A 109093-nucleotide genomic window follows, 5' to 3' on the forward strand; every position below is an offset into this window, starting at 1 on the left:
CAATCTATTTCAGGCACTTTGACAATTACGTCAATCATGGTCAAGGAGGCAGTTCCAGAGTCAGAGTCTATTCGTGAGATCCTTCCTCGATTGAATACGTCCTTGTTCATTCCCTGCCTCCAGCGAGACTATTGCTGGAACCAGAACCAAATCAAGATGCTGTGGGACTCATTACTCAGGGGTCTGCCGCTGGGATCTCTCCTAATCTGGGACGACGAGGGGGAAGGAGCCAGAACAGAGCCGGCGTATTCATTCATCCAACATTACGTTGATGAGCGAGCGTATTCTTGGGACGACGGCCCTCAACGGTACAGTCAACGATATACTTTTGAAGAGCTTCCTGACTCTTACTCGCTCGTGCTCGATGGCCAACAACGGCTAACGTCCTTTTATCTCAGTCTCACAGGGAGCTTTACGACCCGGAAGCACGGCGGGTGGAAAAGTAATCGGGGGGCGTGGAACAAGCGAGAGTTGCATTTCGACCTGTTATCCGGAGACAAGGCAGAAGACCACGATCGGGACCTCGTATACGACTTTGATTTCCGGAAAGGAAGCGGGCTGAGCGAGTCAGGTGATAGTTACTGGTTCCCGGTAAATGAGCTTGTAAATGCGCCTGAGGAGCTGACGCACGATTCTTTTCTTGAGAAGGACACACTATTGAGTGAGAAATTACCAGAGATCCAGCGAAAAGTCGAAGCAGATGAATCCTCGAAGGTGGAAAAGAATCTGAAACGCCTGTGGTGGGGTGTTAATCAGCGTGAGGCAATTCTCTACGAAACGACTCTAACTGACGAAAGAACCGCTCGAGAGCTATTCATTCGACGGAATAAGGCCGGTAAAGTTCTGACGGGGGTAGATATACTACTGGCGTTGCTCACGGGATACTGGGAGCGCGTAGACGACGAGAGCAAGCCAACAGACGCGAAAAAGCAGATCGAGAAGTTCACCGAGAAGCTCTCGGCAAATGAGGAACTCTCCAACTTTGGTTTTACTTTCGGCAAGAACTTCGTGCTCCGCACACTCCTATTATTCTCTGACGAACGCCCAGCTTTCCGGAAGAATGGCCGATATGACGGCGATAGACTGAGGAAGGCCGAGGAAATCTTCCAGGACGAAGGATTTGAGCGAGCGATCCACGATGCCTTCGCGGTTTCTTCTGAACTTGGATTCCACAGCGGGGCACTCTCCAGCAAGAACGTCGTCACACCTGTTATTCAGTATCTCCACGAAAATGAGACGCCCACCACACCAGCAGAAAGGCACTCCATCCACTACTGGCTGGCAACAACTGTCCTGAACGGCGTATTCGGGAATATCGGGTCAGAACGAGTTCTAAAGACTGCCAGAGAGCATATTCGGAAATCTGAAACCGGCGATTTCCCGGCAACAGAGATTCTGAATGACTTACGAGGAAGTGGGGCAGTCATTCGGTTAGATGAGGAAGTATTTGACGACCTAGTGGACGAAATCGATTACCGTTCGGGTTCACGTCGGAATGTGCTCCTCACCCATCTCTATGAGGACCGTCGAGCAGGATTCAGAGAGTATGAGGTTGACCACATCTTCCCACGGGGCAAGTTGGGGGATGAAGAGTATCTTCGCGACCAGGGAGTAGAGTCAGAGCAGATTGAGTGGTACAAGGAGAACCGGGATCACATCGCTAATCTCCAACTTCTTAGTGCCGAAAACGGCGAGAATCAGTCGAAGAGTGATAGAGATTTGACCGACTGGCTTGACCGACTTGATGACGGCAAAGTGGACTCAGTTAAGGGCAGAGAAGACTACTTCGACCAACATTACGTACCGTCTGACCCCAAACTACACGAGTACGAGAGCTATCCAGAATTCCTGAATGAGCGGCTCAAATTGATGAGAACACGGTTGGAGGAAGAGCTGCCGTTAAAGGAGCCAGAAGAGACAACAACGATTTCGGCTTGATGACGCCTAAGTAAGAGAGGGGGACTGAGCGGTTCTTCAAACGAGCTCCTCGATGGCTTTGCGAAGAACCTTCGAAGCTTCTGTGACTGCCGAACGGGTGATGTATTCACGGTCAGAGTGTGCAACTGGCCCCTCATCGTCAGCGAGTACACCTGGCCCAAACACGACTGTCGGCGCATCATCGGCGAAGTACGACGCTTCGGTCGCTGCCCCAAACGGCCGAATCTCCCCGCCACTGGCGGTAGCAAGTGTCTGTACGAGCTCGGCTTGAAGATTAGTCGCAAAAGCGTCTGGATTGGGGCTATCTGGGTAGGCCGCGCCCACTTCGTAGTCGAACTCGCCTGGAAGTCGTTGTTCGAGATATGAGTCAAGACTAGTGACGAAGTCGTCGATGGTTTCTGGTGGGACTGTACGGCGGTCGAAGCTAACTGTACATTCCGAGGGAATCTGGTTGAGTGGTCCTCCCCCTTCGACTCGCGTTGGCGCAAGCGTGGGTCTGCCGAGTAATTCGTGTTCGCCCGGCCCACAATGCGTGTCATACTCTTCAAGCGCCTCGATGAGTGCGCCTACTGCGCGAAGCGGGTTACTTCCGGAGTTGGGCTCGCTGGCGTGGGCGCTTTCGCCGGAAATTGTGACGTAGCCACCGAAATTACCTCGGGCAGCGGGACAGACGTCGAGCCTGGTTGGTTCGCCCACGATGTATCCGTCAGCGGTTAGCTCGTCGCCGAGATGTGCGCCGCCGAGTTGTGAGGTTTCTTCGTTCGGGGAGATCGCGAGTGTCAATCGGCCGTCACCGATTGTGGCCGAGAAGAAGGCATCAAGCATCGCTGCAAGCGGGCCTTTCGCGTCACACGCACCTCTTCCTCGTACGACGTCGCCATCACGTTCGAATGGGAGATGCGGTGGGACGGTATCGATATGGGTGTTCAAAACAAGGTGTGTGCCGTTGTTTCCAGCGGTCTCACGAGCAGCGACGATGTTCCCGGCCTCGTCGATCTCGGGATCATGACCTTCTTTTTGGAGGGTCTCGACGACGAGTTCCTGCATTTCCATGACGTCTTCGTGAGAGGGTATCTGAACTGCCCGACGGTGGAACTCACCGCGGTCAAAGGTCATAGATGGCCTTTCTGACTGGAAGACAATAACCAATCGTGGAGGCACGGATGGCGGTCTGCCCTACTTTGGGTGAGTTGTTCTGGGATGATTGGCGCGTGATTGCTGCACTCAAGCCTTGTCTCGCCGATCATCACGTGGTGGTGAGCTGACGGGACTGATTAAGTATCCCCTTGTCATTTGTCCTGTATGCGCATTGATGAGGAAACAGGAGCGGTCTATCGGAAAATCTTGGATGAACTGTCACCACCAGATGGCCAAGCCGTGTCGAGCGCGAGTATCGTCGAGAACGTAGACGCAGACAGTGGCGACATCAGTGATGCAATCGGCGATCTGCTACGATTTGGCGAACTCGAATTCATCAACACCAGCGGCAGTAACATGCACGTCCGAGTTCGCCTTCACCGTCCAACTGAGAACCAAAGTAAGCAAATGACACTCGCCGACGCGCAGAACCAGCATCATTGGCTGGCGTACATCGCTGACGAACACAACCCACGTACCACTCGTTCTAGGCGCTTATTCACGGCTCGTGATGCTGCTGAACGTCACCTCGGAACTATCGGGGGCTGCGATGAACTGACGCCAGTTCCCGGGCTCGAAAATGTCTGGTACGATTATCTTGGGGATTGGAATAGCGAATATGCTGTACTTCGGAAAGAGCCTGTTTTCACCCAATTCGACGATCCTTGGCCGTAGTGGGAACTGAATCCGTTCTAAAACCGCCCTACACCGTTTCAGCCGTCGGTATTCCCCGCTGGTGGTGATTCAAACAGGTCAGCCTCCCACATACCTTCATTACCATCCAATTACACTTCAGGGATATACAAACATGGTCGGTACCCCGGACAACCCTCTCACACAATCTTCGACGTATTCGGGCAAAGTGTATCGACTCTCGAGCACTCAAGGGTCGCTCAGTCTCCAGTTCCTTCGCGACCAACTGGACGGTACAACCATCCACCTAGATCCACCATCCGAGTACGAGGAAGATGATGACCTGATTAAGCCGGATGTATTCAAGAAAGACGGTAAAATCAAGATCATCACTACCATCGAAGACGTAGAAATAGTCGGGAACGGCAGCCTAAGAGCACTCTCCGGGAATATTGTGCTCGACGAAACCGGTTCAGTTGTATTCCGGGATGATCGAGTTTTGATCTTGGATACCGAGTCTGTCCGCTTCCTCACCTTTAGCGACGGTGATGACTACTACATGGTGCTGATTGCCGGACGAAATCTAGTTGAAAACGTTCTCGAGATCATCCGTGAGAAACTCGGAAACCTGGATCTCTCACTCCTGGAGGTCAACCTCAGCTCAGACGACATCGAACATATTGCCGACCAGCTAGCCGAAGAACTTCTGAACACGACATTCCAAGATTTCCCCCAGTCCTCGATAAACAAGAAGTACATCTCTGGCCGCGGCTATCAATCCGAACCGGAATACCAAGAAGAAAAGAAACGAGGATCGGTGCGCACTCACATGATGGCAACACAGGAAATCGGCAAAGGCGAGAAAGTCATCAGTATATCAGAGGACGCGCTGGTTCGAAGCTACTCTAACATGGAACTGGAGACCTATCTTACGCTGATTCAGGAGTACCTTCTCCCCCAAATCTCAAAACAATCGACGGTGACTGACTTCACGGAACCAGGTGACCAGTCAACGGTAAACGACTTCGCCGACCAAAACTGAATACCACACTATGCCGTTCCCCGGACAACAGTCGGTTCTCGAACTTGTCGGGGGGATCTCTCTGCTGGCGTTTGTGCTGTTTGTCGTGAAAACCTTCCTCAATTCGGTGTTCGCTCGCCTAATCGGTGATCGAATCGTTGATCGCTGGATTTCACAGGCCAAGAAGAAGGTCAAGGCATACCAAACGCGGTATAAGAAAATCAAGGCGGACTTGGAGTTCAGTGCGTATGTAACCGACAGTCGTACCGTCAGCGAAGCTTCTGAGTCTGTAGAATCAGCCATCAGAAGCAGTGTCTCGCGTAGCAAGGGTGCGGCGGAAGTTCAGGAATTCCACTGGCTAGACGAGACAACGGCCAGCGTGACCGTCGATTACCTCAATAGCGACCCTTTCGAGATTACGATAGACCTCATACAGGACAACAGCTCGTTCTCAGATTCAAACGTGAATTCGGTTGCTGACGCGCAACTGGATTCTATCGGCGTGGACATTCGCTTTGAGTTCGATTTTAGAAATCTCAAGGGCGTACTCATGGACGTCGGAACCTTCGCGCAATTTCTTCGAGAGAGCATGGATGAAGAGTTCAGTGTGAAGTCAGTTACGGAAAGTCGGTTCAAGGTCGGGACGCTGGAAAATGATTTGACCCTCGATGACTGGATTCAGGAACAACGTTTTGAGACCAGTCTGTTGCTGAAGGACGAACAGGGTGAGCGATCCATCGAATTCCGTGGCGATGAGGCGGTCATCACTGCACCGTACCCCGAGGTAGATGACCAGACGGCGGAATACATCCGCCTCACATTACTCAATTACTATCTCTAACCGCTATTGTGGAAGGTTAGAGTTCGTTTGCGATTAGAAATTCGAGTAGAACAACCCGCGGATAAAGTGTTCTAGCCATCTATTCACGTCTCGGAACGCTGCTGAAGGCAACACCTCAGAAAGAGCCGATAGCCCATTCTAAGCCCCTGGCCGTAGTCGAACTTTAAGTCGCTCAGACACTCTTGTAAGCACATGCTCAGAATCGAAGGGCGAGAAGCCAGTGAACTTCCCCCGACATCCTTGAGTGATCAAGGCCTCGAGGAAGACGATCTCCGAGAATGGGTGATCGCAAATTCGGCCGAGATTCTTGGGGAAGATTTGCTTGTCATCGGTCGAGAGGTAGAAGTAGCAAACATGGGAGACGGTATCGACATCCTCGCGGTTGATAGGGCTGGTAATCTCGTGGTGGTGGAACTCAAACGAGGCGCGCTACGAGGATCAGTCGACTTCCAGTCTCTAAAGTACGTCTCATACGTCTCTCGATGGTCCTACGACGACATCAAGCAACAGTTTGAGATGTTCCTCCAATCAGAATGGGGGATTGATCTACACGGCGAGGACGCTTCCTTCGCGGAAGTTATCGAAGAATTCTGTGATGACGATTACGAACTCAACGCTACGCAGCGAATTTTCTTAGTCGGCAATAAGGTTCGAGAACGTATTGGCAGCGTCGTTCTTTGGCTAAGGGAGCAAGATATTGACGTTAGTATTGTCCAGTTCTCGCTGTTCAAAGACGACGAGGAAGAGTTGTACCTCGACTCAAAGACTATCGTGCCGACCTCTGATCTGGAGAAGTTCGAAACTGGTGAATCACCCTCTGACAAACCCTGGAAGGTCAATGGGAAACGGTGGCATCTCGAAGAGCGGATGAACGAAGAAACAGCCGCGCTCGTTCGTCAGATGGTCGATCGTTTGACTGAGATTGATGGACTGGCTGGTCCCAGTTGGACACAGAAAATCTACATCGCCTTCCGGATTGAGGGGACGAATAGGGCACTCTTGCGGACGCGAGCAAACTCAGTACAGGTCGACCTTCGTGACTTCCCCGTTACCGACGAAGAGCAATTGATAGGCGCTACGTCCGAGCTTGTCGGCGACGCAGAACAGGTTAGTCTGGATACTGAGTTCCAAGACACTCGCACGAGGTTGCAGATCAAGTGCATGCCTGATGATGAGATTGATGTTGATCAGTTAGCAACATTCGTCGAATCGCTGCTCGTTGATGAGTCCCTGAATAGTGCTGAATCGCCTGCCGCACTCGAAAACTAAGTATTCCCACTACTACTCACATGGAGATAGCCCTTGCCGCAATCGTGCGATTCGACTATTGTGAAGCATCATCTGAGGAATCTCTCAAGAACAAACTTTCGATGATGTACGACGAAGAAGGTGAACAATTTGGGGGGCCGGTTATGGGAACCGGTGGAACCTGGCGACGGACGATATATTCCGCAGACGGGGAGTCATTCGATGATCTGCCTGAATTTGAGAAAGTATTCACCCTAGTTGAGCCAGACTGTCGACATATTCTTGACGTCACGACAGTCGCGGTTCTCTCAGACTCACAGATTAGCGACCTCACAGAACAGGATTCATCGCGTACCCATGTCGTTCAGAACGAACTGATGGATTCACTCAATTCGGTTTCTGAGTCCATACCCAGTATTGTGGATCCCGAGCGTCGTGACCCGCCGACAGTATTCTACCTAGAGCCGGCCGAAGAACAGGAAATAGGCATTGAGGGCGGTTCGATCGACACTGAAGTTATACATGAATATCTCGAGGAGCACCAAGCCTTCCTCGGGAAATTCCAGTTCTTGTTAGGTCATCCAATCGAGTTCACCGGGGAAGACCTCATCACGCCGCAGTCATCTGGTCCCGATGGCACTCGAAGCCTCACGGTTCTCAATACTACTGCCTCGTATGAACCTCAGGAAACCGAACCGTGGGGGCCTTCGTGGCTTCGTCGTATTGAGGGCGCCCTCAAACCCTATTTCCGAACTGATGACTGGTTACGTCACCGACGGGACTTAGTTGCAGATATTGACCGGGAAACACATGGAATCAGCGACATTCTCAACCAAGAGCCAGATGACGTTGAGGCCGCTCTCTCCTCAGAGGAAGACCTTGAAGCACTGCGTCGTGAGTGGACAGACGTATACACGAAACTGGTTGACGAGGTTGCCGTCCTTCGAGAAGAAGCCGGTTGGTTAGAAGACGAAGAGCGAATATTTGCGACTCCAATTTCACCACCAGCGAGACCTGAACAAGAGATGTCAATGTTCGACTCCTACGACGAGCATCTACGCGAGCTATTCAAAATAGTTGAGAACGACCTTGATCGGGTCGGCCGGAAGCTGGATCGTATCTCCCAGTTTATTCACGATACTGTGGCGGCGCGTACAGCCTCCGCTAACGTAGACCTCCAGAAGGACATCAAGAATCTCACGATAATACTGACCGTACTGACGGTTGTTCTTGCGATACTAAGCCTAATCCAGTTCCTGTAGCATCTACGAGGCACTCGTGACATACTTAGATTTACATGATGGTGGCCTCATCTCTCCGTAAATGCGGGGAATATTGAGTCTGTTCAGGAAGGCCAAAGGGGACTACCGGAACAATGCTGAGGCAGCGTTCATACATGGGCTTCGAATTCTCAGCATCTGGGGTTTAGTGGCATTAGGGGCCGTTTCGGCGCTTACAATGGAGGGGACTATCGCACCTCTGCAAGCGGCGCAAGCGTTTGTTTACGCTGGCCTGATGTTCTTGTTTGACTTCGCCCTCCTCAGTGACATTGCCCTATTCTTACGGTTCACTGGACCAGAACTGTTCGGTCTGCTTGGTTTCTCGAGCTTGCTCGCTGTTGTACGGGCAACAGGAGCGCTCTCGATTGCTCTCCGATGGTGGCGCTCTTAGCCAAGTGCGATAACCACTGCCTCTCCACTCGTATTCTTAGTAAGGTTGAAATCAGCCAACGCGAGAGTGTGCGGTAATGGATACTCCCCTATGGCAACTTGATGAAAATGAAGTTCGTAACCACGCTCGCAAACGGATGCATGACCTCACGCGGGACACTTCAGGTGATTTCTTTGTCTACGTACTAGAATGTGAGCCTGAGGTAAGGCTTCGCAAGGAGATTGAGGCATATGACGGAAAGGCGATCGCTGAAGCCGTACATGAGGGCGAAGACGCTTGGCTGAACTATCCTGCAAAAATTCGGCCACCTGTAGGAGATCACCAGTCGAACTTTCCAAAGTGGGTCGAACAGGCGGTTGAAGCAGACGAGGCTGTGTTGAATCACTAGACGGCGTCTGGATAGGTCGCTAAATCGAAGGAGTTGAAGCGGGAGACTTCAGTTGTCTATGACCCAAATCTCCCGCTTCACTAGCGAAATCGTCCCGATTTCTCAAAGAGTTACTGGCGATGGAGACGAATCCGCCGCCCCGGAAGGTGGCGGCGGATTCGCCGACTATGCCCTCGTTTCCCTCCACTGTCTGCGGATTTACCTCGACACGTCCTACCGAATGACGATTGACCTGCTCAAAGAGATGCCACAAATAACCGGGGAGATCGGCCTCAGCGCGGCCGATCTCCCCTCTCCATCCACGTTGTGTAAAGCGTTCGACCGGATCAGTATGAGCGTCTGCCGAGTGCTGCTGCGCCAGTCGGCGCAGCTGCACGACCCCTCGAAACACGGCGCGATCGACGCGACATTCTACGAACGCTCAGCTGCGAGCCGCCACTACTGCCAGCGAATAAGCTACCGCGTGCAGAAGCTGAAGGTCACGAAACTCGTCGATACAGACTCTCAAGCCGTTCTTGACGTTCACTGCTCGACGAACCGTGAAGGGAGCGACGCAGACCTCGCCGAGCAGATCGCCCGCCGGAATGCGGGCGATCTGCGGTCTCTTGCCGCCGATAAAGGCTATGACAAGCAGTCGCTCCGCGAATCCCTTCGTGACCTCGGGATTCGCCCGCTCATCAAACATCGCATCTTCGCACCGTATGATCACGCGCACAACGCCAGAATCGACGAACAGCGCTACAATCAGCGCTCGATGACCGAAACCGTGAACTCGGCTGTGAAGCGCTCGCTCGGCTTCGCCGTGCGAGCGCGTTCGTGGTTCCGCGAATTCCGAGAAATCGCGCTGATGTGTGTCGTCTATAACATCAAGCGAGCTGTGAAACAGTGAATTCCACCGCTATATGGCGATTCAACACAGCCGTTGAAGCAGACGAAGTTTACTACGTAGGCCAGACCTTGGAGCCGGTTGACCGAATCGCCGAACACGCCACTGCGGGTGAGAACTCTGCCTTTGCCACCCGGCTTTTCCCGCCAGTGTCTGTTATCCACATGGAACGAGTTCAGAGTCGAGAAGAGGCAAAGGCCTTAGAGGATCTTATTGCGCAGGTCATCAGCTTTGGTTGTGAAATTGAAAGCAAACACTATGGAGGGTACGGTACCGTCCCAGATCGATTACACGATCGGTTGGAAACGTTTGCTGACCCGGACGGCCCTGATTTAGAGATTGAAAATGGCCGAAATCTCGCTACGTTCCACGCTGCGCCAAATGATTACTGGACAGCTCACCTCGTGGACCGCGTCACCGAACTCCCGCTCCCGATGACTCCTTGGGACGTTCACGAAGAGCATGATGCGTACCCGATAGAGGAATCAATCGTTGTTGATTGGTATTTGACCTCTTTGGAGTCCGCTGCGAAGAACAGCTCTTTCCAGTATCAGGAAGACCTCCTCCTGAAGCATATCGAAAAGTTTGAGCAGTGGGTTGAGGCTTCAGACGAATACCCCGATCGAGGAGATCCCGAGGACAACTACTGGGATGCAGACGAGGGGATTGAATCGACAGAGGAGGGCAAGCAGTATTTTTGGGAATTGCATGACCTTGCGAAAGAACGAATCCTCGATCCGTTTCTTGAGGAGTTCCGTGAAGAGACCCGATCGTTGCATCCATCACCTATCCGGTTCGCCTACAGCGATAAGTCACCAAATATGTCTCTCAAATCTGGTCCAGAAGGAGAGGCATCGACTTCTACCAAGGGGAATCAGGAGGGGGGAGAGGAACAAGGAGCATTAACCAATCAAGAGCAATCCCGATTACGTGATGTTATCGAACTAGCACCTACATCGAATAGTGAGCTCCAAAACCGATGGGGACTTGACGAAAGTGCTGATGTCCACCACTACTTAGAAGATCATCTTTCAGAATGGTACTACAGGGACGCAGATAGTCGAATCCGTCCAACTGACGACGCTATCGACCATCTACAGTCATAAACGCGAATATTCCCTATTCCCCCATTCGATCTGGCCCATGGTCTCTATACACAAAAGAAGAGAATAAATTCGAGGTTAGATGTCGTCCAGATACCGCCTACACTGTTCCATCTTCTCACGCTCTGTATGGCGGTCGTAGTGCTTGTCGAGCACGTCGCCACTCACGTTTGCGCGGTCAGATACAGCTGGCCGAGCCCTTCTTAGCTCCGGGCGCAACCAAGGGCCGGCTTCCGGCGCCGGAAGCGCAGGCGCGCGAAGCCCGCCGAAAACAGCGGGTCGCGGGTCGGAAGCGCAGCGCCGAAGGCGCGAGGACCGAGCGTGGACGTCCGCCCAAAACGGCGCGTTAGCGCCGCGCGACCGGCAGAAACCGAGAAAGTCAAGCCTGCCGGGCGGGAACTGATTGAACGCCATTCTGACCAAGAGGGGGCGCAAGACATTATGGCGCTTTCGGAGCGACTAAAGCAGGAGATCAATTCAGAGGGTATTTCGGCAGTCTTGGACCGTGTGTACTCAGAATATCCTGAATACGCTGAGAATAGCGTTCTTCAATAATTGCTCACTTGGCTTCTCAACGCTAATTGCTCTCGCTAGAATCCCGTAATCAGACTGTTGGAAGTTCCTGCTAAACTCTCGTTAGTCCCTCCTTCCCTAATCGCGGCCGTTGAGCCATTCGATTGCATCATTGACAAGGCCACGCCGATACTCGATCAACTGTCGCTCCTGTCCTTCGGACTGGCCAGCGCATTCAGCCAATTCCTGGCGGAGTCGGGCGAGCTCTTTTCGGTCGTGTTCTTCGACAAGGCGCCGTATCTCTTGTTCGCGCTCGTAGTCCGGGTTGGACGCGTACGTTCTCTCACCACCGTCGTCGACAGTCTCCACCACGCCGGCATCGGCTAATTCTGAAAGGTGCTTCTGCGCTGTTTCTATGGGTACGAGGGCTGTATCAGCTATCCAGCCGGCCGGCCGCGGTTGCGAGAGGGTGCGCACGACGCTACGCACGCGCTCGCCATCAGACGCTACGTTCTCCCACTCTGACCGACCCATAGGTCAGAGTAAACACAAGAAGAGAATAAACCCGGGGTTAGATGTCGTCTAGGTACCCCCGTCGCTGTTCCATGCGTTCGCGCTGTGTGCGCTTGTCGTAGTGCTCGTCAATGACCTCAGCCGAGACGTTCATTCGGTCGCTCACAACCTCAGTCGGTACATCTTGCGATAGCCAGTGCGTGACCGCTGCTCGCCTGATCGCGTGTGGCGAGCGTGATTCCGGGCATTTGCTCGCAGTCATCCTGCTCTCGACGGCCTCACAGTCGTCCGGGTCACGCCCGTGTGGGCACTCGACGCCGTACATGCAAGGACGCGACAGTCGGTAGACCCACGTTCTGAGAGTATTCCTTGTTGCTCGACCGTGCTTGCTCGTCAGTAGCGGTCGGCGGCCGTGGTCGTCGGTCACGTCGTGTCGATGTTCGTTGAGGTAATCGTCGATGAGCGTCGCCGTTTCGGTCGTGAGGGCGATTTCGCGCTCGCCATGCTGGCCGTTCTTCAGGGGTGTTTCCGTCTCTGGATTGTGTCGAATCTCGATACGGCACTCGCGGGTATCGACGTGCTCGACATCGATCGCATGAACTGTGCCGACACGACAACCGCTCTCCCACAACAGCTGCAAGAGCACGTGGTGGTGGCTCGCGTATCGATACTTCCTCAGGTAATCGAGGATCGTGTTGATTCGGTCGCGTGGGAGGATTGTCTCACTACGGTTCTCTTCTCGCGTGATCGAGGGGCTGATTACGGACTCTGCGAGCCCGTCACGAACCGCATCGATGGCGATACAGAACCGTATGAACACGCGTAGTGTGTCGAGATGAGACTTGAGCGTGACCGTTGAGACCTCCTGCTTGCGGGAGATTTTGTAGCGTTGGATGTCGCGTCCGGTCACGTCGTTTAGGTTGTCGATTCCAGCGTCGTCGCACCATTCTGCGAAGCGCTCAAGGCGGTACCCGTGGGAGCGTAGCGTCGCTTCTGCGAGCTCGCCGCGACGGTCGCGCTTGTACATACTGAGTGCCTCCCTGGGAGTCAGAGGTTCGAGGTCGTCGTTCGGTGGGTTCGATGGCATAGTGTTGCTCCGGTGTGAAGGGAGCGACCAGTCGAGTTGGCGTTCCGTAGCCACGGGCGTGCCCTGGTGGCCGAGATTCACGGTGGAAGCGCAGGCGGGCCGAAGGCCCGCCGAGAACCGCGAAATCGGGTGGAACGTCTGACTCGCGCCGGCCCATACCACACCCCATTTTCAGGGTTTCAGACGGGTAGCGGTCGCTCCACGAGACTGACCGTACCACTCGCCGAGCGAGACAGGTGCCATTCCTGCGGTGGCATTGAGAAGCGACGCCAGTGACGCCCCGCGCCCGACGGCGGGACCTCCCGGCCGCGACTCAGTCCTCTGCGGCCGGGGTGGCGACAGTCGACTCCGCCGTGGCCGCCTCCCGAATACTTTCGAGCAGTCGCATCGTCCACCCGGCCTCGGCCAGCGGAATCGGCATCTGGCCGTCGTTCAGGATGGCCTCGGCCTCCTCGTCGAACTGGTAGTAGTGTTCGTTCAGTTCCTTCTCGACGGCCCACTCGTCGGAGACGGCGCGTTCGGCGACGGCGTAGGCGTTCTGTGCCGTGCCCCACACCCGGTCGCCCGCTCGGTCGAGGTTGTTCAGCGCTCGCCCGACCGACGACCCGCTGTAGTCTCGGTCCAGCGTGACGAGCGTCTGTGAGACGACGTCGGCGACGAGCGTCCCCTCCTCGCCGTGGACGTAGACCACCTTGTTCGGGATGCCGCCGCCCATGAGGGTCGCACTGCACTGGACGTCGGCTTCGCTGACGTACTGCAACTGGACGGTGTCGTAGCCGAAGTCGCGGTCGTACTCGCGGTGACAGCTAGTCTGGACCTGTATCGCCAACTCGTCGCGGGGGTAGCCACCGGCACGGAGGAGGATGTACAGCGGGTGGGGGAGCCCCTCCTCGAACTCGCCGCCCAGCAGTTCGAAGGCCCACTCGCCGCGCATGACCGCGTCCGGCGGGGTGTCGCCGGTGTGGATGTGGTCGACGGCCCGGACCTGCCCGACGTCGCCGCGGTCGACCCGCTCGGTCAGTGCCCGCATCACGGGCGTCAGGCAGTGGTTGTGGACCGCGCTCACGCGCACGTCGTGCTCTCGTGACGCACTCGCCAATCGCTCGTACTCGGCGACGGTCTCGGTGATGGGCTTCTCGACGAGGACGGGAATCCCGCGCTCGACGGCGTCCAGCGCGAGGTCGAGGTGGGTCTGGACCGGCGTACACAGGTGGACCCACTCGACGCCACCCTCGTCCAGCATTCGCTCGTAGTCGGTGTAGACGGTCGCGTCGTTGTCGGCCGTCATCGCACGGGCCCGCTGTTCGTCGATATCACAGACTGCGACCAGTTCCGTCCGCGGACAGGCGACGATACCGTCGAGATGCGTCTTCGACACCGTCCCGCCGCCGACGACTGCCGTTCGGAGTGTCATATGCTTCGGTGTTCGCCGGTGTACCCATTGTTATGGAGCGCCGACTCCGCCCCCGGACGGCACCGGCGACCGAAACCCGGCGGTCGGTCACCGAGTCGAACGGACCGTTCCGCTCGGCTGTCAGTCCGTGGCACGCTGGGTGGGCTCCACGTCGGCGGTGGCGGCGTCCTCGGCCGTGTCGACGTACTCCTGGAGCCAGCACTCGACGGTCGTCACCACAGCGAGCGCGTGCAGGTGGTCGGCTTCCTCCTGCTCGTGTTCTCGCTGGAGGCGTCGTAGCGCGGCGGCGTCGAACAGGTCGCGGTCGCAGGCGTCGTCTATCCAGCCGTCGACGGTCTCCCGAACGGCGTCGTTCTCGCGGTACCACGTCCCGAAGTGCCCGTCGGGGTGCCCGTCGTTCGTCACCCGCCAGTAGACGTGCTTGGCGATGAAGGTGGCGTCGTGCTGCCACATCGAGCGGGTCAACGGCAAGCGCGTCCGCTCGTAGGGAATCGCCGCCTGCTCGCCGTCCATCTCGGTGATGACGTCCTGTTTCAGCGGGGCCATCGCCCGCGGGATGCGGCCGTTCGTGCCCGGGACGTACCCGATACGGAAGCGGTCGTGCGGCATCTGCGCCAGGTGGTCCAACAGGGAGCGGTCTATCCACGGGAGGCGCATCCCGACCTGACTCCGGTAGAGTTCGTCCGACCGGAAGTGCGTGTTCGAACAGAAGTTCCGGAACCACACGTCCATCACGGTCTCGACCGTCGAGCCGCCCGCGCTCTCGGCTAGCTCGGTCCTGATGCTGTCGTGTGGGTCGGCGTCGCCCACCACGACGTTGTCGATGACGTCTCGCTCGACGTCGCCGCCGAGGCGCCTGACGCCCTCGAACGCCGAGTCCACGCCGGTCACGTGGTACAGCCACGGCTCCTCGCCGAACAGTTCGCCCTGCGGGGCCGCTTCCATCACGATGTCGGTCCGGTCGTGGAGGCGGTCCATGATGTAGTCGGGGTGGAGATACACCGTCCACGGCTTGAGCCCGCTCGTGACCCTGATGCCGCGTCTGACCTGCGTCGCGAAGTCGCCGGGTTCGAAGACGACTCGCTCGTTGTCCACGTCCAGTCTGTCTGCCACCTCCCGGGCGATGTCGACGTTGCTCCCGTCCGGCGGGTTGCTGTCGTACGTCAGCGTGTCGAACTCGACGTCTTGCTCGGCCAGCGCCGCCGCCAGCGTCCTGCTGTCCAGCCCGCCGGAGAGCCACAGGCTCAGGTCTCCCTCCATGGTGTCGGCCACGTTGGCCAGGGCCTCGCGATACCGCTCGACGGTCTCCTCGACGTACCCCTCGGCGGGCTTCGTCCCGTAGTCAGGCCGCCAGTAGCGCTCGGTCCTGAGCCTGCCGTCGTAGGTCAACAGGGTGGCCGGCCGGAGCGCCGAGACGTCCTCCAGCAGCGTCTTGTCCCCGAGCACGCCGCCGAACGAGAGCATGTCCCCGACAGCACGAGGGTCCGGGGAGGGGGCGTCGAGGTGGGCGGCGACGGCTCCGACCTCCGATGCCACCAGCAGTCCGCCGTCCGTCTCGGCGTAGAAACACGAACGCGAGCAGAGCAGGTCGCTGGCGACCAGCACGCGCCCGTCGGCGTCGGCACAGGCCAACAGGAACGGCCCACTCAGTTCGGGCAGGACCTCGCGCGGTCGCTCCAGAACCGCGTCGAACAGGGCTCGGTCGCTCTCGTACCCGAGGTCCGCCCGGTTCGAGACGACGCCGTGGACGACCCCGACCCGCCCGTCACCCTGCCAGACTGTGTGTCCGTTGGGGTCTTTCTCCCCGTGGTGGAGCAGTCCCAGTTCAGTCTCGCCTGCCGCGGCAGTGTCGAGTTCGTACCACGGTTCTCGGTGGAGGGCTTCGACGAGTGATTCTGCGGTTCCGGTGGTGCCGCTGGCGATGGCGATACCGACCATGGTAGTCGGTGACGAACCGCTTAGATTGTTATACGCCGTATTCGCGTCTGTATCGGAGATTAAGAAGCAGTGGTAGAAACTGTCTACTCCGGCGTTCGAGACGTGTGTGATGGCGTGTCGTGAGGCGTGCCAATCGCCTCCGACGCCACGTTCTTTCACACCGGGCCGCGAACTCTCGTCCATGTCCCCCGGAGACGATAGCGAAGAGACTGATGCCGACCGCGATTCGGCACACTCGTCCTACGTCTACTGCCCCGAGTGCGGTTCGAAAGCGTCCGCGGACTGGTCGTTCTGCCGGAGTTGCAACGCGTCACTCAGCGAGGCGACGTCGCCGAGCGAGAAACTCGTCGTGAGAAACGACGGGGAGGACGTCGATTTATCGGAGGTCGTCGGCGACGAGACGGGCTGTCAGAAGTGTGGTCACACGGAGGTCGTGGTCGACGACGTCGCGGTCACGGGCGACGGGTTCCCCCGGTTCCTCGAAATCCAGAACCGACTGTTCAAGGCCGCTTCCTGCACCAGGTGCGGGTACACCGAGTTCTTCAAGGGACGGCGTCGAGACGAAGTGATAGAGCTGTTCCTGCGGTGAAACCACTGACGACGCCGGGGAGTCGTCGGTGGACGGGCCGTTCATGTTCAGTTGTCTCATCGGTCCTCTCACGGTGCGTGCTGAGTGTGAGCGATTGACAAACAGCTATCACAGGCCACGTCGTAGTGTCAATGCATGACTACGACGTGCGCGAACTGCGGAGACGACCTCCCGACACAACGGTACCACGTCCATCTCTCGACGGGCGAGGTCATGGAGATACTGCTCTGTGAGGCCTGTCGACACAAGTTCGTCACCGCCGAGTGGGTCGAAGCGGTCGTCTGACCCCCGCTGCGTGACCCCTCGTTCGGACCGGTGGCGAGGTCGCTCGACACCACGAGAGGTGTCGGTGCACTGCCGGCGTCTCCAGAAACGGCGCGGACCGACTCAGCCGCCGACGTCGACGGGACAGCCAGCCACCTGTCCGCCGCGCATGCCGTCCGCGAGCCAGTAGATGGAGAGGACGAGGACGACGAACGCCAGCAACGAGAACTCCAGCCCGTCGAGGGGCAGTTGCGTCAGGACGCCCGTCACGCCGAACAGCGAGAACACGGCGGCGAGGATGGCCGAGCCACAGGCGGCACACCCCGCACCGAGCGTCCCGAGGAACACGCCGGCGACGCTCCCGCTCCCCTCGCGGAGTTTGACGCGGTTCTCGCGCAGGTGGTAGACGAGCATCGACGTGTTCACGCCGAACAGGGCGGCCGTCACGAGGAGGAACGCCTCGGTCAGCGGCGTAAAGGCCGTCCCAAGGATGGGGTACAGTTCGACGAGGACGGTGAGGCGGGCCGACAGCGGTAGCGCCCCGCCCAGCACGACGGACTGGACGAGCGGGACGTTCTGGGTGAGGACGAACAGCGACAGGCCCACGAGCGAGGAGACGACCGTGAGCGCGCCGTAAGTGGGAATCGTCGTCACCAGCCTGACGGTCCGGGCCACCAGCCGCCAGTCCGCACGGCTACTCGGAAGGTTGACTGTGCGCCCACTCATGGTCACACGCCCATAGCGTTCGCGAACACCTTGATGCTCTGATTCCCGACGACGCTGGAGACGAACTCCGTCCCGCGGAACAGGAAGAACGTCGGCGTGGAGTTGGTGCCCGTCTCCCGAACGATGCCCAGGTCGCTGTCGATACGCGATTCGTACTCGCCGTCACGGCCCGCCTGCACCACGGCTTCGGCGTCAACCTCGGTCTCCGAAGCGAGGAACGCCTTGCTTTCGGCGTAGACGTTGTCTTTCGAGAAGCTGTTCTGTTCGGCGTAGTAGTGGTCTTTCAGCGACCAGAAGGCGTCCTCGCTGGCCGCGTACGTCGCCTCGAGGACGTTCGTGGCCGGCCAGCCCCACTCCTCGACGTGGGGGAAGGTCCGGTAGAAGAAGGTCACTTTGCCGGGTTGGATGTAGTTCGACTTCAGTTCCGGGAACGTGGACTCCTCGAACCGGCGGCAGGCCGGACACGACGGGTCCTCGAACGCGACGACGACGCCGTCGCTTTCGCCCACCTTCGGTCCCAGTCGCGGCTCGTTCTCGAGGTCGGCGGCCGAGGCGTGCGACAGCGGCCCCGAGTCGCTCTGGTCGGTCGACGTCTTCGAGGAGTCACCCGTGTCCGTCGCCGTCGCACCACCGTCGCCGCCGGACCCGCCGAGACAGCCCGCGAGTCCCGCGAGCGCCGTCCCGGCGGTGGCGGCGAGGAATCTCCTCCGCGTTCGGTCTGACGTAGCCGCCGGTGTGGTGCGTGGTCCCTGCCGATGCTGACCGCTCCGCATGTCTTCGTCGGTCACGGGGGAAACGAGTGGCAGTTGACACTTGCTTATGGACCAGATAATGTCGCTCTCGCACACGACCACTTGGAGCGGAGATACGCAGAGACCTGTCCTGCCCCCGTCTCGTCGGTTCGGAACTGCACCGTGGCTGTGTTTCGTCCCGACACATCTAACCCGTACGGTCACCACCACCCGACATGCGCCAGTTCGTCGTCGTCGGTCACGACGCACCCACCACGCCCGACTTCTCGCTCGACGACCTCGCGGGGGCCGCCGGCCGCCTCGACGTCCTCTGTCGCTGTGTCAACAGCGCCTTCTTCCTGAGTCACGCCATCCGCGAGGACGTTCGCGCCCATCTCGTCCTCGCGGACGAGTACACGGTCTCCTTCGAGGGGAGCGACCTCCGCCGGCTGAACCCCGACGAGCGGTCGACGGCGGCGCTCGTCCGCAACGCCCTCGAAGAGCGCGAGGAGGCCATCGGCCACATCCCAGTCGAGACGTCGCCCGGCGTCTCGCTCACCCGCCGCGGGTTCGAGGGAACGCTCGACGCTGTCGCTCGTGAGGGAACGGTCGTCCAACTCCACGAGGACGGCGACCCGGTCGTCGACGTCGAGACGCCCGAGAACCCGGTGTTCGTCCTCTCGGACCACCACGACTTCGCCGACGCGGAGGCCGACCTGCTGGCCGAGGCCGCCGACGAACGAGTCTCGCTCGGCCCCGAACGGCTGCACGCCGACCACGCCATCACCGTCGCGCACAACTACCTCGACACGGACGGGTTCACACGGTACTGAGGATTTCCAGAACGGGAGAGTGCGATTTTCAGAGATAGGATGGGTGATAACCAGATACCGTCGACGAGCGGTCGTCTGTTCGTCGGGGTACGGTCGTGGCTTCGGGACGCCGAACCGTCCTCCTGACACGTTTCGGCCGACCCCAGAAGACCTTTCCCTCGCGCTACCGACGACGCCGTATGATGCAGACGGGCCGTCCGGTAGAGGAGGGTCGACCGGGCCGCCGCGGGCAGACACGCATGGGGGTCGAGTGACCGGATGACGACCCCGACACTCGACCGGCGGACGCTGCTGGCGTCGCTCGCCGGTGCCGGAGCGGCCTCTCTCGCTGGCTGTTCGATTCTCCAAGGTGGCGAGGACGCCGACGCGAGCGAGGTAGAGGGCGACCGGGCGAGGGAACTCGCCACGCGGTTCGCGCCGACGCTGTACTTCGACGAGAACGAACCGTGGTTCCCGACTGACCCACGGCCCTACACGAGTGAACGGGACGGCGAGACGGTCGTCGACGGGTTCGACGCCTTCGACGGCTATCACGAACGGTTCACCGGTGAGCAACCGCCGAACCCGACGGTGTTCTACCACGCCGTCGAGTACGAGGACTCGCCGCTGGCGGTCGTCCAGTTCTGGCTGTACTCGGCGTTCGACCAGTTCACGACCAACTTCCACTGGCACGACTGGGAGGTGCTCCACGTCTTCGTCGACACGGAGACGGACGACCCTCAACTGTACGTCGCCAGTTCGCACTCCCGGAAGGTGCCGAACAACGAGTTCCTCGACCCGGACCCGGAGGGCGTGCCGCGCATCCTCTCGGAGTTGGGCTCACACTCCAGCGCGCTGTCGGTGAACGACTCGCTCGACGAGTTCCAGCGCCTCCCGGAGGGCACCTCCTTCGCGGACATCACCAACAGCGCCATCGAGACGCTGGAGGACGTGGCGGCCATCCCCTTCGCCTACGGGTTGCCACGCGACGAGGGGTATCGACTGCCCTACGTCGTCCCCGAGTACGAGGGCGCGCCGCTGTACGAGCACCCGGACCTCCCGTCCGTCGAGCGGTCCGACCTCGTCAACGAGGCGTTGACTGTGCGCTCGCTGGACTCGCTCTCCTCGCCGCCGACGGACCTGCCCGACCGGGCGACAGGGCTGGTGTTCAAACACGCCGAACGCGAGGACAGCGACGAGGCCGACGTGGAGTACGACCTCGTGCCGACCGCCGAAATCGAGTCCATCACCGACTTCACCGGCCCGCAGTTGAGCTTCGAGTTCGCCGTCCCCGATTTCGGCGAAGACGCCATCGCCGGACACATCACGACGACGGGCGCGCCGTGGGGCCAGCCACGGTACGAGAACCCGGCGGCGGACATCTCCGAACCGAATCACCGGGCGGCGCTGGCAGAGCGGTACGACGCCATCGGCGAGGCGGCCGCCGTCAACACCGTCGTCGCGAGCATCTCGGAGGCCGTCCCGACTGACGACGCGCCCGACGACGAGGGGCTGACCACGCAGGAATCGACCGTCGAGGCCTTCGCACTACTCGAGAGCGACCCCGAGGCGGTCCCGACGTTCAACGGCGTCGCCGCCGTGCGGGACGTCCCGGCGGGCGACCATCGCCTGACGGTCAACCGCGCCGGCGCGGCCCCGCACAGCGAACGGGTCTCGGTGGCCGACGACGGTGGTCCGACGCCGGTAGGCGTCGACGGCGAGATTCCGACGGTCGCGAACGAGCGCGCCCGCAAACTCGAACTGGACCCGGCCGACGCCGACAGCGACCTGACCGACCTCGCCGTCGAAGACGACTTCGCCGGTCGACTGTACGAGTCGTCGCTCGACGGCCCGGACGGGGTGTACGTCCACGACGGCGGCGCCTACACGACGGAGGTTCGAGACGCCGAGGACGCCGTCGGCGCGTTCCGCGTGAACCCGGACCCGGCGGCCGACGGGACGGTCCGCATCGAGCGACCGAACACCGGGAAGGCGTCGCTGTCGACGTTCCTCGCCGACGTGGCCGAGGAGACCCGCGCGGCGGTCGCCGAACGGGGCGGGGGCACCACGCAGACCGACTCGGACAGCGGTGACGGTACGGACGGCGCAGACAACGCCGTGCGGGGACTGGCACAGGCGCTCGCCGCCGTGTCCGAGGCGGCCCGGCAGGCCGCAGAGCGAGCGCGGGCCGGCGACGCGGCCGGGGCTGACCAGCGACTCCAGACCGTCGCCGACCGTCTCCAGCGAGCGGCGACCAGACTCTCGGAGGCCAGCGACGACCTCCCCCAACCGCTGTCGAACGCCGCACAGAACCGTCTCGAACAGGCGGAACGACGTACTGAACAGGCTCGGAAGGCGGAGAAACTCTGACGCGTCGGCGCTCGGGACCAGCAGCGAACCGTGCGCGGCCCGTCGCCGAACCGGGTCGGCTACGCCCCAAGCAACCGCGCGGCACCGCCCGCCAGCAACACCAGTGCACCGGCGATGAACGTGCCGGGAACCGGGAGTACGAACAGGCCTGCGCCCAAGAGGAGCACTATCGTAGAGACTTTCATCGGACGTAACACTCCGGGCGTCCGACGGGTACTCTTTTGCCTTGCAATCGCCACGCGTTTATCAGTTCCCTCCCCAGACCCGCGTATGACCGAGGGCCTCGAATGGGAGACGCTCGCGACGGAGACGGCCTACACCTGCCCGGGGTTCGACGTGGTTCACGAGGACGTGCGCCTGCCCGACGGGACCGAGTCGGACTTCGACTTCCTGCGGGAGGGCGACAGCGTCGTGATACTCCCGTTCACCCCCGACGGCGACGTCGTCGTCATCGAGGAGTGGCGGCAGGCGGTCAAGCGGGTCAACCGCGCGCTCCCGGCCGGGAGCGTGGAGGCCGACGACGACGCACCACGGGCGGCCGTCGGCCGCGAACTCCGCGAGGAGACGGGCTACGAGGCCGACGACGTGCGCCACCTCTACACCGCGGAACCGGCCAACGGCTACGCCGACTCGGTGTTCCACTACTTCCTCGCCGAGGGGTGTACGCCGACGGCCGAACAGAACCTCGACTTCAACGAATCCATCCGCGTCGAGACGACGACGTTCGACGCGCTACTGGAGTCGGTACGGGACGGTGACCTGCAGGACGGCCGGTCGGCGGTGGGTATCATGTACTACGCGCTGTTCGAGCGGTGACTCGTACCAACGTTTATCGGGTAGAACGAGTTACCAAGTAACTATGGCGACAGCGGTCAAAGTCGACGAGGACGCCAAGTCCCGTCTCGAAGAGCTACAGGCCGAGATTCGGCTGAAAGCCGGGAAAAGCGTCACCCAGCAGGAACTCCTCTCGCGACTCATCGACGATGCCTACGAGTCGCGGGAGGAGGTCGTCGACTCGTTCCGAGAGTCGACCGTTCCGGCTGACGACGAGGACATCGAGGCGTTCCTCGACGGAACGTTCGACTCTGGTGTCGAGACCGACGAAGACGATATCGACGACATCCTCTACGGATGACAGTCCTCGTCGACTCTGGGGTCTTCTACGCACAGGCGGATGCGAGCGCGAGTCGGCACGACGACGCGATGGCAGCCCTCTCGACGATTTTCCGCGGTGGATACGGACAGCCGTACACGACCGACTACGTGTACGACGAAACTGTGACGCTGACGCTCTCACGAACCGGCAGCCACAGTGAGGCGAAACGGGTGGGACGACGACTCCGCGGCGTCGACGAGTTCCCCGACCTCGTCCGAATCCAGCACGTCTCATCGACAGTTTTCGACGCCGCGGTCGACGTCTTCGAGCAGTACGACGACCAAGGATTGACCTTCACTGACGCGACGACGGTCGCGTTCGCCAGAGAACAGGACGTCGACGCTGTCCTCAGCTTCGACGACGACTTCGACGGCCTCGTCGACCGCTTGGACCCGGCCGAACTGTAGAACACAACCCTTAGGCGCGCGCCCCGCCGACGACGGACAATGACGAACTTCGAGGTCCGGGCCTACGACGCCGCGGGCCGACTCGGCGAACTGGAGGTGCCACGCGCCGGCGTTACGGTCCAGACGCCGACTATCCTGCCCGTGGTGAACCCCCACGTCCAGACGGTCGACCCGTCGGCGCTCGAACACGAGTTCGGCGCGGAGATTCTCATCACGAACAGCTACATCCTCCACGGCTCCGAGGACCTGCGCGAACCGGCCCTCGAACGGGGGCTGCACGACCTGCTGGACTTCTCCGGGGCCATCATGACCGACTCGGGGTCGTTCCAACTCGCCGAGTACGGCGACATCGACGTGACCACCGAGGAGATTCTCCAGTTCCAGCGCGACATCGGGTCGGACATCGGGACGCCGGTCGACATCCCGACGCCGCCGGACGTAGAGCGCGAGCGAGCGGAGACGGAACTCGAAACCACCCAAGAGCGACTGGAGCGAGCGACCGAGGTGGACACCGGCGAGATGCTCGTCTCCGCGCCAGTGCAGGGGTCGACGTACCCCGACCTGCGCGAACGGGCCGCGAGAGACGCCAAATCGACGGGACTGGACGTGTTCCCGCTGGGTGCGGTCGTGCCGCTGATGAACGAGTACCGCTACGCTGACCTCGCGGACGTGGTCGCGGCCTGCAAGCGCGGCCTCGGCGAGACGGGGCCGGTCCACCTGTTCGGGGCCGGCCACCCGATGATGTTCGCGATGGCGGCCGCGCTGGGCTGTGACCTCTTCGACTCCGCCGCGTACGCGCTGTACGCCCGCGACGACCGCTATCTCACGGTTCGGGGGACGGAACTGCTCGACGACCTCGAACAGTTCCCGTGTCAGTGCCCGGTCTGTACCGACCACACGCCCGCGGAACTCCGTTCGATGGCCGACGACACCCGAGAGGACCTGCTCGCCCGGCACAACCTCCACGTCACGTACGGCGAGATTCGGACCGTCCGGCAGGCCATCCGTTCGGGGAACCTGTTGGAACTCGTCGACTCTCGCGCCCGCGGCCACCCGACGATGCTCGACGGCTACCGCGCTCTACTGGACCACGCCGAGCAACTCGAACGGACCGACCCCGTCTCGAAGGACGCCTTCTTCTACACCTCCACCGAGAGCGCGCGCAGACCCGAGGTGCTGCGCCACCACGAGCGACTGGACCGGTTCGACCTCGACGCCGACTCGGTGCTCCTGACCGAGGGCGGGTCGAACGACCGCTACGACGAGACGTGGGGCGTCGTCCCGCCGTTCGGCCCGTATCCGCGGGACCTCGCCGAGACGTATCCGCTCACCGCCGAAGTGCCCGACCGGACCGACCGCGCCGCCTACGAGGCCGCCGCCGACGGCGTCGCCCGTCTGGTGGACCTCCATCCCGACGTCGCGTTCACGCTGGTCCACGACGACTGGCCCGCGACGGCGCTGGAGACGGTGCCGGACGGGGTGCGACTGCGTGATTTGCACGCGCGGGAGTAGCGCACTGAACGACCGTCTCTGGGTCGGCGACGCGTGTTTTGTCGCTGATAACGGCGGTGCGACGGGACTCGAAGACACGCCAAATAATTGTCAGTAATCACTCACTCGATTGGGAGTTCGCAGGCAACAGGCCGGCGGCTAGTCACTGCTGGGTCGGCTTCCTACCCACCTTACTCGCGTCCCCTTTCCACCGGGGCCGGAAACCCTTGCTCTTTGAGGGAGGGGCCTCTGCCTCGAAAACTTCGAACTGTGGTATGTGACTGCAATAGTGCGAGCAGCGACACACCGTCGGTTCACGTGGAGAACTGTGCCACACTGGCCGCGCTCGCTATACAGATACTCGCCTTCTCACGTGAAGAATAGTGCCCAAACAGCCGTTACTCGTATGTGCTCTCGGGGGACGCCGAGGTATCTTTCGGCGGGTAGTCACCACTCTATCAGGAGGGAGTGCGCTCTCGAAAGGATCGGCTACACCGGGATTAGCAACCGGGTATGAAAGACGCCGCAGCGAGGATTCAACAGGTGTACACACCTCACGTGGTTAGGATGAGATCTGAACGAGAACGCGCGGAACGCCGTCTGGACCGCGTCATTGACCGCTTCGCAGAGGACGTCGGCTATCTCGAGTTAGAGTTGCTGTTCCAGAAGCATGCACAGAATCTGCACGAACAGTGGGTTGACGAGGCTGACGGTGACGCACTGACACTCGACGACGTCGACACAGAGGAGTCGGTATGAGCCGTGAGGCAGACGAGCAACGCCCGGCCTCGGAGACGAGCAGGGACAGGTCGAGCGAAGAAGACCTGTTCGACGAGTCGTGGGTGGTCTGGGTCGCGTCGACGAAGAGCAGCGGTCCGAGAGTGATGCACGTACACGAGAACTGTTCGTATCTCGAAAGAGCTGATTTCAAGACGAAGAAAGACCGAGACCTACTGTTCGACGACACGACGTGGTGTCAGAACTGTGCCGGTAGTCTCGGATGAGTGCTTCGGCCGTACGCTTATCCTGTTCGACACCCAACAGTAGCGTGGTATGTCACAGCAAGTCACGAAAGAGCTCGAGGTAGACGAGTACACGCTCGGACTGGTCGGCCCCGAACAGGAGTGGGCAGGGACGGTCGCCGACGGCGGCACCGTCAGGACACACACCCCACCGGCCTGCTGGGGGCCGATGATTACACCGGAGTTCCGGGGCGGCCACGAGGTGACGAAACCGATTCGCGTCGACGGCGCTGAGGTCGGCGACGCCGTCGCCATACGCATCAACGACATCGAGGTGACCAGCATCGCCACCAGCACCGGGTCGATGGACGAACGCGAGGGCGCGTTCGGCGACGACCCGTTCGTCGACCACAAGTGCCCGGAGTGCGGTGCCGAGTGGCCCGAGAGCGTCGTCAAGGGCACCGGCGAGGAGTCCATCCGGTGTGCGGAGTGTGGTGCCAACGCCTCCTCCTTCGCCTTCGAATACGGCATCACGGCCGTCTTCGACCACGAGGGCGAGGTGGGATTGACGGTCGACAGCGAGGCCGCCCACGACCTCGCCGAACGCGCCGACGAGGCCATGGCGCTGCCGGAGAACTCCCGCCAGCACCCAATCCTGCTGTACGAACCCTCGGAGATGCCGGGGACGCTCGGACACCTCCGGCCGTTCCTCGGGAACATCGGGACGACGCCGCCCATCGAACTGCCGGACTCGCACAACGCCGGGGACTTCGGGCAGTTCCTCATCGGTGCCGACCACGACTGGGGCCTCGACAGCGAGGACGAACTCGCAGAGCGCACGGACGGGCACATGGACATCAACGCCGTCCGCGAGGGTGCCATCCTCGTCTGCCCCGTGAAGGTCGACGGCGGCGGCATCTACGTCGGCGACATGCACGCCAATCAGGGCGACGGCGAACTGGCCCTGCACACCACCGACGTCAGCGGTCACGCCGAGTTCGAGGTGGAGGTCATCGAGGGCCTCGACATCGACGGGCCGGTCCTCCTGCCGAACGAGGAGGACCTCCCGCACATCGCCAAACCGTACACGGACGACGACGTCGAGGCCGGCGAGGCCCTCGGCGCGGAGTACGGCGTCGACGTCGAGACGGACATGGGGCCGATTCAGGTCGTCGGCTCCGGCGCGACGGTCAACGACGCCACCGAGAACGCCTTCGACCGGGCGGGGGCGCTACTGGACATGACCGAGGGCGAGGTCCGGACCCGGTGTACGTTCACCGGCGGCGTCGAGATCGGTCGCCTCCCGGGGGTCGTCCAGCTGACGATGCTGGCCCCGATGGACCGCCTCGAAGAACGGGGGCTGGACCACCTCGTCCGCGAGCAGTACGGCCTCTGATCGGCCGCGCGCGGCGCGCCCTCGGGGGCGATTAGCCTCAATTCCCGAATCCGACGGCAGCGTCCGTCACGATTCGGTTTAGCCCGATTTAATCCGCGTTAACCGTCCTGAAACCGGCCCGAAACCGACCGGAAATCGGGTTCACGGCCATCCCCCACTTTATCCCTCTCTCCGGAAGGCCGAGATGCGATGTTCGAAGCAGACCCGCTCACGATGGCAACGTTCGCAAACGACGCGGTTCAGATGGCCATGCAGGCCGGCCCGCCCACAGACCTGCCCGCGCAGGTGCCGGACTTCGTCGGCGACATCCTCGGCGAAGTCGGGTCCTCGGCCGGCGAGGCCAAGGAGGGTATCGGTGAGACCATCAGTGGTCTGACGCCGGGCGGCGGTGAGGGCGCCGACGCAGCGGCCAACGGCACCGCGGCCAGCGAGGGCGCGGCCGGCGCTTCCGGTAAGTAACGTCCTGTAACCGCTGACGCTCCCACACGCGCCCTCGTCTCGTAGCGACCGGCGCGTGACCGCACTCCGCGAGCCCTCTCCCCTCTCGCTTTCCGGTCCCCGCTCGACCTCAACCCGCTACCCGCACACCCCTCTCACGGCACCGGCCGAGTCCGCGGCGCCTTTCACGCCGCCACCCGTAGCGGCGGGTATGAAGAAGTCCCTCGACGAACACGCCGACCGTTTCTCGGACCACGCCGCCGACTACGACGAGAGTCAGGACTCCCCGGAATACCGGGCCTGTGCAGACCTCGTCGTGGCCCACGCAGACCCCGGACCCGACGACGTGGTGCTGGATTTGGGCACCGGGACGGGTGCCATCGCATTCGGCGTCGCGGACGCCGCCGGCGAGGTCGTCGGCCGAGACATCAGCGAGGGGATGCTCGAACAGGCCCACGCGAAGGCCGCCGAGAACGGCGTCGAGAACGTCTCGTTCGGCGAGGGCCGCTTCCGCGACCCGGGAGTGCCCGAGGACGTCGAAGTGGACGTCGTCACCTCGAACTTCGCGATGCACCACCTCGGCGACGACGAGAAACGCGAGTCCATCGACGTCCTCGCCGAACTGGGGCCGCGACGTATCGTCCTCGGCGACGTGATGTTCTTCGGCGAACCGAACCCCGACGACCCCTTCTACAGCCCCGAGGTGGACGACCCGGCGACGGTCGGCGTCCTCGCGGACGCGTTCACCGACGCTGGCTACGCCATCACGGCCGTCGAGATGGTCTCGGAGCAGGTCGGCGTCCTCGTCGCCGAGCGACCTGCCTAGAGCGACTTCGCGTAGACGTAGCCGTCCACGTCGAGAAATTCGTCGTAGTGGTCTGCGACGCGGAGGAACCCTTGCGACTCGTAGAACCCGACGGCGTCGTCGTTGTCGGCCATGACGACTAACCGCAGGCGTCGCCCCCCACGCTCCCGGACGCTGGTTTCGACGTCGTCGAGTAACGCGCTCCCGGTCCCCTCGCCCCAGTGGTCCGGGTGGACGTAGATTCGCGAGAGGGACCACGTCTGGTCCGCCTCCGCCGGCCCGGCCTCGGCGAACCCGACGACGTCCCCGTCGCTCGTCGCGACGCGAAACACCCGGTCGGCGTCCGTGACGGCGTCGTCCAGTCGCGACGGCGTGTAGTACCGCTGGAGGAACGCGTCGACCGCGTCCGGGCCGACGATGTCGTCGTGGGCGGCGTGCCACGCCCGGCGAGCGACGCACTGGACCGCCGGCACGTCCTCGCACGTCCCCTTTCGAACTCCCGGCATACGCGCAACCTATCAAGCCACACGCAATAAACGCTTGTCAGGACGTGGCGCTACCGTTCGGCCGACGATTCCAACCGCGTCCCGTCCCGCGGGCAGTAATCGTACGACTCGACCGTCGCCTGGAACCCGCAGTGCGGGCACTCCTGGACGACGGTCGGTTCGTCGTCGCGTAGCCCCCGGAACAGGAACGGGACGAACGGCAGGAACAGGAAGACGAACAGACTGTCGGTGTACCACCACAGGGCCACGGTGACGAGGAGGCTCACGACGAGGCCGACGACGGCCGTCGCGGTTCGGGACCCGACCATACCGAGCGGTTACCGTCCGAGAGGCAAAACCCCACGGCTCCCGTTCGTGTCACACGCCCACACCGCACGCTTTTGTCGGGTGCGGGACGATATTCGAGTAGGTATGTCCGACGACGGGTACTGGCGGTTCTGTGCCATCGTCGAGCGCGAGATAATCACCACGCCGACGGTGACGGCGCCGCCACACACCGAACGGGTCGTCCTCGAACAGCACACCGACTCTGGCGAGTACCGTCTCCGCCCGCTCGACGAAGTCACCGACGGCGGCGAGCGGATAGCGTAGGCCGGGGCGTGCACTCTACGTCGCGCTCACCCGCCCTGCATCGCCGGATGGACGCCGAGTTCGGCGTCGGCCGGACAGTCGTCCTCGGGGTCGACCGAGGTCCCGTCGAGCGACAGGCGGACGCTCGGCTCGAGCGCGTCGCCGTCGAAGAGATGACGTTCGGCACGGGGGTAGGCGGCGACGAACGCCGACAGCGCCTCCCGGACCGTCCCGCCGTCGAAGTCGACGGTCACCGTCTTCTCGCCGGTGGCACCGCGGAGTTGGCCGTACACTGTGACCTCCATGGCGGTGCTTCGGCCGCCTCGCGGATTACCGTTGCTCGCCTCGACCCTCGAAGAGCAAGATAGTTGAACGCCCGTAGCCGAGACGTGGGCATGACCGACTACTTCGAAGTCCACGAGCGCGACGGTGCCGCGCGACTGGGCGAGTTGCGCCTCGCCGAGTCCGTGACGACCCCGGCGCTGGTCGACGACGTGGACGCCGACACGCCCGGCGACGTCCGTCGGGTCCTCCACGACGCCGGCAGTCGCTGGCCCACGGCACAGGAACCGTCGGAGGGCGACGACTCGCAGGTGACGGTACTCCCCCATCGCGGCCTGCCCGCGGGTACGCCCGACGAAGTCGCCGACGCGTTCGCGCCCGACTATCCCGACGCGGAGTTCCCGAGCGGGGCCGTCGTCTCGCCGGACACCGCCGCTGACTTCGGGAGCGACGTCTACGTCCTCGCGGGCGCGCCGGGCTACGTCGGCCACGCCGCCGCCTTCGTCGACGCGGTGACGGCGACGCGTGAGGCCATCCCCGCCGACACCGCCCTCTATCTGCCGGGCGTCGCCACCCCCCGGAACGTCGCGACGCTCGTCTATTCGGGCGTCGACGTGGTCGACCCGCACCGAGCCGTGATTCGCGGCACCGAGGGCCGCTACCTGACGACGGACGAGGCGTACTTCCTCGAAGACTTGGACGAACTCCCCTGCTCGTGTCCGGCCTGCCAGACGCCGCGAGAGGCGTTCACGCGCGAGGACTGCGTCGAACACAACGTCAACGCCCTCGCGGCGGAACTCCGGCGGGTCCGCCGGCGCATCCGCGACGGCCGACTCCGCGACTACGTCGAGGGACAGGCCCGACAGGACAACTGGCTGACCGCGACGTTCCGCCGACTCGACCAGCAGTACGGCTACGTCGAGGAACGGACGCCGCTCATCCGGCGCGCACAGCTATCGGCGGCCAGCGAGGACTCCATCCGTCGCGTCGAAATTCAGCGGTTCGCCGAACGGGTCACCGACCGCTACGTCCCGCGGTTCGACGACCGGCCGCTGGTCGTCGTCCCCTGTTCCGCCCGCAAGCCCTACAGCGACTCCCAGAGCCACAAGCAGTACCACGACGCCGTCCACTGGCGCGCCCACATGGTGTCGATGACGTCGCCCATCGGCGTCGTCCCGCAGGAACTCGAACTCACATACCCCGCCCAGCACTACGACTCCGTGGTGACGGGGCGCTGGACCGCAAACGAGATAGAGTTCGTCTCGCAGGTGCTCGAACGCTACCTCGCCGACGCCGACTACCCCGACATCGTCGCCCACGTCCCCGGCGAGGGATATCGCGACATCTGCGAACGCGTCGAGGACTCGCTCGGACTGGACTTCACCTACACCGTCACGGACCACCCGACGACGGCCGACTCGCTGGGCAACCTCGCCGCCGAGTTGGAGGGGTGGGACACCTACCGGAAGTCCACCCGCGAGGCCAACACCATCCGGGCCGTCGCCGACTACCAGTTCGGGGCGGGCGCGGGCGACGACCTGTTCGCCGACATCCAGACGGCGGGCCGGTACCCGCAACTGCGGGCCGAGGACACCGAGGGCGAGCAACTGGCGACGCTGGCCCAGCAGTACGGCGTCCTCTCGCTGACGCTGGCCGGCGCTCGCCGCTGGGTCGAGAGCGACGTGCCGACCAAGACGGTCGAAATCGAACCGTTCGTCCCCCACGGGTCGGTCCTCGCGCCGGGCATCGTCGACGCCAGCGACGACATCCGCGTCGGCGACGAAGTCGTGGTACAGGGCGACGCCGCCTTCGGCGTGGGTCGCGCGGAGATGCACGGGTCCGAGATGCAGTCCTCGACGCGCGGCATCGCGGTCCAGATGCGCCACGTCGAGGAACGGTAGACCGACCGCTCGAGATACGCGCTCGGCTTAGAACGACACGTTCTCACTTCTGACGTCTTCCACGCCGGTCTGGGTCCCCGCTCTGTCGTCGTAGTATTTCCGTCCGACGAACCCGTCTTCGAGGTTCCCCAGCAGCGTGGTGTAGAGTTCCTCTGGCGATTCGTACGTGGCTTCGGTGGTGCGTTCCAAGGTGGTCCCGACGGTGACGGCGTCACCGGCTGGGGTCGTCAACTCCACGTCGCCCAACTGCTGGACGACGGTGTCACGGTCGGCGGGGAACGTGAACGCTTGCTCGAACAACTGCAGTGTTTCGGAGTAGCGCATCGGTAGCACACGACTCGAATCCCTAATCAAAAAAGATTATGAATTAGGGACGGGTCCGAAACGCGGTCACGGCGGGCCACCGTACCTTTTTGTCACGCCGCCGACTACCGGAATCGGATGGCTGGCGCACTGACGCTGTATCTACTGGTCGTCGCCGGGACGGTCGTCTGTTTCGCCGGCGCGTACGTCTACTACGAGGCGGCCGCGATGCCGAGACACGCGCTCCCAGCCGGACTCACGCCCCGTGACGGCGCGTCGGTTACCGTCGTCACGCTCGCCGTCGTCGTCGCGATGGGGTTCCTCGGCGACGTGACGTTCTTCGACCACGAGACGGACGTCCGGGGGGTCGGGATGCTCGTCATCGGGTCGTCCCTCCCACTCGTCCTCGGACTGGTGGGCCTCGCCAGCAGCCGGACGTTCGCCCGGCGGTGGCGCCGGCTCCACCCGGACGACGACGTGCCGACGGGGTCGCTGTCCGCCGGTCCGGTCGCCTGCACGGGCGCGGTCACGGACGACGCCACGGACGGGGGGCCGGTCACGGGTCGAGACGCCTGCTGTTGGTCGTGGGCCGTCGAGGTACTGGACCCACACGGCGTGGGCGACATCGGCCAGCGCGAGCAGTGGGTCGTCCGCGACGGCGGCGTCGGCGGCGCCCGATTCGCCGTCGACGACGGGAGCGGCCCGGTGTGGGTCGACCCCGACGACGCGACGGTGGACCTCGGCGCCACGCGAACGCTGGCGCTCGCCGCCGACGAGGGCCCACCCGCCGACTTCCCGAATCCCGCGCCGAAGGTCGAACGCGACCACCGGGACAAGCCGCGACGCTACGAGGAGTCGGTCGTCGCGCCGGGGGACCACGTCGCCGTCGCGGGCACGGCGCGGGCGACGGCGGAGGGCGTCGTCCTCGACGAGGACGTCCACGTCGCCGTGGGGTCGCTGTCGACGGCGGCGACCCGGTACCGGAACCGTGCGGCGATGTACGGCGTCGCCGGCGTCGTCGGCGTCGTCGTGGGTACGCGAGCGCTTGCGGCCGTCCTCGGCGTGTTCTGAGTATCGCGTGACTTATCGCCCGACGCGACCAAGGACGGGTATGGACCCGGTGCGGTTCCGGCGGTACGTGCCCGCCATCGCGTTCGCCGCCCTCTTGCTGGTCACCTCGCTCGTTCCGGTGCCAGAGAGCGGCGCCGAGGCGGTGCCGGCGCTGCTCGGCGTCTCGCTGGACAAGTGGGTTCACGCCGGGAGCTACGGGGCCCTCACGGCGCTGCTCGCCTGGGGAGAGCGAACCCGGGCGGCCGCCGTCGTCGCCCTCCTCGCGACGGTCGCGGTCGGCTACGGCGCCGGCATCGAGGTACTGCAGGGGCTGGTCGCCACCCGCGACACGAGCGGTGCGGACTTCGTCGCCAACGCCGTCGGCGCGGCGGCGGCCGGCGTCGCGTGGCTTGCGGCCCGCGACCGACTCGCCCGCGAGACCTAACGAAGCGGCTTTACGCGCCCGTCGGCTACGCCGGCGTAATGAGTAAGCCCAGTCCCGACGTCTACGAGCAGGGCAAGGGCATGGACGCCCACAACTCGGTGATGCGCGACATCCGGTCGCGCAACGACTCGACCTACGACCCCCGGGAGCCCACCCGCGTCTGGTTGGACGAGGACAACACGCCGTCCGGCGTCTACCAGAGCCTGACCATCATCCTGAACACCGGCGGCTGTCGGTGGGCCCGCGCGGGCGGGTGTACGATGTGCGGTTACGTCGCCGAGTCCGTCGAGGGCGGCAGCGTCGCCCACGAGGACCTGATGGCCCAGATTCGGCACTGTCTGGACCACGAGGCCGAGGAAGCCGACGAGAAGAGCGGCCTCATCAAGATTTACACCTCCGGGAGCTTCCTCGACGAGCGCGAAGTCCCCGCCGAGACGCGACAGGCCATCGCCGAGACGTTCGCGGACCGCGAGCGCATCGTCGTCGAGTCCCTGCCGGACTTCGTCGAGGAGGACCGAGTGTCGGACTTCGTCGACGCCGGACTGGAGACGGACGTTGCCGTCGGTCTCGAAACCGCGACCGACCGCGTGCGCCACGACTGCGTGAACAAGTACTTCGACTTCGCGGACTTCGAAGAGGCCTGCGCCGCGGCACGGGACGCAGGGGCCGGCGTCAAGGCCTATCTACTGATGAAGCCGGTGTTCCTCTCGGAGTCCGAGGCCGTCGAGGACATGAAATCCTCGGTGCGGCGGTGTGCCGCCGTCGAGGGCTGTCACACCGTCTCGATGAACCCGTGTAACGTCCAGCGGTACACGATGGTCGAGGAACTGTACCACGACGGGGGCTACCGCCCGCCGTGGCTCTGGTCGGTCGCCGAGGTACTGGAATCGACCGCGGACGAGGACGTCATCGTCGTCTCCGACCCCGTCGGCCACGGGAGCGACCGCGGCCCGCACAACTGCGGGGAGTGTGACGACCGGGTCCAGCGAGCCATCAAGGACTTCGACCTGCGACAGGACCCCAGCGTCTTCGAGCAGGTCGACTGCGAGTGCGAGGCGACGTACGAGGCCGTCCTGACCCGCGAGAAGAGCTACTCGATGCCGCTGACGCGGTAGCAGTCTCGCATATCCGCCGCCGACGGCCCCGACCGACTCGCGCCTGCTTCGCGGCCTCGCGGCCGTCGGCGGCGCCGCCACGACGTTCCTCCTCGTCACCGTGCCGGTCGTCGAACTGCTCGCCTTCGAGTTCTCCGCGCTCGTCGCGGTCCCGCTCGGACTCCTCGCCGGCATCGGGGCGCTCATGGCCGTCGCGCTCAACCTCTCGGACCTACCGCCGGAGCGCCGTCGACAGGTGTTCGCGTACGCCACGTTCGGTCCAGCCGTGTTTCTGGTACTGGGCCTCTCGTACGTGAACGTCGGTCGCGGACTGTTCACCGTTCCGGTGGCCGTCGGGTTCGGCGTCGTCGCCACTGTCGCGGTGTACGCTACGCTCCGGGCCAGAGGCGGCGAGACCGCGCGCTAGACGGCAAAACCGGACGAGATGCTCCTCACAGCGCCTCGTCGGGGTCGTGTTTCTCCCGCATCCGCTCGACTTCCCCAGCGTATCGCTCGCGCGTCTCCGCGTCGTCGACGCGTCCGAGGTTGTCCGGGTTGACGGCCATCGACACCGGCGTCTCCCGTCGGTCGCCGGTGTAGGAGGTCAGCGCCCGCTCCTTCCGGAAGTCCCGCCGTCCGTCCGGCGTCGCGTAGGTGAGGATGATGAGGTTCTGTTCGTCGTCGGAGTAGGTCCGTTCGACCAGCCAGACCCGGACGGCGTCGTCGGCGAGCGTCGCGTCGTCTGTGCTCATGGTGTCGAGTAGGCGTCGACAGCGGAAGAGTGTGGTGACTGTTCTCAGTCCCCGAGAGGACCACTTTCACTTTCACTCCGGTAGGGTGGCGTTTTTACACCCGGGGGCTATACTGATTCGTAGGGGCCGCGGAACATGTCACACGCTCCACTGGCCCCGTCCCATTCCTATCCCCTTTCACGCTCCCAGAGCGACGGCTGACAGAAGACAGATACCGGACGAAGGCGACGCCGCCGATATGCGCCGCATCCACGCAGTCGCCCTCTGCTGCTGTGCCGCCGCGCTCGCCGTCGCAGTCGTCGCGACGGCCGGCGTCGGCCCCTTCCAGCCACCGCCGGACGTGCGCGTGACGAACGACACGGACGGCGCGACGGTGCTGGACCCGTTCCGCTACCGGAACGAGTCGTCGCCCCGGACGGTGGTCCACGTCGGCGACGAACGCGACGGTCGACCGCGACCCATCGCGTTTCGCCTGTTGAACAACGGTCCCAACCGGCCGATTTCGCTGGCCGTCACGCACGAGCGGACGAACGCGACGCTGTACGAGCGCCGGGCGTCGCTCTCCGAAAGCGGGACTGTCGCCGTCGTCTTCAACCGTCCGACAGACTACACGCTCGCGGTGTCGGCTGTCGGCGAGACGAGCGTCTACGAAATCGAGCGCGACCAGTTCGACTGCAACGACCAGACGTACGGCGTCGCCGTCGAGGCGAACGGCCAGACGCTCCTGACCCGCGTCGGAACGCAGATGGGGTGTTAGTCCGCGAACCCTTCGAGAACGGGGCGGCCGTCGATGCGGCCCAAGTCTTCGAGCGCCGCGCGCTCGGGGTGGGGCATCATCACGGCGACGTGGTCGTCCTCGCCGGTGACGCCCGCGACAGCGTGTTTCGAGCCGTTAGGGTTGGCCTCGGGCGTGACGTTGCCCTCGGCGTCGCAGTACTTGAAGAGGATGCGGTCGTCGGCTTCGAGTTCGTCGAGTCGCTCGTCCGCAATCTCGTAGCGGCCCTCGCCGTGGGCGATGGGGAGTTCGACGACGTCGCCTTCCTCGTAGTGGCGGGTCCACGGCGTGTCGGCGTTCTCCACGCGGAGGTGGACGTGTTCACACTGGAAGCGCGCGCTCTCGTTGGTGGTGAACACGCCGGGGGTGAGCGAGGACTCACAGCCGATTTGGGCACCGTTGCAGACGCCGAGGACCGGCGTCCCGTCGGCGGCGGCCTCTCGGACCTCCTCCATGATGGGCGAGCGAGCGGCCATCGCGCCGGCCCGGAGGTAGTCGCCGTACGAGAACCCGCCGGGGAGCATGATGCCGTCGACGTCCTCGGGCAGGCCGTCCTCGTGCCAGACGAGGTCGGCCTCGAAGCCCAGCGTTTCGAGGGCCTGCACGGAGTCCCGGTCGCAGTTCGACCCGCCGAACTGGATGACGGCGATGGTCACAGTGACCACCCCGTGTGGGAACCGAGCATCGGCGTCAGTGTGACGGCTATCATTCCCGTTCGGCGACCTCCACGTCGTAGTCGTGGATGGTCGGGTTCGCGAGGAGGCGCTCGGCCATCTCCTCGGCGCGTTCGGCGGCGTCCTCGCTACTCTCGGCGTCGAGGTCGATTTCGAAGCGGTCGGCCGAACGGAGGTCCGAGAGGTCGAACCCGAGGCGTTCGAGTTGCCGCTGGGTGGTCTCGGCCTCGGGGTCTAGGACGCCCCGCTTCAGCCGGACGGTGACGGTGGCGGTGAAGGCGGTCATTACTGAGAGGCCGGCGGGGGGCGGAGAAAACGCTTGTGTTATCGGAGCGCGGGCACGGACGTCCACTCCCGCGGTTGGCCCGGCAGTCCCTCGACCTTGACCTCAACGCCGGCGTCCCCGTCACGGACCGAGATACGGCCGTCGAACGACTGCGCGATGCTGCCGACCACCCGTTCGTCGTGGGCCTCTGGGTCGATGGCACAGACGCCCAGTCCGTCCGCGGTCCGGATTCGACTGGTGACGGTGTTGACGAACCGGAACACCGGGCGCACGTCGTCGGTGTAGACGAGCAGCGGCGTCAGCGTGTAGATGCCGGTCCGCACGGCGTCGTAGCCGCGGGCGTACACTCGCTCGTACTGAGTCGAGTACTCGATGCCGATGCCGGTGAGGTCGGCCGGCGTCCCGACCGTCGAGACGAACTCGCCGAGGTCGTCGTCGTCCTCCTGTGCGCAGTCCACGACCCGGACCCGGTCGCCGACCCCGCCCCCGCCGAGTCGCTCGAAGTCGGCCAGCGTCTCGCGGGCGCTCGTGTCGGCCGTGATGATGACGACGCCGTCGTCCCCGAGGAGGAGTCGGAGGAGCAACTCCCGGGTGCCGCCGAGCGTCGGTCCGGTCACGAGGAGGTTCGTCCCCGACTCGACCGGTTCTATCGGGATGCCCTCGAACCCGTACCCGCCCTCGTGTGGTACGGCCATCTCAGGGCTCCTCCTCGCCGAGGCGCCGACGGAGTCGCAGTTGCTCCTCGACCTCGTCGGCGAACCGACGGAGGTCGTCCAGTTCCGCCCGTGAGTACGACCGTGGCTCGCCGTCGACACAGCAGACCGCACCCAGGGCGTTGCCCGCCTCGTCGGTGATTCGCGCCCCGGCGTACGACCGGATGTCGAGTTCGTCGAGGCGGTCCACCTCCGCGAAGCGAGGGTCGTCGCGGGTGTCCTCGACGACCATCTCCTCCTCGCTGAGGATGGTGTGGGTGCAGATGCTGTCCTCGCGCCCCAGCGTCCGCCAGTTGGCGCCCTCGCAGGCGACGAACCGCTCCTCGTGTTCGTCGACGAGGCCGACGAAGGCCACGTCGATGTCGAAGTGGGTGGTCAACAGCGCAGTCAGGCGGTCGAACGCCTCGATAGCCGACAGCGACTCGACGTCGTACTCGCGGAGGGCGGCCAGTCGAGCGGACTCGTCCTCGGGGACGGGGTAGGCCGCCTGCGTCACCGCCGCGGTGGCCGCCGTGACCACGTCCGCGAGGCGTTCTCTGGCCCCCGGGACCGACCGCGGAACGTACTCGACTACCTGTTTGCGGTCCCCGTGCGGGAGGTCAGAGGGCGGGTCCGCGGTGAACAGCACACAGGCGCAGTCTGGGGCCGTCTCGCGCACGGTCTCGACCACGTCGAACCCGCTCCCGTCGGGGAACGACGCCGCGGTCACGACGCAATCGACGCCCCCGTCGAGGGCCGTCTCGACGTCCGCGACGGACGCGGCCGTGACCACGTCGAGGTCGGCGGCTTCGAGGACCGGGACGGTCCCAGTGCGTTCGCTGTCGTCGGGGTCGGCGTACACGACTCTCGGGAACTCGGCCGTCACGTTCCGGCGGTTGGGCCGGAGCAACTAAGCTATGACGCCCGGCGAGCGAGACAAAACGAAGGCTTTTGCATCGCGCCTGCCGAACTGGAGGGCAATGAATCACGGTACAGTCTGGAGGTGGCGGGCGTGACGCACGGTCTCACCGAGATTACGGTCGTCGGCGACGACGACACGGGCCTCATCGCCGAAGTCACTTCCCTACTGTTCGAGCGCGGTATCAACATCGAGGACCTCGACCAAGCGGTCCGCGAGGGCGTCTTCCGGATGACGATGCACGTCGACACCGCCGACATGGTGACGACCGAGGAGAAACTCCGGGAGGACCTCACCGAACTCGGCGACGAGTTGGGTGTCGACCTGCAGGTCCGGTTCCCCGCCGACCGCGAGACCCAGTCCATCGCCGTCCTCGTCACCAAGGAATCGCACTGTCTGGAGGCCCTGTTCGAGTCGTGGGCCAACGGCGACCTCGGCGCCGACATCGAGGTGGTCATCGGCAACCACGACGACCTCGAACCGCTGGCCCGGAAGTACGACGTGCCCTTCCACAACATCGGCGACGAGAAGGGGACGCCCGACGAGGCGGCACTGCTCGACTTGCTGGCGGAGTACGACGCCGACCTCATCGCGCTGGCCCGGTACATGCGCATCCTCTCGCCGGACGTCGTCTTCCGCTACGAGAGCCGCATCATCAACGTCCATCCGAGTCTGCTCCCCGCCTTCCCCGGCGCGTCGGCGTACATGCAGGCCATCGAGGAGGGCGTCCGCATCGCCGGCGTCACCGCCCACTACGTGACGACGGACTTGGACCAAGGGCCCATCATCACCCAGCGAGCGTTCAACGTCCCCGACGACGCCACGGAAGAGGAACTGCAGGAACTCGGCCAACCGCTGGAGGCCGAGGCGCTCATCGAGGCCATCAAGCTCCACCTCAACGACGAGGTGACGGTCCACCGCGGTCGGACGAAACTGCGCGACCCCGAGGAGACGGACGTCCAGTTGGGCGCACCGGAGACCCTCGACGAGGAGAACCCGGACCGACCCATCGACGGCCTCGGCGAGTTCGTCGCCGGGGACGACTCGGAACCGGGGGCCGAAGCGGACGACTAGCGGGGCGAGGCCGACGCGAAAATCACGAGAACCCGAGCGCGTCAAATCTCGTAGCGTGCGATGTCCGACGAGCCACAGTGTGGACAGGGCTCCTCGCACCCGCCGACCGAGCGCCCACAGCGACAGCACTCGTGGTGGGCCGTCGGCGTCTCGCCGCATCGGTCGCACGCCGTCTCGTCGGCGTGGACGTACTCGATGAGTCTCCCGACGAACGTCATGGCTCTGCTCCCCGCGCCGAACGTCGATGGTGTCGTGACATGCGTAGGTCGCTCCTTAGCTCCCCGAACTGACCCGCACGCGGTGGACCGTCACGTGCAGTTGCTGTAGCGTCGAAAACGGGGACCGTATCCGGGTCCCCCCTCGAAGCCCGTAGTCGTAGTGTGCGGCCCCGTACTGACCGACGGTCAGGTTGCCGGTCACGGCGAGGCCGTAGAGGTCGCCCTGCTTGATGTAGACGTATCCGCTCCCGGTGGCCCCCGCGGGCGCGTAGACGAGGCCGTCGAAGGTGGCCCGTCTGCTGTTGGACCCCGCGATGGTCGCGTTGAACTCACGGGTCCCGTACACGCGCAACTGCCCGGAGTCCTCGTCGGGAACGTGGACGGAGGCGCCTTTCCCGACGTGGAAGTTGACCGCCTTGCTCCCGAGGCCCGTCGGGGAGACGACGGTGTCGTTCTCGCCGGCGACGACGACGCGGACCCGGCCGTCGCCCTCGACGCTGAGGTTGCCGTCCTGCTCGAGTTTCACGTAGTCTCTGACGACGAGGGTGACGTCGCCGTCGGTGGTGTTCAGCGTCAGTGACTCGCTGTCGAGCGTGACGTTGTGGACGTAGTAGCGGCCCGCGTCGAGTTCCGTGGACGACCCCGATAGCGTAAGTTCCTCGCCGGTGATAGCCGTCGTCTCGTCGTTGTCGTTGCGCGCGCGTACGTCTCCTGCGTAGGTCTCGACGAACGTGTCGATGGGCATGACCGAGCGCACGCCGTCGATTCGGTCGACGTCGCCGGCGACTTTCGACCGTTCGGTGCCGTCCGGCCCGGGACTCTGCGTCCAGTAGACGCTCCCGTTGATGTGAGTGCTCCCCTGCAGATTGACCGTGCCGCCCGACTTGACGTCGCCGTCAACGAGCGAGTTCCCCGATGCCTTGACGTCGCCGGCCGACTGAATCAACCCGTTTGCCGACTCCGTCTGCGAGTAGTTCCCCACCGACGAGTTGTAGCTGTTGACGTAGGCCCCGGTGCCTGCGACGGCCAGTTCGCCGGTGCTCGACGTGGCGATGATGCCCGCGTCGAAGGTGCTCCGGTCCGGCAGGACGAGGAACGTGACCGACGCGCGCTCGGCGGCGTGGTCGTAGCTCACGATGGCGTCCGTCTCCGCCTCGAAGTAGCGGCCCCACGCCTCGTAGTACTCGCTCTGGACCGCCACCGTCACCGACCCGCTGTCGGGCGGGTTCGAGAACCCAGCAGTCAGGTTCGGGTACTGGCGTGCCGCCGTCCCGTTCTGCCGACTTTGGACGCGACCCGTGAGTCCCGTCTCGCCGTCCACAGAGACGACGGGGAGCGTCAGGGTCCGCTCCCGGTAGTGGAACTCCGGACGGGAGAGCATCACCGACCCGTCGCCGTCGCTCCGCCAGACGCCGCCGCCCTGCGACGCAATCGTCGTGTCGCCGTGCCTGTACTGCACCGTGCCGAGCGACTCGTTCACCACGACCTCGCTCCCGGTCGCCTCGCTGTCGACTTCGACGCGGAGCCACCCGGTGTCGTGGTAGCGCATCTCGCCGTCGTTGGCCCGCAGGCCCATGTCGGTGGTCGCCGACCGGGACTGCCCGAGTGCGACGGCGCTCAGGTCGCTGTCGAACGCCGCGAGAGCGTGTTCCGCCGCGCTGACCTCCGCCCTGTCGCGGGTCTCAGTGAGGACCGCCGACCCGCTCGCGACGACGACGGACACGCTCATAACGACGATGGCCAGCAACAGGACGACCGCGATGACCTCCGATTGGGCGCGCGCGGTCCGCCGCCGCCCGCCGTTCGGGTGGGCCGTCTCGTCGGTCAGTCGGTTCGTGTCTGCGTTCATGGTGTCCCTGTATTGTCGTGTCTCGTCGTCCGCCCCGTCTCTCCGCTGTATGCCTCGCCCGCGCGGTCGGCGTGAATCCGGACGCCGAGCGGGGGGCGGGGTGAAAGTGTGGTTCTATAGCTGTGCGTGTGTGGTCACGGTGCCGTCGAGGTGGCCAAGACCGCGCTCTTGTCGCTGTTCGGGCTCTGGTAGACGACCTTGATGGTCTCTCCCGAGTCGTAGGTTCCACTGGAGACGAGCTCGACGCCTGCCGTTATTTCTGATGGCGCGCTCCCCGATTTCGTAAGATCGTCACTAGTGCTGTCCGTGATCTTCAGGTTCGCTTTCTTGAGCGTGTCGCCACCATCGTGAGTGACCGTCACTTCGCTCGCGCTCGTATCGTAGTCGAACGTGAAGCTCGCCTGTGGCGTCGCGCTCGTCGAACTGCCCAACCCGAGGACGAACGACGCGATGACGGCTGCGAGGATGACCGTGATTGCGACCATCAGCACGACGCCGATGACCGGCGAGACGGCGTCGTCGTCTTTGACTAGTGCTTTGAGGTTTCGTAGTTGCATGGTTGTGTGCTGGATGGCTCCAGAGCGCGATTCGTCAGCGTATCCGACGTCGTCCGTCGCCCGCACCGCTCCCGTCGACGACTGACCAGCACGCCCGCGGCGTCGCGGGCGAGCGGAAACTCTCCGAACTCCCCCACTGCGCTGACTCCCTTGCTCTCCACCATCGCTGCACCTCACCCAATCCGTCACTGGGGCATTGTTATTGGATAAGTAACATCTTACCCGGCGAAACGGGATGCTACCGTTCAGCGATTGTTCAGGACCGTTCAGGGAGGTAGCAGGCTTCTTCCCGGCCGGCGTCGGCCGTATGGGTGTCCGTAACAACGTACGTTCTGTCTGAAGGGAACACATCGATGAGAGCGTACAGTTCACGGAAGCGAACGGGTGCTAGACCGCACGTGCGAGTGCGAACAGACCGGCGGGTGGTCCGATGACCCACGTGCTCCGGACGGGCATCGACGTGTTGGACCGAAAGCTGAGCGGTGGGGTCCCACCGGGGAGCCTCGCGCTCCTCTCTGCCGACCCAGCGAGTCAGTCAGAACAGTTCCTCTACGAGTTGACGGCACCGAGACGGACGGCGTACCTCACCACTGCGCGGTCCACGAGTTCGGTCCGGACGGCGATGGAGAACGCCGGCGGGGCGCTCGACACCACGGAGCTGTACGCCGTCAAGGAACGGCCGCTGAAAGAGGCCTATCGGGTCATCCGCGACAGTCCCGCCCAGTCCACCATCATCGTCGACACCGTCGACATGCTCGAGACGGAGAACTCACAGGAGTTCCTCCACTTCCTCAACGACGTCCGCGACGAACTCGCGGAGAAAGACAGCTTCGCGGTCATGCACGGCCTCGACGGCCGAGAGGTGCCCGTCCAGCGGGACGTCACCGAGTACCTCGCCGACATCATCTTCGAACTGTCGACGGAGGTGCGCGGCGAGAGCATCGAGAACCGCCTCATCGTGCCGAAGTTCCGGGGCGGTGCGCCGTTCGACGAGACGGTGAAACTCGAACTGACGCAGGAAGTCGCGATAGACACCAGCCGGGACATCGCCTGAGGCCCGGACACGCCGTCTCACAGACGCTGCTTACCGAACCGTGGCCTCGCTCCCGAGTGGACTGAAAATCATATATCTGATACGTCTTGCATCGTCTGTTTCGCCCGCAGATAATGTGGTGCCTTCCGCTCTCACGTCCCGTTCTCACGACCAATACTGGCGTATCGGCGCTCTAACTCCGTTTCGAGCCGTCCGGAGCGGCGCTCCGGTCGCGGTGAGTCGCGTGGAATACCCTCTCTAATTTCAGGTAAACCACACATTACCAACATGGTGCAGGTGGGTGGTGATAGCCAGCCACACGTGTTCCGGCGGCCGCATCGGGCAGGCACCGATTTCCCGGTGACTGGCGGCCGCCGCCGACCGTGTGTACAGGACCACAATGAGTGAACGTAACCATTCCAACGGTGGGGACTCGAAGCGGCGAGGTGACGGACCGTGACGTCCGCGTCAGGGCCGGCGGACGACGACACGCGGGACAGACCAGTCGCCGTCGGGTCCTACACCTGGGACGACCTGATGGCAGAGATGGGGTACGAGACGGACGTGGGGCGGACCGTCGAGGCCGAGTCCCCCGACGGGGACAGCGGCTTGTTCGGGGCCGTCCGCAAGCGCAACTCCCAGTCTGAGACGCCCGTCCGGACGTGGGACTGGACCGAGACCGAGTTCGACCCGGCGGACTATCTGGGCGTCCACCCGGACGAGTTCCCGGCCGTCGTCGGCACCGCGAAAGCGAACGCCCGCCGCCTCCACGAGCGGTACGGCGAGTGGATAGCCGACACGCCGGTCACGAAGGACGAGTACACGTGGGAACACTTCAAGTGGGAGTACTACTACGACGACGGGCACCCGCCCGAGGACGCGGACGGTACCGTCGAACCGTTCGACCCGGAGTCGTTCCTCGGCTTCCCGCCGGAGGGCCTGACGGACCACCTCGTCAGAGAGAGCGACTTCGCCAAGGCGCTCGACGAAATCGTCGACCGGCGGACGGTCAACGTCAACCCCGACATCGACGAAGACGCGTTCTTCTCGACGCAGGACGGGGTGACGACGCTCGCCAACCGCTACGACTTGGAGAAGGCGGTGCCGATGGCGAAGAAGCGCCACTTCGTGGAAGTGGAACGCTACTGGGTGAACGAACCGTACGCGTTCGTCGTCGTCTTCCACTCCATCAAGGAGAACGAGAAGAAGTACTACGTCGTCGAACCGTACATGAACGACATCGAGGCGCGGGTCAAGCAGTACCTGACCGGTCGCCTCCGGACCGCGGTCAAGTACTCCGACGAGGACGCCCTCATCGACGGCACCGACGAGGACCGGGCCGAGGTCATCCAGTCGGAGACGCTCCGTCTCCTCGACCAGTACGACCTCCGCGAGGGGGTCAGGGACGACAGCGTCGTCGGCCAGTTCAAGGACCTGTTCGGCATCGACGAGACCAAGGAGCGCTCCGGCCGGGAGCTACAGGGTCTCGCGGCGCGACCGGAACCGGCGGTCATCGAGGAGGACGCCGAGACGCTGACCGAAGCGCAGGTCGAGCGGCTACTGTACGAACTCCAACGGGACTTCCTCGGGTACGAGCGCATCGACGGCATCAAACACGACATCAACGTCGAGGACATCTCCTGTGACGGCTACGACTCCCCGGTGTTCGTCTACCACACGGAGTACGAGAACGTCATCACGAACGTCGCTCACGACGAGGGCAACCTCGACGACTTCGTGGTGAAACTCGCCCAGCGGTCGGGGAAGGGCATCTCGAAGCGGCAACCGCAGGTCGACGCGACGCTGCCCGACGGGTCGCGGGCGCAGTTGACCCTCGGCCGGGAGGTGTCCGACCACGGGACGAACTACACCATCCGGCAGTTCAAGGACGTCCCCTTCACTCCAATCGACCTCATCAACTGGAACACGTTCTCGCTGGACGAGATGGCCTTCCTCTGGTTGGCCATCGAGAACAACCGGAGCCTCATCTTCGCCGGCGGCACCGCCTCCGGGAAGACCACGAGTCTGAACGCCGTCTCGCTTTTCATCCCCTCGAACTCCAAAATCGTCTCCATCGAGGACACCCGCGAGGTCGAACTCCCCCAGCGCAACTGGGTCGCCAGCGTCACCCGGCCGTCGTTCAGCGAGGACGGCGTGGGCGACGTCGACGAGTTCGACCTGCTGGAAGCCGCACTCCGACAGCGCCCGGAGTTCATCGTGATGGGCGAGGTCAGAGGCGAGGAGGGGCGGACCCTCTTCCAGATAATGTCCACCGGGCACACGACGCTGACGACGTTCCACGCGGACTCCGTCGGCGAGGTGCTCAAGCGGTTCACGACGGACCCCATCAACGTCTCGAAGACGATGTTCACCGGGCTGGACCTCGTCTCGATTCAGACCCAGACCCGCGTGCAGGGTCGGAAGGTCCGGCGAAACAAGACCGTCACGGAGGTCAACCACTACGACGCCGAGAACGACGAGATAAACATCCGCGACATCTTCGAGTGGCAGGCCGAGGACGACGAGTTCCTGAAACTCGGGCGCTCGAACACGCTGCAGGAGATTCAGTTCGACAGGGGCTGGGACCGCGAGCGTCTCGATGACGAACTGTTCAAGCGGAAAGTCGTGCTGGCCTATCTCGTCGAGAAGGGCCTCAACGACTACGCCGAGGTCGCGGCGACGCTACAGGCGTTCATCAACGACCCGGACGCGATTCTCACGTTGCTGGCCCGGGAGGAACTCGCCGAGAGCCTCTCGGACCTCCGCGAGATGGAGAGCGTCGAAATCGACATCGACCCGGACAAGGAGGCGGTCGTCCCCCGACCGGACCCCGGTCCGGAGACCAGAGAGACCGCGAAGGAGATTCTCGACACCGCCGACGGGACGCTCTTCGAGCGGTACCGCGACCGCGACGCGTTCTCGCTGATGGATGCGCTCCCGGAGCACGCGCGGGCGAAGGGCGCCGAAATACGGAGCGGGTTGGCGGCCGACGGGATGGGGACGGCCCCGCTCGTCGACCCCGACGTCGTGGAACAGGGCGACGACCAGACCGACGACGACACGGAGTGAGACACCATGGAACACGTTTACGCAGCACTCATCCTGCACGAAACTGGCGCGGAAATCAACGAATCGAACCTGACCGCCGTCCTCGACTCGGCGGGCGCGACAGTCACCACGTCCCGCATCAAGGCCGTGGTCGCGGCCCTCGAAGACGTGGACCTCGCCGCGACGAAAGCCAAGACGATGTCCGCGGGCGAGGCCGAACTCGCGGTGACCGGCCCGGACGACGGGGCACTCGAACCCGGCGAGACGGCCGATTCGGCCGACGAGTCCGGGTCGCTCGACGCCCTGTTCGAGGGCGAGGCGGACGAGTCCACCGGCGAGGACGGCACCGCCGACGAGGACGACGAGATATCGCGCGACTCCGACGACACGGAGTCCGCGGACGATACGGGGGCGTAGATGAGTACCGAGACCGGCGACCGGCCGACGGCCCGCACCTTCGAAGGGAGCGCCGACAGCCTCGGCAACGCGTTCTACCCGGTCTACGACTACGTCTTCGAGGACGACGACCCGTTCGTCGCCGCCGTCGAGGAGAAACTCGCACAGGCACGGATGCCGGTGAGCGTCGAGATGTACCTCTCTCGCGCCATCGGCGTCGGCCTCGTCACGGGCGTCGCGCTGTGGTTCGTCGGCATCGGCCTCGGCTACCTGCTCGCCGCCGTCGGCATCCTGTCGGGCCCGTTGCTCGGCGTCCCGCTCCCCGAGAACAGTGCTCTCGTCACGCTCGTCCGCTCGCTCCGCGTCCCGTTCCTCGTCGTCACTCTCGGGTTCGTCGTCGGTGGCCTCGGGTTCGCCGTCGGTTCGGGGAGTCTCCTCGCGATTCCGTACGCTCGCGCGAGCGCCCGCCGCCGGGAGATAAACATGCTCCTGTCGGACTCGGTGTCGTTCATGTACGCCCTCTCCATCGGCGGCCTCGACCAGCTCGAACTGCTGGAGGCGATGGCGAAGGCGGAGGACACCTACGGCGAGGTGTCACAGGAGTTTCAGGCCATCGTCCGCGAGACGAACTCGCTCGATACGGACTACCGGACGGCGATTCGGAACCAGCTAGAACAGACCCCGAGCGACGAACTCCGGGAGTTCTTCGTCGACATGCTGGCGGTCATCAACAGCGGCGGGGACATGACGTCGTTCCTCGACGACAAGAAGCACAAGTACCTCCGGACGGCCAAACAGGAGCAACAGCGGACTCTCGACGTGCTGGAACTGCTCGGGGAGATGTACATCACGCTCTCGCTGTTCCCCCTGTTGCTCGTCATCATCCTCGTCATCATGAACATGCTGGGGAACGCCTCGGAACTGATGCTGTACGTCACCGTCTACGTGCTGATTCCGCTCATCGCCGCGGCGTTCCTCGTGTTGGTCACGACGGTCAAGCAGGACGAGTTCGGCGACGGGTACATCCGGCCGCGCGAGCGAAGCGAGTGGCTCGACACGCAGGGCCGGTCCGGCCTCGGCGACCTCGGGTTCATCACCTCCTTTACCGGCACGTACCGCATCTTCGACCGCATCGAGCGCAAGAAGGGCTTGCAGGAGACGGCGGACCTGTTGCGGAACCCGCACCTGTTCTTCCGGGAACACCCGCTCTACACGTTCGCCGTCACCGTCCCGGCGGCCGCTACCGTCGTCGGCGTCGCGGCCCTGACCGGGGCGGCCCCGCTCTCGTGGAGCGGCGTCGTCGCACAGCCGGTGTGGGCGACGGTCCTCTACTGTTACGTGCCGCTGTTCCTCGTGGTGACGCCGCTGGCGGTGTTCCACGAGTGGGACCGCTACGCTCGCCGCGCGCTCGTCGGGAACCTCTCGGACACCCTGCTGAAACTCTCGACGGTCAACGACACGGGGGCGACGACCCTCGAATCCATCAAGACCGTCTCGGAGACGTCCTCGGACAAACTCGCCGACGAGTTCCGCATCATCTACCGGAAGGTCAACTACGGGATGCGCCTCAAGGAGTCGCTCATCGAGTTCAACAACAAGTACCACATCCCGCGGCTGGCGCGCACGGTGAAGCTCATCACGAAGGCACAGGAGGCGTCCAGTCACATCTCGGAGGTGCTGTCGACGGCCGCGAAGGCCAGCGAGGTGCAGGACGACTTGGAGCGAGAGCGCCGCTCCCGGACGCTGATGCAGGTCGCCATCGTGCTGATGACGTACGTGACCCTGCTGGGCGTGATGGCGCTGTTGAAGGTGCAGTTCATCGACGTCATGGCCGAGTTCGGCGCCGGGCAGGCGACTCGGACCGGGTCGGGGATGTCACTGGCCGGCGTGGACGCCGACCTGCTCTCGCTGATGTTCTTCCACGCCGTGACGATACAGGCGGTGTCCGCGGGACTCATCGCGGGCTATCTGCGGGACGCGACCCTCCGAGCGGGCGCGAAGTTCGTCGTGGTCCTGCTGGTGCTGTCGCTCGCCGTCTGGACGGTGGTGGGGTGAGATGGCACCGGAGACGACGCGGGCGCAGATGCCCATCGACTTCCTGACCGGGATGGCGGTGTTCTTCGTGGTCGTGGGGTTCGTCCTCCTGTTCGTCCCGGGTCTGCTCGCGCCGACCGAAGGGGGACAGGAGACGGCGCTGGTCGCCGACAGAGTCGGGTCACAACTCGTCGAGTTCCACCTCGGCGGCCCCGAGACGGCCACGCTCAACACCTGCGCGTTCTGGTTCTTCAATCAGAGCGGGTCGAACCCCTGTGCGACCTTCGACACGAGCGCGCCCCTGACCGACCAGGTCGGCATCGGCGAGCGGTACGGCGTCAACGTCACGCTCCGGCGAGACGTCGCGGGCGGCCCCGGCCGCGAGATACTGTGCGCCGACGGCGACGCCGTGGTGTCGTGTTCGACCGGCGGGTCGCCGCTCGCGGTGGGACCGCCGTCAGACTCGGGCGGCGAGGATATCGCCACGGCGCGGCGACACGTCACGCTCGACGGGACGGACGCGGTGTTGCGGGTGGAGGTGTGGTGACGATGCCGGCACGCGGGCAAGCGTACACGCTCGAAGCGTTCGTCGCCTCGATACTCTTGCTGGGCGCCGTCGTCTTCGCGCTACAGGCGACGGCCGTGACGCCACAGACCGCGAGCACCGCGAGCGAACCCCAGCAGCAGCAACTCGAACGGGTCGGAACCGGGGTCCTAGACGCCGCCGTCGACGACGGGTCGCTCCGGCGGACGGTGCTGTACTGGAACAACTCCACGGGCACGTTCCACGGCCTCGAACCGTACGAGTCGGCGTACTCCAACGGTGCGCTCCCGACCGACTTCGGCGCCCGACTCAACCGGAGTTTCGGTGCCGACGGGGTCGCCTACAACGTGAACGTCCGCTACCGGCGACCGTCCGGGGCGACGGAGACGGAGTCCGTCGTCGACAGCGGGACGCCCAGTGACGACGCCGTCAGGGTCTCGACGTTCCTCACGCTCTACGACGACGACGTCCTCTACACGCCGGCGGAGGTACCGAGCGACCAGACGCTGACCGAAGCGCCGTTCTACGCGCCCGACAGCGCCCCCGACAGCGGGGTCTACAACGTCGTCACGGTGGAGGTGGTGCTGTGGTCGACCTGAGCCGTCCGGAGGAGACGGCCGACCGCGGGCAGGTACTGCTCGTGACGACGTTCGGCATCGCAGTCCTGTTCGTGACGCTCGCGCTGGTGCTGAACGCGTCGGCGTACTCCCAGACGATGGTCGCCGACCACGGCGACGACAGGCGGGACGCAATCGCCTTCTCTGCGGCGGCGGCCGACGGCGCCGACGGCACCCTCGCCTACGTCAACCGCCACAACGCTACCGACTACACGACGCTCCAGACCGAACTGAACGAGGGCGTCGCCGACTGGAGCGAGAGCGCCGACGGCTACGCGGCGAGACGTGGAGGCCGGGCGACCGTCTCGGTCACGGGGACGACCGAGGGCACCCGAATCGTCCAGAACGTCTCCACGCGCTCGATGACGAACGCGTCGGGGGCGAACAACTGGACGCTCGCCACCGGCGTCTCCGGCACTCGCGACGCGCGATTGAACGTCTCCGAGAGCGCGCTCGTCGCCCCCGGGTCCGACGGGAGCGTCAGTGCGTTGCGCGACGCCCACGTGTTCCGCCTCGACGTGACCGACGGGGCCGACGTGTGGCGGCTGTTCGTCTACCGCAAGAGCGGCGACGTGGTCGTCAGAGTCGCTGACACGGGCGGCTCGCTCCTGCCCGCCTGCTCCGTCTCGGCGGGGACCGACGGGTACGCCGTCGTCGACTTATCGAACGGGTCCGTCGAGGGGACCCCCTGTCCGCAGGTGACGGGGTTCGACGACGTGGGGAGTTCCTACGACCTCGCCTACCGCTGGGGGTCGAACGCCGCCGGCAACTACACGATGACCGTCGACGAGACGCGGAGCGCCGTCGAGGACGGCGACTACGGGACCGCCGCGAGCGGCGACCCGTACGTGAACGAGCGCATCTACAGCGCGTCGATTCGCGTCACCTACGAGACGCCGACCGTGGAGTACGCCACCGAGACGACCGTGCTGGCGGGTGATGCCGATGCGTGACCGCGCCGCATCCACCGCCCTCGGCTACGTCCTGACGCTGGGGATTACGCTCCTCCTCGTCGTCACCCTGCTGTCGGTGTCCGTCTCGCTCGTCGAGAACGAGCGCGACCGCGCCGTCCACTCCGAGCTATCGGTGCTCGGGAACCGCCTCGCCACGGAACTGACGACGGCCGACAGCATGGTCCGGGCGGCGGACACGCCCGATACGGTCACGACGACGGCGGCCCTGCCGGACCGAGTCGCCAGCGGGCAGTACCGAATCACCATCGAGGAGCAGGCGGATACGGGAGATTTCTACCGGTATCGCCTCGTCCTCGAGAGCGACGTCGCGGAGACGTCCGTCGCCGTCCACCTCAAGACGGAGACGGCCGTTCAGGAGACGACAGTGGACGGCGGGACCCTCGTCGTGACGTACGACGGGAGCACCGACACGCTGGAGGTGAGCGCATGACCGACCGCGGCCAGAGCACGAGCATCGGGTTCGTCGTCATCTTCGGGACCGTCCTCGTGATGGTCGGCATCGTCAGCGTCGGCGGCTTCGCGGCCCTCGAAGACGTCCGTGACGACGAACGAGTCACCAACGGCGCGCGGTCGTTCGAGGTGCTCGCGGCCAACGTGGACGACGTCGTCACCGACGGGGTCCCGAGTCGGACGACGACGGTGAAACTCGACGGCGTGTCGCTGTCGGTCGGGGACACCGAGACGTTCGAGGTCCGCGTACCGGCGGACGGCTTCCGGCGTACCGTCGAGACCCGGCCGCTCGTGCTAGACGCCGGGGACGGCACGCAGGTCGTCTACTCGAACGGCGCCGTCGTCCGCGACGACGGCCCCGGACAGGTGATGGTCAGGCGGCCGGGACTGCTCGTCACGGCCGACTACGCGCGGTTCCAGTTCGTCCGCACGCGACCGGTGGCGGCGACGTCAGTCGGCGGACGAACCACCGCCAGCGTCCGGACGACGCGGAACGGAACCACCGTCGCGGCGACCGACACGGCGGGCGACGACGTCTACCTCAACGTGACCAGTCCGCGGCACGAGGCGTGGGGCCGGTATCTGGACGACCGTCCGCAGACGAGTTGTACGTCGGTCGGGAGCGACACCGTCTCGTGCGTGGTCACCACCGACGAGACGACGGTTTCGGTGACCGACGTGGACGTGCGCCTCGACGACTGAGAAACGGGATTCGTCGGGTCGTCCCTCAGAGGTCCCGGACGGCGTCGACGGCGGCGGACAGCGACGGAGCGTCGAAGACGTCGCCGCCGACGTAGGCGTTCGTCCCGGCGCAGTAGAGGTCCCGAGCGGCCATGACGACCCGTTCGTCCAGCGGTTCCGGGTCGACGTCGCACAGGGACTTCCAGTCGGCGATGTCCTCCTCGGTGGCCTGCGCTTTGGCCGCGGAGACGGCCTCGACCCACTCGGGTTGGGTGCGCTTGTGGTACTGGCGGATGACCTCCTTCGAGACCTGCTGGCCGTCGTAGGAGAAGCGGTTCTCGTCGAACGTGCCGACGACGTCGGCGACGCGAATCTGGCCCTCGTGGTAGAGGCACTCTATCTTCCCGTCCTCGTGGACGAGGTCGGCGTCGGCCGCCTGGTCGGTGACGACGTGGTCGACCGCGAGCGCCAGTTCCTCTAGCTGGTCGACGCTGGCCTCGCCGGCGATGCGGTCAGCGTCCTCGCGGTCGAGGTAGCTGTCCTGTTCCTCGTACTTCGTGGAGAACTCCACGATAGGCTCCTCGAGGTCCACGGCCTCGTCGGGCCACGTCTCGAAATCGAGGCCGTGGTCTTCGGGGTCGGTCCGCTTGCGGAGCGACGACCCGACCGGGACGCGGTTCCGGAAGACGATTTCGAGCGGGATGAGGTAGTTTTGCCCGGCCGCGTCGTGGTAGGCCTCGTAGTCGTACTCCCCGTCTTCGAAGGGCAGGTCCGGCACCTGCGTCAGCGAGATGACCATCTCCTCGGGTGCGTGGCCCGTCGAGAGCGCCTCACCGAGGTCGAGTACGTCGTCGCTGTCGCCGACGCGGACGCCCTCGTAGTGGGTCGGGATGTGGTTCTCCTCCAGCAACTGGAAGTTGAACGCGCCCATCGTACACAGCGAGGCGCCCTTGTCGGGAATCTGGTCGGGCATCTTCCCCCAGTCGAACACCGAGTAGTCGTCCGTGAACACGAACGCGCCGCGGCCGAGGTCCGTGGCCGTCGCCGCCTCGTCGATGCGGAACTCCTTGACGCTCGTCATTGGCGGCGCTTTGCGGGCGGGGACAAAGACGTTTCTCACTCGGGGCGCGGAGCATCTGACGAGAGCGGCCGCCGGAGTCGGTCTCCGATGCCCGGCGTCGGCGGCGTCGACCGCTTGTGACCAGTCTCGGTGCACATCGAGACGAGGCGGGCGGCGGTGTCGGGGCCGACGCCCACCGCCTCGGCCGCGCTATCGACTGGCTCTCCCCGCTCGACGACACGCCACAACAGCGAGTCCACGACGTCGTAGGTCGCACCGAGGTCGGCGGCGTCCGTCTGGCCCGCCCGAAAGCCCGCGGTCGGCGTCTTCTCGACCACGACGTCGGGGAGACCGAGGTGACGGGCGAGTTCCCGGACCTCGGTCTTGTAGAGGTCGCCGAGGGGAAGCAGGTCGGCCCCGCCGTCGCCGTACTTCGTGACGTAGCCGAGCAGGAGTTCCGAGCGGTTGGCGGTCCCGGCGACGAGGCGGTTCGTCCGGTTGGCGGCGTAGTACGCACAGGTCATGCGGAACCGGGCGACGGCGTTGCCGACCGCTCGGTCCGCGGTCGGCGCGTCGGCGCTCGCCTCGGGCGGGTCGAGCACCGGCGCGACGGTCTGGTCGAACTGGTGGAGGAGCGGTCGGAGTTGGACGCGTTCGAACGCGATGCCGAGGTGGTCGGCTACGGTTTCGGCCTCCATCGCGGCCGTCGCGTCCGTCTTGTGGCAGGGCATGGCGAGGCCGAGTACCCGGTCGGGGCCGAGGGCTTCCGCGGCGAGCGTCGCCGTCACCGTCGAGTCGAGGCCACCACTCATGGCGACGACGACGCCGTCGGCGTCTGCGGCCCGGACCCGCCCGCGGATGAACGCGAGGACCGCCGATTCGACGGCGGCCGGGTCGTCGATAGAGGGTTGGACGGTACTGTCTGAATACTGCCGTTGGTCTGTCATCGTTGGGCGTTCGTACTGCGATTGTGTTCGAAACGAGGCGAACGGCGGCATATACGACTACTCCTTAAACACTTGAGGGAATCACAGGTGGTGCTAGCGGGCCCGGACCGGAAGGGAACCACTTTGGCCCGTCACGACCACCGACGAGCACATGGCCGCGAACCTGTCGGTGGAGGTGGGCATCGTCCTCGCCGCGACGGTGGCGATATGGAAGGGAAGCGAGTGGCTAGAGGCGGCGAGCGAACGGTTGGCGGCGTACTACGGCCTGCCGGACGTGGTGCAGGGGGCGATAATCGTCGCCGTCGGGTCGAGTTTCCCCGAACTCGCCACCGTCGTCGTCGCGGCGCTGGGCGGGTCGATGCCGCTGGGCGTCGGCGCAATCGTCGGGTCGGCTATCTTCAACGTCCTCGTGATTCCGGCCGTCGCCGGCATCGCCACCGACGACGACATCGAGTCGAACCGCTCGCTGGTGTACAAGGAGGCCCAGTTCTACATGCTCGCGGTGTCGGTGTTGCTCATCACGTTCGCCCTCGCAGTCATCTACTACCCGGGGGAGGCCGCGCTCTCGGGCGTCGTCACCCGACCGCTGGCGGCGATGCCGCTGGCGCTGTACGGCCTGTACGTCTTCATCCAGTATCAGGACACGGCCGACCACGAGACGGACGGGAGCGAGGCCGAGGGCATCGCCGCCGGCCGCCAGTGGGGTTACCTCCTCGCGGGGTTGGCGGTCATCCTCGTCGCCGTCGAGAACCTCGTCCACTCGGTGTCGGTCATCGGCCGGGCGGCCGGGGCCGACGAGTTCTTGCTCGGCGTGACCATCCTCGCCGGGGCGACCAGTCTCCCCGACACGCTGGTCAGCGTCCGCGCGGCCCGGGACGACCGGGGGGTCACGTCGCTGGCGAACGTCCTCGGGTCGAACACGTTCGACCTGTTGGTCGCCATCCCGGCCGGCGTCCTCCTCGTCGGCGCGTGGACCGTCGACTTCGCCATGGCGGTGCCGATGTTCGGCGTCCTCACGCTGGCGACCATCCTGCTGTTCACCGCGCTACGGACCGACCTCGCGTTGAGTAAGGGGGAAGCCTACGCGCTGCTGGGGGCCTACGTCACGTTCGTCGCGTGGGTGGTCGCCGAGACGGTGGGGGCGGTGACGGGCGTGTTGCCGTCGGGCTAGCGGCCATCGGAAACACCCGTCGCTGACCCACACCCACACGTTTTTGCCCGTCGTTCCCGTTCGATTGGCCAATGCCGGACGCCTTCGACGCCGCGAACACCGACGGAGAGTTCGACTTCGCTCACCGGCCGGTGACCGACCAGTCCTTCGAGAACGCACTCGCGAAGGCCCGCGACGGGGGACGACTCTCCGTCGCCGACGGCGTCGAACTCATCACTACCGGAACCGACCACGACGGCATCGACCGACGGCGGAAGGAACTCGTTCTAGAGGCCGCCGACCGGCGCCGCGCCGAGGTGGTCGGCGACGAGGTGACGTTCGTCGCCAACCTCAACAACAACGTGACGACGGCCTGCAACACGGGCTGTCTGTTCTGTAACTTCAAGGACCGCTCCGAGCAGTTCCGCAGCAGCTATCAGGAGGACCACGGCGGGTTCACCAAGACGCCCGCGGAGTCCCGCGACATCGTCCGCGACGCCGTCGACCGCGGCATCTACGAGGTCACGTCCGTCTCCGGGCTTCACCCGGCGCTGGCGCTGGACGACGAACATATAGAGATTCTGGAGGCGAGCGACCGGGGTGACCTGAACTACCGCCCGGCCAGCGAGTACGACGTGGACCCGGGTACCTACTGCGAGCAGTTGCGAGCGATGGACGTCGGCGGCGTCCACGTCCACTCGATGACCCCCGAGGAGGCCTATCACGCCCGGCGGGGGACCGACTGGGCCTACGAGGAGGTGTTCGAACGCCTGCAGGACGCCGGCCTCGACAGCGTCCCCGGGACGGCCGCCGAGATTCTCGTCGACGAGGTGCGAGACGTCATCTGCCCCGGGAAGATAGACAGCGGCGAGTGGGTCGAGGCGATGGAGGCCGCCGCGAGCGTCGGCCTCGACATGACCGCGACCATCATGTACGGCCACGTCGAGAACGCGAAACACCGCGTCCTCCACCTCCAGCGAGTCCGTGACCTCCAGGACCGGACCGGCGCCATCACGGAGTTCGTCCCGCTCTCGTTCGTCCACGAGGAGACGCCGCTGGCCGACCGCGGGATGGTCAGCGGGGGCGCGAGCCCGGACGAGGACGAACTGATGATAGCCGTCTCGCGGCTCTTCCTCGACAATATCGACCACATCCAGTCCTCGTGGGTGAAGTACGGCGACGCCCGCGGCCTGAAGATGCTCACTTGCGGCGCCGACGACTTCATGGGCACCATCCTCTCCGAGGAGATTACCAAACGGGCCGGCGGCGGCTACGGGGAGTTCCGGTCGGTCCGCGAGTACGCCGACATGATTAGCGCCATCGGCCGGACGCCCGTCGAGCGGTCGACGGACTACGAACAGCGTCGGGTCGTCGACGCCGACGCCGACGTGGTCGGGCCGGAACTCGGCCCGCGGGCCGACGGCACGCCCTTGCTCGACTGAGCGCAGTCGTCACTCGAGAAGCGGTCAGACGGCAGAAGCAGACCAGCCGCGGCCGCGGCCACGACTGGCCCGAGACGGCGTCTTGCCCGGGTTGGCTGTCAGAGGCACGCCCCAGGCACGATATAGATAGGGGGCCGTGCGGCCATATAATTACACCCTAGCTGCCTAGGTGGCCTCGGCCGGCGTCGCTGTGGGGGAGCCGCCACCGTCGACCGAGTCCCGGCGGCTCAGGCGTCTGTGGGGTTCTCGCCCCGTGCCAGTACCGCCCGGAACCGCTCACCTGCGGAGGTGTCGGCGTCGATAGCCGCTCGAATCGTCGGCGACAACCACTCCTCGTCGGCGTACCGCTCGTACACCGGGAGCCGTTCGGACAGCGGGACGCTGGCGGCCTCGGCGACGGCCCGCAGTTCCCGCAGTGCGGGCCACTCGTACTCGGGGTTGATGTGGTCGACCGTCACCGGGGAGACGCCGCCGAGGTCGTCGATGCCGCAGTCGGTCAGGTCGCGGGCCGGCGCGAGGTTGGGCGGCACCTGCACGGAGACGTCGTCGGGTAACCCGGCGCGGGCCATCGCGGTCACGCGGCGCATGGTGGCGAGGTCCGGCGACCCGGACTGCCACCGCTCGTTCTCCACCACTGGCTGGACGATGACCTCCTGTACGTGGCCGTAGCGGTCGTGCATCTCGCGGATGGCGAGTACGCTCTCGGCCCGGTCCCGCCAGTCCTCACCGAGGCCGACGAGGATACCCGTCGTGAACGGGACGCCGAGTTCGCCGGCGGTCCGAATCGTCGCCAACCGTTGGCCGGGGTTCTTCGCCCGCGGGCCGCCGTGGGCCTGCACGTCGGCGGTCGTCTCCAGCATCACGCCCATCGAGGCGTTCAGGTCGGCCACCGTCGCCATCTGCTCGCGGGTCTGGTCGCCGGGGTTGGCGTGCGGGAGGAGGCCCTCTTCGAGCGCAATCTCGCAGGCCTCTCGGAGGTACTCGTGGATAGTGTCGTGACCCAACTCGGCCAGTTGGTCGTACATCTCGGTGTAGCGGTCGTCCGGGTCGTCCCCGAAGGTGAACAGGGCCTCCGTACACCCGGCGTCGGCGCCCCGCTTGCAGGTCTCGCGTATCTCCTCGGGGGTCATCAGCGTGGCCTGCCCCGGCGGGTCGTAGTAGGTGCAGTAGGTGCAGGTGTAGCGACAGGCGGTCGTCAGCGGGACGAACACGTTCCGACAGTACGAGAGTTCGTCGGCGGCGTCGACGTCGGCGGGCGTCACCGACAGCAGGCGCTCGATTGCGTCGTCACCGATGGAGAGGTCGATACCGTACTTCTCGGCGCCGGGAATCACGTCCTCGGGTGTGTGCCGGACGACCAAAAGGGTTCACTCACGCGCGACGCCGACCCGGCCGTCGTCGAGGGACAGTTCGAACCCGGCGTCGGTGAGCCAGTCGGCCGCGGCCCCGTCGCCGTGCAACAGCACTTCGGCGAGGTCCGACGGCTCGTCGACGTCCGTCGCCAGCACCCGCGAGTCAATCTCGGCGAGGCTCGCACCTACCTCGGCGGCGATGCGGCGGTGGTCACGAATCGAGGCGCCGTGGTAGTCCACCCGGAAGTCGGGGTGGCGACAGACGAACGCGTTCGTCCCGCCCCCCAATCCCGGTGCCAGCACCACGTCCGCGTCGGGCGCGAACAGGCGGTCGACGGCGTCGGCGGTGAGGAGCGGCAGGTCGGCCATCACCACCGCCAGCGGCCCCTCGGAGAGCAGGTCGTTGACGAGTGCGTCCAGCCCCCGGTCGTCGACGGTCACGGGGGCGTCACAGTCGACGGGTGCCGTCGACACCACCTCGGGGCTGTGGCCGGCGGCGTCGAGTGCGGCCACCACGTCCGACAGCATCGCCGCCGTGAACTCTCGGCGCTCGTCGGGTCCGAGAACGTCCGCGAGACGGGTTTTGGGGTCTTTCCCCGAGACGGGGACGACGGTTCGCATTACAGTTTGCTGTAGTCGTCGCCCTGCGTCTGGGTGTAGAGGTAGTAGCCCCCACCGAGGAGCAGGAGGAGGGCGACGAGGCCGCCGCCGGCCATCAGCAGGGTCTGGGTCGTCTGCTGGCTCTGCTGGGCCTGCTGGGCGGTGTTCTTCGCCTGATTCGCGAGGTTGACGGCGTTCTCGAAGTTGCCGTTCTCGTACGAGGAGATGGCGCTGTCGACCAGTTGCTCGGCGTCACTGTTGCCGCCCGCATTGTCGATGGCGGTCTGGGCGCTGTCGATGGCCTGTCGCGCCTCACGGCTGTCGGAGGTGTAGTGGTGGGCCGTGCTGTTCTGGAACTCCTCCTCGTTGTTCCCGCTCACGCGGGCGAGGTTGGCGACGACGTACTGCTCTTCTGGTTGGTACGTGTAGTTCTCGACGGCCGGCGTCGTCCCGGTGAGTTCGACCTGCACCTGGTCGCCGTTGTTGTCGATGTCGAGGTCCTGCTGGAACGACTGGTCGCCGTAGGTCTCCTGACTGACCTGACTCCCGGCGCGCAGGACCGTCACCGTCCAACTGACGTTCTGGAGGTCCGTCTCGCCCGCGAGGGTCCACTCGTTCGACGTGTCCGTGAACGGGTCGTCGATGGTGTAGGTCACCGACACCTCGTCGCCGACGGCGGACTCGTCGGGGACGCCCTCTGCAGAGACGGTAAAGGCGCTGGCAGTCCCCGCGAACGCGAGCAGTCCGACGACGCAGAGGACGGCGACGAGACCCCTAGAACAGCGGATCGAGTTCATCCTCATCGTCTTCAACCAAGTTCTCCAAGTTATCTTCGCTTTGCTGACGGATGTCGTCGATGTTGTCCTGTGCCTCGATTGCGACCTGCTGGAGTTCCTTGATTCGCGGGACGTTGTGGACGCCCGCCAGCAGGATGGACGCGGCGACCTTCGGAGCGTTGGTGGGGTAGTCCCCGCCGCGGACCTCCATCGACCCGGTCTGCTCCTCCAGCCACTTGCGGCCGCGTTCGATACCTTTGCGGTTGAGGTGTTCGGGCGGGCCAGCCATCACCAGCAGCGCGCGCTCTGCTCCCTCGATTTCGCAGGGGAGCGTCAGGCGGCCGAGTGCGGCCTTCCGGACGAGCGACGTGATGCGGTTGGTCGTGTTGGCGGTGTCCATCCCCTCGTCGCCGCCGTCGTCGCCCTTGAACCGGGAGAGGAGGCCGCCGCCACCGGAGGAGACTTCGACCTCCTCGGAGGCGTAGCCGACGGTAGAGACGCCGCCGCCGTCGAGCGTGTTGATAATCTCGGAGGAGTCGACGACGCTCTCGGCGATGTTGTCGCCGGCCTCCACCTCGCCGGCACCGAACAGCACGCCGAAGCGGCGGACGATCTCCTCGTTGATGTGGTCGTAGCCGCCTTCGACGGACTCGCCGGTCTTGCGCCACGCGTCGTTGTCGAAGACCATCAGGTTGTCCACCTCGCGGACGAACGTCTGGAACGACCGGGCGGCGTTCAGCGTGTAGATGCCACCCTCGTCGCTCCCGGGCAGGACGCCCAGTCCGTAGACGGGTTCGGTGTAGATGCGCTTGAGGTGTTTCGCGATGACGGGCGAGCCACCGGACCCCGTTCCCCCACCGAGGCCGGCGACGACGAGGAAGGCGTCGACTTCGTGGACGGGAATGTTGTCGATAGCGCCCTGTATCTCGTCGATGTCCTCTTCGGCGATTTCCGCGCCGAGTTCGTTGTCTGCGCCCACGCCGTGGCCCTTCACCCGGGCCTGACCGATGAGCACTCGATTCTCCTCCGGAATGTGTTCAAGTCCGAGCAGGTCTGCCTTCGCCGTGTTGACCGCCACAGCCGAGCGGACGATTCCCGAGTTCGTGTTCTGGTCGTACTCGAGGAATTTGTCCACGATTTTTCCGCCGGCCTGCCCGAAGCCGATCATCGCGAGTTTCATTATATGGTTCTCCGCTTAAAAGGGGTAAGTAGGATTGTGCCTATAAGTTTTTTGCCCAAATCTCATCAGCGAAAGTCAGACTCAGAAATAAAAACGGCCTGATGTTAGGGTGTGATTATCACCGCTCCGTCCGGTAGATGGCCGGTACGGGTGCTTGCGAGGCGATGCCGAACGCGGACAATCCGATATTAGGCGTGAGAAACCCCTTATTCAGCCGGCTATTCGACCCCGAGGTAGGACCCGAACGTCTTCATCGAGTTCGGGTCGACGCCGAAGGCGTCCACGTCGTTGCTCCGGGGGGTGTTGTCGAAGTCCAGTCCCTCGTACTGGTCGCTCCCCATCGGGAACCCGAGACTGCCCAGCACCGGCAGCCCGATTTTCGCCAGTGGCATCGGGAGGGGGACGATGGTGATGGACTTCCCCTCGGCGTCGTAGACGAGTTCGGTCGCCTCCCGCAGGGACAGCACCTCCGGGCCGCCGACTTCGTATATCTGTCCGACGTGTTCGTCGCCCTCTAGCGCGTCGGCCAGCATCGGGACGAAATCCTTCACCCAGATGAGTTGGAAGTGGGCCTTCTCGCCGCCGCCGGGAAGCGGGTACAGGGGGACGCCGGGAGCGAATATCTGCTTCAGACGCTTGGTGAAGTAGACGAACTCGTCGCCGTCGCCGAAGACGATGGAGGGCCGGAAGACGACCCAGTCGAGGTCCGAGTTCGTCACCACTTCCTCGGCCTTCCCCTTCGCCCGGAGGTAGTGGGTCGGCCCGTTCGGGTCCGCGCCCAGCGCGCTCATCTGGAGATACCGGGAGACGCCGTGTTCTTCGGCGGCCCGGACGGCGTTCTCCGTGCCGCCGAGGTGGACCACCTCGTGCATCTCGTCGCCGCCGTCGGGTTTGAACAGCGGCGTCAACGCCGGGAGGAAGACGACGGCGTCCTTCCCCTCGAAGGCCCCCTCGATGCTGTCGTAGTCGGTCACGTCACCCTCCTTTCGGGTGACGCCGGTGGGCAGGTCGGCGTCGTGTGGGTTCCGCGACAGTGCGGTGACCTCGTGGCCTCGGTCGTCGAGTTCCCGACACAGATACTGTCCGATGAAGCCGGTCCCGCCGACCACAAGTACGTCCATGTACTTTCTATCGCTCGGAGTGACCGTAAAGGTAGGGCGCAACTGGTTTGGTTTTCGGCCACGGTGCCCGCCTCCGGCGACGTCGGCACCGCTCTCCGAGGTGCTTACGTGCCCCCGCACCGACGATGGGATATGCTCGTCACGCTCGAAGGCCTCGACGGCAGTGGCAAGACGACGGTTCGGGAGCGACTCCGGGCCGACGACGCCGTGCCGGCCGACGCCACGTTCACCCGCGAACCGACCGATAGCTGGTACGGCGACGCGGTCCAGCGCTCCATCGACGACGACGATGCGGACTCGCTCGCGGAACTGTTCCTCTACACCGCCGACCACGCCGCCCACCTCGCGGACACCGTCAGACCGTCGCTCGCCGAGGGACGCCTCGTCGTCTCCGACCGCTACTCGGACTCGCGATACGCCTATCAGGGGGCGACGCTCGCCCGGACGGGCCACTTCGAGGACGCCCTCGACTACGTTCGGCGGGTCCACGCGCCGTGGACCCGGCCGCCGGACCTGACGGTGTATCTGGACGTCGACCCCGAGACGGCGGCCCGTCGGAGCGGCGCTACCAACAAGTTCGAGACGGCAGACTATCTGGCAGACGTTCGAGCGAACTACGAGCGCCTCATCGACGAGGACCCCGACCGGTTCGTCAGGGTCGACGCGACGGCCGCGCAAGACGCGGTGTACGACCGGGTTCGGGCCGCGATTCTCGACCGCCTCGCTTAGTTCGTCGAGGTGGGGAGGTCCACCTCGTCGGGCGAAGGCATCCAGACGTAGTCGAAGGTCATCCCGACGACGAGGGGGACGACGATTGCCAGCAACAGTGCGACGTTCGTGCTGAGATTCAACCCGCCGCCGAGGCCGAGGACCCCGAACACCATGAACAGGACGAACATGGCGAACGGGCAGAGGAGGACCGAGTAGACGAGGCCCCCCCATCGCGTGTTCAGCCGAACCCTGAAGAACCGCGTCATGAGTGCCGTCACGGCGCTGTTGACCAGCACGATGACGAGCAGACCGACGAGGCCGACGACGCTGACCATACCCTCGCTACGGCGGCGACGCTCTTTGCCGTGTCGGAATCGGTCACTCCAGACAGATGTACGTCCGGGTGTCTGCGACCCCCTCTAGGTTCCGTACTCGGGTCGCCACCGACTGCATCACGTCGTACACTTCAGAACCGGTCGCCTCTGCGATGATGTCGTACTGGCCGGCGACGATGTGGGCCTCCGTGATACCCTCTGACTCCCTGACCGCGGAGAGCAGTTCGTCGGACTTGCCCGCGACGGTCTTTATCATGATGAACGCACTGACCATACTGTGACATGCGATACCATAGCCCAAAAAGCTTCGCGCGGACGGCCGCCGGAAGCCAGTTTCTCCTTCGGTTGCGGGCCGCTCGAAACGCGCGGCGGGACTGGCCTCGGTCGGCGGGATACTTTTATTCACTCCCGTCTCGTACGGCCCCACATGCGATTTGTTATCGTGGGTGCAGGGCGCGTCGGCCTCCGGACCGCACGCGTGTTGCAAGAGAGCGGGCACGAGGTCGTCCTCATCGAACAGGAGGAGGGCGCCGTCGAGCGAGCGCGTACCGCGGGCTTCGAGGTCATCGAGGGCGACGGCGCCATCGAGACGATTCTCGACGGGGCCGACCTCGAGGCCGCCGACGCGCTGGGCGCGCTGACCGGCGACCTCAACGACAACTTCGTCGCCTGCATGATTGCCAAGGAGCACGGCTGTCGGACGGTGATGCGCATCGACGAGGACTACCGCGAGGAGATTTACCGCCGCTACGCCTCCGAGGTGGACGAAGTCATCTACCCCGAGCGCCTCGGCGCTATCGCGGCGAAGAACGCCCTACTCGGCGGGAACATCCGCGCCGTCGCGGACATCGCCCAGAACCTCCAACTCGTGGAGTTCACCATCACCGAGTCCTCGCCGATGAACGGCTACTCCCTCTCGGAACTGGAACTGCCGGCCAACGCCGAACTGCTCGCCCACGGGAAGGGCGAGGCGCCGCTGACGATTCCCGACCCGGACGAGACGCTCGAACTGGGCGACCACGTGGTCGTCCTCGCCGACTTCGACACGCTCGCGGACGTCCGCAGCATCGTCGTCGGCGAGAGCGGCCGCGCGACTGCACTCGGAGGTGCCTGATAGATGGTCACTGCCTACGTCATGGTCAAAGCTCACACCGGAGACGCGGACCGCCTGAAAGACGAAATCGAAGCCATCGAGGGGGTCGTAGAGGCCCACATCGTCGCCGGCGACGTCGACCTCATCGCGAAGGTGGACGTGGCGACGCCCGCCGAGGTAAAGGACGTGGCCGCAACCCACATCCAAGCCATCTCCGGCGTGGAAGGGACCCAGACCTACATCGCGATGGACTAGAGCCGCCGACGTCCTCGCCGGAAATCCAAACAGTAGAATAGCCGGGTTGCCAAGCAGGGGTAGTGACACGTACGCAAGTCACGCTACTGCAAATCGACAACTACGGGCCGTGGACGGTGACCCCGTCTCCCCGGCGCGAGGTGGACCTCCAGACGCTGCAATCGCGGTTGTACGCGGACCTCTCTCAACTCATCGGTAACCGCGAGGGGTACGTGTTCTTCTCCCGGTTCGACAACATGATTGCGGTCACCAACGGCCTCACGATGGCCGACCTCTCGCTGATTCAGGAGTCGGTGCGCAACCGCTACCCCGTGACCATCAGCATGAGCGTCGCCGTCGACGGCGCGCCCGCCGAGGCGCTCGAAGTCGCCACCGAACAGTTACAGGACGAGGGCTCCGCACAGGACGAGACGCGGACCGAAGTGCTCCGCGGTGACCCGCTCTCGGACGTCGAACGCACCGACCGCGACGTCCAACTCGCACACTTCGACGTGGACGACGCCACGGAGAAGTACACGGACCAACTCAACGAGTTCGACACGTTCATCGAGATAGAGCAGGGCTACGCCGAACTCATGCAGTATATGCGCCGGGCCCACGACGCGCTCTCGTTCTTCGTGGGCGGCGACAACGTCATCGCGGTGTGCCCGGAGATGGACGAAGCCGAGTACGCCGACGCCGTCTCCCACGTCGAGGACGCCGTGGGCGTGGAGTTGAAAGTCGGCGTCGGACAGGACCGCACCGCGCAGGGAGCGGGGATGGCCGCCAAGCACGCCCTCGAAACCTGCCGCGAAGCCGGGACCGACGTCGAGATGAACCGCTGAGCGGGACTACAGCGGCGTGCCGCCGCGCGTCCCCTCGCTGCCGCCGGTGCTCGCCGAGTCCAGCAGGTCCGCGACGGTGCCGACGTAGTCGTAGCCGGGGACGATACCCTCGACGTAGGTCCCTTCGACGTACTCGACGAAGGCCTTCGAGACGTCGGCGGCCTCTCGCTCGCCGCCGAGACTGAACCGGTAGGTGACGACGACGTCGTCGCCGTCCCGTTCGACGTTGTACTCGTCCAGTTCGACCGCCACGCGGGTTGACATGGGCGCGTCTTCGAGGCGGCGCTCCAGCGTCTCGAACCAGCCGTCGGCGACGGCGTCCCCGACGTCGTCGGCCGTCGCGGCCTGTAGGGACGGCGCTCGAACGGTGACCTCGTAGTTCGTCTCCCACGTCTCGCCCTCGCTCGCGGTCACGTGACCGCTGAAGCGCGTCGTCTCTACCGCGTAGCCGTCGCCGCTGGCGGCGAACCCGTCTCTGTCGCCGAAGGCGCTCTCGACGTCCGATGGCACGTCAGTCATCGCTCGTCTCTAGCCGTCTCGGCAGGAAAAGCGCGTCGTATCCTCACCTCCCCCGCCACAAGACACGCCGTCCTCGCGGCCGGCGGGAGCGACGCGGCACGCGAAGACGACGCCACGGTCCGCCTCTGTCCGGCGTGTTCGGCGACCCACGAGGGGCCGACGGCTACTGTAGCAACTGCAAGACGACGGTCGAACTCGACGCCGACGCCTGCCCGAACTGCGGCTACGTGCTCTGAGTCTGCGGGAGAATGCGAGGGATGGGATTTGAACCCATGGACCCCTACGGGAGCGGGTCTTAAGCCCACCGCCATTGGCCGGGCTAGGCGACCCTCGCGCACTCGCCACTCCACACCGCTGGGGAAAACGGGTTTCGGTTACCAGTCGACGGAGAGGGTGCCGTCGCCGTCGGGGTCGGGCGCGATTTCCTCGTCGGTTCGCCGGTCGACGACGTGGATGACGCCGCGGTCCTTCTTGGCCGGGCACACATCGGCGGCTTTCAGGTTGTGGTCGAGTTCGTCCTCGCCGAAGAAGTAGGCCTTCGGCTTGGCGATGCCCGTGTCGAGGTCCAGCGACCAGTTGTCCGAGACTTCGGCGCACTTCCCGGCCCCGAAGCACTTGTTGGCCTCGAAGATTATCTTGTAGGGCTTCTCCTCGACCGGCGGCGCGTCCTGTTCGCCGACCTCGCTGGGGTCGACTGGCTCCTCGGCCTCAGTCATTGGCGGCGGTTAGGGGTCGACCGTCTTTCCGCTGTCGGTTCCCGCTACTGGACGACGCGCACGTCGTCGCCGACGGCTATCGTCTCGCCGCGGTCGGCCTCGGGGACGCGCGCAATGAGCATCAGGGTGTAGAAGTGGTCGAAGGCGTCGCGGTCGGCCCACTCGGGGAACGTCTCCCGCCGGCGGGAGACGAACCGTTCGCGGAAGTCGGGGGTCTGTTCGCCGGTGTCCGGGTCGCGTTCGGGGACGACACAGCGGCCGCAGGGCGTGACGCCCTCGATTCGGACGCCGCCCGCCTCGAACGCCGGAGCGTCCGCGCCGACGAATCGGTCCTCCCAGAACGCCGGGACGCCGCCCACCTCGACGTTGGCCCGGAGGCGGCGGCGCATCCCGTCGACGGTCACGTCCTCGAACCACCCGGCCACCGTCTCCAGCGTCGCCGTGCTGACGACGGACGGCCCCATCTCTCGGCGGTCGACGTGCCCGAGCGCGGTGTCGCGCGCCATCGTCAGGTCGAGGTCGAACACGTTCCCGAACCAGTCGGCGGCGGCCGCTCGCCCGGCCGCCGTGTCGAGGTCGAACTGCCCGCTGCCCACGTCCGGCACGGCGGCCGAGAGCGTCCGCTCGGCGGGGTCGTAGTCGGTCCGCACGTCGTGGACGCGGTCGGTCCGCTTCCCGTTGACGACGTCGCCGTCGCCGTCGAACAGGGCGAACTCGCGGTCGTGTGCGAGCGTCCCGCCCGAGAGCACGGTCGATTGCTCCACGTCGCGGCCGTCCAGTGCCTTCACCGGATAGACGGTGAGTCGCTCGATGTGTGCCACTGGCCGCGAGGAAGCACGCCGCCGTCATAGCCGTTACCCACGCGGGTCAGAGTCGCCTGAGCAACTGTCGGAGCCGCGAGGTCACCGGGAGCGACCGCTTGGCCATGATGACGGTCCCCGACGCCTCCTGTCCGACCGTCTCGGGGATGTCGCCGAACACCAGTTGTTCGAGGACGCTCTCGCGGGTCGCGCCGATGATGGTCATGTCGTGGTCCGCCGACGCCTCGACGATGGCCGCCGCCACGTCGTCGCTCTCTACCTGCGTCTGTTCGGTCGGCACGTCGTCGAGCAGTCTCGCCGTCTTGTCCAGTACGTGGTCCGAGGCGACGGGCGTCCCCTCGCCGGGCGCGACGATGCGGAGCGTCGTGACCGTCGCGCCGGTGGTGTGGGCGATGGCCCGCGCGACCGCGGCGGCGTACTCGGCGTGCGGGCCGCCCGCGGTCGGCAGGAGGATGGACTCGGGCGCGCCTCTCGGCCCGATGCGCTCGACCAACACGTCACAGTTTGCCTCTTTGACGACGGTGTCGACGGTCGATCCGAGCACCACGTCACGCCGTCGCTGGAGGCGGCCGCGCCACCCGAGCAAGACGGCGTCGGAGCCGTGCTGGGCAACGGTGTGGGTGATGGCCTTGTCGACGTGGTGGCCCACACGGACGATGCCGTGGACGGGCACCTCGGCGTCGCCGCCGCCGGCCTCGACGGCCATCGCCTGCCTGAGCAGGTCGTGACGCTCCTGTGCGGCCGCTCGCCCCTCCGAGAGCGGCGTCTGTTCGGGCAGCGACACCACCGAGAGGACGAGGACCTCGCCACCGTGGTCGGCGGCGATGTCCCGGGCGGTCTGCATCAACTGCTCGACGTGGTCAGGATTCGCGATGGGGACGAGAAGCTGGTAGTCACGGCCGTCGGTGTCCGTCTCTTCGACGACGGTCGGCGTCTCCTGTTCGATTTCGGCCTCCGAGGTCGACCCGATGAGGCCGACCCACAGGAGGACCCCGATACCCTCGGCGACCAACCCGAGCGCGAACGCGCCGGGTTCGACGTTGACGATGAGGACGAGGTTCGCGACGATGGCGACGATGGGGACGTAGGGCACCGCCGGCACCGTGAACCCGCGGTCGATGTCGGGGTACTTCTGCCGGGAGCGGACGATGGCGAAGTTCACGACGATGAGGCCGGTCAACAGCATGAAGTCCGCGAAGTGCGCGATGGCCTCGATGCCCATGTGGAACGCGACGAGGCCGGTGTGGATGGTGGTCGTCCCGAACAGGAGGTTCGGGAGGACGGTGAAGAAGAAGATGAAGAAGGTAATCATCCCGCCGGTCAACAGGACCGACCAGTACGGCGTGTTGAAGCGTGGGTGGAGGTTCTCGAACCGGTCGGGGAGGTGGTCGCGCCGACTCATCGCCAGTTTGACGCGGGACCCAGCCAGCACGGTTGCGTTGGCCGCCGACAGCATCGAGAACAGCGCCCCGACGATGATGACGTAGAAGCCGACGTTCCCCAGATAGAACGAGGCGGCGTACCCCATCGCCAGTTCCCCGTTCTCGGCGATGTACGACTGCGCGCCGGCGCTGTCCGAGACGCCCGAGACGACGTCGATGAGGAGGTCGAGGTACTCCGGGTTGTTGATGGCCAGCGTCACCACGAGGACGACCAGCGCGTAGACGACGGTGACGAAGCCCATCGAGAAGAAGATGGCTCGCGGGATGTTCTTGCCCGGTCGCTCTATCTCTTCGGCGTTGGTCGCGATAGCCTCGAAGCCGAAGAACGTGATGAACACCAGCGCCGACGTGAGGCCGATGTCGCGGTACTTCGTCAGGTTGTCCGCGACCGACTGCTGGATGGTGGTCGCGTCGAACGCCTGGAGGCCGCCGTAGAGGAAGACGACGATGAGACCCACCTTCAGCGCGGTGACGATGATTTGGAACTGTCCGGACTCCTCTGTCCCTTTCAAGTTCAGACCGACGAGGAGCGCGAGGATGGCCAGCCCGGAAATCCAGAACGGCAGAGCCTCCTGCAACCCCTCGGAGAACAGGGGGACGATGAAGCGGTCGAACCAATCGGAGAACGAGGCCAGATAGAAGGCGGCGCTGGCGGGGTAGCCGAGAATCATCGACCACCCGACGATGTACGTCAGGTCGGAGTCGAACGTGTTCGAGACGTAGGCGTAGCCGCCCCCTGACTCCGGATAGATGGAGGCGAACTCGGCGTAGGCGAAGGCGGTGAAGGAGGCGACGACGGCGGCGACGACGAACGCGACGATAGCCATCGCACCGACGTTGCTGACGGCGAGACCCGACAGCACGAAGATGCCGGCCGCAATCATCGTCCCGACGCCGAGTGCGATGGCTCCGACGATGCCGATGTCTCGGTCCATCTCCGTCTCGACGCTGGTTCCCTCGTGGCTCACGTGCCGTACGTCACTTCGGTCCGGGATAATAGTGGTGCAACCGTGCAAATTCAAGCGACAGGATTACGTGACGCGTGGGAGAATGCGTGTCCAGACGAATGGTCGAACACACCCGGACCCTCGATTTCAAGATTGCATTCGCTATCGGTCTCGGGACGATGATTGCAGCGGGTATCTTCTCGTTGTCCGGTACCGCTGTCGCCGCTATCGGCTCTAGCGCCGTCGTCGCCTTCGTCATCGCCGCCCTCATCGCGGGTGTGACGGCGGCGGCCTACTCCGAGTTCGCGTCTATCTACTCCGAGAACGGCGGCGGGTACCTCTTCTGCTCGCGGACCTTCGAGGACCGCGACCTGCTGACCTACGGCATCGGGATGTCGCTGTTTCTGGGCTACACCGGGACGACGGCGTTCTATCTTGCGACGATGGACGAGTGGTTCTTCGAGTTCGTCCTCCCGGAGTCGCTGCACGTCCTCCCGCACGGGACGACCGGGGTCATCGCGGCGGTCCTGCTCGGCGTGCTCAACGCCCGCGGGACCGAGGAGAGCGGCGGGTTCCAACTCATCGTCACCGGTGCGAAGGTGGCGGTGCTGTTCGCGTTCATCGGCGGGGCGTTCGCGTTCCGCGGCCCGACGACGGCGGTCACGAAGTTCGCGGGTAGCTTCGGCGGCGGCCCCATCGACATCCTCACCATCTCCGCGCTCGCGTTCATCACGTTCTTCGGGTTCTCCGCCATCGCGGCCAGCGCCGGCGAGATAATCGAACCCCAGAAGACCGTCCCGCGGGCCATCGCGGCCAGCATGGTCACGGTGACGGTGCTGTACGCGCTGGTCATCGTCGCGATGGTGAACTCGCCGGTTCCCGCCGAGGTCATCGCTCGGCAGGGCGAGACGGCGATGGGCGAGGTCGCGGCCGGCTTCCTCGGGCCAATCGGTCGCTCGCTCATCGTCGCGGGCGCCATCTTCTCGATGGTGTCGGCGTCGAACGCCTCCATCCTCGCGGCCAGTTCCATCGGGTCGCTGATGGGCCGGCGCGGACAGGCCCCGCGCAGGTTCTCCCGCATCCACCGCGAGTACGGCACCCCGTTCTGGAGCGTCATGACCGCGATGGTCACCATCGTCGCGCTCATCGTCCTGTTCATCGCCGTCTTCCCGGCGGAGGGCGGACTGGTGCCGTTCGACCTCACTGTCCCGCTCCCGGTCGTCGGGTCGCTCACGCTGACCGACCTCGGCCTGACGGCCCTGACCGGGTTCGCCACGCTGAACCTCCTCATGCCGCTGGCCGTGGTCAACATCGCGCTCATCTTCTCGCGGCGGAAGTACCCGGACATCGAACGCGGGTTCAGCGTCCCCGGCGTGCCCGTCGTCCCGGTAATCGGTGTGTTGGCGAACATAGGCCTCATCTACAACCTCCCGCGAATCGGGGTCGTGGTGGGCCTCCTGCTGACGCTCGGCCTCGTCGGGGCCTATCTCGTCTGGGGCGGTGCGCCGGAGACGGAAGACCTCCTGCGAGAGGTCGTCCCGGAGTCGCCGACGACCGGTGCGGCCGAGGGCGAGACGTCGGACGCCGGTCGCTACCGGGTGCTCATCCCGGTCGCCAGACCGGACAGGGCGTTGCGGTACGCCCGCCTCGGCGCGGCGCTCGCGGCCGCCTCCGACGACGACCCGCTAGTCCACGTCCTCAACGTCACGCAGGTTCCCGACCAGACGCCGTGGGAGACGGTCCAAGACACCGCCACGGCCCGGACAGACCGTATCGCGGAGGAACTCGCCAGCGCCGACCTGGACGTCGACTACACCGTCGAAGGGCACACCTGCCGGGACGTGGCCTTCGACATCGTCCAGACGGCCCGGGACGACGAGGCCGACCTCGTCCTGATGGGGTACCCCGAACGCCACCAGGACGTCACCGAGACGGTCGAGCGCGAGGCGCCCTGTGACGTGTTCTTCGCGGACAAGACCGTCACCGCGGACGACCTCGGGGTCATCAACATCGGTGCCGGCGGCGGCCCGCACCATCAGGCGCTTCTGCCCCTCGTGAACTCGCTGGGGCAAGCGGGCAGTGAACTCCACATCGTCAACGTCTCCTCGGGCGAACGCGGGACCGACGAGGCGCCGGGGACGACCCTCGACGCGCTCTCGGGCGTCGAGACGACGCAGGTACACAACGTGGCCGCCGAATCGGTCGCGGACGGGTTGGTCGAGACGGCCGCCGAGAACGGGGGCGTCCTCGTCCTCGGCGCCTCGCGTGACCGCTGGCTCAGACAGGCGCTGTTCGGCAGTACCCCGGACGAGGTCATCGCGCTGGCCGAGGAGCGGGACGTGCCGGTGCTGGTGTACGCCAGCGAGACGGGCGTCTCCGACCGGATGAGCGAACGGCTGTTCCCGATAGTTCGCTACCTCAGAAAGCGGTTCCCGCGTCGGGGGTCGCGGCGCGGCGGCGCTCCCGAGCGGAGCTAAGGGTCGTCGACCGCTATCGGTGAATCTCGACGGATTCGAGCAGAATCGGGCTCGTCGGCGCGTCGTTCATGTCCGTGTCGGCGTCGCCGATGGCCTCGACGACGCCCATCCCGTCGACGACTCTCCCGAAGACGGCGTGTTTCCCGTCCAGATGGGGCTGGGCGTCCAGCGTGATGAAGAACTGCGAGCCGTTGGTGTTCGGGCCGCGGTTGGCCATGCTGACGACGCCGGCGCCGTCGTGGCTCAGGTCGTCGTGGAACTCGTCGTCGAACGTGTAGCCGGGGCCGCCGCGACCGGTGCCGGTCGGGTCGCCCATCTGAATCATGAAGTCGTCGATGATACGGTGAATCTCGATGTCCGTGTAGAGCGGGTCGATGCGCTTCTCGCCGGACTCGGGGTCCTCCCACGCGCCGGTGCCGGGGCCGACGTCGGTGGCGTCGTAGTCGTTCGCGCCCTCCGCGAGGCCGACGAAGTTCTCGACGGTGTTCGGGACCTGCTCGTCGTACAGTTCGATTTCGATGTCGCCCTCCGTCGTGTGGAGCGTCGCTGTCAGGTCGCTCATGTCCGGCCGGACGGATGCATCGGGGAAAAGCCTGCCCACTACGAACGAGTGGGGCCGGGGCGCTCGTCGGCCCCCGTCAGGTGGCCCAGCAGCGCCTCGGTCACCCGGTCGGGTGCGTCGAACTGGACCCAGTGGCTCGCGTCCGGCAGTCGTTCGACCCGGACGTCGGGCACCCACTCGTCCAGTCCCTCGGTGAGGCGGACGTCCAGCGCGTCGTCCTGTTCGCCCCAGACGAGCAGGGTCGGGACGTAGACGGGTTGGTCGCCGACGCCGCCCCGCGCCAGCGTCAGTTTGGCGTTCCGGCGGAACAGCGCCCGGTAGTAGTTGAGCGCCGCCGTCCGAGCGCCCGGCCGAGACAGCGCCGCCTCGTATCGCTGGAGGTCGGTCCGGCTGAACGCGTCGGCCCTGACCGTCCCGTCACGGAGCATCCGGTCCAACAGCGCGTAGTCGTCCCACGCCAACCCGAACTCGGGGAGCCACGGCAACTGGAAGTAGAAGACGTACCACGACTTCCGGAGTTGGGCGGGCGAGCGCCGAAGCAGGCGCTCGTAGGCGGTCGGATGCGGCGCGTTCAGCACGGCCAACCGGTCGACCACGCCGGGCCGGTCGATTGCGGTCTGCCACGCGACGAGGCCGCCCCAGTCGTGGCCGACGACGTGGGCCGACTCGCGGCCGAACGACCGGACCACCCCGACCACGTCGCTGACGAGTTCGTCGACGTGGTAGGCGTCGACGCCTTTGGGCTTCTCCGAGAGATTGTACCCGCGCATGTCGGGAGCGACGACGCGATAGCCGGCCTCGGCCAGCGCCGGAATCTGATGGTGCCACGCGTACCAGAACTCCGGAAAACCGTGGAGCAACACGACGAGGGGGCCCTCTTCGGGGCCGGCCGTGACGGCGTGCAACCAGACGCCGTTCGTCTCGAGGAACGTGTGCGACCACACCGCGTCGTCGTCGGGGACGGTCCACTCGGCGTCGGGAGTGGTGGTCGAGGGCATCACCGGCTGTTCGGCCCGCCGGCGAAAAGTCGTTCCGACGGGGCGTCAGTGCGTGAGTGGACCGCGGTCACGGCGCCGTGAGTCTCCGTTCGAGTCGGCGTCGCGGCGGCCTCGTCCGCCCCGTCTCCGGCCGCGGCGTCGCGTCTCCGGGGGCGGCCGTTCGCCGAGCGTCACGCTGTCCGTGACGTGCCGGCCGTCCCGCCGGACAGTCACTTCGACGATGTCGCCGGGGTCGGTGGCCGTGAGGAGGTAGCTCGTCAGTTCCTCCGTCGAGCGGACCGACTCGCCGTCGACGCCGACGATGACGTCTCCACCGGTCGGCACCTCGCGGCCCCGCGTTCGGACGACGCGGTCACACCCGCGGAGCGCCGCGTCGGACTCCCGGCCCACGTCGACGACGAGGACGCCGGCCGTCTCGTCGAGGCCGTTGGCCTCGGCCACCGTCGGCGAGACGTCGATGGTCCGCACGTTCAGGTACGCGGGTCGGAAGACGCCGTCGTCGACGAGGGCGGGGACCACCCGCGAGACGATGGTCGGCGCGACGGCGAACCCGATGTTGTCCCCGCCCTTCGCGCGGTTGACGCCGACGACGGTGCCGTCGAGGGTGAGCAACGGCCCACCGCTGTTGCCGGGGTTGACCGCCGCGTCCGTCTGGATGGTCTCGGGGATGGTGAACCCGTTCCCGGTCGGACTCGACCGGTTCGTGCCGCTGACGTAGCCGACGGTGATTGTGCCGTCCAGTCCCATCGGGTTGCCGATGGCGGCGACGCGTTCGCCGGGTTCGGGGTTCTCATCGGCGACGGGGAGGGGGGTAGCGTCTTCGGACAGGTCCGAGACGTGGACCACCGCGAGGTCGGTGTAGGGGTCGGTGCCGACGACGGCGCCGGTACGCCACTCGCCGTCGTGGAAGCGCAGTTCCACGTAGTCGGTGTCGCCGACGACGTGCTGATTCGTCACGACGTACTCGTCGTCGTAGACGAACCCGGACCCGGCGCCGCCGCGCCGGCCGTCGTCGCCCCGGTCCGTGACGTACACGGAGAGGACGGAGGGGATGGTCTGCGCGTACAGTGCTTTGATGGTTGGGTCGTCGCTCATTTGGTGTGGGTCCGACTGACACGAGACGTCGTCCCGCGTCAACCAGTCTCACCGGTACTAGCGGACCACGAGCTAAACCTGTGTCGCTAAACGAAAGCCGAATCGAGGGACGGCGGTCGAATCGCCCTCGTCGCTCGGCGCGTCCCCGGTCCGCTCAGAAGTCGCGGAGAGCGTCGAGCGTCTCGGCCGCACTGCCGTCTTCGATGGCCGTCCGGGCCTGTTCGAGGCCGTCCTCGATGCTGTCTGCGTCCTCGCGGGCGTAGATGCGCAGGGCGGCGTTCAGCGCCACGGCGTCGGCGAAGCCGTCGTCACGCTCGCCGGCCAGCACCGCCTCGGTGATGGTCGCGGACTCCTCGGCCACGTCCTTGACCTGCAGGTCCTCGCTGGTGACGTCCATGCCGAACTCGCCGGTACGAATCTCGAAGTCCGCGATGTCCTCGTCGTCGCTGTCCGCCCCTTCGATGGGCCACTCGGCGACCACCGTCTCGCCGGGGCGCACGTCGTCGTACCCCTCCATCCCTTGGAAGAACAGCGCCCGTTCGACGGTGCTGGACTGGGCGTTCTTCAGCGTGCGCACCATCTTCTTGGCGAACGGGAGGTGGTAGAAGCTTCCGAGGTGGACGCTCGCGCCGGCGGGGTTCGCCAGCGTCTCGACGGTGTTGACGAACGTCCGAACGCCCATGTTGTCCCGCCGGTCGTAGAGGGCGTGGATGCCGGGGTTGAAGTTCGGTTGGTAGTAGAAGCCGAAGCCGACGTCGTCGACCATGTCGGCGCTCTCCTCGGGAGCGAGTTCCGTGCGGACGCCCAGTTCGTCGAGGACGTGCTTGTAGGCGTCCTGCTTCTGTGTCGGGACCCGGTCGCCCGAGTGGACGACGATGGGTGTGCCCGCGGCGGCGGCGACGAGGCCGGCGGCGACGCCGAAGATGGCCGACCGCCCCTTCCCGTCGTAGTTGGCCCCGCAGTCGACGGGGTCGGCGTCGGGTTCGGCGGTGACGACCGACTCCTCGGCCATGACGTCGACGTACGCCCCCAGTTCCTCGGGCGTGTTGCGCTTCCAGCGGTTGGCCAGCCAGAACGCGCCGAGCGTGGTGTGGTCCGGTTCGCCGTCGAGGATGCGCCGGAAGGCCTCGGCGGCCTGTTCGCGGGTCATGTCGTCGGCGGACTTGTGACCGGAGCCGACGACCTCGGTCATCAGCCGTTTGAGGGGCCATTCGCCGTACTCACGGGTCGCTTGTGCCATGCGAACTCGTTCGGGACCGAGTTTGAAAGCCCCTGTGTTTCGGTCCCACGTCGTGGGAATCCGCGTCGCTCCCGAAAGTGATACACCGATTCGCTCCTAATTCCGGGCAATGAGCCTCCGGTCGGGTGACTGGCGCGAGCGCATCGACGACGTGGACGCCGCTCTCATCGACGAGTTCCAGAGCGACTTCCCCGTCCGCGAGCGCCCCTTCGAGGTGGTGGGCGAGCGACTGGGCATCTCCGGGGCCGAGGCCCTCGAACGGGTCGAGCGACTCCGCGAAGACGGCGTCTTTCGGCGGTTCGGTCCGGTGTTGAACCCGCCGGTCATCGGGTCGTCGACGCTGGCCGCCGTCGCCGCCCCGGAGGGCCGCTTCGAGGAGGTGGCCGAGGTAATCAACGGGTACCGGCAGGTGAACCACAACTACGCACGCGACCACGAGTGGAACATGTGGTTCGTCGTCACCGCGGGGTCCCGCGAGAAACGGGACGAGATTCTGGCCGACGTCGAGGCCCGGACCGGATGTGAGGTGCTCGTCCTGCCGATGCTGACCGACTACTACATCGACCTCGAGTTCCCGGTGGTCAACGGGGACCGGTTCGCCAGAGAGTCCATCGAGGGCACCGACGCCAGCGCCACCCGCATCAGCGAGGACGCCACCGCGAACTTCTCGGCGCTGGACCGGGCGCTCTTACTGGAGATACAGGAGGGGTTCCCGCTGACGGCGACCCCCTACCGGGACGTGGCCGCGGCCGTCGACGCCGACGTGGACGACGTGCTGACGGCCATCGAACGCCTGCGGGAGGACGGCTGTATCAAGCGCATCGGCTGTGTGGTCAACCACATCGCCACCGGGTTCGACAACAACTGCATGGTCGTCTGGGACGTCCCCGACGAGCGACTGGACGAACTCGGCCAACGAGTCGGCGAACTCCCCTACGTCACGCTCTGCTACCACCGACCGCGCCGGCCCGAACAGGACTGGCCGTACAACCTCTTCACGATGATTCACGGCCGCGAGGCCGACGCCGTGGAGGCGAAGATAGACGAACTGGCCGCGGAGTATCTCCCCTTCGACCACGACCGCCTGTACTCGACGGAGACGTTGAAACAGACTGGGGCGCGATACGACGACATCGTCGGCGAGTAGGACGCCAGACGAGTCAACGAGACTACTGGTCCCGGAATCCTTTTGTCGCTATTCGGTTCAAGTTCCGTGTGAACACATGACGTCTGGCGGGGGAGGAACCGTCCTCGTCGTCGACGACGAGGCGGACGTGGCGGACGCGTACGCGGGCCAGTTGCGCGAGCGATACGACGTCGAGACGGCTTACAGCGGCGCGGACGCGCTGTCGGCGCTGGACTCGTCGGTGGACGTCGTCCTGCTGGACCGCCGGATGCCGGACGTATCGGGCGACGAGGTACTCGCGACGATTCGCGAACGGGGGCTGGACGCGCGAGTGGCGATGGTGACGGCCGTCGACCCGGAGTTCGACATCGTGGAGATGCCCTTCGACGACTACGTGGTCAAGCCCACCTCGCGAGACACGCTGTTTCGGACCGTCGAGCGCCTCCGCCGCTGTTCGGCCTATCAGGAGCAGTTCCGTGAGTACTACGCGCTGACGGCGAAACACGCGGCGCTGACCGCGAGCAAGTCGCAGGCGGAACTCGACGCGAGCGAGGAGTTCCAGTCGCTGGAGGCGTCGCTCGCCGAAGCGAAACAGTCACTGGACGACATCGTCGCGGGGTTCGACGAGACGGACTACGAACGACTCTTTTCCGAGGTCTGCGGCCCGGTCCGTGCCGGTCCGACGGAGTGAGACTGCGGAAACCACGGGTTCCGAAAGCACTAACCGAGTCTCGTCCTAAGAGCGCTCAATGAGTCAGCAACTCCCGGACGTGCAGGCGTCGAGTCCGGACGTGACAGTCGGTCTGAACCGCGTGGGTGTGACGGGTGTCGACAAACTCGTCAAACTCGGGCGGCGAGACCGCGACCCCATCGTGCTCATGGCGGAGTTCGAAGTGTACGTCGACCTGCCGTCGTGGCGGAAGGGAGCGGACATGTCCCGCAACATGGAGGTCATCGACGAGACGCTGGAGACGGCCGTCTCCGAACAGGCCTACCGCGTCGAGGACGTCTGCGGCGACGCCGCGGACCTCCTCTTGGAGAAACACGACTACACCACGAAGGCCGAGGTCCGGATGGAAGCGGAATACGTCACCCACGAGAAGACGCCGGAGAGCGACGTGGCCACGCAGTCGACGGCCGACATCATCGCCTCGGCGACGGCCACCGAAGACGGCACCAGCGAGGAAATCGGGGCCCGGGTCACGGGGATGACGGTCTGTCCCTGTTCACAGGGGATGTCGGCGTCCCGCGCCCGACAGACCCTCCGGAATCTGCAGGTCGAAGACGACGTCATCGACGAGTTCCTCGAGAAGATGCCACAGGCCGGCCACTCGCAGCGTGGACACGCCACCCTCACCGTCGAGAGCGAGGGCGCACCCGAGGTGGACCTGAACGAACTCATCGAGGTGGCGCGCGACTCGATGAGCGCCCGTATCTACAACCTCGCGAAGCGACCCGACGAGGACCACATGACCTACGAGGCCCACAAGGACGCGAAGTTCGTCGAGGACTGCGTCCGTGCGATGGCCGAGGGCGTGGTCGAGGAGTTCCCGGACCTGTCGGACGACGCTATCGTGACGATGAAACAGTCCAACGACGAGTCGATTCACCAGCACAACGCTCACGCCGAACGCGTGGCGGAACTGGGCGACCTGCGCGCCGAACTCGACGCGTAACGACCGAAGACGGCCCGCTCCGGGGCGTCACTCGCTACGTCGGGGCGGGTTGATGGTCGTCGCCTCCTCCCAGTGGTCGTCGAACGCCTTGCTGATGTCGGCGGTGAAGTCCGGGTCCTTGAGGTCGATGACCCCGAACGTCTCCTCTCTCCCGAGCGGATGCGGCACCTCGATGCACACCTCCGCGTCGTCGATGAGTTCGAACGTCGTCGTGATGTTCGGCGTCGCGCGGGCGTGGTAGTTCTCGTACGGCGAGAGGCGCTCGTAGTACTCGCGGTTGGCCTCGGACGGGAGGCTCTCGAAGAGGTCCGGACGCACGAGCAGAGACACCTCGACGCCCCGTTCGAGCGCCGCCACCAGTTCGTCGACGATGCGTTCGGTGGCCTCGATGATGTCGACCTGTCTGGCCGGTGAGGACCCGACCATGACGATGCGTGAGTCGGCGGCGGCCAGTCGCTCCAACAGGAGGTCCATCGTCTCCTCGGGGCCGACGGCCGCCGTCCAGAACGGTTCCTCGACGGGGTCGGCCGTCTCCAGTTGGTCCGAGAGGTTGTCGACGATGTCCTCGTACTGCTCGGCCTTCGCTTCGAGTTCCTGCTTCTTGTCGTCGAGCAGGCGGTCCAGCGCGGTGTCCGGTTCGACGGCGACGTACTTCTTGGGTCGACTCGCCGTCTGACTCCGCACGAGGTTGTACGTCTCTAAACTGTTGAGCACGTCGTAGATGCGCCCCATCGGAACGTCACTAGCCCGTGACAACTCCTTCGCCGTTGTGGGTCCCGTCTCCAGCAGGGACCGGTACGCTCTGGCCTCGTACTCAGAGAGGCCGAGGTCTCTCAGACTCGCCATACAGACACGTGACGGTGCTACACTAAAAACTCATCGCAGGTTTACCGTTGCCGAACGTTTCCGGCCGTTCTCTATCGACGCTAACACTTCCCCGGTCGGTCGGCTCCCCGACCGCCTCTACGACTCGGTCAGCGCGGCTTCGAGTTCGGCGGGCGTCTCGCCCTCGGCCGTCACCGTCTCGCCTTCGTACCGTCGGGCGACGCCGTCGCCGTCGGGGTCGGGGACCACCGTCGTCTCGTGGTCGGCGAGGCGGAGCGCCGCCCGGTGGAGGTCCGTCCCGGCCTCGGTGCCGACGACGAGCGTCTGCGGGTCCCGCAGTCTGGCGGCCACGCTGGCGTACCCGGCCACCTCGACGCCCATGCGTTCGGCCGCGCCGGCGAAGGACTCGACGGCGTCCGTGGCGACGGCCCGATAGCGGTCCTCGCCGGTGAGCGCGGCCAAATCGACCAGCGCGTCGGCGAGTTCGACCGTGGCGTCGAGCGGGTGGAGCGACCGACCGCAGAGGCCGGCACCGGTGTCTGGACCGTCGCGGAACGCGCCGCCGGCCTGCTGTCGGTGATCGATAGTCCAGTCGGCGACGGCCTCGGCCGGCCCGCCGTCCCCGAGCACCTGCCAACTCGTCGTCAACCCCTGCAGGAGTTGGGCGTGGTCCGAGAGGAGGCCGGTGTCGCTCGCCTCGTCGTCGTAGTGGGCCACTGCGCCGTCTTCGACGAGGGTCTCGCGGACGTGGTCGCGGGCCCGGACGGCGTAGCGGCGCGCACGTTCGTCGTCGGTGTAGGCGTGGAACCACAGCAGAGCGTCGATAGCGAGGCCGTTCCGGTCGGCGAACACCGTCTCGTCCACGTGCGGGGCGTCGGCCGCCTCGCGGTCGGTCGGCCCGAGGTGGTAGTAGTCGTCGTCGCCCGCCTGACTCCCGGCGAAGGCGTCGCCCGTCCAGAGGTCCGTCGAGAGGTACTCGACGGTCTGTCGGGCGCTCTCTCGGTACGATTCCGTGCCTGTGTAGCGGTAGCCGTGGGCGAACGCCCGCACGAGCGCCGCGTTCTCGTCCAGCAGTTTCTCGCGCCGGGGGTTCGACCAGTCCCGTCCGGCGGCGTACCGGAAGAAGCCGCCGTCGTAGGTGTCGAGCAAGTGCGTCTGTATCGCGTCGAGCGTGCGCGTCGCCTGGTCCCGGGCCCGAACCAACGCGAACTCGACGGTGCGCGGGAGCGGGAACTTCACGTCCGACCCCCACCCGCCGAACTCCTCGTCGAACGCGCCGAGCAACTGCTCTATCATGTGTTCCTCGATGCGAGCACGCAACTCCCCGGCCGGCGGCGCCTCGTCCTGTAACTGCCGGGGAACCGACCCCGCGGCGGTCCCCTCGGCGTCCCACGACTCCCGTACGCTGTCGAGGATGCCCCGGAACCCGTTCGGCCCGAGGAACGTGGCACCGCTGATGACTTCGCCCTCCGGGGTGAGGAAGACGGTGGAGGGGAACCCGCCCATCGTGTAGCGTTCCCGCACCCGCGGATTCCGGTCGGCGTCGACGCGCACCGGGACGAACCCGTCGTTGACGTTGGCCGCGATGCGCGGTTCGCCGAAGGTTCCCCGGTCCATCGCGCGGCACTCGGCGCTCCACGGCACGGTCAGCGAGAGCAGTATCGGCTTGCCGGTGTCGGCGGCGCGCTCGAACGCCTCGGGCCCCCACTCGCGCCACTCGACTTTCGTGTCCGCCGCGAACTCGTCCATAGAGGTGGTCGGAGGTGGGCGTACAAATGGGCTGTCACTCCGGGTGCCGGGTCGGCCTGTGACTCCCGCGGCCGTCGAGTGTGCGTTCGGGTCGCGCCGACGCTTCTTCCGCCCGCCCGCGAGTGGAACGAAAGAACAATCCGTCACACGGCCGTAGACGGCCCTATGAGTCCTCCACAGGCCCAGTCCGAGGTGCGCGGCCCGGTGACGCCCGGCCACCGACCGCCGCGCCTCGGCCGGGTTCCCCTCCTCGACAACACGCTCTCGATGGTCCGGGACCCGCTCGGGTTCTACGACGAGGCGGCGCGGGCCGACGCCGACGTCGTCGGGTTCAACGTCGCCGGGACGACGGGATACTTCGTGTTGCACCCGGACCTCGTAGAGCAGGTGCTGGTCACCGACGAGAGGGACTTCGAGAAGGGGCAACTCCTCCGGGACTCCCTCGGCGAGTTCATCGGCGAGGGGCTCTTTCTGCTGGAGGGCGAGGAGTGGAAACAGCAACGCACGGCGCTCCAACCGGCGTTCTACCGGGAGCGAATCGCCACCTACGGGGAGACGATGACCGACTTCGCCGTGGCGACGGCCGACGAGTGGACGGACGGCCAGCGCGTCGATTTGCTGCCGGCGATGCGGACCTACACCCTGCGGGTGCTCGGCAAGACGCTGTTGGACGTGGACATCGACCGGACGGCCGCGTCGCTCGAACCGCTCCTGACGGCGCTGCGTCACCGCGTCGACCCCGGTAACATCTCGGCGTACCTCCCGTTGTGGGTGCCGACGCCGAACAACCGCCGGGTCCGACGGACGCGGGCGGCCTTCGAGGCGACGTTAGACGACATCATCGCGGAGCGACAGGCCGAGGCCGCCGCGGAACGGGAGGCCCGCGACGACGTCCTCTCCCTGTTGCTCTCGCTGGACGAGGAGACGATGGACCGCGAGCGACTGGGCCACCAACTCCTGACGTTCCTCGTCGCCGGCCACGACACGACGGCGCTGACGCTGACCTACGCGTGGTTCCTGCTGGCGACCCACCCCGACGCACAGCGCCGCCTCCACGAGGAACTCGACGCGACGCTCGACGGCACGGACCCGACGCCCGCGGACCTCTTCGAGTTGCCGTATCTGGACCGAGTGCTGACCGAGACGCTACGGCTCTACCCGCCGGCGTTCACGACGTTCCGCCAGCCTACCCGTCCGGTCACGCTCGGCGGCTACGACGTCGAACCGGACGCCCAGTTGACCATCCCGCAGTGGCTCGTCCACCGCGACGAGCGCTGGTACGACGCCCCCGACGAGTTCCGTCCCGACCGCTGGACCGACGAGTTCGAGGCCGAACTTCCGGACTACGCGTACTACCCCTTCGGCGGTGGCCCGCGCCACTGCATCGGGATGCGCTTCGCCCGGATGGAGGCGAAACTCGCGCTCGCGGCCCTCGCCCAGCGGTTCCGGTTCGAGGCCGTCACCGAACCGCCGCTGGAACTGGGGATGCGCATCACGCTCTCCCCGACCGAACCCGTCACGGTCCGGGTCCACGAGCGCGGGTGAGCCTTCGGCGCAGTCGTCCCCGTGTCGTTTCGAGGGCTCCCGCCTCGCTCGACTCCTCGCCACCTCTCGAAAGGCGTTTGGGGCCTGACCTGCAAGCGGGGGTATGCTCCGGGTCATCGGGCTGCTGTTGCTCATCCCGCTGTTCGACATCGTGTTGCTGGTGACAGTGGCCATTCCCTTCTTCGGCCCGCTGGTGACGGTGGCGCTCGTCGTCCTCACCGCGCTCGTGGGGATGTTGCTCGTCCGCGCCGAAGGCAGGGCGACGCTCCAGTCTATCCAGCGGAAACTGGCGACCGGCGAGGTGCCGACGAACGAACTCGTCGACGGCGGCCTCCTCATCGCCGCCGGCGCGTTCTTCCTCACGCCCGGCCTCGTCACGGACGCCGTCGGCCTGTTGCTGGCGATTCCGATAACCCGCTACCCCATTCGCGCGGCGACCCAGCGCTGGGTCGTCCGGCCGTACATCGACGCCAAGACCGGCGGTTTCGCCAGCGGTGAGGTGTACATCGGCGGCTTCCCGAACGAGGACGGACAGGGCCCCGCGCCCGGGTCCGGCGGCCCGAGCGGTCCCGCTGGCGGTGGCTCGGCCGGCGGTGCCGGTTTCGACCCGGACGACGCCACCGACGTCGACTTCGAGGACCGCGACAACTGACTCCGTGTTGCGGTTTCTCACGAATCGCGCCTCGAAACGTTACCCTTTTCTATACCCCTCGGATACACCAAGATGCGCTCGCCTGGGCCAATAGCTCAATCAGGTTGAGCGCTCGGCTGATAACCGGGAGGCTCTCGGTTCAAATCCGAGTTGGCCCATCCCAAATTCGCCCGGTTTTGTGCCGGCGCGAAAATGGGGTCAAAACTCCCCAGCCATCTCATCTCGACACACGACACACCGCCAGCGACGGTGTCGTTCGGACCGTCTGACGCCGACGGCTAGTCGGTCGTCCACTTTCACTTTCGCTCCGCACCCATGGCTGACCCCTTTTACCGTCGTCGCCCTCTCGGCGGACATGTCGACAGCGGAGGACGACCCGACGGTCACGCGGCCCGTCGCACCACGAACGACACCGGAGGTCACGTATGAGTGAGTCGATAGCCGAGAAACTGCGGGAGGAGTGGCGGATGATGTGTCCGAGACACCACCACCAACTGCGGGACAAACAGGGGCCGACGGTGTACTGCAATCGCTGTAACCGCGCGTACCGGTACGCTGACCTCGTGGACAAGCGGGCGGAGCAGTCCTTCGCCGTCGTCGGTCGTTCCGAATGAGCAGCGATGGCCATCCGGCCCCTCTCGGAACATTACTGGCCAGTCTAAATCCTATTGTAGATGACACAAGTTATTTACACTCCTCCGAAGATTGCTAACATGACATGATTGAAGACAGTATAAAGTATCAGACACAAGGTGAGAGTTGGCTGAAGCGGGTTCTCATCGGTGGACTGGTGTTGTTCCCGGGTGCGTTCCTCATCGTTCCGGCGTTCACGTTCAACGGCTACATGCTCGAAGTGATGCGCCGGGTACTCGGCGGAGATACGGTAAACCCGCCGGAGTGGGGCGAGGCCGACCTCGTCGGCCTGACAGTTGACGGCCTCAAACACGCAGTCATCGTGGTGGCGTACACGGTGCTCGTCCTTCTCGTCGCTGGGATTCCGTTCTTTGGGCTGGTTCTGGTTGGTGTGGGGGCGGACGTCGGAGGGCTGTCGATTCTGGGCATCCTCATTGGCGGCCTCCTCTACCTCGTCGGCGTACTGGCGCTCGCAGTGGTTCTACCTGTTGTGACGGGCAACTTCGTCCGGACGGACAGTATCTCGGCCGGGTTCGACGTTGGCGTTCTTCGGACGCTCGTCACCAACGGGACGATGCTGAAAGCTATCGCCCTCGCGTTCGTGGTCAACGTGCTCATGCAGGCCGCCGCTACCATCCTCGGCTTCACTATCGTCGGCTACCTCGCCGTGCCGTTCCTCGTGTTCGCGGGCCAGTCGGCCATCTTCTACATCTGGGCGCAGGGGTTCGGCGACGCCTACGAGGAGGAGTACGGCGAACCGCCTCTCGCGAGTTCCGGTGGCCCCGACGTCGGGACGCCGACGGTCGGGAGCGACGACGAACCGGTGGCGACCGACGGCGCCGACTCGTGGGCGGTCGAGACGGACGAGGACGAACGAGTCTGAGCGCCCACGGCCCCCGACGGCGTGCTGCCCGCGCTCGAAGGCCTGAAAAGCCCGTAGAATCGGGGGTGGGTCGCTTTCGTATCGCCGCTGGTGAGTTTCGACACCGTGGCGGACTACTGGTTCACCTGCTCCGAATGCGGGACGCGCGTGGCCGTCGACGACGGCGCTCGCGAACGCCTGCTTGCGTCCGGGTGTGCCGTCTGCGGTGCCGCCGTCGGGGCCGCGGCGTTCACCGAGGCGAACACGTTCGGCACAAGCGTCTGACAGTCGTGGCTCGTCTGTCGGCGTATGTCCTCTGAGGAGCGACCGGGCGTGCACGAACTCGACGTGCGGCGCGTCGACGGAGAGCCGTTCGCACACATCATGGACGCGCTGTCGGACCTCGGCCCGGACGAGACCCTGAAACTCGTCAACAGCTTCGAACCGGTGCCGCTGTACGGCGTGTTACAGGAGCGGGGGTACACCCACGACGCCGAGCGAATAGCCGACGACGAGTGGCACGTCTACGTCGAACCGGAGTGAGATGACCGCCCGGGGGGTCTCCCGGTGGAGTCGGGCGTTCGTCGCCGTCGGGGCCGCGTTCTTCCTCGCCACGCACCTCGCGATAGCGAGCGGTCTCGGCCGCCGGACGGTCGTCACGCTGGGCCTGTACGGGTTCGTCCTCAACGTCCTGTTCGGAAAGGCGTACGCGCTGGTCCCGACGTTCTTCGACCGGGACCTTCGCTGGACGACGCCGCTAGCGCTCCACGCGGCGCTCTCGGTAGGCGGTACGGTGGCGATGGCCGCCGCTAGCGCCCGTCCCGGGACCGCCGGGACGTCGTGGCTCGGACCCGCCGGCGGCGTCCTCTGGGCACTCGGTGCCCTCGGGTTCCTCGTGACGCTCGGGTGGACGGTCAGGGACAACCTCACGGGGGCCGCGACGGGAACCGGCGACGCGAAGGCCGCCCGTCGGCCCGTGGACCGCCGAGCGAACGCCGTCGTCCCGGTGGCGGGCGGCTACCTCGCCGTCGCGGCGCTGACCAGACTCTTTGGGTCCGGCGGGCCGTCGTTGGCTGTCCAGCAGGTGTCGCACCTCCTCGCGGCAGGAACGGCCGCCCTACTGGTGTTCGGCGTCGGGTTCCGCCTGTTCCCGCGCTTTCTCGTCGAACACCCGCGGCGGCCGCTGGTTCCGGTGGTGCTCGTCTCGGGCGCAGTCGCGCCGGCGGCACTCGCGGTCGGCCTGTTCGACCGGTCAGTACTCCTCGTCGGCGGCGCTCTCGAAGCGTTCGCCGTCGTCGGGTTCGCAGTGGCGTACCTCGACCTGTTCGCGCGGTCCGAGCGACGTCGGGTCGGTCTCTGGGCCGTCCTGCTGGCGGTGCTCGCCGGACTCGGTGGCGTCGCGCTGGGACTCGTCGCCGCACTCACGGGCCGCGACCCGGCGGTGGTGACCGCACACTACCGGCTGATGGTGCTGGGGTTTCTCGGGTTGACAATCGTGGGTGCGACGTTCCAGTTTTACCCGCCGTCCGTCGGTCGGTGGCCGTTCGCTTCCGACGGGACGGCGCGGGTCGCCGTGGCGCTGTTGGTCGGGGGACTGCTCGGGCAGGCGGTCGGCCTCCTCGCGGGCGTGACGGTGCTGGCCTCGCTCGGAGGGTGGGTCGGCGTCGTCGGTGCGGGGCTGTACGCGTGGCTCGTCTTCGCCGCCTTCCGGCGCGAAGCGGCCTGAGTCAGGCCTCCAAGATGGCGTCCAGCAGTTTCGTCTGGGCCGCCGCGATGTGCTCGGCGAACGTCGAGACGGAGATGTCGAGCGCCTCGGCCACCTCGCTGGCGTTGGCTCCCTTCGGATAGCGGAAGTACCCCATCTCGACGGCCGTCTCCAGCACCTCGCGCTGGCGGTCGGTGAGACGGCTCCGGTCGACGAGGACCGAATCCGTGGGGTCCGTCTCCCCGTCGCGGCGGAGCGAGCGGAGCGACACGCCGTCGTAGAGCTCCTTCAGTCGCGTGACGATAGCGCGGATGCGGTCGACGTCCGGGGCGTGGAACGTCAACAGCAACTGCCCCCCCTCGGCGCGGATGTCCGCGACCGGACAGGCGAACTCCTCGACAGTCTCACAGACGCAGCCGTCACGGTCCCGTTCGAACCGGTAGCGGCCGCCGTCGCCAGCGGTGAACACCTCGTCCACGTCGCCGCGCGATTCGACGGCCGTGACGCCGCCGTCCGTGGTGAACTCCTCGACGACCTGTCCTTCCTCCAGCGGTGCGCTCCGCGCCACGTCGGTCACTGTCGTCCCGGCCTCCTCGGAGACGGCCGCGACCGGGCAGGCGCCCGGCGAATCCACCGACAGTTCGACCCTGATGCCCGAGTCGGTCATACCCGTATGTCATCGTCCCCCACGTAAAACGGGGGGAGCGCGTTCCCAGCGCGTGAAAAACCCCCTCAATCGGCCGGGTGCTGGTCGGGGACCGCCCCCTCGAACCCGTCGGGTTCGTAGGCACAGAGCGGGTCGGCCGCGAGGGGGTCGCCCGTCGTCGCGTAGGCCCGCGACCGACTGCCGCCACAGACCCCGCGGTACTCGCAGGCCCCGCACTTCCCGGTGAGGGCGTCGTCGTCGCGAAGGCGCTGGAACAGCGTCGAGTCCCGGTACACGTCGACGACGCTCTCCTCGCGGACGTTGCCCGCGGACTCGGGCAGGAACCCGGAGGGGTACACCTCGCCGGTGTGACTGACGAACGCGAACCCCTTGCCGGCGCGGACGCCCATCCGACGGCGGACGCCGTCGTCGCCGTCGTCGGCCTGCATCCCCACGCGACGGTAGTGGGGCGCTTCGGTGGTCTTCACGCCGAACGGGGCCTCGTCGCTCACCTCGTGGAGCCACTCCATCACCCGTTCGGCCCGGTCGGGGTCGATGGGGGTCAACACGCGTCCCCGGCCGACGGGGACGAGGAAGAACACCGACCACAGCACGGCCCCGAGGTCCGCGACCACCTCGCGGATGGCCGGCAGTTGCTCCACTGTCTCCGCACAGACGGTGGTGTTGACCTGTAGCGGGATGTCGAGGTCGCGGGCCGTCTCGGCGGCGTCCATCGTCGCCTCGAAACTGCCCGACTCACCTCTGAAGCGGTCGTGGGCGGCCTCGCTCCCGCCGTCGATGGACAGGGCCATCCGTCGGAGGCCGGCCTCGTCAAGTGCCGCCAGTCGCTCGCGGGTCAGCGAGTGGGTCCCGCTGGGGGTCAGCGTCATCCGCAGTCCCTGTTCGGTGCCGTAGTCGACGAGTTCGGCCACGTCGTCGCGCGCCAAGGGGTCGCCCCCGGAGAGGACGACCAGTTGTCCCTCGCCGAACTCGCGGGCCTCGTCCAGCAGGGCCTTCCCCTCCGCCGTCGTCAGTTCGTCGGGGTGGCGTCGGGATTGGGCGTCGGCCCGGCAGTGCTTGCAGGCGAGTTCGCAGGCCTGCGTGAGTTCCCAAATGAGCACCAGCGGTCGCTCGGCGAAGTCCATCTCCCCGAACATCACTCGCTCACCCGCGCTCGGACGACGTGGCCGCCACAGCCACACTGGTCGACGTAGGTCAGGTCGACGCGGTCACCGAACCGCTCTCTGAGCGGGTCGTAGAGGTACGTCTCCGGGTGGCCGTGGGCGGCGTGCGTGACGAGGTTGACGTGGTTGCCGGCGGTGGTCTTCTCGATGGCCTCCCGGGCCTGTGCGACCACCAGCGAGCGGTCCTCGGCGTGGGCCGGGCCTTCGAGATTCGCCGACCACGAGTTGTCGTGAATCTCGTCGGTCACGGACGGCCTGTCCTCGTGGGCGTGGCTCATGGTCGGCACTTGCGCTCCCGCACCGCTGTGTCCTGTCCCGAAGGTGTTCGGGTCTTTATTCGACGCGCGACGCCAGCCAGTCGAGCTGGCGGTTCAGTTCCTTCCGGCGCTGTCGCTTCACGACGGTGCTGTCGAGCACCGGACCGATGACCGCGAGGTCGAGGGCGGTGAACTCCGTCGTCGCCGTCACCTCGGTTCCGTCCGCGACGCTCGCCACGCGGTACTCGGTGCGCATCGAGTCGAAGACGCCCTCGCGTTGCTCGTAAGCCAGCGCGACGTCGTCGACGTCGAGCAGTTCGAGGTCCAGTTCTATCTCGAACAGTCCCATCCGGTTGCGCATCCGGAGCGTGTCGCCCTCGACGGCCACCTCGTCGACGCCCGTGGCCGTCATGAACGGTTCGACGTCGGCCATCGCGGCCCGGACGGCCTCCTCGTCGGCGTCGACGACGCGGGTCAGCGAGACGCGTTCCATACCGGATGGCGACCGGCGAGCGAGATAAGGGTTCGGTGGCCCCGAACGATTTCGGGTCGGCTTTCATGCGGTCGTGTGCCCACGGGAGAGATATGTGCCGAGCGCTCGTCAGACGAGCCAACCGGGCGGTGCTGCGAGCCATCGAGACGCCGCCGGACTCGGGCGTCGAGGACCGACTCGACGACGTGGCCGCGCGCCTCTGGTACCTCGCCGAGGTGCACCCGGAACCGCCGGACGCGGGACAGGCCACGCGACTCCGAGCGACGCTACGGCGGCTCGAAGCCCGGACGGACGAGCGACGGGCCGCCCGTCTCGAACGGGCCCGGCGCTGTCTGGCGGCGTACGGTCGCCGCCTCGACCCCGTGTGACGGACCGCCGATACGTTCTTCAGGACGGCGGGCGAAAACCCGAACATGTTCGGGACAAATTGCCCTGCCGTTCGACCGAATATATTCGGATAGAACCATGCCGCGTGCAGAACTCACTCTCACGATACCGGACGACATCTGGATCGGCGACGTCTCGCGGCGCAACGCCGAAGCGACGTTCCGCATCCTCGCGGCCCTCCCCGGCGAGGAGTCGGGCGTCGGACTGGCCGAGGTGACCGCCGACGACCTGCCGGGGGTCCTGCGGGACGTCGAGTCACGCGAGGGCGTCCTCTCGATGGAGATACTCTCCCACCGCGAGGAGACGGCGCTGATTCAGTTCGAGACGTCCACCCCGTTGCTCCTCTTCCCGGTACAGGGGTCCGGGATTCCGCTGGAGATGCCCTTCACCCTGCAAGACGGAGAGGCCGTCTGGGAGATAACGGCCCCACAGCACCGCCTCTCCGAACTGGGCGAGCAACTCTCGGAGTTCGGCATCCCGTTCAGCGTCGAACGCATCCAGCAACACGTCGAGTCCGAGCAGTTGCTCACCGAGAGCCAACTGGACCTGCTCTCGGCGGCCGTCGAGGAGGGGTACTACGACACGCCGCGGGACTGCTCGCTGACGGAACTGGCCGAGTGCGTCGGCATCGCCAAGTCAACCTGTAGCGAGACGCTCCACCGCGCCGAGGAGAAGGTGGTCAAGCAGTTCGTCGAGGACCTGCGGTAGGCGCGGGAAGTCGAAGCGTGTAAGAATCCCCTCCGAGATTTGTAGGCCACATGAGCACCGACGCGGACGAGACACACGAGAACGCCGAGCAGGACGTCATCGCCGTCGACGCCGACGACAACGAGGAGGGTCTGGTCAACCGCCTCGAGGCCCACACCGGCGACGGCGTCCGTCACCGCGCGTTCACCGCACTGCTGTTCGACGAGGACGACCGGGTGTTGCTGGCCCAGCGAGCGGCCACCAAGCGCCTCTGGGACACCCACTGGGACGGCACCGTCGCGTCCCACCCCGTCGAGGGCCAGACGCAGGTGGAGGCGACCGAGGAGCGCCTCGAAGAGGAACTCGGCGTTACCCCCGACCAGTACGACGACCTGCGGGTGACCGACCGCTTCGAGTACAAGCGGTACTACGAGAACGCGGGGCTGGAGTGGGAGGTCTGTGCGGTGTTGCAGGCCACCCTCACCGACACCTCGCTGGACCCGAACCCCGAGGAGGTCGACGGCGTCATGTGGGTCCCGTACGACCGCCTGCGGGAACACCCCGAGTACTACCGGCAACTCCGTCTGTGCCCGTGGTTCGAGATAGCGATGCGCCGCGACGAGGAGCGCTAGGCTAGTTTTTTACGGGCCGGGAAAGCAGGAGGGATATGCTCGGTGGGTTCCTCTGGGACTTCGCTCTCCCGCTCGCGCTCGTCGCCGTCCTCCTCGTCGCCGTCGACCGGTATCAGGGCACGCGCCTGTTCGCGTATCTGACCGCCGACCGGGAGCGGACGGTGTTGTTCGTCGGCGGGACGGTTCTCGTCGTCGCCCTCGTCACGAGTACCTACGCCCTCGGGTCGCCGCCGGCCATCGAGGGCCGGTACGACCTCTCGCTGTACCACGTGGGCCTCGTCGCGTTGGTGGTCGGGACGTTCATGACCGCCCACGGCGGCCGTCACTACGGCACCGCGACGACGCTCCGGGACGCGGCCCACGTCGCCCCCAGCGACCTGCCGACCGACGGCGTGGCGGCGGTCACGGGCACCGCCGAACCAGTCGCTGGAACGGTGGCGGCACCGCACAGCGGCGACCCGGTACTGGTCGCGGAGGCCGGCCACGTCGCCGGCGGCGAGACGTACGCCGCGGCGGCCGACACGGGCCGGGCGCAGCAACTGCTCGACGCCGAACGGACGGGGACGACCTTCGAGGTGACCGACGAGTACGGCGGCGTCCGGGTCGACCCCGACGGCGCGAGTCTGGGCTTCCTCGTCGGCGAGACGGACGGCCCCGTCTTGGAGCGGCGGGTCGACCCCGGCGACGAGGTAACCGTCGTGGGTCGCGTCGAGGGCGGCCGACTCGCGGCCCCCATCGCCGTCGCGCACGCCGGCAACCCCTCGCTCGGGCAGTTCGCCGGCAACGTCCCACGAGTGGCGATAGCCGGACCGGTGGTCGCGCTGGCCGGGTTCGGCGTCATGCTCCTGATGGCCGGGGTCGTCTAGCTTTTCCGGAGTCCCGCCGTAGCGGGCGCATGGACGTACCACTCTACGACTCGCTCGACGGGCAGGTCGCGCTGGTCACCGGCGCGACCCGCGGCATCGGGCGAGCCATCGCGGACGGCCTCGTCGACCGGGGCGCGACGGTGTACGTCGGTGCCAGAGACCCAGACGACGTGGCGGCGAGCGACCGCCGCCCGGTTGAACTCGACGTGACCGACGACGCGGAGATGGCGGCCGCCGTCGACCGCATCGCCGACGAAGCGGGCCGTCTCGACGTGTTGGTCAACAACGCGGGGGTGATGGACTCGCGGGAACCGCTCGACTCGATGCCAACCGAGGTCATCGACCGGACTCTCGACACCAACCTCCGGGGGCCGACGGTGCTGACGAAACACGCGCTCCCGCTACTGCTCGACCGACCCGGCGGTCGGGTCGTCAACGTCTCCTCGGGGCTGGGTGCCATCACCGAACGTCAGTCCGGTGGGACGCCGGCCTACCGTATCTCGAAGACCGGCCTGAACGGGCTGACGCGCTACCTCGACGGGGAGTACGGCGGCGAGGGACTGCTCGCGAACTCGGTGTGCCCGGGCTACGTCCAGACCGACATGACTGAGCAGTCCGCGCCGCGAACCCCGGAGAAAGGGGCGGAGACCCCGGTGTGGCTGGCGCGGTTCCGACCCGACGGGCCGGGCGGCCAGTTCTGGCGCGACCGGGAACCGAAACCGTGGTAGTCACCGGTCCGGGGGGAGCGAGACCGACGCGTCGGGGTCGTCCGGCACCGGGTCGCCGTCTTCGACCGGGTCGGCCGCCGGCAGTTCTACCTCGACGGTCGTGCCCGGTCCCTCGGCGAACGACAGCGTCCCGCCCGCGTTGCGGACGACCCACTTCACCAGCCACAGGCCGACGCCGGACCCGTGCTGGAGGGGCGTCTCCTCGCCGGCGAGGATGACCTCCCGTTCGTAGGGTTCGATGCCGGGGCCGTCGTCGGAGACGTAGACGACGACGCCGGTGTCCGGGCCGGGCGGTTCGACGGTCACCTCGACGGTCGGCGGCCCGTCGCTGTGCTCGACGGCGTTGTCGAGCAGTTCCTCGAAGGCGAGCGTGAGCGACGGGCCGCCCTCGACCCAGCAGTCCTCGGGACAGGACAGCGAGAGGTCAGCCTCGGGGTTGCGGCTCCGGACGGTGTCGACCACCGGAACGAGGAGCGGTCGGAGCGCGACCGGCCGGGGGGTCTCGCTCTCAAGCGTCTCGGAGACGCGCCCTATCTTGTTGCTCCGGTCGACGACGTCGTCGACGGTCCGGACGATTCGGTCGAGTCGCCGTTCGTCGTCGGCGTCCGCGACCCTGTCGGCCAGGAGGTCCGCGTTCCCCCGGACGACGTTCATCTCGTTGCGGATGTTGTGCCGGAGCAGGCGGTTCAGCACGTCGATTCGCTGTTCGCGCTGGCGGCGCTCGGTCACGTCGCGCAGGCTGACGAGGTGGCCCGAGACGACGCCGTAGGCCCGGTACAGCGGCGTCACCCGGACGTCGTAGTACCGGACGCCGCCGTCGCCGGCGAGTCGCGTCTCGGTCTGTGCGCCCTCGCCGGCCTCGGGCACTGTCTCGGCCAGCGCCGGCAGTTCGGCTCGTAGCGACCGGCCCGGGAGCGCGGCCGGGTCCGCGTCGAACAGCGACGCGGCCGCCGCGTTCACGTCGACGATGCGCCCGCTCTCGTCGACGATGACGACCCGGTCGTCCATCTCCGCGAAGATGGCCTCCCGGCCGAGGTCACGGGTCACCGGCGCGACGTCCAGCAACTGCCCGCGCAACATGGCCCCGGAGAGGACGATGCCGGAGACGACGTAGCCGAGGCTGGTCGGGTCCACCGTGGTCCCGAGGAGGTCGAGCGCGTGGAGCGACTGGGCGGCCGTCGGCACCGTGATGGCGACCAGTAGCGCGAGGCTGTGGCTCCGGAACAGTTGGTTCGTCCGGAACATCTGGCGGACGAGCAGGACGCCGCCGGCGAGCACCAGCGCCAGCATGTACGCGAGGTGACCCCACCGCGCCAGTCCCCAGACCGGCAGGAGCGCGCTCCCCTCGGCGACGACGGCCGTCTGGGTGGCGGTCCAGACCAGTCCGTGCGCCTCGTTGGACCAGACCAGCGTGACGAACACGGCGGGTTCGGCGAGCAAGAGGGCGACCCGGCGACGGGTGAGCCAGTAGGGGTGACCGGTGTACTCCAAGACTGTCGCGAGCCACGCGACGGGGATGACCACCGAAAGCGTCAGTTGGACCTGCAGGAGCCACACCATGGTCGGCACGTCCGGCACGGCCAGTTCCACCCCCTTCGCGACGGCCCAGAGGCTCGCGGCGACGACGAACGCCGCCAGCGGTCCGGCACCGGGGCTGTCGCGGTGGAGCCAGACGAGGACGGCCACGCCCATCCCGGCCACGGCCGCGAGGAGGACCACTGACAGGGGAGACAGCAGCATCTGTTTCGACGCTCGGGAGACTCGCAAATAAACGTTCTCGGCCCAGTATCGCTGGCGATACTACGAGCGCCGCGAGCGGAGCGCCGACCACACCGCGACGGCCCCCAGCAGGAACGCCGGGACGAGCGGGAGCGCCAGATAGGCGGCCCTGAGGGTCAGTCCCAGCGACCGGACGACCCCCTGTGCGGCCGGCAGGACGAGGATGGCGACGGGAATCAGGAGGAAGCCCACGACTATCATGCCGACGAGCGCCCACCCCTCCCAGCCGAACTCGCCGCTCGTCTCGGCCTGTGTCGGCGGTTCGCCGCTGGGTCGGTGGACGTAGCCGTCGTTCTGGGCGTCGTCCGCCCGCTCATCGCCGTCGTCGGGGGTTACGGTGACGCCCTCGTCCTCAGGCATCGCGTTCACCCGCCGTGACGACGTGGCCCACCCCGTAGCCGCTGTACTGGACGGTCTGCATACACGCAGGTCGGGATAGCGCGCGCAAAACGCTGGCGGTCCGCCGCTCAGGCGGGCCTGCGCGGCGACGGGCGGTCGATTTCGAGGAGGCTCACGCGGTGGTCCTCGTCCCGTTCGTGCGCGTTCCATTCGTCGAGTGCCGTCGCGTGGTCCTCGAACAACCCCTCGAACTGACACTCGTGGCACGTGACGTGGTAGACCCTATCCATGTGAAATCCGATTCGTGTTCGATTGATAAAGTTTCTGGCTGGGTGAATAATACGGCGACTGCCGGCACTCTCCGGACGGTAGCCAGAAACATTTACCCCGGCGACGCCCTCGTGCCGGTATGGTCGACTTCCAGTCCCGCGACACGCGGCGCGGCCTCGGCGAAGACGAGGAGGAGGAGACGGAGGAACCCGACGGGGCGGAGACGGAGGCGGACCGGTCCGAGGAGGGGAGCGACGGGGCAGACGAGCCGACCGACGCCCCTTCCGGTGACCCCTCGGAGACGGCCCCCGAGGCAGGGAAACAGGCGACCGACGACGGCCCCGAGCAGACCGAGGCGACGGGGGACGCGGAGCGTCGGGAGCACTCGGGCGCGAGAGGGACCGAGACGGGTGGAGACGACCCGCTCGCCGAAGGTGGCGCGGGAGCGTCGGATTCGACGGCGGCCGAGGCGGCCACCGAAGCGGACACCGACGAGGGGAACGAGGCGGCGAGCGACCGAGAGTCGCGCACGTCCGGCGAGTCATCGGCCTCGGCGTCGTCCGAGGCCCCGTCTCCCGCCGGCGCGGCGGGGTCGAAGGTGGCGACTGGCGCGTCGGAGACGCGGGCAGACTCGGAACCGACGCCGCCGGCGGTCACTCCCGTCGACGTGGCCGTCGTCACCGTCGGGACGGCGACCGGACAGGGCGGGGACCCCACGGCCGAGGCGATAGTGACGGCCGTCGAGTCCGTGGGCCACACCGTCACCGCGCAGGAGCGACTCCGCGGGGACTACGACGGCGTCCAGCAGGCCGTGGACACGCTGGTCGGCCGCGAGGACGTGGACGTGGTGGTGACCGGCGGCGGCGTCGGCATCGCCGCCAGCGAGGTGACCGTCGAGGCGGTCCACCCGCTGTTCGAGAAGGCGCTCCCCGGGTTCGGCGAGGCGTTCCGCACGCTCCTGTTCGACTACATCGGGACCGGCATCGTCGCGGTGCGTGCCACCGCGGGTATCGCCGAGGGGACGCCCGTGTTCTGCCTGCCGGCCGACGGGGAGGTCGCGAGCCTCGCCGTCGACGAGATAATCGCGACGGAGGCCCCGGAACTGGTCGACCACCTGCGCGAGTGACTCGGGACCGCGCGAGCGAGGGGGCCGCCCACCGAGACCAACCGCCGCCGACCGGACTGGCATGAACCCTGTGACGATTTCGTTCGTTTTAGACCGTTTAATCGGGTGTAAACGACTGACTGCGGCCGAGTACGGGGAATCGAACGGTTCGGACGCGTCTTCGGCGAGAAAAATGCGGTTCCACGGGCCGAAAACCGCGAAAAACCGGCTTAACCGCTCTGACCATTGAAGTGGCACTCGTCCCACGACCCGGGTGCAATGTCCGAACGCGAAGCCACCCGACGTGGCGTCCTGAAGGGTATCGGTGTGTCAGTCGCTGCCGCGATGGGCACGGCCGCCCTCTCCGGGCCTGCCGCCGCGAGCAGTCCGTGGGAGGTCGTCGAGTCGCCGACGGGTAACACGCTCTACGACGTGGCGCACACGGACGCGGGAGCGTACGCCGTTGCCGGCGGTGGCGTCGTCCTCGAACGGACGGAACTGGGCTGGCAGAAAATCCTCGGTGGCGGCCCGACCGGCAACGGGAACAGTCTCTACGGCGCGGACGTGACCGACGACGGGGAGCGCCTCTGGTTCGTCGGGTCCTCGGGCGCAATCGGGGAGTACGACGTCGAGTCCGGCGTCCTCACCGACCACAGCGCCCCCATGGACGTGACCAACAACTTCAACGACGTCTCGGTCACGGGAGCGGCCGGCGAGGCCAACGTCTACGTCGCCGGCGACTCGGGGAAGATGTACCACTCCTTCGAGAACGGCGAGACCGGGACGTGGGAGTACGTCACGCCGGGGTCCGGGTCGGCCATCAACGCCGTCGACTTCTTCGACGACCGGTGCGGTCACATCGTCGACGGCAACAAGTCCGTCTTCCGCACGCAGGACGGGGCCACGTGGACCAAGATAGGGTTGGCCGACGCCAACGTCAACTTCTACGGCGTCGACTCGGACGGCTTCGACGACGTCTGGGTCTCCGGCGGCGGCGGGATGGTGTTCCACTGGGACGGCAGCGAGTGGACGCCGTCCGACACCGGCGACGCCGGACTGCGCGACGTCGAGGTCACCGACGGCGACGACGACGGCTACACGGTCGGCGGCGGCGGCAAGGCGTACGAACTCGGCCGCGAGTGGACCCAGAACGAGACGCCGACCGGCCAGAACCTGAAGGCCGTCGTCCGCGGGCACGTCGACGTCGCCGTCGGCGCGGGCGGGACGATTATCGAGCGCTAGACCGGCACACGTCCGCGTTCGGTCTGCCGTTCTGAGTCCCCGCACTCGGTCGCCCGTCCGTCACAGGACGACCCCTCCACTTCGGCACGCCCGACCAGTCTCTCCTCGTGACGGCATCGGCTGTCACCGTCACGACTGCCCGACGCTCCGCTCCGGTCGCCTTCTCACGACCTCCATCGCCACCGTCGTTTTCCCGGTCGCCCCCCAACGACGGGTATGGAGACGATTGCGGTGCAAGGCGAGTCCGTCCCCGCGCTCGGTCTGGGCACGTGGCAACTGACCGGCCCGCAGTGTCACGAGACGGTCCGGACGGCGCTGGAGATGGGGTATCGGCACGTGGACACCGCGCAGGCGTACGGCAACGAGCGACAGGTGGGCGCGGGTATCGACGCCGCCGACGTGGACCGCGACGACGTGTTCCTCGTGACGAAACTCGACGGGAGCAACCGGAGCGCCCGGCGGGTCCGACAGTCGACCCGGGAGAGCCTCAACCGACTCGGCACAGACTATCTGGACCTCCTGCTCGTCCACTGGCCCAATACGCCGTGGATGGCGCCGCTGTCGGAGACCATCGGCGCGATGAACGACCTCGTGGACGACGGACTGGTCCGCAACGTCGGAGTGAGCAACTTCTCGCCGTCGCTCCTCGACGAGGCCCGTGAACTCTCCGACGCGCCGATTCTCACCGACCAAGTGCAGTACCACCCTTACTGGGACCAGACGCGACTGCTGGACTACTGTCGCATCCACGACGTCCTCCTGACGGCGTACAGTCCGCTGGCCCGCGGCGGCGTTCTGGAGGACCCGGCGCTCGTCCAGATAGGCAACCGCTACGGCAAGTCCCCGGCACAGGTCGCGCTCCGATGGCTCGTTCAACAGGACGGCGTCGCCGCTATCCCGAAGGCCAGCGGCCGCGACCACCTCGCCGAGAACCTCGCTGTCTTCGACTTCGAACTGACCGACGCGGAGATGGACCGCATCCGGGCGCCCTCGAAGGTCAAGACCGGATACCACTACCTGCGGTCACAGCTCCCGTTCTGAGCTGAGGGATAGCTCACCGTATATAACTCTATCGCGGTTTCGAGGTGGGTATGCTTTAGTAACCCAATTTTAGATAGTAACCTATCGTCTCTCAGTACGTCATGGCAACCGAAACGCCACCCGCGATGGAGACGTACAGTCCCGAGACCATCCTCTCGACGATGGGGTCGATAAAGAAGATGCTCGTGGTCGGCGCCGGGTTCGTGGCCGTCGGATACCTGCTCGTCGGGACCGCGCTCTTCCTCGAGTTCACGCAGTTCCACCCGCTCGTCGACCAGTTCTTCGCCACGCAGACGGCCCACAGCCTCGCCGGTGGCGGCCCGGACCGCGCCGGTGCGACCCTGCTCAACAGCCAACTCGCGACCATCCACAAGTTCCCGTCGCTGTTGCTTTGGCTGAAACTCGGCGGCATCGCGCACATCCTCGTCGGCATCTTCGTCGCCCTCGCCGCCATCGTCCGCACGTTGACGCTGGTGCCCCACCGACTCGCCTACGCGATGGACGAGTGAACCGGATACCGGTCCTCGTCCCGGAGTTGCTAACCCGCTGCCGGTTCCCGCAGACGCCGCCATCCGATGTCACGGTAGCGCCGACACGGCCCGCGAGTGCCGAGAACCGACCCGTGAGGGACGATGCCACCGATTTGCCCACGACGGCTTACCCACGCCGGAACTGGCGTTCGAGACCCCACGACCGGCCTAAATCTTGTCGAGGAGGCGCTGCTTCTTCTCCTCGAACTCCTCGTCGCTGATAGCACCGGCGTCGTTGAGCTCTTTCAGTTTCTCTATCTGTTCGAGCGGGTCGGGCTCCGTCTCGGCCGGTTCCTGTTGGACGACCTGTGGCTGGTTCGCCGCCGCGACCTGCTGGCGGACGAACCTGATAGCTCGGCGGACCTCGTCCTTTCCGGGGTCGTGAGCCTCGATGTGATACGTCTGCCCCGCCGTTTGGAGCGTCAACCGCTTGTTGACCAACCCCGTATCGAGGTCGACGCTGGTGATACTGCTGTAGGGGACCGACCGCTCGTCGGTCCCGAGGAACTGCGGAATCTTGATGGCTACGCGCTTGTCGGTGACGACGGCACGGACCCACCCGCTGGTGCCGCTCTTGCGACTGCGGTCGTCCCCGAACAGCGAGTTGCCGGCGCTGGACCCCTCGACGTCGACCGTCGACCCCCGCGTGATGAAGTGGACCGTCTCGCCCGGGTCGAGGATGCCTTTGACCTTCTCGTAGCGTGCTCTCGTGACGTACGAGCCCTGTGGCTCGGCGTCGAGCGCCTCCTCGGCTACCGGCCCCTCGTCGAGTGTATCCGTCCACACGCCCGAGAGACCCTCGACGACCGACGTCTCCGCCCCGTCTTCCCGTGGTGGCGTCGCCTCTGCGAGGTCTTCGATGTACTGACGACACTGGTGTAACTCGTCGTCGCTCAGGGAGTTGTTCGCGTAGAAGGTGTACTCGTTCTCCGCGGTCGTGAGCGTCAGTCGGTGTTTCATGCGACCGTCGCTCGCTTCGACGCCGGTGATTGCGCCCGGCCAGAGCGACTCGCCCCTCGACCCGGCGGTGACGAAGAGAACGCGCTGGTCGGTCACGAGACAGATGCTCCGGTACGAGGCGTCGTTGCCACCGCCGACCGTAGTCCCGTTCCGGGTTATCCCCTTCGTGTCGTTGTACAGGTAGCAGTGTGGCTGTTCGTCCGGTCCGAGATACGAGAGGAGGGGCTCGTCGGCGAGCACGTCCTTCTGTAGCATCCCCGTCGACGTGGTCGTCAGTCGGTCGACGGTCACGGAGTCACCGTACGCGGCTGCTGCCAACTCTCTCGCCCGGTCCTCGTCAGAACCATCCCCGAACGTTCCCATACACAGCGCTTTCGGAGCCTGATATATAATATTACGAGCCGGTCGACGACTACATCGGTGGGGGGACTCCCCTCGTGACACCGCCACCGTGACTGTGGCTGCTCTCGCCGTGGTGGGTCGCGCCCGAAGAAGGGTTTTGACGCCGGCGGTCCAACGCACGGGTATGGTGACGCCGCTCACGGACGACGTCTGGTGGTACGACCTCTCGGGAGCCAACGCCTACCTCGCCGACGACGAGGGGACGCTCACGTTGGTCGACGCCGGCATGCCGTGGCACGGCAACTCGCTCGTCGCCGGCGTCAGAGAGGCGGGCTTCGAGTTGCGTGACTTGGACCGCATCCTCGTCACCCATTACGACGTGGACCACGTCGGCGGCCTCTCGGCGTTCGACGGCGTGGACCTGACAATCTACGTCGGCGCGGCCGACGAACCGTACGTGACCGGCGCGGACAAGCCGCCCGTCTCGAACCACAAGGGCGCGCTCCAACGGGTCACGCGTCGCCTCGCGTCAGCGCCCACGAATCCGGTCGAACCGCTGGACGACGGGGACACCGTCGGGAGTTTCACGGTCTACCACACGCCCGGTCACACGCCGGGCCACGTCTGTTACGTCAGCGAGGCGCTGTCGGTGGCGTTCCTCGGCGACCTCGTTCGGGAGAACCGGGGTAAACTGACGCCTTCACCGTGGCTGATTAGCTACGACACGGGCGCGGTGACACGGAGCATCCGCGAACTGGTCGACCGCGTCCCGCCGTTCGACGCGGCGGCGGTCGGTCACGGCGTCCCGTTCAAGCGGGACGGGAGCGGCCGCTTGGCGGAACTGGCGACGACGGTGTGAGAACGAGGGCCGCCTACAGTTCCTCGGCGACGGCCTCGGGCGGAAGCAGGTTCGGGTCCACGACGAGGTCGGCCTGTCTGCTGGCGAAGTCGGGCAGGGACCCCTCGGCGTAGACGACCACGCGCAGGTCGGGGTTGAGGTCCTTGGCCACGGCGATGGAAGTCGCCTGTGCCATCTCCGTCAGGAGGTAGACGTCGGCGTCGTGGACGCCGGCCTCCTCCAGTCCGGGGCGGTTGCCCACGTCGGCGACGGTCGCGGTGTGACCCTCCGCTTCGAGTGCGTCGGTGATGCCGTCCGGGTCTGACCCGACGATGACTACCTTCATTCGTACTCGATGGTCGCCGGCGGTTTGTGCGTGACGTCGTAGACGACGCGGGCGACGTTCTCGTGGGCACCCGTGATGCGGGACTGCATCCGCTGGAGCGTCTCCCAGTCGAGTTCCTGCGCTCGGGCGGTCATGCCGTCGCGGGACTCGACGGACCGAACCGCGACGACCCAGCCGTGGACCCGGTTGTCGCCCTTGACGCCGGTCGCCTTCCCGATGACGGCCGCGAGCGCCTGCCACGGGTCGTACTCCTCCAGTTCCTCCTCGACGACGTGGTTGGCCTCGCGGGCGACTTCGAGTTTCTCCTCGGTGACTTCGCCGATGATGCGGACGGCCAGACCGGGGCCGGGGAACGGCATCCGCTCGGAGATTATCTCCTCTAGATCGAGTGCGCGGGCCACCTCGCGGACCTCGTCCTTGTAGAGGTCACGCATCGGTTCGACGATGCCCTCGAAGTCGATGCGTTCCGGCAGGCCGCCGACGTTGTGGTGGGACTTGATGGTCCCCTCGCTCTCGATGCGGTCGGGGTAGATGGTCCCCTGGACGAGGTAGTCGGCGTCCACCTCGCGGGCGACCTCCTCGAACTCCCGGATGAACTGCTCGCCGATGATGTGGCGCTTCTCCTCGGGGTCGGTTTCGCCTTCCAGTTCCTCTAGGAAGCGGTCCTGTGCGTCGACGATGCGGAGCGAGTCCATGTAGTCGAACGTCTCGCGAATCTCCTCGGTCTCGCCTTTCCGCATCAGGCCGGTGTCGACGTACACCGCCGTCAACTGGTCGCCGATGGCCTCGTAGGCCAGCGCCGCGGCGGTGGAGGAGTCGACGCCGCCCGAGAGGCCGATGACGGCGTGCTTGTCGCCTATCTCGTCGGCGATTTCGGCTTTGGCCTCCTCGATGAACTCCTCGACGTCCACCATCAGTGGCTCACCTCCTCGGACTCGACCTCGTGAGGGTCGTCGCCCAGTACGGCCTCCAGTAGCCCGACGAAGGGCGGACTCGCCCTCGTGGGGCGCGAGCGGAACTCGGGGTGGAACTGCGTCCCGATGAAGTACGGGTGGTCGTCGGACGCGAGTTCGAGTATCTCCATACGGTTCCCGGAGCGCCCGGAGAACTTCAGGCCGGCGTCTTCGAGTCGGTCGAAGTACTCGGGGTTGACCTCGTAGCGGTGACGGTGTCGCTCGGTGCAGGAAGTACCGCCGTACAGCGCGGCGGCGAGCGACCCGGCTTCGATGTCCGTCTCGTGAGCGCCCAGTCGCATCGTCCCGCCCATGTCCTCGATTTCGTACTGCTCTGGCAGGATGTCGATGACGGGGTGTGGCGTGTCCTCGTCGAGTTCGGCGGAGTGAGCGCCCTCTAGCCCGAGGACGTTCCGGGCGTACTCGACGACGGCCATCTGGAAGCCGAGACAGAGACCGAGGAACGGCACGTCGTTCTCCCGGGCGTACCGGATGGCGTCTATCTTGCCCTGCGTGCCACGTGTGCCAAAGCCGCCGGGGACGACGATGGCGTCGGCCTCTCGCATCCGCTCCTCGTGGTGGTCGGGCATCTTCTCGGAGTTGACCCAGTGGACGTTCACGTCGACGTTCTTCTCCAGTCCGGCGTGTTTTAGCGCCTCGTGGACGGACATGTATGCGTCTTCGAGGTCGTACTTGCCCACGAGGGCCACGTCGACGTCGCCGTCTGTCTGTTGGGTGACGAGTTCGCGCCAGCGGTTCTCACGCTCGTCCTCGGGGAGCGCCTCGTCTGCGATGTCGAGCCGTTCCATCACGTACTCGTCTAACCCCTCCTCCTCGACCATCAGCGGGACGTGGTAGATGTCGTCGACGTCCGGGTTCGAGAAGACGGCCTCGGTGGGGACGTCACAGAACAGCGCTATCTTCTCGCGGGTGTCGATGTCGAGTTTGTCCGAACAGCGGCCGACCAGAATGTCCGGCTGGAGCCCGATAGAGCGCAGTTCCTTCACGGAGTGTTGCGTGGGCTTGGTCTTCTGCTCGCCGTTCTTCGAGTAGGGGACCAGCGTGACGTGGGTGAAGAGGATGTCCTCCTCGTCCTCCTCGTGGGCGAACTGGCGCAGGGCCTCCAGATAGGGCATCCCCTCGATGTCGCCGACGGTGCCGCCGACTTCGATGATACAGACGTCGTTGCCCTCGGCGGCCTCCCGTATTCGGCGCTTGATGTCGTCGGTGATGTGCGGGATAATCTGGACCGTGCGACCGAGGTAGTCGCCGGCGCGTTCCTTCTCGATGACGTGCTGGTAGGTCTTCCCCGTCGTGACGTTGTGGTCGAAGGTCATGTCGATGTCGAGGAACCGCTCGTAGTTCCCCAAGTCGAGGTCGACCTCGCCGCCGTCTTTGAGCACGTACACCTCGCCGTGCTGGAAGGGGTTCATCGTGCCGGCGTCGACGTTCAGATACGGGTCTATCTTGACCGCTGTAACGTCGAACCCGGCGTTCTTGAGAAGCCTACCCGTGCTGGCGGCGGTGATGCCCTTCCCCAGTCCTGACATCACGCCACCGGTGACGAAGATGAACTTCCGACCCAGTTCAGGGTCGTAGTCCGTTTCGGGTTCGGTCGGCATACCGACGGTGGACCGTGTGTCGTCAAAACGGTTTCGGGACACCCCTCGTTCGTCACGCCCTGTCAGTCAGCGACTGGACGTTTGTGTCCCGACCCCGGGCGGCGCTTCAGGTGCGTTCACCCGGCTAGCGTCCTGCTGACGGCGACGACCAACGCGAGCGAGAGCGCAGAGAAGACAGCGTCTTCCCTCGCGGCGCCGACGGCGAGGAACAGTGCGAGGCCGGCGAGGAACCCGGCGGCGAGCGAGACGGCACCGTGACTGGCCCGTCCGCCGAGTGACGGTGGTTCGGCTGTGGCCATATCTCACCATTGTCCGTGAGGTATTGTAAGCGTACGCCCGGCCTCACTCCTCGTCACCCGGACCGAGGAGGCCGATGTGGACGGCCAGTCTGGTACGAACGCACCGGCGGACGCGAGGACGAGCGGTCCGGCCAGTCCGTCGTACGGGAGCCAGTCGGTGACCCGCCTCAAGTCACGACCGGTTGCGAGATTATCCACAGCGAGAACACGGTGTAGCCGACCATCGCGACGACCAGCGGGAGGTGTCCCCGACGACCCCCCGCGCGGCCGTACCGGTCGACGGCGACGGCGTGAGCGGCCACGACGGCGACGAGGTGCCCGACGACGACGAGGGCGACCTGCGACCCCCAGAACGCCGCCAGCGAGAGGCCGGCGACGGGGGCTGGCGAGAGGAGTCCGCCGGTCGTCAGGTCGGTGAGCGTCCCGAGGTTCCGGAGGACGAAGGGGTAGGTGTGGGCCACTTCGTAGGCGGCCGCTATCGGGAGCAGGGAGGCGGCGAACGCCGTCGCCGTCCGGCGGGTCGCCCGCCCCTCGCCCGCGGCGGCGTCGACCAGCGAGACGGCGGCCCCGTAGCTCCCCAGAAACAGGGCGAACCCGGCGAGGTAGAGGGCGATTGCGGCGGGTGTCGGACCGAGCGCGTCGGGCATGGCGGCCAGTAGGGCTCGAAAGGCCGCCGTCTCGGCTACCCCGTCGAAACTGACCGTGTAGAGGGCGAGGACGACGAACGCCACCGTGGAGTCGTCGGTCACGGTGCGGGTACAGGCGCGCCACGGACTCCGGAGCGAAACTCGGTAGCCGCCACCGGCCCGGTCTACGCGTATCGGCGCGACCCGTCCGAGCAGTCGGTACAGAACCGCCAGCGCGTCGGCCCGCCGGAGCCACGTCGGACCGTACGCGAGCGCTCCGACCACCATCACGAGGGCGTAGGCGGCCACCAGCGCGGCAGTGAGGCGCGGCGAACGCGGGAGCGTCGTTAGGTTCTCGACGACGCCGACCAGTAGCGCGAACCCGAGGACGGCGGGCCAGTGGCCGAGGCGCTCGGGGTACTCGCCCAGCACCGCCGGTGGGCCGCCCTCCAGTCGTGCGAGACCGGCGTAGACGGTGCCCCACGGCGAGAGGACGCGCCACGGGCTTCCCGCGACGACGGCGACCAGTCCGAGTCCCTTCAGCCACACCGGCCAGAACAGCACCGTCGCGACGTTCTCCGAGGGTATCTGCTGGCCGAGGACGCCGCTCGCGAGGACGGCGACCAGCGCGAACAGGCCGACGGCCCGCCCGACGTTCACGAGGGTCTGTGCGGCCCAGAACGGGACGGCGAGGGACGGCGTGTCGCGGTCGTTGTCGGTTTCTCGCTCCCCGACGGCTACCCAACCGGCGGTGACGGCGACGGTGCCGCCCGCGCCGGCGTACAGGAGCCACAGCGGTATCGGCGCCTCGATGCCGCCCCCGACGCTTCCGTGGGCGCTGGCGGTGCCGGCGAATCCCAGCGCGACCAGTGTCGTGACTGCGAGCGCGAACGCCCGACAGCGGCGACGGTCCATAGTCGTCACTACCCGGCCGTCGGGCAAGTACGTACCGCTCTCGCCCGCCGCGCGCACACGATAGCCGACCTTATGCTCGGTCGGCGTCGAGTGCCGGCAATGCGACCCCGGACGGTCCTCGCGGCGCTGCTTTGCTGCGGCGCGCTCCTCGGCGTCGCCGTCGCCGGGGTGACGGCCGAGAGCGGCGCGCTCACGCAGACGTGGGTGAGCGACACCGCCCGGCAGAACGAGGTGAACCACCACGCCGTCGGCGTCGGTCCCCACGGCGACGCTATCGTCGCGCCCGTCGCGGCCGTCCCCAACGCCGAACCCATCGGCCCCTACTCCTGTTCGCTCGTCCGACTCCGACCGAGCGACGGGGCGACGCGCTGGCGGTGGTCGGTCCCAGCGGAGGACTGTTTCACCCACGCGCTCACTCAACCGGCCGTCGCCGACGTGGACGGCGACGGCGGGACGGAGGTGGCCGTGGGCACCACGGAGGACGCCGTCGTCGTCCTCGACGCGGCCTCGGGCACAGAGGAGTGGCGGGCCCCCCTCTCGACGTACGGCTACGGACAGCCCTCGGTCGGGAACGTCACCGGCGACACGACGCCGGAAGTCGTCACGAGCGACATCGCGGGAACGCTCGTCGTCGCCCACGGGAACGGCACCGTGGCGTGGCGTCGGAGTACGAACATGACCGTGTGGGCCCGGCCTCGACTCGCGGACGTGGACGGCGACGGGGCCTCGGAAGTGGTTCTCGGGGGTGACGGCGGCGTCGTCGTCTACGAGGGCGACGGCACCGATCGGTGGCGCGTCGACGCCGACGCGACCACGCTGGCCGTCGGCCCCGACGGGACGGTGCTGGCGGGGAGTACGGGCAGACTGGTCGCCCTCGACGGGGCCACCGGCGACCGGCGGTGGGTGACGAACGTCAGCGGCACGCCGCGCATCCACGACGTGGGCGACGCCGACGACGACGGGCAAACCGAGGTGTACGCCGGCGTCGCCGGGAACACGGTGCTGGCCGTCGACACCGGGTCGGGCGAGGCCGACTGGCGCACGTCGCTCGGCGGCGGCGAGCGTCAGACGGCGTACGCGCCGGTGCTGGGCGACGTGGACGGCGACGGCACGCGGGACGTGATTGCGGTGACGAACGGCGGCACCGTCGCGGTGCTGGACGGGCGGACCGGCGAGGAACGGGCCGCCTACGAGCGTTCGGTGCCCATCTGGACGTTCGCCACGCCCGCTGACGTCGACGGCGACGGGGAGGCGGAGGTTCTGGTCAGGTACGGCGACGGCCGGGTCGTCGCGCTGGACTGGACCACCGCCGGCGGGAGCGCTCTCTCGGTCCGGTCGCTCGCTACAGGTTCGCCCTGAGGAACGCGGCCACCCCGTCGGCCACCTTCTCCGCCTGTCCGACGAAGTGGTGGTCCGCGGCGACCGACTCGACGGCGTGGCCGAGTTCTCGGGCGCGTTCGACCACCGGCCGCCAGTCGACGGTGGCGTCGCGTTCGCCGTACACCACTTGCACCGGGCAGTCGACGGCGTCGAGTGCGGTCACGGCGTCGCCGTCCGAGAGGTCGGCGGGCGGGGCCAGCACCGAGAGGGCGTCGGGAGCGTGGTCGGCACTCACCTCGGCGGCCGCCCGAAGCGCCACCCCTGCCCCGAAACTGTACCCGAACAGGCCCACGGCCGCGTACCGGTCGCTCGCCCACGCCAGCGCGTTCTCGGCGTCGACGTGCTCACCCCGGCCCTCGTCCCACGGGCCGTAATCGAAGCGGAGGCAGGCGACGTCGGGCGAGAGCGCGTCGCTCACGGCACGCAGTCGCTGGTCGGACCGACGCCCGCCGAACTGCGGGTGGGGCGGGCAGGCGACGACGACGCGGTCGGCGTCCGGTGTGTCGAGCGTCGCCACGACGTCGCGCCCGCCGGGGACGTGGACTGGGTCGCCCATGCCGACACCCTCGGCGTCGACGGTGGAGTATCTATCGGCGCGTCGTGCGACCCGAGAACCGAGGGGCGAGACGCGGAGAGCGACGAACGGGCGTCTCAGGGCCGACACCAGTGGAAGAAATTTAAGTCGACAGCACCGAACGTTGAGCCATGGGAATCCTCTCGCGCGCCTCGTACATCATCCGGTCGAAGGTGAACGCGGTGCTCAACCGCTCCGAAGACCCCGCCGAGACCCTCGATTACAGCTACGAGCAGTTGCGCAACGAGTTGCAGGACGTCAAGCAGGGCATCGCCGACCTGACGACCCAGAAGAAGCGACTGGAGATTCAGAAGCGCCGACTGGAGGAGAACGTCGAGAAGCACAACGACCAGGCCCGACAGGCCGTCAAGCAGGACCGCGAGGACCTCGCCCGGCAGGCCCTGGAGAAGAAGAAACAGAAGATGACCCAGATAGAGGAACTGGACTCACAAATCGCCCATCTGGAGTCCCAGCAGGACCAACTCGTCGAGCAGAAGGACGAACTCCAGCGGCAGATAGAGCAGTTCCGCACGAAGAAGGAAACGATGAAGGCCCGCCACGAGGCCGCGAAGGCCTCCGCGCGGGTCAACGAGGCGATGACCGGGGCCGGCGAGGAGATGGAGGACGTCAACCGCGCCATCGAACGCGCGGAGGAGCAGACCGAGGACATGGAGGCGCGCGCGCAGGCGATGGACGAACTCCGCGAGGACGGGGTGCTGGAGTCCCAGATATCCGACAAGAGCTCGCTGGAACAGGAACTGGAGGACATCCAGCAGGAGGGGGCCGTCGACGCCGAACTCGACACGCTGAAACGGGAGATGGGCAAGGCCGAGGAGGAACCGACCGAGGGCGAGACGGCCGACCCCGAAGCCGGCGACGTCGAGACGGAACTCGAACAGGAACTCGCCGACGACGACGCCGCCGACGTGGAGACGCCGGACGTCGACGAGAGCGAAGTCGAGTCGGAACTGGAAGAACTGAAAGACGACGAGCAGGCCTGACCGTCCCCGCGATTAGAGGGGCCAGACGACCGCGACAGAGAGGGTCGTGACGACACAGAGGAGCAACTGCAACGGGGCACCGACGCGGGCGTAGTCGGTGAAGCGGTAGCCGCCGGGGCCGTACACCATCAGGTTCGTCTGGTAGCCGACCGGGGTGAGGAACGCGGTGGCGACGGCGAAGGTGACTACGAGGAGGAACGGCGTCCCGTCCGCGCCGACGTCGGCGGCCGTGGCGACGGCGATGGGTGCCATCAGGACGACAGTTGCGACGGGCGTGATGACGCTCGCGAGCACTGCGGTCAGGAGGTAGAACACCGCGAGCAACGCGAGCGGCGGGACGACGCCGCCGACGTCCGCCAAGAGGCCACCGACGAACGCCGCGCCGCCGGTGGCCTGCATCGCCGCGCCAAGCG

The 109093-nt window shown here is 66.0% G+C and carries 123 protein-coding genes and 2 tRNA genes (1 of these 125 only partly in view); 70 read left to right on the top strand and 55 right to left on the bottom strand.

Annotated elements, in window-relative coordinates; genetic code table 11:
• Window positions 1–36 precede the first annotated feature (36 nt).
• Entirely contained in the window at window positions 37–1938 is a 1902-nt protein-coding gene (locus Hhyl6_RS11950; protein ID WP_483739415.1) for a DUF262 domain-containing protein, read from the top strand.
• 36 nt (window positions 1939–1974) lie between these two features.
• Here Hhyl6_RS11950 and Hhyl6_RS11955 read toward each other — a convergent pair whose 3' ends face one another.
• On the bottom strand, window positions 1975–3054 hold the full coding sequence (locus tag Hhyl6_RS11955) for a M20 family metallopeptidase (RefSeq protein ID WP_483739416.1): 1080 nt from the start codon (window positions 3052–3054) through the stop codon (window positions 1975–1977).
• 186 nt (window positions 3055–3240) lie between these two features.
• Here Hhyl6_RS11955 and Hhyl6_RS11960 point away from each other — a divergent pair, with 186 nt between their 5' ends.
• The 8 genes from Hhyl6_RS11960 (at window position 3241) to Hhyl6_RS11995 (ending at window position 10869) form a co-directional block, all read left to right on the top strand.
• A complete protein-coding gene (locus tag Hhyl6_RS11960; RefSeq protein WP_483739417.1) occupies window positions 3241–3750 on the top strand; it encodes a hypothetical protein in 510 nt (169 codons plus the stop codon).
• Between the two features lie 133 nt (window positions 3751–3883).
• Complete coding sequence (locus Hhyl6_RS11965; RefSeq protein WP_483739418.1) at window positions 3884–4750, top strand: hypothetical protein; 867 nt, start codon at window positions 3884–3886, stop codon at window positions 4748–4750.
• A 10-nt stretch (window positions 4751–4760) separates the two neighbouring features.
• Window positions 4761–5570, top strand: a complete 810-nt coding sequence (locus Hhyl6_RS11970) for a hypothetical protein (RefSeq protein WP_483739419.1) — start codon at window positions 4761–4763, stop codon at window positions 5568–5570.
• A gap of 192 nt (window positions 5571–5762) precedes the next feature.
• Window positions 5763–6839, top strand: coding sequence for a hypothetical protein (locus tag Hhyl6_RS11975; protein ID WP_483739420.1), 1077 nt, complete (start codon window positions 5763–5765; stop codon window positions 6837–6839).
• A gap of 101 nt (window positions 6840–6940) precedes the next feature.
• Window positions 6941–8080, top strand: a complete 1140-nt coding sequence (locus Hhyl6_RS11980; RefSeq protein ID WP_483739421.1) for a hypothetical protein — start codon at window positions 6941–6943, stop codon at window positions 8078–8080.
• 485 nt (window positions 8081–8565) lie between these two features.
• Window positions 8566–8877, top strand: coding sequence for a hypothetical protein (locus tag Hhyl6_RS11985; protein WP_483739422.1), 312 nt, complete (start codon window positions 8566–8568; stop codon window positions 8875–8877).
• Window positions 8878–8935: 58 nt separating this feature from the next.
• Complete coding sequence (locus tag Hhyl6_RS11990) at window positions 8936–9766, top strand: IS5-like element ISHwa3 family transposase (RefSeq protein WP_483739084.1); 831 nt, start codon at window positions 8936–8938, stop codon at window positions 9764–9766.
• Entirely contained in the window at window positions 9763–10869 is a 1107-nt protein-coding gene (locus tag Hhyl6_RS11995) for a DUF5797 family protein (RefSeq protein WP_483739423.1), read from the top strand. The genes Hhyl6_RS11990 and Hhyl6_RS11995 overlap by 4 nt, the downstream gene beginning before the upstream one ends.
• 648 nt (window positions 10870–11517) lie before the next feature.
• On the opposite strand, the gene Hhyl6_RS12000 is transcribed toward Hhyl6_RS11995, so the two are convergent.
• From Hhyl6_RS12000 to Hhyl6_RS12015, 4 genes are all read right to left on the bottom strand, one after another.
• Window positions 11518–11913 carry a DUF7342 family protein gene (locus Hhyl6_RS12000; protein ID WP_483739424.1) on the bottom strand — a complete coding sequence of 132 codons (396 nt, stop codon included), beginning with the start codon at window positions 11911–11913 and terminating at the stop codon, window positions 11518–11520.
• Between the two features lie 37 nt (window positions 11914–11950).
• A complete protein-coding gene (locus tag Hhyl6_RS12005; RefSeq protein WP_483739425.1) occupies window positions 11951–12919 on the bottom strand; it encodes a tyrosine-type recombinase/integrase in 969 nt (322 codons plus the stop codon).
• 373 nt (window positions 12920–13292) lie between these two features.
• The gene (locus Hhyl6_RS12010) at window positions 13293–14393 is read right to left on the bottom strand and encodes a Gfo/Idh/MocA family protein (protein WP_483739426.1); all 1101 of its coding nucleotides are present in this window, start codon (window positions 14391–14393) and stop codon (window positions 13293–13295) included.
• A gap of 120 nt (window positions 14394–14513) precedes the next feature.
• On the bottom strand, window positions 14514–16331 hold the full coding sequence (locus Hhyl6_RS12015; RefSeq protein WP_483739427.1) for an asparagine synthase-related protein: 1818 nt from the start codon (window positions 16329–16331) through the stop codon (window positions 14514–14516).
• A gap of 181 nt (window positions 16332–16512) precedes the next feature.
• Here Hhyl6_RS12015 and Hhyl6_RS12020 point away from each other — a divergent pair, with 181 nt between their 5' ends.
• A complete protein-coding gene (locus tag Hhyl6_RS12020) occupies window positions 16513–16920 on the top strand; it encodes a zinc ribbon domain-containing protein (RefSeq protein ID WP_483739428.1) in 408 nt (135 codons plus the stop codon).
• A gap of 135 nt (window positions 16921–17055) precedes the next feature.
• Window positions 17056–17205: a hypothetical protein gene (locus tag Hhyl6_RS12025; protein WP_483739429.1), complete on the top strand. Its 150-nt coding sequence runs from the start codon at window positions 17056–17058 to the stop codon at window positions 17203–17205.
• 102 nt (window positions 17206–17307) lie between these two features.
• Here Hhyl6_RS12025 and Hhyl6_RS12030 read toward each other — a convergent pair whose 3' ends face one another.
• Window positions 17308–17910, bottom strand: coding sequence for a hypothetical protein (locus Hhyl6_RS12030; protein WP_483739430.1), 603 nt, complete (start codon window positions 17908–17910; stop codon window positions 17308–17310).
• Between the two features lie 2 nt (window positions 17911–17912).
• On the bottom strand, window positions 17913–18698 hold the full coding sequence (locus Hhyl6_RS12035) for a DsbA family protein (RefSeq protein WP_483739431.1): 786 nt from the start codon (window positions 18696–18698) through the stop codon (window positions 17913–17915).
• A 179-nt stretch (window positions 18699–18877) separates the two neighbouring features.
• Between Hhyl6_RS12035 and trmY the strand changes: the two genes are divergently transcribed.
• Entirely contained in the window at window positions 18878–19474 is a 597-nt protein-coding gene (trmY, locus tag Hhyl6_RS12040) for a tRNA (pseudouridine(54)-N(1))-methyltransferase TrmY (RefSeq protein WP_483739432.1), read from the top strand.
• A 258-nt stretch (window positions 19475–19732) separates the two neighbouring features.
• Window positions 19733–21823: a hypothetical protein gene (locus Hhyl6_RS12045; protein WP_483739433.1), complete on the top strand. Its 2091-nt coding sequence runs from the start codon at window positions 19733–19735 to the stop codon at window positions 21821–21823.
• Between the two features lie 59 nt (window positions 21824–21882).
• On the opposite strand, the gene Hhyl6_RS12050 is transcribed toward Hhyl6_RS12045, so the two are convergent.
• Window positions 21883–22008 (bottom strand): transporter, encoded by a 126-nt coding sequence (locus Hhyl6_RS12050; RefSeq protein ID WP_483739434.1) that lies wholly within the window; start codon window positions 22006–22008, stop codon window positions 21883–21885.
• Between the two features lie 85 nt (window positions 22009–22093).
• On the opposite strand from Hhyl6_RS12050, the gene Hhyl6_RS12055 reads away from it, so the two are divergent.
• From Hhyl6_RS12055 to Hhyl6_RS12095, 9 genes are all read left to right on the top strand, one after another.
• On the top strand, window positions 22094–22639 hold the full coding sequence (locus Hhyl6_RS12055; protein WP_483739435.1) for an NUDIX hydrolase: 546 nt from the start codon (window positions 22094–22096) through the stop codon (window positions 22637–22639).
• 43 nt (window positions 22640–22682) lie between these two features.
• Window positions 22683–22958 (top strand): hypothetical protein, encoded by a 276-nt coding sequence (locus tag Hhyl6_RS12060; RefSeq protein ID WP_483739436.1) that lies wholly within the window; start codon window positions 22683–22685, stop codon window positions 22956–22958.
• Window positions 22955–23386, top strand: a complete 432-nt coding sequence (locus Hhyl6_RS12065) for a type II toxin-antitoxin system VapC family toxin (RefSeq protein ID WP_483739437.1) — start codon at window positions 22955–22957, stop codon at window positions 23384–23386. The genes Hhyl6_RS12060 and Hhyl6_RS12065 overlap by 4 nt, the downstream gene beginning before the upstream one ends.
• Window positions 23387–23425: 39 nt before the next feature.
• Complete coding sequence (tgtA, locus tag Hhyl6_RS12070) at window positions 23426–24898, top strand: tRNA guanosine(15) transglycosylase TgtA (protein ID WP_483739438.1); 1473 nt, start codon at window positions 23426–23428, stop codon at window positions 24896–24898.
• Between the two features lie 546 nt (window positions 24899–25444).
• Window positions 25445–25636, top strand: a complete 192-nt coding sequence (locus tag Hhyl6_RS12075; protein ID WP_483739439.1) for a hypothetical protein — start codon at window positions 25445–25447, stop codon at window positions 25634–25636.
• Window positions 25633–25881 carry a hypothetical protein gene (locus Hhyl6_RS12080; protein WP_483739440.1) on the top strand — a complete coding sequence of 83 codons (249 nt, stop codon included), beginning with the start codon at window positions 25633–25635 and terminating at the stop codon, window positions 25879–25881. The genes Hhyl6_RS12075 and Hhyl6_RS12080 overlap by 4 nt, the downstream gene beginning before the upstream one ends.
• Before the next feature lie 49 nt (window positions 25882–25930).
• A complete protein-coding gene (locus tag Hhyl6_RS12085) occupies window positions 25931–27235 on the top strand; it encodes an acetamidase/formamidase family protein (protein WP_483739441.1) in 1305 nt (434 codons plus the stop codon).
• Between the two features lie 189 nt (window positions 27236–27424).
• Window positions 27425–27694: a hypothetical protein gene (locus tag Hhyl6_RS12090; protein ID WP_483739442.1), complete on the top strand. Its 270-nt coding sequence runs from the start codon at window positions 27425–27427 to the stop codon at window positions 27692–27694.
• A gap of 190 nt (window positions 27695–27884) precedes the next feature.
• A complete protein-coding gene (locus tag Hhyl6_RS12095) occupies window positions 27885–28499 on the top strand; it encodes a class I SAM-dependent methyltransferase (RefSeq protein WP_483739443.1) in 615 nt (204 codons plus the stop codon).
• Here Hhyl6_RS12095 and Hhyl6_RS12100 read toward each other — a convergent pair.
• Complete coding sequence (locus Hhyl6_RS12100; RefSeq protein ID WP_483739444.1) at window positions 28496–28984, bottom strand: N-acetyltransferase family protein; 489 nt, start codon at window positions 28982–28984, stop codon at window positions 28496–28498. The genes Hhyl6_RS12095 and Hhyl6_RS12100 overlap by 4 nt on opposite strands.
• 50 nt (window positions 28985–29034) lie before the next feature.
• Window positions 29035–29292: a hypothetical protein gene (locus Hhyl6_RS12105; RefSeq protein ID WP_483739445.1), complete on the bottom strand. Its 258-nt coding sequence runs from the start codon at window positions 29290–29292 to the stop codon at window positions 29035–29037.
• Window positions 29293–29395: 103 nt separating this feature from the next.
• Between Hhyl6_RS12105 and Hhyl6_RS12110 the strand changes: the two genes are divergently transcribed.
• The gene (locus Hhyl6_RS12110; RefSeq protein ID WP_483739446.1) at window positions 29396–29575 is read left to right on the top strand and encodes a hypothetical protein; all 180 of its coding nucleotides are present in this window, start codon (window positions 29396–29398) and stop codon (window positions 29573–29575) included.
• 26 nt (window positions 29576–29601) lie between these two features.
• Here the strand turns inward: Hhyl6_RS12110 and Hhyl6_RS12115 are convergent, their stop codons facing one another.
• The gene (locus Hhyl6_RS12115; protein WP_483739447.1) at window positions 29602–29859 is read right to left on the bottom strand and encodes a MoaD/ThiS family protein; all 258 of its coding nucleotides are present in this window, start codon (window positions 29857–29859) and stop codon (window positions 29602–29604) included.
• 90 nt (window positions 29860–29949) lie between these two features.
• Between Hhyl6_RS12115 and arcS the strand changes: the two genes are divergently transcribed.
• Window positions 29950–31737, top strand: coding sequence for an archaeosine synthase subunit alpha (gene arcS / locus Hhyl6_RS12120; RefSeq protein WP_483739448.1), 1788 nt, complete (start codon window positions 29950–29952; stop codon window positions 31735–31737).
• Between the two features lie 27 nt (window positions 31738–31764).
• On the opposite strand, the gene Hhyl6_RS12125 is transcribed toward arcS, so the two are convergent.
• Entirely contained in the window at window positions 31765–32061 is a 297-nt protein-coding gene (locus Hhyl6_RS12125) for a DUF5789 family protein (RefSeq protein ID WP_483739449.1), read from the bottom strand.
• 117 nt (window positions 32062–32178) lie between these two features.
• Here Hhyl6_RS12125 and Hhyl6_RS12130 point away from each other — a divergent pair, with 117 nt between their 5' ends.
• Genes Hhyl6_RS12130 through Hhyl6_RS12145 form a run of 4 tightly spaced genes read left to right on the top strand, consistent with a single transcriptional unit; the run spans window position 32179 to window position 35056 of the window.
• Window positions 32179–33111, top strand: a complete 933-nt coding sequence (locus Hhyl6_RS12130) for a hypothetical protein (RefSeq protein ID WP_483739450.1) — start codon at window positions 32179–32181, stop codon at window positions 33109–33111.
• Between the two features lie 40 nt (window positions 33112–33151).
• Window positions 33152–33535, top strand: coding sequence for a VanZ family protein (locus Hhyl6_RS12135; RefSeq protein ID WP_483739451.1), 384 nt, complete (start codon window positions 33152–33154; stop codon window positions 33533–33535).
• Between the two features lie 38 nt (window positions 33536–33573).
• Complete coding sequence (locus tag Hhyl6_RS12140) at window positions 33574–34650, top strand: archaeosine biosynthesis radical SAM protein RaSEA (protein WP_483739452.1); 1077 nt, start codon at window positions 33574–33576, stop codon at window positions 34648–34650.
• Window positions 34651–34693: 43 nt separating this feature from the next.
• Window positions 34694–35056, top strand: a complete 363-nt coding sequence (locus Hhyl6_RS12145) for a DUF8147 domain-containing protein (RefSeq protein ID WP_483739707.1) — start codon at window positions 34694–34696, stop codon at window positions 35054–35056.
• A 25-nt stretch (window positions 35057–35081) separates the two neighbouring features.
• Here the strand turns inward: Hhyl6_RS12145 and Hhyl6_RS12150 are convergent, their stop codons facing one another.
• A complete protein-coding gene (locus Hhyl6_RS12150; RefSeq protein WP_483739453.1) occupies window positions 35082–35381 on the bottom strand; it encodes a DUF7967 family protein in 300 nt (99 codons plus the stop codon).
• Window positions 35382–35619: 238 nt separating this feature from the next.
• Between Hhyl6_RS12150 and Hhyl6_RS12155 the strand changes: the two genes are divergently transcribed.
• Window positions 35620–36138: a hypothetical protein gene (locus tag Hhyl6_RS12155; protein ID WP_483739454.1), complete on the top strand. Its 519-nt coding sequence runs from the start codon at window positions 35620–35622 to the stop codon at window positions 36136–36138.
• On the opposite strand, the gene purQ is transcribed toward Hhyl6_RS12155, so the two are convergent.
• The 4 genes from purQ to Hhyl6_RS12175 are packed head-to-tail and all read right to left on the bottom strand — an operon-like array spanning window position 36135 to window position 38694.
• Window positions 36135–36812, bottom strand: coding sequence for a phosphoribosylformylglycinamidine synthase I (gene purQ, locus Hhyl6_RS12160; RefSeq protein ID WP_483739708.1), 678 nt, complete (start codon window positions 36810–36812; stop codon window positions 36135–36137). The two genes, Hhyl6_RS12155 and purQ, sit on opposite strands and share 4 nt — an antisense overlap.
• Window positions 36813–36861: 49 nt before the next feature.
• Complete coding sequence (gene purS / locus Hhyl6_RS12165) at window positions 36862–37116, bottom strand: phosphoribosylformylglycinamidine synthase subunit PurS (RefSeq protein WP_483739455.1); 255 nt, start codon at window positions 37114–37116, stop codon at window positions 36862–36864.
• 38 nt (window positions 37117–37154) lie between these two features.
• Window positions 37155–37811, bottom strand: coding sequence for a DUF7504 family protein (locus Hhyl6_RS12170; protein WP_483739456.1), 657 nt, complete (start codon window positions 37809–37811; stop codon window positions 37155–37157).
• 1 nt (window position 37812) lies between these two features.
• Window positions 37813–38694, bottom strand: a complete 882-nt coding sequence (locus Hhyl6_RS12175) for a GAF domain-containing protein (protein WP_483739457.1) — start codon at window positions 38692–38694, stop codon at window positions 37813–37815.
• A 126-nt stretch (window positions 38695–38820) separates the two neighbouring features.
• On the opposite strand from Hhyl6_RS12175, the gene Hhyl6_RS12180 reads away from it, so the two are divergent.
• Window positions 38821–39801 (top strand): formyltetrahydrofolate deformylase, encoded by a 981-nt coding sequence (locus tag Hhyl6_RS12180; RefSeq protein ID WP_483739458.1) that lies wholly within the window; start codon window positions 38821–38823, stop codon window positions 39799–39801.
• Window positions 39802–39842: 41 nt separating this feature from the next.
• On the opposite strand, the gene Hhyl6_RS12185 is transcribed toward Hhyl6_RS12180, so the two are convergent.
• The 3 genes from Hhyl6_RS12185 to Hhyl6_RS12195 all read right to left on the bottom strand — a co-directional run bounded on the left by Hhyl6_RS12185 (window position 39843) and on the right by Hhyl6_RS12195 (window position 42425).
• Window positions 39843–40019: a hypothetical protein gene (locus Hhyl6_RS12185; RefSeq protein ID WP_483739459.1), complete on the bottom strand. Its 177-nt coding sequence runs from the start codon at window positions 40017–40019 to the stop codon at window positions 39843–39845.
• Between the two features lie 55 nt (window positions 40020–40074).
• A complete protein-coding gene (locus tag Hhyl6_RS12190; RefSeq protein WP_483739460.1) occupies window positions 40075–41868 on the bottom strand; it encodes a DUF7289 family protein in 1794 nt (597 codons plus the stop codon).
• Between the two features lie 134 nt (window positions 41869–42002).
• Window positions 42003–42425 carry a type IV pilin domain-containing protein gene (locus Hhyl6_RS12195; protein WP_483739461.1) on the bottom strand — a complete coding sequence of 141 codons (423 nt, stop codon included), beginning with the start codon at window positions 42423–42425 and terminating at the stop codon, window positions 42003–42005.
• Between the two features lie 430 nt (window positions 42426–42855).
• Here Hhyl6_RS12195 and Hhyl6_RS12200 point away from each other — a divergent pair, with 430 nt between their 5' ends.
• From Hhyl6_RS12200 to Hhyl6_RS12240, 9 genes are all read left to right on the top strand, one after another.
• The gene (locus Hhyl6_RS12200; protein ID WP_483739462.1) at window positions 42856–43479 is read left to right on the top strand and encodes an RAD55 family ATPase; all 624 of its coding nucleotides are present in this window, start codon (window positions 42856–42858) and stop codon (window positions 43477–43479) included.
• 516 nt (window positions 43480–43995) lie between these two features.
• Entirely contained in the window at window positions 43996–46527 is a 2532-nt protein-coding gene (locus tag Hhyl6_RS12205) for a type II/IV secretion system ATPase subunit (protein WP_483739709.1), read from the top strand.
• 6 nt (window positions 46528–46533) lie between these two features.
• Complete coding sequence (locus tag Hhyl6_RS12210) at window positions 46534–46923, top strand: P1/P2 acidic ribosomal protein (RefSeq protein WP_483739463.1); 390 nt, start codon at window positions 46534–46536, stop codon at window positions 46921–46923.
• Window positions 46924–48957: a type II secretion system F family protein gene (locus Hhyl6_RS12215; RefSeq protein WP_483739464.1), complete on the top strand. Its 2034-nt coding sequence runs from the start codon at window positions 46924–46926 to the stop codon at window positions 48955–48957.
• A gap of 1 nt (window position 48958) precedes the next feature.
• Complete coding sequence (locus tag Hhyl6_RS12220) at window positions 48959–49483, top strand: DUF7287 family protein (protein WP_483739465.1); 525 nt, start codon at window positions 48959–48961, stop codon at window positions 49481–49483.
• A gap of 2 nt (window positions 49484–49485) precedes the next feature.
• The gene (locus Hhyl6_RS12225) at window positions 49486–50079 is read left to right on the top strand and encodes a DUF7288 family protein (RefSeq protein ID WP_483739466.1); all 594 of its coding nucleotides are present in this window, start codon (window positions 49486–49488) and stop codon (window positions 50077–50079) included.
• A complete protein-coding gene (locus tag Hhyl6_RS12230) occupies window positions 50067–51050 on the top strand; it encodes a hypothetical protein (RefSeq protein WP_483739467.1) in 984 nt (327 codons plus the stop codon). Before Hhyl6_RS12225 ends, Hhyl6_RS12230 begins: the two co-directional genes overlap by 13 nt.
• The gene (locus tag Hhyl6_RS12235) at window positions 51043–51501 is read left to right on the top strand and encodes a DUF7266 family protein (protein WP_483739468.1); all 459 of its coding nucleotides are present in this window, start codon (window positions 51043–51045) and stop codon (window positions 51499–51501) included. The genes Hhyl6_RS12230 and Hhyl6_RS12235 overlap by 8 nt, the downstream gene beginning before the upstream one ends.
• Window positions 51498–52223, top strand: coding sequence for a DUF7289 family protein (locus tag Hhyl6_RS12240; protein WP_483739469.1), 726 nt, complete (start codon window positions 51498–51500; stop codon window positions 52221–52223). Before Hhyl6_RS12235 ends, Hhyl6_RS12240 begins: the two co-directional genes overlap by 4 nt.
• Before the next feature lie 25 nt (window positions 52224–52248).
• On the opposite strand, the gene Hhyl6_RS12245 is transcribed toward Hhyl6_RS12240, so the two are convergent.
• On the bottom strand, window positions 52249–53283 hold the full coding sequence (locus tag Hhyl6_RS12245) for a phosphoribosylaminoimidazolesuccinocarboxamide synthase (RefSeq protein ID WP_483739470.1): 1035 nt from the start codon (window positions 53281–53283) through the stop codon (window positions 52249–52251).
• A 35-nt stretch (window positions 53284–53318) separates the two neighbouring features.
• On the bottom strand, window positions 53319–54209 hold the full coding sequence (locus Hhyl6_RS12250; RefSeq protein ID WP_483739471.1) for an NAD+ synthase: 891 nt from the start codon (window positions 54207–54209) through the stop codon (window positions 53319–53321).
• Between the two features lie 151 nt (window positions 54210–54360).
• On the opposite strand from Hhyl6_RS12250, the gene Hhyl6_RS12255 reads away from it, so the two are divergent.
• On the top strand, window positions 54361–55380 hold the full coding sequence (locus tag Hhyl6_RS12255) for a sodium:calcium antiporter (RefSeq protein WP_483739472.1): 1020 nt from the start codon (window positions 54361–54363) through the stop codon (window positions 55378–55380).
• A gap of 71 nt (window positions 55381–55451) precedes the next feature.
• On the top strand, window positions 55452–56801 hold the full coding sequence (cofH, locus tag Hhyl6_RS12260; RefSeq protein ID WP_483739473.1) for a 7,8-didemethyl-8-hydroxy-5-deazariboflavin synthase subunit CofH: 1350 nt from the start codon (window positions 55452–55454) through the stop codon (window positions 56799–56801).
• A gap of 227 nt (window positions 56802–57028) precedes the next feature.
• Here the strand turns inward: cofH and cofG are convergent, their stop codons facing one another.
• From cofG to Hhyl6_RS12285, 5 genes are all read right to left on the bottom strand, one after another.
• Window positions 57029–58135 (bottom strand): 7,8-didemethyl-8-hydroxy-5-deazariboflavin synthase subunit CofG, encoded by a 1107-nt coding sequence (gene cofG, locus Hhyl6_RS12265; protein ID WP_483739474.1) that lies wholly within the window; start codon window positions 58133–58135, stop codon window positions 57029–57031.
• 33 nt (window positions 58136–58168) lie between these two features.
• Complete coding sequence (gene cofC, locus Hhyl6_RS12270; RefSeq protein ID WP_483739475.1) at window positions 58169–58774, bottom strand: 2-phospho-L-lactate guanylyltransferase; 606 nt, start codon at window positions 58772–58774, stop codon at window positions 58169–58171.
• Window positions 58774–59550, bottom strand: a complete 777-nt coding sequence (locus Hhyl6_RS12275) for a hypothetical protein (RefSeq protein ID WP_483739710.1) — start codon at window positions 59548–59550, stop codon at window positions 58774–58776. Before Hhyl6_RS12275 ends, cofC begins: the two co-directional genes overlap by 1 nt.
• Complete coding sequence (locus tag Hhyl6_RS12280; protein ID WP_483739476.1) at window positions 59528–60709, bottom strand: tubulin/FtsZ family protein; 1182 nt, start codon at window positions 60707–60709, stop codon at window positions 59528–59530. Before Hhyl6_RS12280 ends, Hhyl6_RS12275 begins: the two co-directional genes overlap by 23 nt.
• A gap of 218 nt (window positions 60710–60927) precedes the next feature.
• On the bottom strand, window positions 60928–61830 hold the full coding sequence (locus tag Hhyl6_RS12285; RefSeq protein ID WP_483739477.1) for a complex I NDUFA9 subunit family protein: 903 nt from the start codon (window positions 61828–61830) through the stop codon (window positions 60928–60930).
• 132 nt (window positions 61831–61962) lie between these two features.
• Here Hhyl6_RS12285 and tmk point away from each other — a divergent pair, with 132 nt between their 5' ends.
• The gene (gene tmk / locus Hhyl6_RS12290; RefSeq protein WP_483739478.1) at window positions 61963–62559 is read left to right on the top strand and encodes a dTMP kinase; all 597 of its coding nucleotides are present in this window, start codon (window positions 61963–61965) and stop codon (window positions 62557–62559) included.
• Here the strand turns inward: tmk and Hhyl6_RS12295 are convergent.
• Both Hhyl6_RS12295 and Hhyl6_RS12300 read right to left on the bottom strand, forming a co-directional pair.
• Window positions 62556–62876: a DUF7991 family protein gene (locus tag Hhyl6_RS12295; RefSeq protein ID WP_483739479.1), complete on the bottom strand. Its 321-nt coding sequence runs from the start codon at window positions 62874–62876 to the stop codon at window positions 62556–62558. The two genes, tmk and Hhyl6_RS12295, sit on opposite strands and share 4 nt — an antisense overlap.
• A 43-nt stretch (window positions 62877–62919) precedes the next feature.
• Window positions 62920–63150, bottom strand: coding sequence for an Lrp/AsnC family transcriptional regulator (locus tag Hhyl6_RS12300; RefSeq protein WP_483739480.1), 231 nt, complete (start codon window positions 63148–63150; stop codon window positions 62920–62922).
• Window positions 63151–63303: 153 nt separating this feature from the next.
• Here Hhyl6_RS12300 and Hhyl6_RS12305 point away from each other — a divergent pair, with 153 nt between their 5' ends.
• The 3 genes from Hhyl6_RS12305 to Hhyl6_RS12315 all read left to right on the top strand — a co-directional run bounded on the left by Hhyl6_RS12305 (window position 63304) and on the right by Hhyl6_RS12315 (window position 65048).
• Window positions 63304–63990 (top strand): potassium channel family protein, encoded by a 687-nt coding sequence (locus tag Hhyl6_RS12305; RefSeq protein ID WP_483739481.1) that lies wholly within the window; start codon window positions 63304–63306, stop codon window positions 63988–63990.
• Window positions 63991–63993: 3 nt separating this feature from the next.
• Window positions 63994–64224 (top strand): Lrp/AsnC family transcriptional regulator, encoded by a 231-nt coding sequence (locus tag Hhyl6_RS12310; protein WP_483739482.1) that lies wholly within the window; start codon window positions 63994–63996, stop codon window positions 64222–64224.
• Window positions 64225–64286: 62 nt separating this feature from the next.
• The gene (locus Hhyl6_RS12315; protein ID WP_483739483.1) at window positions 64287–65048 is read left to right on the top strand and encodes a GTP cyclohydrolase III; all 762 of its coding nucleotides are present in this window, start codon (window positions 64287–64289) and stop codon (window positions 65046–65048) included.
• Between the two features lie 6 nt (window positions 65049–65054).
• Here Hhyl6_RS12315 and Hhyl6_RS12320 read toward each other — a convergent pair whose 3' ends face one another.
• A complete protein-coding gene (locus Hhyl6_RS12320; RefSeq protein WP_483739484.1) occupies window positions 65055–65567 on the bottom strand; it encodes a DUF5813 family protein in 513 nt (170 codons plus the stop codon).
• Between the two features lie 134 nt (window positions 65568–65701).
• Between Hhyl6_RS12320 and Hhyl6_RS12325 the strand changes: the two genes are divergently transcribed.
• On the top strand, window positions 65702–65803 hold the full coding sequence (locus Hhyl6_RS12325; protein ID WP_483739485.1) for a zinc ribbon domain-containing protein: 102 nt from the start codon (window positions 65702–65704) through the stop codon (window positions 65801–65803).
• Window positions 65804–65816: 13 nt separating this feature from the next.
• Here Hhyl6_RS12325 and Hhyl6_RS12330 read toward each other — a convergent pair.
• The 4 genes from Hhyl6_RS12330 to Hhyl6_RS12345 all read right to left on the bottom strand — a co-directional run bounded on the left by Hhyl6_RS12330 (window position 65817) and on the right by Hhyl6_RS12345 (window position 69514).
• A tRNA-Leu gene (locus Hhyl6_RS12330) sits at window positions 65817–65901 on the bottom strand.
• A gap of 40 nt (window positions 65902–65941) precedes the next feature.
• On the bottom strand, window positions 65942–66283 hold the full coding sequence (locus Hhyl6_RS12335) for a ferredoxin (RefSeq protein ID WP_483739486.1): 342 nt from the start codon (window positions 66281–66283) through the stop codon (window positions 65942–65944).
• Window positions 66284–66327: 44 nt separating this feature from the next.
• Complete coding sequence (locus Hhyl6_RS12340; RefSeq protein WP_483739487.1) at window positions 66328–67104, bottom strand: MOSC domain-containing protein; 777 nt, start codon at window positions 67102–67104, stop codon at window positions 66328–66330.
• Window positions 67105–67150: 46 nt separating this feature from the next.
• The gene (locus Hhyl6_RS12345; protein WP_483739488.1) at window positions 67151–69514 is read right to left on the bottom strand and encodes an amino acid permease; all 2364 of its coding nucleotides are present in this window, start codon (window positions 69512–69514) and stop codon (window positions 67151–67153) included.
• 98 nt (window positions 69515–69612) lie between these two features.
• On the opposite strand from Hhyl6_RS12345, the gene Hhyl6_RS12350 reads away from it, so the two are divergent.
• Window positions 69613–71970, top strand: a complete 2358-nt coding sequence (locus tag Hhyl6_RS12350) for an amino acid permease (RefSeq protein WP_483739489.1) — start codon at window positions 69613–69615, stop codon at window positions 71968–71970.
• Between the two features lie 13 nt (window positions 71971–71983).
• Here Hhyl6_RS12350 and Hhyl6_RS12355 read toward each other — a convergent pair whose 3' ends face one another.
• The 4 genes from Hhyl6_RS12355 to Hhyl6_RS12370 all read right to left on the bottom strand — a co-directional run bounded on the left by Hhyl6_RS12355 (window position 71984) and on the right by Hhyl6_RS12370 (window position 75865).
• Window positions 71984–72532 (bottom strand): peptidylprolyl isomerase, encoded by a 549-nt coding sequence (locus tag Hhyl6_RS12355; RefSeq protein WP_483739490.1) that lies wholly within the window; start codon window positions 72530–72532, stop codon window positions 71984–71986.
• A gap of 38 nt (window positions 72533–72570) precedes the next feature.
• Window positions 72571–73530 carry an alpha/beta fold hydrolase gene (locus tag Hhyl6_RS12360; RefSeq protein WP_483739491.1) on the bottom strand — a complete coding sequence of 320 codons (960 nt, stop codon included), beginning with the start codon at window positions 73528–73530 and terminating at the stop codon, window positions 72571–72573.
• A gap of 45 nt (window positions 73531–73575) precedes the next feature.
• The gene (locus Hhyl6_RS12365; protein WP_483739492.1) at window positions 73576–74625 is read right to left on the bottom strand and encodes a S1C family serine protease; all 1050 of its coding nucleotides are present in this window, start codon (window positions 74623–74625) and stop codon (window positions 73576–73578) included.
• Between the two features lie 154 nt (window positions 74626–74779).
• Window positions 74780–75865: an anthranilate phosphoribosyltransferase gene (locus Hhyl6_RS12370; RefSeq protein ID WP_483739493.1), complete on the bottom strand. Its 1086-nt coding sequence runs from the start codon at window positions 75863–75865 to the stop codon at window positions 74780–74782.
• A gap of 109 nt (window positions 75866–75974) precedes the next feature.
• Here Hhyl6_RS12370 and ahbB point away from each other — a divergent pair, with 109 nt between their 5' ends.
• The 3 genes from ahbB to mptA all read left to right on the top strand — a co-directional run bounded on the left by ahbB (window position 75975) and on the right by mptA (window position 78667).
• Window positions 75975–77012 carry a siroheme decarboxylase subunit beta gene (ahbB, locus tag Hhyl6_RS12375; RefSeq protein ID WP_483739494.1) on the top strand — a complete coding sequence of 346 codons (1038 nt, stop codon included), beginning with the start codon at window positions 75975–75977 and terminating at the stop codon, window positions 77010–77012.
• Between the two features lie 76 nt (window positions 77013–77088).
• Window positions 77089–77682 carry a response regulator transcription factor gene (locus tag Hhyl6_RS12380; RefSeq protein ID WP_483739495.1) on the top strand — a complete coding sequence of 198 codons (594 nt, stop codon included), beginning with the start codon at window positions 77089–77091 and terminating at the stop codon, window positions 77680–77682.
• 58 nt (window positions 77683–77740) lie between these two features.
• Complete coding sequence (mptA, locus tag Hhyl6_RS12385; protein WP_483739496.1) at window positions 77741–78667, top strand: GTP cyclohydrolase MptA; 927 nt, start codon at window positions 77741–77743, stop codon at window positions 78665–78667.
• A gap of 27 nt (window positions 78668–78694) precedes the next feature.
• Here mptA and Hhyl6_RS12390 read toward each other — a convergent pair whose 3' ends face one another.
• Both Hhyl6_RS12390 and Hhyl6_RS12395 read right to left on the bottom strand, forming a co-directional pair.
• Window positions 78695–79513: a TrmB family transcriptional regulator gene (locus tag Hhyl6_RS12390; RefSeq protein ID WP_483739497.1), complete on the bottom strand. Its 819-nt coding sequence runs from the start codon at window positions 79511–79513 to the stop codon at window positions 78695–78697.
• Window positions 79514–79630: 117 nt separating this feature from the next.
• Window positions 79631–81241, bottom strand: coding sequence for a DUF255 domain-containing protein (locus tag Hhyl6_RS12395; RefSeq protein WP_483739498.1), 1611 nt, complete (start codon window positions 81239–81241; stop codon window positions 79631–79633).
• 165 nt (window positions 81242–81406) lie between these two features.
• Between Hhyl6_RS12395 and Hhyl6_RS12400 the strand changes: the two genes are divergently transcribed.
• From Hhyl6_RS12400 to Hhyl6_RS12435, 8 genes are all read left to right on the top strand, one after another.
• Window positions 81407–82786 (top strand): cytochrome P450, encoded by a 1380-nt coding sequence (locus Hhyl6_RS12400; protein ID WP_483739499.1) that lies wholly within the window; start codon window positions 81407–81409, stop codon window positions 82784–82786.
• A 103-nt stretch (window positions 82787–82889) separates the two neighbouring features.
• On the top strand, window positions 82890–83438 hold the full coding sequence (locus Hhyl6_RS12405; RefSeq protein ID WP_483739500.1) for an FxsA family protein: 549 nt from the start codon (window positions 82890–82892) through the stop codon (window positions 83436–83438).
• An 84-nt stretch (window positions 83439–83522) separates the two neighbouring features.
• A tRNA-Ile gene (locus tag Hhyl6_RS12410) sits at window positions 83523–83596 on the top strand.
• Between the two features lie 267 nt (window positions 83597–83863).
• A complete protein-coding gene (locus Hhyl6_RS12415) occupies window positions 83864–84052 on the top strand; it encodes a hypothetical protein (RefSeq protein WP_483739501.1) in 189 nt (62 codons plus the stop codon).
• Window positions 84053–84156: 104 nt separating this feature from the next.
• A complete protein-coding gene (locus tag Hhyl6_RS12420; protein ID WP_483739502.1) occupies window positions 84157–84954 on the top strand; it encodes a DUF4013 domain-containing protein in 798 nt (265 codons plus the stop codon).
• Between the two features lie 90 nt (window positions 84955–85044).
• On the top strand, window positions 85045–85218 hold the full coding sequence (locus Hhyl6_RS12425) for a DUF7560 family zinc ribbon protein (protein WP_483739503.1): 174 nt from the start codon (window positions 85045–85047) through the stop codon (window positions 85216–85218).
• Between the two features lie 24 nt (window positions 85219–85242).
• A complete protein-coding gene (locus Hhyl6_RS12430) occupies window positions 85243–85476 on the top strand; it encodes a DUF2249 domain-containing protein (protein WP_483739504.1) in 234 nt (77 codons plus the stop codon).
• A 1-nt stretch (window position 85477) separates the two neighbouring features.
• The gene (locus tag Hhyl6_RS12435; RefSeq protein ID WP_483739505.1) at window positions 85478–86659 is read left to right on the top strand and encodes a hypothetical protein; all 1182 of its coding nucleotides are present in this window, start codon (window positions 85478–85480) and stop codon (window positions 86657–86659) included.
• Between the two features lies 1 nt (window position 86660).
• On the opposite strand, the gene Hhyl6_RS12440 is transcribed toward Hhyl6_RS12435, so the two are convergent.
• The 4 genes from Hhyl6_RS12440 to Hhyl6_RS12455 form a co-directional block, all read right to left on the bottom strand.
• Window positions 86661–87305 (bottom strand): helix-turn-helix domain-containing protein, encoded by a 645-nt coding sequence (locus tag Hhyl6_RS12440; RefSeq protein ID WP_483739506.1) that lies wholly within the window; start codon window positions 87303–87305, stop codon window positions 86661–86663.
• Window positions 87306–87370: 65 nt separating this feature from the next.
• Window positions 87371–88429 carry a radical SAM protein gene (locus tag Hhyl6_RS12445; RefSeq protein WP_483739507.1) on the bottom strand — a complete coding sequence of 353 codons (1059 nt, stop codon included), beginning with the start codon at window positions 88427–88429 and terminating at the stop codon, window positions 87371–87373.
• A gap of 11 nt (window positions 88430–88440) precedes the next feature.
• Window positions 88441–88746: a CGCGG family putative rSAM-modified RiPP protein gene (locus Hhyl6_RS12450; protein ID WP_483739508.1), complete on the bottom strand. Its 306-nt coding sequence runs from the start codon at window positions 88744–88746 to the stop codon at window positions 88441–88443.
• A 55-nt stretch (window positions 88747–88801) separates the two neighbouring features.
• Window positions 88802–89218: an SRPBCC family protein gene (locus tag Hhyl6_RS12455; protein ID WP_483739509.1), complete on the bottom strand. Its 417-nt coding sequence runs from the start codon at window positions 89216–89218 to the stop codon at window positions 88802–88804.
• Between the two features lie 92 nt (window positions 89219–89310).
• Between Hhyl6_RS12455 and Hhyl6_RS12460 the strand changes: the two genes are divergently transcribed.
• The 5 genes from Hhyl6_RS12460 to Hhyl6_RS12480 all read left to right on the top strand — a co-directional run bounded on the left by Hhyl6_RS12460 (window position 89311) and on the right by Hhyl6_RS12480 (window position 92518).
• Window positions 89311–89586, top strand: a complete 276-nt coding sequence (locus Hhyl6_RS12460; protein ID WP_483739510.1) for a DUF7553 family protein — start codon at window positions 89311–89313, stop codon at window positions 89584–89586.
• Window positions 89587–89683: 97 nt separating this feature from the next.
• Window positions 89684–90313, top strand: coding sequence for a helix-turn-helix domain-containing protein (locus Hhyl6_RS12465; RefSeq protein WP_483739511.1), 630 nt, complete (start codon window positions 89684–89686; stop codon window positions 90311–90313).
• 50 nt (window positions 90314–90363) lie between these two features.
• Window positions 90364–90924 (top strand): isopentenyl-diphosphate Delta-isomerase, encoded by a 561-nt coding sequence (gene idi / locus Hhyl6_RS12470; RefSeq protein ID WP_483739512.1) that lies wholly within the window; start codon window positions 90364–90366, stop codon window positions 90922–90924.
• 35 nt (window positions 90925–90959) lie between these two features.
• Window positions 90960–91790 carry a hypothetical protein gene (locus tag Hhyl6_RS12475; RefSeq protein WP_483739513.1) on the top strand — a complete coding sequence of 277 codons (831 nt, stop codon included), beginning with the start codon at window positions 90960–90962 and terminating at the stop codon, window positions 91788–91790.
• A gap of 29 nt (window positions 91791–91819) precedes the next feature.
• Entirely contained in the window at window positions 91820–92518 is a 699-nt protein-coding gene (locus Hhyl6_RS12480) for an SDR family NAD(P)-dependent oxidoreductase (RefSeq protein ID WP_483739514.1), read from the top strand.
• Here Hhyl6_RS12480 and Hhyl6_RS12485 read toward each other — a convergent pair whose 3' ends face one another.
• The 3 genes from Hhyl6_RS12485 to Hhyl6_RS12495 form a co-directional block, all read right to left on the bottom strand.
• Window positions 92519–94258 (bottom strand): histidine kinase N-terminal 7TM domain-containing protein, encoded by a 1740-nt coding sequence (locus Hhyl6_RS12485; protein ID WP_483739515.1) that lies wholly within the window; start codon window positions 94256–94258, stop codon window positions 92519–92521.
• Window positions 94259–94318: 60 nt separating this feature from the next.
• Window positions 94319–94657, bottom strand: coding sequence for a DUF7977 family protein (locus tag Hhyl6_RS12490; protein ID WP_483739516.1), 339 nt, complete (start codon window positions 94655–94657; stop codon window positions 94319–94321).
• A 107-nt stretch (window positions 94658–94764) separates the two neighbouring features.
• Window positions 94765–94926 (bottom strand): hypothetical protein, encoded by a 162-nt coding sequence (locus Hhyl6_RS12495; protein WP_483739517.1) that lies wholly within the window; start codon window positions 94924–94926, stop codon window positions 94765–94767.
• A gap of 119 nt (window positions 94927–95045) precedes the next feature.
• Between Hhyl6_RS12495 and Hhyl6_RS12500 the strand changes: the two genes are divergently transcribed.
• The 4 genes from Hhyl6_RS12500 to Hhyl6_RS12515 all read left to right on the top strand — a co-directional run bounded on the left by Hhyl6_RS12500 (window position 95046) and on the right by Hhyl6_RS12515 (window position 98803).
• The gene (locus Hhyl6_RS12500) at window positions 95046–96032 is read left to right on the top strand and encodes a molybdopterin-binding protein (protein WP_483739518.1); all 987 of its coding nucleotides are present in this window, start codon (window positions 95046–95048) and stop codon (window positions 96030–96032) included.
• 258 nt (window positions 96033–96290) lie between these two features.
• Window positions 96291–97253 (top strand): WD40/YVTN/BNR-like repeat-containing protein, encoded by a 963-nt coding sequence (locus tag Hhyl6_RS12505; RefSeq protein ID WP_483739519.1) that lies wholly within the window; start codon window positions 96291–96293, stop codon window positions 97251–97253.
• A 216-nt stretch (window positions 97254–97469) separates the two neighbouring features.
• Entirely contained in the window at window positions 97470–98294 is an 825-nt protein-coding gene (locus Hhyl6_RS12510; protein WP_483739520.1) for an aldo/keto reductase, read from the top strand.
• Between the two features lie 101 nt (window positions 98295–98395).
• On the top strand, window positions 98396–98803 hold the full coding sequence (locus Hhyl6_RS12515) for a hypothetical protein (RefSeq protein WP_483739521.1): 408 nt from the start codon (window positions 98396–98398) through the stop codon (window positions 98801–98803).
• A gap of 189 nt (window positions 98804–98992) precedes the next feature.
• Here the strand turns inward: Hhyl6_RS12515 and Hhyl6_RS12520 are convergent, their stop codons facing one another.
• Window positions 98993–100147, bottom strand: coding sequence for a PH domain-containing protein (locus tag Hhyl6_RS12520; protein ID WP_483739522.1), 1155 nt, complete (start codon window positions 100145–100147; stop codon window positions 98993–98995).
• Between the two features lie 163 nt (window positions 100148–100310).
• On the opposite strand from Hhyl6_RS12520, the gene Hhyl6_RS12525 reads away from it, so the two are divergent.
• Window positions 100311–100985: an MBL fold metallo-hydrolase gene (locus Hhyl6_RS12525; protein ID WP_483739523.1), complete on the top strand. Its 675-nt coding sequence runs from the start codon at window positions 100311–100313 to the stop codon at window positions 100983–100985.
• Window positions 100986–100998: 13 nt separating this feature from the next.
• Here Hhyl6_RS12525 and Hhyl6_RS12530 read toward each other — a convergent pair whose 3' ends face one another.
• The 5 genes from Hhyl6_RS12530 to Hhyl6_RS12550 form a co-directional block, all read right to left on the bottom strand.
• On the bottom strand, window positions 100999–101310 hold the full coding sequence (locus Hhyl6_RS12530) for a DUF7126 family protein (RefSeq protein WP_483739524.1): 312 nt from the start codon (window positions 101308–101310) through the stop codon (window positions 100999–101001).
• The gene (gene guaA / locus Hhyl6_RS12535) at window positions 101307–102224 is read right to left on the bottom strand and encodes a glutamine-hydrolyzing GMP synthase (RefSeq protein WP_483739525.1); all 918 of its coding nucleotides are present in this window, start codon (window positions 102222–102224) and stop codon (window positions 101307–101309) included. The genes Hhyl6_RS12530 and guaA overlap by 4 nt, the downstream gene beginning before the upstream one ends.
• Window positions 102224–103885, bottom strand: a complete 1662-nt coding sequence (locus Hhyl6_RS12540; RefSeq protein ID WP_483739526.1) for a CTP synthase — start codon at window positions 103883–103885, stop codon at window positions 102224–102226. The genes guaA and Hhyl6_RS12540 overlap by 1 nt, the downstream gene beginning before the upstream one ends.
• A gap of 116 nt (window positions 103886–104001) precedes the next feature.
• Window positions 104002–104184, bottom strand: a complete 183-nt coding sequence (locus Hhyl6_RS12545) for a hypothetical protein (RefSeq protein ID WP_483739527.1) — start codon at window positions 104182–104184, stop codon at window positions 104002–104004.
• A gap of 167 nt (window positions 104185–104351) precedes the next feature.
• On the bottom strand, window positions 104352–105725 hold the full coding sequence (locus tag Hhyl6_RS12550; RefSeq protein ID WP_483739528.1) for a hypothetical protein: 1374 nt from the start codon (window positions 105723–105725) through the stop codon (window positions 104352–104354).
• Between the two features lie 99 nt (window positions 105726–105824).
• Between Hhyl6_RS12550 and Hhyl6_RS12555 the strand changes: the two genes are divergently transcribed.
• Complete coding sequence (locus Hhyl6_RS12555) at window positions 105825–107084, top strand: outer membrane protein assembly factor BamB family protein (protein WP_483739529.1); 1260 nt, start codon at window positions 105825–105827, stop codon at window positions 107082–107084.
• Here Hhyl6_RS12555 and Hhyl6_RS12560 read toward each other — a convergent pair.
• Entirely contained in the window at window positions 107068–107661 is a 594-nt protein-coding gene (locus tag Hhyl6_RS12560; protein WP_483739530.1) for an alpha/beta hydrolase, read from the bottom strand. The two genes, Hhyl6_RS12555 and Hhyl6_RS12560, sit on opposite strands and share 17 nt — an antisense overlap.
• A 149-nt stretch (window positions 107662–107810) precedes the next feature.
• On the opposite strand from Hhyl6_RS12560, the gene Hhyl6_RS12565 reads away from it, so the two are divergent.
• On the top strand, window positions 107811–108680 hold the full coding sequence (locus Hhyl6_RS12565) for a PspA/IM30 family protein (protein ID WP_483739531.1): 870 nt from the start codon (window positions 107811–107813) through the stop codon (window positions 108678–108680).
• Window positions 108681–108692: 12 nt separating this feature from the next.
• On the opposite strand, the gene Hhyl6_RS12570 is transcribed toward Hhyl6_RS12565, so the two are convergent.
• On the bottom strand, window positions 108693–109093 hold the end of the coding sequence (locus Hhyl6_RS12570) for an SLC13 family permease (protein ID WP_483739532.1). It continues 1507 nt past the right edge of the window; the window shows 401 of its 1908 coding nt (coding positions 1508–1908); its start codon lies off the right edge, out of view; the stop codon is at window positions 108693–108695.

This window comes from Haloarcula sp. H-hyl6, assembly GCF_056934455.1.

Bases quoted from the DNA above. Each gene is read 5' to 3' on its own strand.
- Hhyl6_RS11950 (WP_483739415.1), top strand. From the start codon at position 37: ATGGTCAAGGAGGCAGTTCCAGAGTCAGAGTCTATTCGTGAGATCCTT.
- Hhyl6_RS11955 (WP_483739416.1), bottom strand. From the start codon at position 3,054: ATGACCTTTGACCGCGGTGAGTTCCACCGTCGGGCAGTTCAGATACCC.
- Hhyl6_RS11960 (WP_483739417.1), top strand. From the start codon at position 3,241: ATGCGCATTGATGAGGAAACAGGAGCGGTCTATCGGAAAATCTTGGAT.
- Hhyl6_RS11965 (WP_483739418.1), top strand. From the start codon at position 3,884: ATGGTCGGTACCCCGGACAACCCTCTCACACAATCTTCGACGTATTCG.
- Hhyl6_RS11970 (WP_483739419.1), top strand. From the start codon at position 4,761: ATGCCGTTCCCCGGACAACAGTCGGTTCTCGAACTTGTCGGGGGGATC.
- Hhyl6_RS11975 (WP_483739420.1), top strand. From the start codon at position 5,763: ATGCTCAGAATCGAAGGGCGAGAAGCCAGTGAACTTCCCCCGACATCC.
- Hhyl6_RS11980 (WP_483739421.1), top strand. From the start codon at position 6,941: ATGATGTACGACGAAGAAGGTGAACAATTTGGGGGGCCGGTTATGGGA.
- Hhyl6_RS11985 (WP_483739422.1), top strand. From the start codon at position 8,566: ATGGATACTCCCCTATGGCAACTTGATGAAAATGAAGTTCGTAACCAC.
- Hhyl6_RS11990 (WP_483739084.1), top strand. From the start codon at position 8,936: ATGACCCAAATCTCCCGCTTCACTAGCGAAATCGTCCCGATTTCTCAA.
- Hhyl6_RS12000 (WP_483739424.1), bottom strand. From the start codon at position 11,913: ATGGGTCGGTCAGAGTGGGAGAACGTAGCGTCTGATGGCGAGCGCGTG.
- Hhyl6_RS12005 (WP_483739425.1), bottom strand. From the start codon at position 12,919: ATGTACAAGCGCGACCGTCGCGGCGAGCTCGCAGAAGCGACGCTACGC.
- Hhyl6_RS12010 (WP_483739426.1), bottom strand. From the start codon at position 14,393: ATGACACTCCGAACGGCAGTCGTCGGCGGCGGGACGGTGTCGAAGACG.
- Hhyl6_RS12015 (WP_483739427.1), bottom strand. From the start codon at position 16,331: ATGGTCGGTATCGCCATCGCCAGCGGCACCACCGGAACCGCAGAATCA.
- Hhyl6_RS12020 (WP_483739428.1), top strand. From the start codon at position 16,513: ATGTCCCCCGGAGACGATAGCGAAGAGACTGATGCCGACCGCGATTCG.
- Hhyl6_RS12025 (WP_483739429.1), top strand. From the start codon at position 17,056: ATGACTACGACGTGCGCGAACTGCGGAGACGACCTCCCGACACAACGG.
- Hhyl6_RS12030 (WP_483739430.1), bottom strand. From the start codon at position 17,910: ATGAGTGGGCGCACAGTCAACCTTCCGAGTAGCCGTGCGGACTGGCGG.
- trmY (WP_483739432.1), top strand. From the start codon at position 18,878: ATGCGCCAGTTCGTCGTCGTCGGTCACGACGCACCCACCACGCCCGAC.
- Hhyl6_RS12045 (WP_483739433.1), top strand. From the start codon at position 19,733: ATGACGACCCCGACACTCGACCGGCGGACGCTGCTGGCGTCGCTCGCC.
- Hhyl6_RS12050 (WP_483739434.1), bottom strand. From the start codon at position 22,008: ATGAAAGTCTCTACGATAGTGCTCCTCTTGGGCGCAGGCCTGTTCGTA.
- Hhyl6_RS12055 (WP_483739435.1), top strand. From the start codon at position 22,094: ATGACCGAGGGCCTCGAATGGGAGACGCTCGCGACGGAGACGGCCTAC.
- Hhyl6_RS12060 (WP_483739436.1), top strand. From the start codon at position 22,683: ATGGCGACAGCGGTCAAAGTCGACGAGGACGCCAAGTCCCGTCTCGAA.
- Hhyl6_RS12065 (WP_483739437.1), top strand. From the start codon at position 22,955: ATGACAGTCCTCGTCGACTCTGGGGTCTTCTACGCACAGGCGGATGCG.
- tgtA (WP_483739438.1), top strand. From the start codon at position 23,426: ATGACGAACTTCGAGGTCCGGGCCTACGACGCCGCGGGCCGACTCGGC.
- Hhyl6_RS12075 (WP_483739439.1), top strand. From the start codon at position 25,445: ATGAGATCTGAACGAGAACGCGCGGAACGCCGTCTGGACCGCGTCATT.
- Hhyl6_RS12080 (WP_483739440.1), top strand. From the start codon at position 25,633: ATGAGCCGTGAGGCAGACGAGCAACGCCCGGCCTCGGAGACGAGCAGG.
- Hhyl6_RS12085 (WP_483739441.1), top strand. From the start codon at position 25,931: ATGTCACAGCAAGTCACGAAAGAGCTCGAGGTAGACGAGTACACGCTC.
- Hhyl6_RS12090 (WP_483739442.1), top strand. From the start codon at position 27,425: ATGTTCGAAGCAGACCCGCTCACGATGGCAACGTTCGCAAACGACGCG.
- Hhyl6_RS12095 (WP_483739443.1), top strand. From the start codon at position 27,885: ATGAAGAAGTCCCTCGACGAACACGCCGACCGTTTCTCGGACCACGCC.
- Hhyl6_RS12100 (WP_483739444.1), bottom strand. From the start codon at position 28,984: ATGCCGGGAGTTCGAAAGGGGACGTGCGAGGACGTGCCGGCGGTCCAG.
- Hhyl6_RS12105 (WP_483739445.1), bottom strand. From the start codon at position 29,292: ATGGTCGGGTCCCGAACCGCGACGGCCGTCGTCGGCCTCGTCGTGAGC.
- Hhyl6_RS12110 (WP_483739446.1), top strand. From the start codon at position 29,396: ATGTCCGACGACGGGTACTGGCGGTTCTGTGCCATCGTCGAGCGCGAG.
- Hhyl6_RS12115 (WP_483739447.1), bottom strand. From the start codon at position 29,859: ATGGAGGTCACAGTGTACGGCCAACTCCGCGGTGCCACCGGCGAGAAG.
- arcS (WP_483739448.1), top strand. From the start codon at position 29,950: ATGACCGACTACTTCGAAGTCCACGAGCGCGACGGTGCCGCGCGACTG.
- Hhyl6_RS12125 (WP_483739449.1), bottom strand. From the start codon at position 32,061: ATGCGCTACTCCGAAACACTGCAGTTGTTCGAGCAAGCGTTCACGTTC.
- Hhyl6_RS12130 (WP_483739450.1), top strand. From the start codon at position 32,179: ATGGCTGGCGCACTGACGCTGTATCTACTGGTCGTCGCCGGGACGGTC.
- Hhyl6_RS12135 (WP_483739451.1), top strand. From the start codon at position 33,152: ATGGACCCGGTGCGGTTCCGGCGGTACGTGCCCGCCATCGCGTTCGCC.
- Hhyl6_RS12140 (WP_483739452.1), top strand. From the start codon at position 33,574: ATGAGTAAGCCCAGTCCCGACGTCTACGAGCAGGGCAAGGGCATGGAC.
- Hhyl6_RS12150 (WP_483739453.1), bottom strand. From the start codon at position 35,381: ATGAGCACAGACGACGCGACGCTCGCCGACGACGCCGTCCGGGTCTGG.
- Hhyl6_RS12155 (WP_483739454.1), top strand. From the start codon at position 35,620: ATGCGCCGCATCCACGCAGTCGCCCTCTGCTGCTGTGCCGCCGCGCTC.
- purS (WP_483739455.1), bottom strand. From the start codon at position 37,116: ATGACCGCCTTCACCGCCACCGTCACCGTCCGGCTGAAGCGGGGCGTC.
- Hhyl6_RS12170 (WP_483739456.1), bottom strand. From the start codon at position 37,811: ATGGCCGTACCACACGAGGGCGGGTACGGGTTCGAGGGCATCCCGATA.
- Hhyl6_RS12185 (WP_483739459.1), bottom strand. From the start codon at position 40,019: ATGACGTTCGTCGGGAGACTCATCGAGTACGTCCACGCCGACGAGACG.
- Hhyl6_RS12190 (WP_483739460.1), bottom strand. From the start codon at position 41,868: ATGAACGCAGACACGAACCGACTGACCGACGAGACGGCCCACCCGAAC.
- Hhyl6_RS12195 (WP_483739461.1), bottom strand. From the start codon at position 42,425: ATGCAACTACGAAACCTCAAAGCACTAGTCAAAGACGACGACGCCGTC.
- Hhyl6_RS12200 (WP_483739462.1), top strand. From the start codon at position 42,856: ATGACCCACGTGCTCCGGACGGGCATCGACGTGTTGGACCGAAAGCTG.
- Hhyl6_RS12205 (WP_483739709.1), top strand. From the start codon at position 43,996: ATGGCAGAGATGGGGTACGAGACGGACGTGGGGCGGACCGTCGAGGCC.
- Hhyl6_RS12210 (WP_483739463.1), top strand. From the start codon at position 46,534: ATGGAACACGTTTACGCAGCACTCATCCTGCACGAAACTGGCGCGGAA.
- Hhyl6_RS12215 (WP_483739464.1), top strand. From the start codon at position 46,924: ATGAGTACCGAGACCGGCGACCGGCCGACGGCCCGCACCTTCGAAGGG.
- Hhyl6_RS12220 (WP_483739465.1), top strand. From the start codon at position 48,959: ATGGCACCGGAGACGACGCGGGCGCAGATGCCCATCGACTTCCTGACC.
- Hhyl6_RS12225 (WP_483739466.1), top strand. From the start codon at position 49,486: ATGCCGGCACGCGGGCAAGCGTACACGCTCGAAGCGTTCGTCGCCTCG.
- Hhyl6_RS12235 (WP_483739468.1), top strand. From the start codon at position 51,043: ATGCGTGACCGCGCCGCATCCACCGCCCTCGGCTACGTCCTGACGCTG.
- Hhyl6_RS12240 (WP_483739469.1), top strand. From the start codon at position 51,498: ATGACCGACCGCGGCCAGAGCACGAGCATCGGGTTCGTCGTCATCTTC.
- Hhyl6_RS12245 (WP_483739470.1), bottom strand. From the start codon at position 53,283: ATGACGAGCGTCAAGGAGTTCCGCATCGACGAGGCGGCGACGGCCACG.
- Hhyl6_RS12250 (WP_483739471.1), bottom strand. From the start codon at position 54,209: ATGACAGACCAACGGCAGTATTCAGACAGTACCGTCCAACCCTCTATC.
- Hhyl6_RS12255 (WP_483739472.1), top strand. From the start codon at position 54,361: ATGGCCGCGAACCTGTCGGTGGAGGTGGGCATCGTCCTCGCCGCGACG.
- cofH (WP_483739473.1), top strand. From the start codon at position 55,452: ATGCCGGACGCCTTCGACGCCGCGAACACCGACGGAGAGTTCGACTTC.
- cofC (WP_483739475.1), bottom strand. From the start codon at position 58,774: ATGCGAACCGTCGTCCCCGTCTCGGGGAAAGACCCCAAAACCCGTCTC.
- Hhyl6_RS12275 (WP_483739710.1), bottom strand. From the start codon at position 59,550: ATGAACTCGATCCGCTGTTCTAGGGGTCTCGTCGCCGTCCTCTGCGTC.
- Hhyl6_RS12280 (WP_483739476.1), bottom strand. From the start codon at position 60,709: ATGAAACTCGCGATGATCGGCTTCGGGCAGGCCGGCGGAAAAATCGTG.
- Hhyl6_RS12285 (WP_483739477.1), bottom strand. From the start codon at position 61,830: ATGGACGTACTTGTGGTCGGCGGGACCGGCTTCATCGGACAGTATCTG.
- tmk (WP_483739478.1), top strand. From the start codon at position 61,963: ATGCTCGTCACGCTCGAAGGCCTCGACGGCAGTGGCAAGACGACGGTT.
- Hhyl6_RS12295 (WP_483739479.1), bottom strand. From the start codon at position 62,876: ATGGTCAGCGTCGTCGGCCTCGTCGGTCTGCTCGTCATCGTGCTGGTC.
- Hhyl6_RS12300 (WP_483739480.1), bottom strand. From the start codon at position 63,150: ATGGTCAGTGCGTTCATCATGATAAAGACCGTCGCGGGCAAGTCCGAC.
- Hhyl6_RS12305 (WP_483739481.1), top strand. From the start codon at position 63,304: ATGCGATTTGTTATCGTGGGTGCAGGGCGCGTCGGCCTCCGGACCGCA.
- Hhyl6_RS12310 (WP_483739482.1), top strand. From the start codon at position 63,994: ATGGTCACTGCCTACGTCATGGTCAAAGCTCACACCGGAGACGCGGAC.
- Hhyl6_RS12320 (WP_483739484.1), bottom strand. From the start codon at position 65,567: ATGACTGACGTGCCATCGGACGTCGAGAGCGCCTTCGGCGACAGAGAC.
- Hhyl6_RS12335 (WP_483739486.1), bottom strand. From the start codon at position 66,283: ATGACTGAGGCCGAGGAGCCAGTCGACCCCAGCGAGGTCGGCGAACAG.
- Hhyl6_RS12350 (WP_483739489.1), top strand. From the start codon at position 69,613: ATGGTCGAACACACCCGGACCCTCGATTTCAAGATTGCATTCGCTATC.
- Hhyl6_RS12355 (WP_483739490.1), bottom strand. From the start codon at position 72,532: ATGAGCGACCTGACAGCGACGCTCCACACGACGGAGGGCGACATCGAA.
- Hhyl6_RS12360 (WP_483739491.1), bottom strand. From the start codon at position 73,530: ATGCCCTCGACCACCACTCCCGACGCCGAGTGGACCGTCCCCGACGAC.
- Hhyl6_RS12365 (WP_483739492.1), bottom strand. From the start codon at position 74,625: ATGAGCGACGACCCAACCATCAAAGCACTGTACGCGCAGACCATCCCC.
- Hhyl6_RS12370 (WP_483739493.1), bottom strand. From the start codon at position 75,865: ATGGCACAAGCGACCCGTGAGTACGGCGAATGGCCCCTCAAACGGCTG.
- ahbB (WP_483739494.1), top strand. From the start codon at position 75,975: ATGAGCCTCCGGTCGGGTGACTGGCGCGAGCGCATCGACGACGTGGAC.
- Hhyl6_RS12380 (WP_483739495.1), top strand. From the start codon at position 77,089: ATGACGTCTGGCGGGGGAGGAACCGTCCTCGTCGTCGACGACGAGGCG.
- mptA (WP_483739496.1), top strand. From the start codon at position 77,741: ATGAGTCAGCAACTCCCGGACGTGCAGGCGTCGAGTCCGGACGTGACA.
- Hhyl6_RS12390 (WP_483739497.1), bottom strand. From the start codon at position 79,513: ATGGCGAGTCTGAGAGACCTCGGCCTCTCTGAGTACGAGGCCAGAGCG.
- Hhyl6_RS12395 (WP_483739498.1), bottom strand. From the start codon at position 81,241: ATGGACGAGTTCGCGGCGGACACGAAAGTCGAGTGGCGCGAGTGGGGG.
- Hhyl6_RS12400 (WP_483739499.1), top strand. From the start codon at position 81,407: ATGAGTCCTCCACAGGCCCAGTCCGAGGTGCGCGGCCCGGTGACGCCC.
- Hhyl6_RS12405 (WP_483739500.1), top strand. From the start codon at position 82,890: ATGCTCCGGGTCATCGGGCTGCTGTTGCTCATCCCGCTGTTCGACATC.
- Hhyl6_RS12415 (WP_483739501.1), top strand. From the start codon at position 83,864: ATGAGTGAGTCGATAGCCGAGAAACTGCGGGAGGAGTGGCGGATGATG.
- Hhyl6_RS12420 (WP_483739502.1), top strand. From the start codon at position 84,157: ATGATTGAAGACAGTATAAAGTATCAGACACAAGGTGAGAGTTGGCTG.
- Hhyl6_RS12430 (WP_483739504.1), top strand. From the start codon at position 85,243: ATGTCCTCTGAGGAGCGACCGGGCGTGCACGAACTCGACGTGCGGCGC.
- Hhyl6_RS12435 (WP_483739505.1), top strand. From the start codon at position 85,478: ATGACCGCCCGGGGGGTCTCCCGGTGGAGTCGGGCGTTCGTCGCCGTC.
- Hhyl6_RS12440 (WP_483739506.1), bottom strand. From the start codon at position 87,305: ATGACCGACTCGGGCATCAGGGTCGAACTGTCGGTGGATTCGCCGGGC.
- Hhyl6_RS12445 (WP_483739507.1), bottom strand. From the start codon at position 88,429: ATGGACTTCGCCGAGCGACCGCTGGTGCTCATTTGGGAACTCACGCAG.
- Hhyl6_RS12450 (WP_483739508.1), bottom strand. From the start codon at position 88,746: ATGAGCCACGCCCACGAGGACAGGCCGTCCGTGACCGACGAGATTCAC.
- Hhyl6_RS12455 (WP_483739509.1), bottom strand. From the start codon at position 89,218: ATGGAACGCGTCTCGCTGACCCGCGTCGTCGACGCCGACGAGGAGGCC.
- Hhyl6_RS12460 (WP_483739510.1), top strand. From the start codon at position 89,311: ATGTGCCGAGCGCTCGTCAGACGAGCCAACCGGGCGGTGCTGCGAGCC.
- Hhyl6_RS12465 (WP_483739511.1), top strand. From the start codon at position 89,684: ATGCCGCGTGCAGAACTCACTCTCACGATACCGGACGACATCTGGATC.
- idi (WP_483739512.1), top strand. From the start codon at position 90,364: ATGAGCACCGACGCGGACGAGACACACGAGAACGCCGAGCAGGACGTC.
- Hhyl6_RS12475 (WP_483739513.1), top strand. From the start codon at position 90,960: ATGCTCGGTGGGTTCCTCTGGGACTTCGCTCTCCCGCTCGCGCTCGTC.
- Hhyl6_RS12480 (WP_483739514.1), top strand. From the start codon at position 91,820: ATGGACGTACCACTCTACGACTCGCTCGACGGGCAGGTCGCGCTGGTC.
- Hhyl6_RS12485 (WP_483739515.1), bottom strand. From the start codon at position 94,258: ATGCTGCTGTCTCCCCTGTCAGTGGTCCTCCTCGCGGCCGTGGCCGGG.
- Hhyl6_RS12490 (WP_483739516.1), bottom strand. From the start codon at position 94,657: ATGCCTGAGGACGAGGGCGTCACCGTAACCCCCGACGACGGCGATGAG.
- Hhyl6_RS12495 (WP_483739517.1), bottom strand. From the start codon at position 94,926: ATGGATAGGGTCTACCACGTCACGTGCCACGAGTGTCAGTTCGAGGGG.
- Hhyl6_RS12500 (WP_483739518.1), top strand. From the start codon at position 95,046: ATGGTCGACTTCCAGTCCCGCGACACGCGGCGCGGCCTCGGCGAAGAC.
- Hhyl6_RS12505 (WP_483739519.1), top strand. From the start codon at position 96,291: ATGTCCGAACGCGAAGCCACCCGACGTGGCGTCCTGAAGGGTATCGGT.
- Hhyl6_RS12510 (WP_483739520.1), top strand. From the start codon at position 97,470: ATGGAGACGATTGCGGTGCAAGGCGAGTCCGTCCCCGCGCTCGGTCTG.
- Hhyl6_RS12515 (WP_483739521.1), top strand. From the start codon at position 98,396: ATGGCAACCGAAACGCCACCCGCGATGGAGACGTACAGTCCCGAGACC.
- Hhyl6_RS12520 (WP_483739522.1), bottom strand. From the start codon at position 100,147: ATGGGAACGTTCGGGGATGGTTCTGACGAGGACCGGGCGAGAGAGTTG.
- Hhyl6_RS12525 (WP_483739523.1), top strand. From the start codon at position 100,311: ATGGTGACGCCGCTCACGGACGACGTCTGGTGGTACGACCTCTCGGGA.
- Hhyl6_RS12530 (WP_483739524.1), bottom strand. From the start codon at position 101,310: ATGAAGGTAGTCATCGTCGGGTCAGACCCGGACGGCATCACCGACGCA.
- guaA (WP_483739525.1), bottom strand. From the start codon at position 102,224: ATGGTGGACGTCGAGGAGTTCATCGAGGAGGCCAAAGCCGAAATCGCC.
- Hhyl6_RS12540 (WP_483739526.1), bottom strand. From the start codon at position 103,885: ATGCCGACCGAACCCGAAACGGACTACGACCCTGAACTGGGTCGGAAG.
- Hhyl6_RS12545 (WP_483739527.1), bottom strand. From the start codon at position 104,184: ATGGCCACAGCCGAACCACCGTCACTCGGCGGACGGGCCAGTCACGGT.
- Hhyl6_RS12550 (WP_483739528.1), bottom strand. From the start codon at position 105,725: ATGGACCGTCGCCGCTGTCGGGCGTTCGCGCTCGCAGTCACGACACTG.
- Hhyl6_RS12555 (WP_483739529.1), top strand. From the start codon at position 105,825: ATGCGACCCCGGACGGTCCTCGCGGCGCTGCTTTGCTGCGGCGCGCTC.
- Hhyl6_RS12560 (WP_483739530.1), bottom strand. From the start codon at position 107,661: ATGGGCGACCCAGTCCACGTCCCCGGCGGGCGCGACGTCGTGGCGACG.
- Hhyl6_RS12565 (WP_483739531.1), top strand. From the start codon at position 107,811: ATGGGAATCCTCTCGCGCGCCTCGTACATCATCCGGTCGAAGGTGAAC.